Source organism: Enterobacter sp. 01-M-02-SI-ECC (assembly GCF_047530595.1).
GTDB classification, from domain to species: domain Bacteria; phylum Pseudomonadota; class Gammaproteobacteria; order Enterobacterales; family Enterobacteriaceae; genus Enterobacter; species Enterobacter cloacae_M.
Map to the genome: position 1 here is coordinate 1 of NZ_JBLKCZ010000009.1, position 112,658 is coordinate 112,658.

At 56.4% G+C, this 112,658-nt stretch carries 112 protein-coding genes, 2 tRNA genes, 1 other RNA gene and 1 pseudogene (1 of these 116 running past the window's edge); 56 read left to right on the forward strand and 60 right to left on the reverse strand.

Annotation, left to right across the window (positions count from 1 at the left end):
* Positions 1-97 precede the first annotated feature (97 nt).
* From tssD to ACMWLG_RS13350, 4 genes and pseudogenes are all read left to right on the forward strand, one after another.
* A pseudogene (gene tssD, locus ACMWLG_RS13335) lies at positions 98-391 on the forward strand (type VI secretion system tube protein TssD); the annotation flags it as partial.
* 11 nt (positions 392-402) lie between these two features.
* Positions 403-873 carry a L,D-transpeptidase family protein gene (locus tag ACMWLG_RS13340; protein ID WP_023309260.1) on the forward strand — a complete coding sequence of 157 codons (471 nt, stop codon included), beginning with the start codon at positions 403-405 and terminating at the stop codon, positions 871-873.
* The gene (locus tag ACMWLG_RS13345; protein WP_045620106.1) at positions 870-1,304 is read left to right on the forward strand and encodes a hypothetical protein; all 435 of its coding nucleotides are present in this window, start codon (positions 870-872) and stop codon (positions 1,302-1,304) included. The genes ACMWLG_RS13340 and ACMWLG_RS13345 overlap by 4 nt, the downstream gene beginning before the upstream one ends.
* A gap of 205 nt (positions 1,305-1,509) precedes the next feature.
* Entirely contained in the window at positions 1,510-2,679 is a 1,170-nt protein-coding gene (locus tag ACMWLG_RS13350) for a DNA repair protein (RefSeq protein WP_045403419.1), read from the forward strand.
* Here the strand turns inward: ACMWLG_RS13350 and ACMWLG_RS13355 are convergent, their stop codons facing one another.
* Entirely contained in the window at positions 2,680-3,444 is a 765-nt protein-coding gene (locus tag ACMWLG_RS13355) for a siderophore-interacting protein (protein WP_045403421.1), read from the reverse strand. It lies immediately after the preceding gene.
* Positions 3,445-3,592: 148 nt separating this feature from the next.
* Between ACMWLG_RS13355 and ACMWLG_RS13360 the strand changes: the two genes are divergently transcribed.
* On the forward strand, positions 3,593-4,087 hold the full coding sequence (locus tag ACMWLG_RS13360; RefSeq protein WP_029741394.1) for a PadR family transcriptional regulator: 495 nt from the start codon (positions 3,593-3,595) through the stop codon (positions 4,085-4,087).
* Here the strand turns inward: ACMWLG_RS13360 and ACMWLG_RS13365 are convergent.
* Together ACMWLG_RS13365 and ACMWLG_RS13370 are read right to left on the reverse strand one after the other, a co-directional pair.
* Complete coding sequence (locus ACMWLG_RS13365) at positions 4,084-5,643, reverse strand: methyl-accepting chemotaxis protein (RefSeq protein ID WP_045403424.1); 1,560 nt, start codon at positions 5,641-5,643, stop codon at positions 4,084-4,086. The genes ACMWLG_RS13360 and ACMWLG_RS13365 overlap by 4 nt on opposite strands.
* A gap of 337 nt (positions 5,644-5,980) precedes the next feature.
* Entirely contained in the window at positions 5,981-7,501 is a 1,521-nt protein-coding gene (locus ACMWLG_RS13370; protein ID WP_045403428.1) for a PAS domain-containing methyl-accepting chemotaxis protein, read from the reverse strand.
* 435 nt (positions 7,502-7,936) lie between these two features.
* On the opposite strand from ACMWLG_RS13370, the gene ygjG reads away from it, so the two are divergent.
* The gene (gene ygjG / locus ACMWLG_RS13375; RefSeq protein WP_414762992.1) at positions 7,937-9,316 is read left to right on the forward strand and encodes a putrescine aminotransferase; all 1,380 of its coding nucleotides are present in this window, start codon (positions 7,937-7,939) and stop codon (positions 9,314-9,316) included.
* Between the two features lie 38 nt (positions 9,317-9,354).
* Here ygjG and ACMWLG_RS13380 read toward each other — a convergent pair whose 3' ends face one another.
* Positions 9,355-9,957 carry a helix-turn-helix domain-containing protein gene (locus ACMWLG_RS13380; RefSeq protein ID WP_045403431.1) on the reverse strand — a complete coding sequence of 201 codons (603 nt, stop codon included), beginning with the start codon at positions 9,955-9,957 and terminating at the stop codon, positions 9,355-9,357.
* Positions 9,958-9,999: 42 nt separating this feature from the next.
* Between ACMWLG_RS13380 and ACMWLG_RS13385 the strand changes: the two genes are divergently transcribed.
* On the forward strand, positions 10,000-10,686 hold the full coding sequence (locus tag ACMWLG_RS13385; protein ID WP_045403433.1) for a B3/4 domain-containing protein: 687 nt from the start codon (positions 10,000-10,002) through the stop codon (positions 10,684-10,686).
* Between the two features lie 12 nt (positions 10,687-10,698).
* Positions 10,699-11,547 (forward strand): dihydrodipicolinate synthase family protein, encoded by an 849-nt coding sequence (locus ACMWLG_RS13390; RefSeq protein ID WP_045403436.1) that lies wholly within the window; start codon positions 10,699-10,701, stop codon positions 11,545-11,547.
* 55 nt (positions 11,548-11,602) lie between these two features.
* On the opposite strand, the gene lsrG is transcribed toward ACMWLG_RS13390, so the two are convergent.
* Genes lsrG through lsrA form a run of 6 tightly spaced genes read right to left on the reverse strand, consistent with a single transcriptional unit; the run spans position 11,603 to position 17,288 of the window.
* Positions 11,603-11,896 carry a (4S)-4-hydroxy-5-phosphonooxypentane-2,3-dione isomerase gene (gene lsrG / locus ACMWLG_RS13395; protein ID WP_008503162.1) on the reverse strand — a complete coding sequence of 98 codons (294 nt, stop codon included), beginning with the start codon at positions 11,894-11,896 and terminating at the stop codon, positions 11,603-11,605.
* Positions 11,893-12,780 carry a 3-hydroxy-5-phosphonooxypentane-2,4-dione thiolase gene (gene lsrF, locus ACMWLG_RS13400; protein ID WP_045353994.1) on the reverse strand — a complete coding sequence of 296 codons (888 nt, stop codon included), beginning with the start codon at positions 12,778-12,780 and terminating at the stop codon, positions 11,893-11,895. Before lsrF ends, lsrG begins: the two co-directional genes overlap by 4 nt.
* A gap of 11 nt (positions 12,781-12,791) precedes the next feature.
* Positions 12,792-13,793, reverse strand: a complete 1,002-nt coding sequence (gene lsrB, locus ACMWLG_RS13405; RefSeq protein WP_045403438.1) for an autoinducer 2 ABC transporter substrate-binding protein LsrB — start codon at positions 13,791-13,793, stop codon at positions 12,792-12,794.
* 1 nt (position 13,794) lies between these two features.
* Positions 13,795-14,772, reverse strand: coding sequence for an autoinducer 2 ABC transporter permease LsrD (gene lsrD / locus ACMWLG_RS13410; protein WP_045403440.1), 978 nt, complete (start codon positions 14,770-14,772; stop codon positions 13,795-13,797).
* Entirely contained in the window at positions 14,773-15,804 is a 1,032-nt protein-coding gene (lsrC, locus tag ACMWLG_RS13415; RefSeq protein ID WP_045403443.1) for an autoinducer 2 ABC transporter permease LsrC, read from the reverse strand.
* The gene (gene lsrA, locus ACMWLG_RS13420; protein WP_045403447.1) at positions 15,801-17,288 is read right to left on the reverse strand and encodes an autoinducer 2 ABC transporter ATP-binding protein LsrA; all 1,488 of its coding nucleotides are present in this window, start codon (positions 17,286-17,288) and stop codon (positions 15,801-15,803) included. Before lsrA ends, lsrC begins: the two co-directional genes overlap by 4 nt.
* 215 nt (positions 17,289-17,503) lie before the next feature.
* On the opposite strand from lsrA, the gene lsrR reads away from it, so the two are divergent.
* From lsrR to ACMWLG_RS13435, 3 genes are all read left to right on the forward strand, one after another.
* Positions 17,504-18,472: a transcriptional regulator LsrR gene (lsrR, locus tag ACMWLG_RS13425; RefSeq protein ID WP_045403450.1), complete on the forward strand. Its 969-nt coding sequence runs from the start codon at positions 17,504-17,506 to the stop codon at positions 18,470-18,472.
* Between the two features lie 34 nt (positions 18,473-18,506).
* Entirely contained in the window at positions 18,507-20,102 is a 1,596-nt protein-coding gene (gene lsrK, locus ACMWLG_RS13430; protein ID WP_045403453.1) for an autoinducer-2 kinase, read from the forward strand.
* Positions 20,103-20,280: 178 nt separating this feature from the next.
* Complete coding sequence (locus tag ACMWLG_RS13435) at positions 20,281-22,302, forward strand: NADPH-dependent 2,4-dienoyl-CoA reductase (protein WP_045403458.1); 2,022 nt, start codon at positions 20,281-20,283, stop codon at positions 22,300-22,302.
* Here ACMWLG_RS13435 and rlmG read toward each other — a convergent pair.
* On the reverse strand, positions 22,299-23,435 hold the full coding sequence (gene rlmG, locus ACMWLG_RS13440; protein ID WP_045354012.1) for a 23S rRNA (guanine(1835)-N(2))-methyltransferase RlmG: 1,137 nt from the start codon (positions 23,433-23,435) through the stop codon (positions 22,299-22,301). The two genes, ACMWLG_RS13435 and rlmG, sit on opposite strands and share 4 nt — an antisense overlap.
* 83 nt (positions 23,436-23,518) lie before the next feature.
* Here rlmG and ACMWLG_RS13445 point away from each other — a divergent pair, with 83 nt between their 5' ends.
* The 4 genes from ACMWLG_RS13445 (at position 23,519) to sstT (ending at position 27,813) form a co-directional block, all read left to right on the forward strand.
* Positions 23,519-24,022, forward strand: coding sequence for a YgjP-like metallopeptidase domain-containing protein (locus ACMWLG_RS13445; RefSeq protein WP_045403461.1), 504 nt, complete (start codon positions 23,519-23,521; stop codon positions 24,020-24,022).
* 70 nt (positions 24,023-24,092) lie between these two features.
* Positions 24,093-25,091, forward strand: a complete 999-nt coding sequence (locus ACMWLG_RS13450; RefSeq protein WP_045354014.1) for a Gfo/Idh/MocA family protein — start codon at positions 24,093-24,095, stop codon at positions 25,089-25,091.
* A 250-nt stretch (positions 25,092-25,341) separates the two neighbouring features.
* Positions 25,342-26,310 carry a TerC family protein gene (locus ACMWLG_RS13455; protein WP_023309283.1) on the forward strand — a complete coding sequence of 323 codons (969 nt, stop codon included), beginning with the start codon at positions 25,342-25,344 and terminating at the stop codon, positions 26,308-26,310.
* Positions 26,311-26,571: 261 nt separating this feature from the next.
* On the forward strand, positions 26,572-27,813 hold the full coding sequence (gene sstT, locus ACMWLG_RS13460) for a serine/threonine transporter SstT (RefSeq protein WP_029739668.1): 1,242 nt from the start codon (positions 26,572-26,574) through the stop codon (positions 27,811-27,813).
* Between the two features lie 138 nt (positions 27,814-27,951).
* Here sstT and ACMWLG_RS13465 read toward each other — a convergent pair whose 3' ends face one another.
* Positions 27,952-29,439, reverse strand: coding sequence for a UxaA family hydrolase (locus ACMWLG_RS13465; protein WP_045403464.1), 1,488 nt, complete (start codon positions 29,437-29,439; stop codon positions 27,952-27,954).
* Between the two features lie 17 nt (positions 29,440-29,456).
* Positions 29,457-30,869 carry a glucuronate isomerase gene (gene uxaC / locus ACMWLG_RS13470; protein WP_045403466.1) on the reverse strand — a complete coding sequence of 471 codons (1,413 nt, stop codon included), beginning with the start codon at positions 30,867-30,869 and terminating at the stop codon, positions 29,457-29,459.
* 475 nt (positions 30,870-31,344) lie between these two features.
* On the opposite strand from uxaC, the gene ACMWLG_RS13475 reads away from it, so the two are divergent.
* The 11 genes from ACMWLG_RS13475 (at position 31,345) to ACMWLG_RS13525 (ending at position 38,644) form a co-directional block, all read left to right on the forward strand.
* Entirely contained in the window at positions 31,345-32,643 is a 1,299-nt protein-coding gene (locus ACMWLG_RS13475; protein ID WP_029739665.1) for an MFS transporter, read from the forward strand.
* Positions 32,644-32,758: 115 nt separating this feature from the next.
* Entirely contained in the window at positions 32,759-33,535 is a 777-nt protein-coding gene (gene exuR, locus ACMWLG_RS13480; RefSeq protein WP_045403469.1) for a transcriptional regulator ExuR, read from the forward strand.
* Positions 33,536-33,879: 344 nt separating this feature from the next.
* On the forward strand, positions 33,880-34,542 hold the full coding sequence (gene yqjA, locus ACMWLG_RS13485) for a DedA family general envelope maintenance protein YqjA (RefSeq protein WP_023309289.1): 663 nt from the start codon (positions 33,880-33,882) through the stop codon (positions 34,540-34,542).
* A gap of 2 nt (positions 34,543-34,544) precedes the next feature.
* Positions 34,545-34,928, forward strand: a complete 384-nt coding sequence (gene mzrA, locus ACMWLG_RS13490) for an EnvZ/OmpR regulon moderator MzrA (RefSeq protein WP_023309290.1) — start codon at positions 34,545-34,547, stop codon at positions 34,926-34,928.
* A 142-nt stretch (positions 34,929-35,070) separates the two neighbouring features.
* Positions 35,071-35,439 (forward strand): DUF1090 domain-containing protein, encoded by a 369-nt coding sequence (locus tag ACMWLG_RS13495; protein ID WP_023309291.1) that lies wholly within the window; start codon positions 35,071-35,073, stop codon positions 35,437-35,439.
* A gap of 31 nt (positions 35,440-35,470) precedes the next feature.
* Positions 35,471-35,776, forward strand: coding sequence for a DUF883 family protein (locus ACMWLG_RS13500; protein ID WP_008503141.1), 306 nt, complete (start codon positions 35,471-35,473; stop codon positions 35,774-35,776).
* Between the two features lies 1 nt (position 35,777).
* Positions 35,778-36,176 carry a phage holin family protein gene (locus ACMWLG_RS13505; RefSeq protein WP_014885329.1) on the forward strand — a complete coding sequence of 133 codons (399 nt, stop codon included), beginning with the start codon at positions 35,778-35,780 and terminating at the stop codon, positions 36,174-36,176.
* Complete coding sequence (locus ACMWLG_RS13510) at positions 36,173-36,469, forward strand: YqjK-like family protein (protein WP_045620117.1); 297 nt, start codon at positions 36,173-36,175, stop codon at positions 36,467-36,469. The genes ACMWLG_RS13505 and ACMWLG_RS13510 overlap by 4 nt, the downstream gene beginning before the upstream one ends.
* Positions 36,470-36,721: 252 nt before the next feature.
* On the forward strand, positions 36,722-37,114 hold the full coding sequence (locus ACMWLG_RS13515; protein WP_023309292.1) for a DoxX family protein: 393 nt from the start codon (positions 36,722-36,724) through the stop codon (positions 37,112-37,114).
* Positions 37,115-37,185: 71 nt separating this feature from the next.
* A complete protein-coding gene (locus ACMWLG_RS13520) occupies positions 37,186-38,172 on the forward strand; it encodes a glutathione S-transferase family protein (RefSeq protein WP_045403472.1) in 987 nt (328 codons plus the stop codon).
* A 106-nt stretch (positions 38,173-38,278) separates the two neighbouring features.
* Entirely contained in the window at positions 38,279-38,644 is a 366-nt protein-coding gene (locus ACMWLG_RS13525; RefSeq protein WP_045403474.1) for a DUF805 domain-containing protein, read from the forward strand.
* Positions 38,645-38,684: 40 nt separating this feature from the next.
* On the opposite strand, the gene yhaJ is transcribed toward ACMWLG_RS13525, so the two are convergent.
* Positions 38,685-39,587 carry a DNA-binding transcriptional regulator YhaJ gene (gene yhaJ / locus ACMWLG_RS13530; RefSeq protein ID WP_008503135.1) on the reverse strand — a complete coding sequence of 301 codons (903 nt, stop codon included), beginning with the start codon at positions 39,585-39,587 and terminating at the stop codon, positions 38,685-38,687.
* A gap of 104 nt (positions 39,588-39,691) precedes the next feature.
* Here yhaJ and ACMWLG_RS13535 point away from each other — a divergent pair, with 104 nt between their 5' ends.
* Complete coding sequence (locus ACMWLG_RS13535) at positions 39,692-40,393, forward strand: pirin family protein (protein WP_023309295.1); 702 nt, start codon at positions 39,692-39,694, stop codon at positions 40,391-40,393.
* Positions 40,394-40,483: 90 nt separating this feature from the next.
* On the opposite strand, the gene ACMWLG_RS13540 is transcribed toward ACMWLG_RS13535, so the two are convergent.
* The 9 genes from ACMWLG_RS13540 to garL form a co-directional block, all read right to left on the reverse strand.
* A complete protein-coding gene (locus ACMWLG_RS13540; protein WP_023309296.1) occupies positions 40,484-40,894 on the reverse strand; it encodes a Spy/CpxP family protein refolding chaperone in 411 nt (136 codons plus the stop codon).
* Between the two features lie 152 nt (positions 40,895-41,046).
* Positions 41,047-43,341, reverse strand: a complete 2,295-nt coding sequence (pflB, locus tag ACMWLG_RS13545; RefSeq protein WP_045620119.1) for a formate C-acetyltransferase — start codon at positions 43,339-43,341, stop codon at positions 41,047-41,049.
* Positions 43,342-43,356: 15 nt separating this feature from the next.
* A complete protein-coding gene (tdcD, locus tag ACMWLG_RS13550; RefSeq protein ID WP_045403590.1) occupies positions 43,357-44,565 on the reverse strand; it encodes a propionate kinase in 1,209 nt (402 codons plus the stop codon).
* A 30-nt stretch (positions 44,566-44,595) separates the two neighbouring features.
* Positions 44,596-45,927 carry a threonine/serine transporter TdcC gene (gene tdcC / locus ACMWLG_RS13555; protein ID WP_023309299.1) on the reverse strand — a complete coding sequence of 444 codons (1,332 nt, stop codon included), beginning with the start codon at positions 45,925-45,927 and terminating at the stop codon, positions 44,596-44,598.
* A gap of 9 nt (positions 45,928-45,936) precedes the next feature.
* Positions 45,937-46,926 (reverse strand): bifunctional threonine ammonia-lyase/L-serine ammonia-lyase TdcB, encoded by a 990-nt coding sequence (gene tdcB, locus ACMWLG_RS13560; RefSeq protein ID WP_045403593.1) that lies wholly within the window; start codon positions 46,924-46,926, stop codon positions 45,937-45,939.
* A 100-nt stretch (positions 46,927-47,026) separates the two neighbouring features.
* Positions 47,027-47,947, reverse strand: coding sequence for a transcriptional regulator TdcA (gene tdcA / locus ACMWLG_RS13565; protein WP_008501504.1), 921 nt, complete (start codon positions 47,945-47,947; stop codon positions 47,027-47,029).
* A 676-nt stretch (positions 47,948-48,623) separates the two neighbouring features.
* An RNA gene (gene rnpB / locus ACMWLG_RS13570) (RNase P RNA component class A) lies at positions 48,624-49,000 on the reverse strand.
* A 59-nt stretch (positions 49,001-49,059) separates the two neighbouring features.
* Positions 49,060-49,950: a 2-hydroxy-3-oxopropionate reductase gene (garR, locus tag ACMWLG_RS13575; RefSeq protein ID WP_045620121.1), complete on the reverse strand. Its 891-nt coding sequence runs from the start codon at positions 49,948-49,950 to the stop codon at positions 49,060-49,062.
* Positions 49,951-49,971: 21 nt separating this feature from the next.
* Positions 49,972-50,742 (reverse strand): 2-dehydro-3-deoxyglucarate aldolase, encoded by a 771-nt coding sequence (garL, locus tag ACMWLG_RS13580; RefSeq protein WP_023309303.1) that lies wholly within the window; start codon positions 50,740-50,742, stop codon positions 49,972-49,974.
* Between the two features lie 373 nt (positions 50,743-51,115).
* Here garL and garD point away from each other — a divergent pair, with 373 nt between their 5' ends.
* Positions 51,116-52,687 carry a galactarate dehydratase gene (gene garD, locus ACMWLG_RS13585; RefSeq protein WP_045403477.1) on the forward strand — a complete coding sequence of 524 codons (1,572 nt, stop codon included), beginning with the start codon at positions 51,116-51,118 and terminating at the stop codon, positions 52,685-52,687.
* Positions 52,688-52,760: 73 nt separating this feature from the next.
* Here garD and ACMWLG_RS13590 read toward each other — a convergent pair whose 3' ends face one another.
* Positions 52,761-53,564: a DeoR family transcriptional regulator gene (locus ACMWLG_RS13590; protein WP_045403479.1), complete on the reverse strand. Its 804-nt coding sequence runs from the start codon at positions 53,562-53,564 to the stop codon at positions 52,761-52,763.
* 251 nt (positions 53,565-53,815) lie between these two features.
* Between ACMWLG_RS13590 and kbaZ the strand changes: the two genes are divergently transcribed.
* From kbaZ to ACMWLG_RS13635, 9 genes are all read left to right on the forward strand, one after another.
* Positions 53,816-55,111, forward strand: coding sequence for a tagatose-bisphosphate aldolase subunit KbaZ (kbaZ, locus tag ACMWLG_RS13595; protein WP_045403482.1), 1,296 nt, complete (start codon positions 53,816-53,818; stop codon positions 55,109-55,111).
* A 20-nt stretch (positions 55,112-55,131) separates the two neighbouring features.
* Complete coding sequence (agaV, locus tag ACMWLG_RS13600; RefSeq protein WP_023309307.1) at positions 55,132-55,605, forward strand: PTS N-acetylgalactosamine transporter subunit IIB; 474 nt, start codon at positions 55,132-55,134, stop codon at positions 55,603-55,605.
* A gap of 10 nt (positions 55,606-55,615) precedes the next feature.
* Positions 55,616-56,395, forward strand: coding sequence for a PTS N-acetylgalactosamine transporter subunit IIC (gene agaW / locus ACMWLG_RS13605; protein WP_045403485.1), 780 nt, complete (start codon positions 55,616-55,618; stop codon positions 56,393-56,395).
* The gene (gene agaE, locus ACMWLG_RS13610; protein ID WP_045355422.1) at positions 56,385-57,263 is read left to right on the forward strand and encodes a PTS N-acetylgalactosamine transporter subunit IID; all 879 of its coding nucleotides are present in this window, start codon (positions 56,385-56,387) and stop codon (positions 57,261-57,263) included. The genes agaW and agaE overlap by 11 nt, the downstream gene beginning before the upstream one ends.
* Before the next feature lie 16 nt (positions 57,264-57,279).
* On the forward strand, positions 57,280-57,714 hold the full coding sequence (gene agaF, locus ACMWLG_RS13615) for a PTS galactosamine/N-acetylgalactosamine transporter subunit IIA (RefSeq protein WP_045355421.1): 435 nt from the start codon (positions 57,280-57,282) through the stop codon (positions 57,712-57,714).
* The gene (gene nagA / locus ACMWLG_RS13620; protein WP_045403488.1) at positions 57,711-58,889 is read left to right on the forward strand and encodes an N-acetylglucosamine-6-phosphate deacetylase; all 1,179 of its coding nucleotides are present in this window, start codon (positions 57,711-57,713) and stop codon (positions 58,887-58,889) included. Before agaF ends, nagA begins: the two co-directional genes overlap by 4 nt.
* A gap of 201 nt (positions 58,890-59,090) precedes the next feature.
* The gene (locus ACMWLG_RS13625; protein ID WP_045403491.1) at positions 59,091-60,239 is read left to right on the forward strand and encodes an SIS domain-containing protein; all 1,149 of its coding nucleotides are present in this window, start codon (positions 59,091-59,093) and stop codon (positions 60,237-60,239) included.
* 12 nt (positions 60,240-60,251) lie between these two features.
* A complete protein-coding gene (gene kbaY / locus ACMWLG_RS13630) occupies positions 60,252-61,124 on the forward strand; it encodes a tagatose-bisphosphate aldolase subunit KbaY (RefSeq protein ID WP_023309313.1) in 873 nt (290 codons plus the stop codon).
* Positions 61,125-61,144: 20 nt separating this feature from the next.
* Positions 61,145-63,034, forward strand: coding sequence for an enterotoxin (locus ACMWLG_RS13635; protein WP_045403495.1), 1,890 nt, complete (start codon positions 61,145-61,147; stop codon positions 63,032-63,034).
* A 67-nt stretch (positions 63,035-63,101) separates the two neighbouring features.
* Here ACMWLG_RS13635 and rsmI read toward each other — a convergent pair whose 3' ends face one another.
* Entirely contained in the window at positions 63,102-63,965 is an 864-nt protein-coding gene (gene rsmI, locus ACMWLG_RS13640) for a 16S rRNA (cytidine(1402)-2'-O)-methyltransferase (RefSeq protein WP_045403498.1), read from the reverse strand.
* 62 nt (positions 63,966-64,027) lie between these two features.
* On the opposite strand from rsmI, the gene ACMWLG_RS13645 reads away from it, so the two are divergent.
* From ACMWLG_RS13645 to dolP, 4 genes are read left to right on the forward strand one after another with little or no spacing between them, the layout of a single operon-like run.
* Positions 64,028-66,172: a penicillin-binding protein activator gene (locus tag ACMWLG_RS13645; RefSeq protein WP_045403501.1), complete on the forward strand. Its 2,145-nt coding sequence runs from the start codon at positions 64,028-64,030 to the stop codon at positions 66,170-66,172.
* Entirely contained in the window at positions 66,130-66,525 is a 396-nt protein-coding gene (locus ACMWLG_RS13650; protein ID WP_028014533.1) for a YraN family protein, read from the forward strand. Before ACMWLG_RS13645 ends, ACMWLG_RS13650 begins: the two co-directional genes overlap by 43 nt.
* 21 nt (positions 66,526-66,546) lie before the next feature.
* Complete coding sequence (gene diaA / locus ACMWLG_RS13655) at positions 66,547-67,137, forward strand: DnaA initiator-associating protein DiaA (protein WP_003861754.1); 591 nt, start codon at positions 66,547-66,549, stop codon at positions 67,135-67,137.
* Between the two features lie 9 nt (positions 67,138-67,146).
* A complete protein-coding gene (gene dolP, locus ACMWLG_RS13660; protein WP_023616279.1) occupies positions 67,147-67,722 on the forward strand; it encodes a division/outer membrane stress-associated lipid-binding lipoprotein in 576 nt (191 codons plus the stop codon).
* A gap of 66 nt (positions 67,723-67,788) precedes the next feature.
* On the opposite strand, the gene ACMWLG_RS13665 is transcribed toward dolP, so the two are convergent.
* Both ACMWLG_RS13665 and ACMWLG_RS13670 read right to left on the reverse strand, forming a co-directional pair.
* Positions 67,789-68,826, reverse strand: a complete 1,038-nt coding sequence (locus ACMWLG_RS13665) for a permease (protein ID WP_045403505.1) — start codon at positions 68,824-68,826, stop codon at positions 67,789-67,791.
* Between the two features lie 40 nt (positions 68,827-68,866).
* Positions 68,867-69,511 (reverse strand): NAD(P)H-binding protein, encoded by a 645-nt coding sequence (locus tag ACMWLG_RS13670; RefSeq protein ID WP_023309320.1) that lies wholly within the window; start codon positions 69,509-69,511, stop codon positions 68,867-68,869.
* Positions 69,512-69,639: 128 nt separating this feature from the next.
* Between ACMWLG_RS13670 and ACMWLG_RS13675 the strand changes: the two genes are divergently transcribed.
* Positions 69,640-70,158 carry a type 1 glutamine amidotransferase domain-containing protein gene (locus ACMWLG_RS13675; RefSeq protein WP_023309321.1) on the forward strand — a complete coding sequence of 173 codons (519 nt, stop codon included), beginning with the start codon at positions 69,640-69,642 and terminating at the stop codon, positions 70,156-70,158.
* Here ACMWLG_RS13675 and ACMWLG_RS13680 read toward each other — a convergent pair.
* Complete coding sequence (locus ACMWLG_RS13680) at positions 70,138-70,572, reverse strand: YhbP family protein (RefSeq protein ID WP_023309322.1); 435 nt, start codon at positions 70,570-70,572, stop codon at positions 70,138-70,140. The genes ACMWLG_RS13675 and ACMWLG_RS13680 overlap by 21 nt on opposite strands.
* A 14-nt stretch (positions 70,573-70,586) precedes the next feature.
* Between ACMWLG_RS13680 and ACMWLG_RS13685 the strand changes: the two genes are divergently transcribed.
* Positions 70,587-70,916, forward strand: a complete 330-nt coding sequence (locus ACMWLG_RS13685; RefSeq protein ID WP_023309323.1) for a GIY-YIG nuclease family protein — start codon at positions 70,587-70,589, stop codon at positions 70,914-70,916.
* Here the strand turns inward: ACMWLG_RS13685 and ACMWLG_RS13690 are convergent.
* Both ACMWLG_RS13690 and ubiT read right to left on the reverse strand, forming a co-directional pair.
* Positions 70,903-71,406, reverse strand: a complete 504-nt coding sequence (locus ACMWLG_RS13690) for a GNAT family N-acetyltransferase (RefSeq protein WP_023309324.1) — start codon at positions 71,404-71,406, stop codon at positions 70,903-70,905. The two genes, ACMWLG_RS13685 and ACMWLG_RS13690, sit on opposite strands and share 14 nt — an antisense overlap.
* On the reverse strand, positions 71,400-71,924 hold the full coding sequence (gene ubiT / locus ACMWLG_RS13695) for a ubiquinone anaerobic biosynthesis accessory factor UbiT (RefSeq protein WP_045403508.1): 525 nt from the start codon (positions 71,922-71,924) through the stop codon (positions 71,400-71,402). The genes ACMWLG_RS13690 and ubiT overlap by 7 nt, the downstream gene beginning before the upstream one ends.
* Positions 71,925-72,135: 211 nt before the next feature.
* Here ubiT and ubiU point away from each other — a divergent pair, with 211 nt between their 5' ends.
* The 3 genes from ubiU to ACMWLG_RS13710 all read left to right on the forward strand — a co-directional run bounded on the left by ubiU (position 72,136) and on the right by ACMWLG_RS13710 (position 75,103).
* Positions 72,136-73,131, forward strand: a complete 996-nt coding sequence (ubiU, locus tag ACMWLG_RS13700; RefSeq protein WP_023309326.1) for a ubiquinone anaerobic biosynthesis protein UbiU — start codon at positions 72,136-72,138, stop codon at positions 73,129-73,131.
* 7 nt (positions 73,132-73,138) lie between these two features.
* Positions 73,139-74,017: a U32 family peptidase gene (locus ACMWLG_RS13705; RefSeq protein ID WP_045403510.1), complete on the forward strand. Its 879-nt coding sequence runs from the start codon at positions 73,139-73,141 to the stop codon at positions 74,015-74,017.
* A 78-nt stretch (positions 74,018-74,095) separates the two neighbouring features.
* Positions 74,096-75,103, forward strand: a complete 1,008-nt coding sequence (locus ACMWLG_RS13710) for a luciferase-like monooxygenase (RefSeq protein WP_045403516.1) — start codon at positions 74,096-74,098, stop codon at positions 75,101-75,103.
* A gap of 62 nt (positions 75,104-75,165) precedes the next feature.
* Here the strand turns inward: ACMWLG_RS13710 and mtr are convergent, their stop codons facing one another.
* The 12 genes from mtr to ACMWLG_RS13770 form a co-directional block, all read right to left on the reverse strand.
* A complete protein-coding gene (mtr, locus tag ACMWLG_RS13715; protein WP_045355428.1) occupies positions 75,166-76,410 on the reverse strand; it encodes a tryptophan permease in 1,245 nt (414 codons plus the stop codon).
* 142 nt (positions 76,411-76,552) lie between these two features.
* Complete coding sequence (locus tag ACMWLG_RS13720) at positions 76,553-78,448, reverse strand: DEAD/DEAH family ATP-dependent RNA helicase (RefSeq protein WP_023309330.1); 1,896 nt, start codon at positions 78,446-78,448, stop codon at positions 76,553-76,555.
* On the reverse strand, positions 78,441-78,521 hold the full coding sequence (gene yrbN, locus ACMWLG_RS13725; protein WP_097397692.1) for a protein YrbN: 81 nt from the start codon (positions 78,519-78,521) through the stop codon (positions 78,441-78,443). Before yrbN ends, ACMWLG_RS13720 begins: the two co-directional genes overlap by 8 nt.
* 107 nt (positions 78,522-78,628) lie before the next feature.
* A complete protein-coding gene (gene nlpI / locus ACMWLG_RS13730; RefSeq protein ID WP_023309331.1) occupies positions 78,629-79,513 on the reverse strand; it encodes a lipoprotein NlpI in 885 nt (294 codons plus the stop codon).
* A 108-nt stretch (positions 79,514-79,621) separates the two neighbouring features.
* Entirely contained in the window at positions 79,622-81,760 is a 2,139-nt protein-coding gene (pnp, locus tag ACMWLG_RS13735) for a polyribonucleotide nucleotidyltransferase (protein ID WP_023309332.1), read from the reverse strand.
* Positions 81,761-82,002: 242 nt separating this feature from the next.
* Positions 82,003-82,272 carry a 30S ribosomal protein S15 gene (gene rpsO, locus ACMWLG_RS13740; protein ID WP_003861789.1) on the reverse strand — a complete coding sequence of 90 codons (270 nt, stop codon included), beginning with the start codon at positions 82,270-82,272 and terminating at the stop codon, positions 82,003-82,005.
* A gap of 154 nt (positions 82,273-82,426) precedes the next feature.
* Positions 82,427-83,377 carry a tRNA pseudouridine(55) synthase TruB gene (truB, locus tag ACMWLG_RS13745; RefSeq protein WP_045355410.1) on the reverse strand — a complete coding sequence of 317 codons (951 nt, stop codon included), beginning with the start codon at positions 83,375-83,377 and terminating at the stop codon, positions 82,427-82,429.
* Positions 83,377-83,781: a 30S ribosome-binding factor RbfA gene (gene rbfA, locus ACMWLG_RS13750; protein ID WP_003024988.1), complete on the reverse strand. Its 405-nt coding sequence runs from the start codon at positions 83,779-83,781 to the stop codon at positions 83,377-83,379. The genes truB and rbfA overlap by 1 nt, the downstream gene beginning before the upstream one ends.
* Positions 83,782-83,992: 211 nt before the next feature.
* Positions 83,993-86,680, reverse strand: coding sequence for a translation initiation factor IF-2 (gene infB / locus ACMWLG_RS13755; RefSeq protein ID WP_023309335.1), 2,688 nt, complete (start codon positions 86,678-86,680; stop codon positions 83,993-83,995).
* A 24-nt stretch (positions 86,681-86,704) separates the two neighbouring features.
* A complete protein-coding gene (gene nusA / locus ACMWLG_RS13760; RefSeq protein ID WP_003861798.1) occupies positions 86,705-88,207 on the reverse strand; it encodes a transcription termination factor NusA in 1,503 nt (500 codons plus the stop codon).
* Between the two features lie 28 nt (positions 88,208-88,235).
* On the reverse strand, positions 88,236-88,688 hold the full coding sequence (gene rimP / locus ACMWLG_RS13765) for a ribosome maturation factor RimP (protein ID WP_014833432.1): 453 nt from the start codon (positions 88,686-88,688) through the stop codon (positions 88,236-88,238).
* 207 nt (positions 88,689-88,895) lie between these two features.
* A tRNA-Met gene (locus ACMWLG_RS13770) sits at positions 88,896-88,972 on the reverse strand.
* Positions 88,973-89,259: 287 nt separating this feature from the next.
* Between ACMWLG_RS13770 and argG the strand changes: the two genes are divergently transcribed.
* Positions 89,260-90,606 carry an argininosuccinate synthase gene (gene argG / locus ACMWLG_RS13775; RefSeq protein WP_023309336.1) on the forward strand — a complete coding sequence of 449 codons (1,347 nt, stop codon included), beginning with the start codon at positions 89,260-89,262 and terminating at the stop codon, positions 90,604-90,606.
* 185 nt (positions 90,607-90,791) lie between these two features.
* Here the strand turns inward: argG and ACMWLG_RS13780 are convergent.
* From ACMWLG_RS13780 to rlmE, 6 genes are all read right to left on the reverse strand, one after another.
* Positions 90,792-90,878: transfer RNA gene (locus ACMWLG_RS13780), tRNA-Leu, on the reverse strand.
* Between the two features lie 9 nt (positions 90,879-90,887).
* Positions 90,888-91,220, reverse strand: coding sequence for a preprotein translocase subunit SecG (gene secG / locus ACMWLG_RS13785; RefSeq protein WP_023309338.1), 333 nt, complete (start codon positions 91,218-91,220; stop codon positions 90,888-90,890).
* A 223-nt stretch (positions 91,221-91,443) separates the two neighbouring features.
* Positions 91,444-92,781: a phosphoglucosamine mutase gene (glmM, locus tag ACMWLG_RS13790; RefSeq protein WP_023309339.1), complete on the reverse strand. Its 1,338-nt coding sequence runs from the start codon at positions 92,779-92,781 to the stop codon at positions 91,444-91,446.
* Positions 92,774-93,622 carry a dihydropteroate synthase gene (gene folP, locus ACMWLG_RS13795; RefSeq protein WP_045403522.1) on the reverse strand — a complete coding sequence of 283 codons (849 nt, stop codon included), beginning with the start codon at positions 93,620-93,622 and terminating at the stop codon, positions 92,774-92,776. Before folP ends, glmM begins: the two co-directional genes overlap by 8 nt.
* 98 nt (positions 93,623-93,720) lie before the next feature.
* Positions 93,721-95,655 (reverse strand): ATP-dependent zinc metalloprotease FtsH, encoded by a 1,935-nt coding sequence (ftsH, locus tag ACMWLG_RS13800; protein WP_029739626.1) that lies wholly within the window; start codon positions 95,653-95,655, stop codon positions 93,721-93,723.
* Between the two features lie 102 nt (positions 95,656-95,757).
* Complete coding sequence (gene rlmE, locus ACMWLG_RS13805) at positions 95,758-96,384, reverse strand: 23S rRNA (uridine(2552)-2'-O)-methyltransferase RlmE (RefSeq protein ID WP_032642352.1); 627 nt, start codon at positions 96,382-96,384, stop codon at positions 95,758-95,760.
* A 127-nt stretch (positions 96,385-96,511) separates the two neighbouring features.
* Here rlmE and yhbY point away from each other — a divergent pair, with 127 nt between their 5' ends.
* On the forward strand, positions 96,512-96,805 hold the full coding sequence (gene yhbY / locus ACMWLG_RS13810) for a ribosome assembly RNA-binding protein YhbY (RefSeq protein ID WP_003861814.1): 294 nt from the start codon (positions 96,512-96,514) through the stop codon (positions 96,803-96,805).
* A gap of 151 nt (positions 96,806-96,956) precedes the next feature.
* Here yhbY and greA read toward each other — a convergent pair whose 3' ends face one another.
* Positions 96,957-97,433, reverse strand: a complete 477-nt coding sequence (greA, locus tag ACMWLG_RS13815; RefSeq protein ID WP_014171793.1) for a transcription elongation factor GreA — start codon at positions 97,431-97,433, stop codon at positions 96,957-96,959.
* A 228-nt stretch (positions 97,434-97,661) separates the two neighbouring features.
* On the opposite strand from greA, the gene dacB reads away from it, so the two are divergent.
* The 3 genes from dacB to pmrB are packed head-to-tail and all read left to right on the forward strand — an operon-like array spanning position 97,662 to position 100,800.
* Positions 97,662-99,095 carry a serine-type D-Ala-D-Ala carboxypeptidase gene (gene dacB / locus ACMWLG_RS13820; RefSeq protein ID WP_045403530.1) on the forward strand — a complete coding sequence of 478 codons (1,434 nt, stop codon included), beginning with the start codon at positions 97,662-97,664 and terminating at the stop codon, positions 99,093-99,095.
* A gap of 2 nt (positions 99,096-99,097) precedes the next feature.
* Positions 99,098-99,760: a two-component system response regulator PmrA gene (gene pmrA, locus ACMWLG_RS13825; RefSeq protein WP_023309343.1), complete on the forward strand. Its 663-nt coding sequence runs from the start codon at positions 99,098-99,100 to the stop codon at positions 99,758-99,760.
* A complete protein-coding gene (gene pmrB, locus ACMWLG_RS13830) occupies positions 99,757-100,800 on the forward strand; it encodes a two-component system sensor histidine kinase PmrB (protein WP_045403533.1) in 1,044 nt (347 codons plus the stop codon). Before pmrA ends, pmrB begins: the two co-directional genes overlap by 4 nt.
* A gap of 35 nt (positions 100,801-100,835) precedes the next feature.
* Here pmrB and cgtA read toward each other — a convergent pair whose 3' ends face one another.
* From cgtA to rplU, 4 genes are all read right to left on the reverse strand, one after another.
* Positions 100,836-102,017 carry an Obg family GTPase CgtA gene (cgtA, locus tag ACMWLG_RS13835; RefSeq protein WP_414762993.1) on the reverse strand — a complete coding sequence of 394 codons (1,182 nt, stop codon included), beginning with the start codon at positions 102,015-102,017 and terminating at the stop codon, positions 100,836-100,838.
* 15 nt (positions 102,018-102,032) lie between these two features.
* On the reverse strand, positions 102,033-102,998 hold the full coding sequence (locus ACMWLG_RS13840) for a DMT family transporter (RefSeq protein ID WP_045620136.1): 966 nt from the start codon (positions 102,996-102,998) through the stop codon (positions 102,033-102,035).
* Positions 102,999-103,094: 96 nt separating this feature from the next.
* The gene (gene rpmA / locus ACMWLG_RS13845) at positions 103,095-103,352 is read right to left on the reverse strand and encodes a 50S ribosomal protein L27 (RefSeq protein ID WP_004385076.1); all 258 of its coding nucleotides are present in this window, start codon (positions 103,350-103,352) and stop codon (positions 103,095-103,097) included.
* Positions 103,353-103,371: 19 nt separating this feature from the next.
* On the reverse strand, positions 103,372-103,683 hold the full coding sequence (rplU, locus tag ACMWLG_RS13850) for a 50S ribosomal protein L21 (RefSeq protein ID WP_003025032.1): 312 nt from the start codon (positions 103,681-103,683) through the stop codon (positions 103,372-103,374).
* A gap of 257 nt (positions 103,684-103,940) precedes the next feature.
* Between rplU and ispB the strand changes: the two genes are divergently transcribed.
* A complete protein-coding gene (gene ispB / locus ACMWLG_RS13855) occupies positions 103,941-104,912 on the forward strand; it encodes an octaprenyl diphosphate synthase (protein WP_045355402.1) in 972 nt (323 codons plus the stop codon).
* Between the two features lie 229 nt (positions 104,913-105,141).
* Positions 105,142-105,429: a DNA-binding transcriptional regulator SfsB gene (gene sfsB / locus ACMWLG_RS13860; protein ID WP_023309348.1), complete on the forward strand. Its 288-nt coding sequence runs from the start codon at positions 105,142-105,144 to the stop codon at positions 105,427-105,429.
* 60 nt (positions 105,430-105,489) lie between these two features.
* Here the strand turns inward: sfsB and murA are convergent, their stop codons facing one another.
* From murA to mlaF, 7 genes are all read right to left on the reverse strand, one after another.
* Positions 105,490-106,749, reverse strand: a complete 1,260-nt coding sequence (murA, locus tag ACMWLG_RS13865; RefSeq protein ID WP_023309349.1) for a UDP-N-acetylglucosamine 1-carboxyvinyltransferase — start codon at positions 106,747-106,749, stop codon at positions 105,490-105,492.
* 50 nt (positions 106,750-106,799) lie between these two features.
* On the reverse strand, positions 106,800-107,054 hold the full coding sequence (ibaG, locus tag ACMWLG_RS13870) for a BolA family iron metabolism protein IbaG (RefSeq protein WP_008501458.1): 255 nt from the start codon (positions 107,052-107,054) through the stop codon (positions 106,800-106,802).
* Positions 107,055-107,180: 126 nt separating this feature from the next.
* Positions 107,181-107,474, reverse strand: coding sequence for a lipid asymmetry maintenance protein MlaB (mlaB, locus tag ACMWLG_RS13875; protein ID WP_045403540.1), 294 nt, complete (start codon positions 107,472-107,474; stop codon positions 107,181-107,183).
* Entirely contained in the window at positions 107,474-108,109 is a 636-nt protein-coding gene (gene mlaC, locus ACMWLG_RS13880) for a phospholipid-binding protein MlaC (RefSeq protein WP_045403542.1), read from the reverse strand. The genes mlaB and mlaC overlap by 1 nt, the downstream gene beginning before the upstream one ends.
* A gap of 18 nt (positions 108,110-108,127) precedes the next feature.
* Entirely contained in the window at positions 108,128-108,676 is a 549-nt protein-coding gene (gene mlaD, locus ACMWLG_RS13885) for an outer membrane lipid asymmetry maintenance protein MlaD (protein ID WP_023309352.1), read from the reverse strand.
* Positions 108,677-108,680: 4 nt separating this feature from the next.
* Positions 108,681-109,463: a lipid asymmetry maintenance ABC transporter permease subunit MlaE gene (gene mlaE / locus ACMWLG_RS13890; RefSeq protein ID WP_010436044.1), complete on the reverse strand. Its 783-nt coding sequence runs from the start codon at positions 109,461-109,463 to the stop codon at positions 108,681-108,683.
* 7 nt (positions 109,464-109,470) lie between these two features.
* Positions 109,471-110,283: a phospholipid ABC transporter ATP-binding protein MlaF gene (gene mlaF, locus ACMWLG_RS13895; protein WP_045403544.1), complete on the reverse strand. Its 813-nt coding sequence runs from the start codon at positions 110,281-110,283 to the stop codon at positions 109,471-109,473.
* Between the two features lie 227 nt (positions 110,284-110,510).
* Here mlaF and ACMWLG_RS13900 point away from each other — a divergent pair, with 227 nt between their 5' ends.
* The 3 genes in view from ACMWLG_RS13900 to kdsC are tightly spaced (at most 14 nt apart) and all read left to right on the forward strand, a layout consistent with a single transcriptional unit that may run on beyond the window.
* Positions 110,511-111,488 (forward strand): calcium/sodium antiporter, encoded by a 978-nt coding sequence (locus ACMWLG_RS13900; RefSeq protein ID WP_023309354.1) that lies wholly within the window; start codon positions 110,511-110,513, stop codon positions 111,486-111,488.
* A 13-nt stretch (positions 111,489-111,501) separates the two neighbouring features.
* Entirely contained in the window at positions 111,502-112,488 is a 987-nt protein-coding gene (kdsD, locus tag ACMWLG_RS13905; protein WP_023309355.1) for an arabinose-5-phosphate isomerase KdsD, read from the forward strand.
* Positions 112,489-112,502: 14 nt separating this feature from the next.
* Positions 112,503-112,658: the beginning of a 3-deoxy-manno-octulosonate-8-phosphatase KdsC gene (gene kdsC, locus ACMWLG_RS13910; RefSeq protein ID WP_023309356.1), read on the forward strand. 411 nt of this gene lie beyond the right edge of the window; only the first 156 of its 567 coding nucleotides appear in the window; the start codon lies at positions 112,503-112,505; the stop codon falls past the right edge of the window.

Here is a 112,658-nt window from a genome sequence, read left to right on the forward strand (position 1 = left end):
CCGTCTGAATTTGCAGCGGGCTGGAGAAAGGGTCATTCTGAGAATGAAGATTCCGACGTTACTAACTGAGTGTTGTATCTAATCGTGGGGGCAGGTCAGCGCCTCGACCTATCTGTACAAAGCCGTATCTACCGGGCAGCTTCTGAAATCAGCGGAGATGAAATGGTACCGTATAAACGATGCAGGTCTGGAAGAGGAATATTTCAATATGTTTTTGGAAAACGTCAAAGTCGTTTCGGTTACACCGGTAATGGCGAACTGTAAAGATCCGCACACCCAGCATCTTAACCATATGGAAATCGTTGAACTACGCTACGAGAAAATCACCTGGAAATTTGTCGATGGCAATCTCATTCACTCTGATTCATGGAATGAAAGAACTACAGCCTAGCGGAGGAATTTATGGCCAGACTTACTTTTGATGGTTGTGCCCATACGCTTTCATTGCTAGGTAGTGATGGCTCTATTGTTGACACGTGGACCGCTTATAATAACGTCGATCGCAGAGCCACATTCAAACACATTAGTAACGGCACATATCAGATACAGGATAAATCAAAGCCACATTTACACCCAGGCGATAGTGAAGATGGTTCGTATGGGACTTATGGAATCATTCGATTTAGTTATCCCGGACACCCCGGTGTAGGTGTACATTCAGGTCAGGCGCATAGCCCTTATAAACCAGGGCCAGAACATCCGACAATGGGATGCATCCGAACTACTGATGAGGCGATGAAGAAAATAAAAGAGCACATGGCTAAATCCTCCCTCTCAACCATCACCGTATCAAATAACAGCGCCTGCTCGGCCATGAGTGCGACGCAGAAATTTGAAAATATCTATATCCCACCGGGAATGAACTTGATATGAAAACGATGCAGTTGTTTTTGATTATGTTAGTGATATCGCGCGTGGCTTATGCAAATGACTGTACTTCTGTTGAAGAAATGGACAGGGCAGATAACGCAGCCTCTGCCATTCAGGACTGGCAAGGCGTCCATTCTTTTTACAAAAATTACAGACAGTGTGATGAGGGATATATCGCAGAAGGGATATCAGCGACTATTGTCGGGCTGTTAGCCAACAACTGGAAGACCTCCCATCAACTCATGCAGCTATCTGTAAGCGATCGCGCTTTTGAGTCATGGATGATTAATCACATCGATACGACCACGAACGATCGTGATCTCGAGAAAGTCGTGAGAAATGCCACGGATAGTTGCCAGGAAGGCGCTAAAGCGTTCTGCAAACAGATTGAGAATGCCGCACAAGGCGCGTTGAAGGAACTGCAAAGCCAATAGCCAAGCGTGGTTTCGCAGGTAGAGCAGGAAACGGAGCTATCCTCACCCTCCACGTTACAGGCTCCTGCTCACTTCCCCACCTCACAAACTGCAAAACTAAAGAAATCCCCCATCGCGCCGATCATCATCCGTGTGTATTATTTCCTGTAGCTTTTACAACAACTAACCTTAACTCAAATACTTAAGCGCCAAAGCGAAAGGCATCATGAGCACATCGATCAAACGGCTAGAAATCATTAAAAATGCCATTGAACTGGAAGATGACGACATCATCCAGAGCCAGCTGACACGGCTGAAAAATGAAGCGTTTGACGATGAGCTACAGGCAATCGTCGTGGCGCTTGAAAAGAAGAACTACACCGCTGCGATGGCGGCCATTACCGCCTGGCTGCAGGGCCAGCGCGCCGTGACCCAGTGGCGCGATCCGCAGGTGGCCGCCAGCAAGCTGGAACTGAAGGCGCTGGAAGAACGTCTGCGCGATCTGATTGACCGCCGCAACGTCCGGGTGCAGCAGCTTGATGAGTTCAACGATCTCTATTTCTCTCGCCTCGGGCCGCTGATGCAGCAGATCCTCGCCCTGCGTAAAACCTTGGCCGAGCTGAACCTGCGCCGTCAGCAGGCGGAAGCGCGTCGTCGCGAGGAAGATTACCGTCGCTGCCAGCGCTATATGGCGCAGGCGGTAGAGGTGCTGGCGACGCTCACCCAGCGCTGGCGCGATCTCCCGGCCGACTCCGTGCAGGCCGCTGAGGCGCGCAAGCATCTTGAACAGCAAAGCAATCTGATTGCCAATCTGCTAGCCGAAGCGCTGGAGCTGGAGAGCGGCTTAACGCGCGAAGAGGAGCCTGCGCGTCAGGCGCGAGACGACGCTAACGAAGAGTACGAGAAATATCGCGAGCAGCATCACGATGCCGAAGTGCGGCTGCGCAAGGGTAAGGATCTTTCGGAAGAGGATCGGAACGAGCTGAAGCGTCTCTGGCGGCAGGCGAGCAAGCTCTGCCATCCGGATCTGGTGGCGGACGATCTGAAAGAGGAAGCTAACGCGATGATGGTGCAGCTCAACCAGGCGAAGCAGCGTGGCGACGTTAAAACCATTCGCTCACTGGTGGCCCGCCTGCAGCAGGGCTTTGAGCCATTGATGGCAAGCGACAGGCTGAACGATCTGGAACGTATCCGCAAAAAAATGGCGCAGGTTCGCGAGCAGATAGACATTTTAGTGAACGAGCTGGCGGAGCTGGAGAAAGAGGAGTCCTGGCTTCTGGTCTCGTCGCTGAACAATATGGAAGCGTACTTCGCTCAGCAGGAGAAAGCCCTGCACGAGGTCCGCGCCTCGCTCGAACATCAGGTGAGCGAAGCGCAGCTGGATTCCGCCGCCTGATTATTTGGCGTGCCAGTATGCGCTGGCACGCACCAGCTGCTGGTCAATCGCATCGGTTTCAAACTGACGGCTCAGCGTCTTCACCACCTTCCCTTCCCCGGTCAGCCAGATGAAATAGTCTTCACCAGGAACGGTCAGCGCCGCCAGATGGTCCGCTACCGCCTGCTCACTGTGGCCTACAACCCAGGTGATGTTGAATTCGCTCAGGTGCGCCAGATAGTCCTTATAAGAGTCGTCCCCAACCGTCACTACCGCATGAATTTCCGGGCGAACCGGCAGTTTAGCAATGCTCTCTAAGCGTCGACGCAGCGCGGGCATGCCGGACTCGTCGCACACGTACAGCTGCCAGGCGTAATCCTCCGGCACCACCAGCGAACCGCGCGGACCGCCGATGGTCAGCCTGTCGCCCACTTTTGCCTCAACCGCCCAGCGGCTGGCAATGCCGCCGTCATGAACGAAGAAATCGAGCACCAGCTCATGGTTTGCCTCGTCGTACAGCGGCGTGTAGTCGCGCGTCTGAGGACGTACGCCGTCACCCCAGTCGATACCTTCATCGGTGACCACCGGCGGCACAAACACCGCGCCCGGGGCAGGGAAAAAGACTTTGGTATGGTCGTCGAAACCGCGGGAGCTAAAGCCTTCCAGCTGCTCGCCGCCTAAAACAATGCGCTGGAAACCCGCGCTGGCGCGTTCAACGCGGAGCACCGTCAGCTCGCGAAAGCGCAGGTCATTACGAACACGCTGTGGGTAACGGGTAGATGCCATTTTTTAGCCCCTTCTCTGGTGAATACGATATATCTAAATCAATTTTTAAATGATAATGATTACTAATAAGCAAAAATGCAAGATCTTTTAGATTGCATCTGAATATATCTTAGATATAGTTTAGATATATCAAATTGAGAGAGCTACTATGCGACACGAACACGACAGCGGCGGGCGCCGACCGCGCTTTTTCGGCCATGGCGATCTGCGGCTGGTGATTCTGGATATTCTGACCCGCAGCGCGAGCCACGGCTACGAGCTCATCAAAGAGATCGAGAATCTGACCCAGGGGAATTACACCCCGAGCCCAGGCGTGATCTACCCGACCCTGGATTATCTTCAGGATCAGACCTTTATCACCATTACGGAAGAAGAGAACGGTCGTAAGACGATTACGATTACCGCTGAAGGACAACGCTGGCTGGACGAAAACCGGGAGCAGCTGGAACAGATCCAGGTGCGTATCAAAGCGCGTTCCGTCGGTTTTCAGCTGCGCAAAAACCCGCAGATGAAGCGGGCGCTGGATAACTTCAAAGCGGTGTTAGATCTGAAGGTGAATCAGGGAGAGCTCAGCGACGCGCAGCTCAAGCAGATTATCGGCGTTATTGACCGCGCGGCGCTCGAGATCTCCCAGCTGGATTAAGCCGGAGCGTGCTCGCTCACGCGGAAGACGCGCACCAACTCCTTCAGGTGCATCGCCTGTTCGTTAAGCGATGCTGCCGCCGCGACGGACTCCTCCACCAGCGCGGAGTTCTGCTGGGTGGTGGCATCAATCAGGCCAATCGCGCTATTAATCTGCGAGATACCTTCCGTCTGCTCGTGGCTGGCCTGGCGGATTTCGCGCAGGATCACGTCCATCTCTTCCACGTTGCCGACCATCCCATTAATCAACGCACTCGCTTTTTCAACCAGGTTCATCCCGTCCCGGGTCTGGCTGGTAGAGCTCTCAATCAGCTCGCGGATTTCGCTGGCAGATGACGCGCTCTTCTGGGCAAGCTGGCGAACTTCACCCGCCACCACCGCAAAGCCGCGACCGTGCTCGCCGGCGCGCGCCGCTTCCACCGCCGCGTTCAGCGCCAGAATGTTGGTCTGGAACGCAATGGCGTCGATCAGGTCGATAATGTCGGACATCCGGTTCGACGTCTCGTTAATCAGGCGCATTTTGCTGGTCACCTGCTTCATCATCTCGCCGTTGTTTTTAACCACCGTGGCGGCATCGGCCGAAAGGTTGGTCGCTTCCCCGGTATGCGAGGCGGTATTTTTCACCGTCGCGGTGATCTGCTCCATCGAGGCGGCGGTCTGTTCTACAGAACTTGCCTGCTCTTCCGTGCGCGCGGCCAGATCCTGGTTCCCGGCGACAATCTGCGCGGCAGCGCTGGAGATATTCTCCGAGCCGGTTTGCACCTGCTGCACGATGTCCAGCAGTCGCGTTTTCATCTCCATCAGCGCATGCAGCAGCAGACCCGTTTCGTCTTTGCCGTGTGGCGTGATGCTGCCCGTGAGATCGCCCTCAGAAATGGCTTTTGCAAAATGTACCGCCTCGCCGAGCGGACGAGTGATAGCGCGCACGATAAACCAGCCAATCAGGCTGCCTGCCGCAATGCTAAAGAGCGTGAGCAGGATCAGCAGCAGTCGGTTAGACCTGAAATCCCCTTCCACCTGCGCGCCGGCACTCTGCATCTCGCTGTTTTGAATGGTAATCAGCTCCTTCACCTTCGCTTTATAAGCCTGCTGCACGGCGAGGGTGGTGGTCATCATCTCCTGAATAGCGCCCGCACGATTGTTGTTCTGCACCGCCTGCAAAATGCGGTAGCGCGAGTCCAGATACTGCTGACGCACGCTGCGGATCTCCGCCAGCACCTGCTGAGACTTTTGATCCTGCAACGCGGTGTTCAGCTCTCCCAGGATCACCGTGATATGCTCGCTGATCTCTTTCAGGCGCTGCTGAGATTGCCCAGTGTAGGTGCCCTGCTCGTCCAGCAGCATCAGCTGTTGAGTGCTAATAAATTCCTGGAAGTTATCAATTAACTGGTTCGCTTTTACCGTGGTCGGATAATCACTGGTAATAATGGATTGCATCCCGTTATTAGCCCGGTTCAGACTCAGCAGAGACAGGCTCGCGCTGATCGCCATCAGGACAATAAAGAACCCAAACGCCAGAAATAATTTCGTGCCGATCTTTACGTCATGTAAGAACATATTTTCTCCATCGATATGATTATTTCTCAGACGATCGCTGTTATCGGTAACGATTTCGCTAACTTTATGAGTTTGATCGTTTTTTTATTTCATAACCCACACAATGGATAGGTAGAGGCTATTAATATTGCCCCATTGATCGTTACCAGACCACCAGAGAGGCATTTTTCAAAATAGCCTTCTGGATAATTGACTTAGGCAGGGATAAATAACTGAGGTACTTTCTTTAGTTATTTAATATTAGATTAACAATAAAATACATTAATAGTCACAAGCAGAAAATAAAAAGCCGTTTATTCCTTACGAAATAAACGGCTTTTTTTGGAACATTACTGGCTCAATGAAGCACAGTCACCGCATCCTTGAGACGTCCGGCGCGATGCTTCACCATCGCAGAAATGTGTGCGCTCTCCTCGACCAGGTCGGCGTTTTTCTGCGTAATGCTGTCGAGTTCAGCCACCGCACGGGTCAGCTCAGAGAGTCCGGTTGCCTGCTCGGAGGTCGCGTGGCTGATCTGGGCGATAAGCTGCGTCACGTTTTTCACCTGCTCGACAATATCATCCATCGTGCGACCTGCGGCGTGAACCTGCTCAGAGCCGGACTGCACCTTGCTGGCGCTGGCATCAATGAGTTTACGAATATCATTGGCGGCACTGGCGCTTCGGCTGGCGAGATGGCGCACTTCGCCCGCGACCACGGCAAAACCTTTTCCCTGCTCTCCTGCCCTTGCCGCTTCAACCGCCGCGTTCAGCGCAAGAATATTGGTCTGGAAAGCGATATCGTTAATCAGGGAGGTAATCGAGCCAATTCGCTGCGTGCTGTCGGCAATGTCATCCATGGTTTTGACAACGGTCTGCATCGCGTTGCCCCCTTTCGTCGCCGCGCTGCTCGCGGCCACGGAGAGTTTATCCACCTCGGCGGCGGTTTCAGAGTTACTCTGAACGGAAGCGGCCATCTGGTTCATTGTCGCGACGGTCTGCTGCACGTTCGCCACGGTCTGACGCGTGCGATCGTTCAGATCTTCATTTCCCTGTGCCAGCCTGTCGCTGCCGTCACGGACGCTCACCACCTGGCTCGACACGTCATTGATTAACCAGCGGCACATCAGCCCCAGTTGCCCTACCGCGCGCAGCGTCAGCCCCAGCTCGTCGCTGCGGTTCAGATGCTGCACGCTGTTGCGCTCACCGGTTGCGACCTTCAGGGCCTGTCGCGCCACATTCTCTACCGGGCGGACAATCTGCTGCTCAAACAGCAGTGTCCCCAGCAGCATGACCAGAGCGGCTGCGGCGAGCGGCATCCACCCGGCGGAGGTCGCGATCAGCGTGGCGGCGAGAACGGCAAAAAGCGCCGCCATCACGCTGCGCACGCGCCAGCGCAGCGGCATAGCCGGCAGTTTGCCCAGCCAGCCTTTTCCAACCACAAGCCCTTTATGAATACGTTTCATACAGCTTCCGTCGTTCAGCGCCCGGTAGAGCGGCTCCACGGCGGCAATCTCTTCCGCTGTGGCTTTGGTGCGAATGGACATATAGCCTGTCACCAGCCCCTGGCGTACCATCGGCACCGCATTCGCACGCACCCAGTAGTGATCACCGTTTTTGCGCCGGTTTTTGACAATTCCGCTCCACGGCTCGCCCTGCTGCAGCGTGTACCACATATCGGCAAACGCGGCTTTTGGCATATCGGGGTGGCGCACCATATTGTGCGGCTGGCCCGTCAGCTCATCGAGCTGGTAGCCGCTCACCTGCACAAAGGTGTCGTTGGCGTGTGTGATGTAGCTGTGGACGTCTGTGGTAGACATTAAGGTGGTGTCATCGTCCAGAGGATATTCATTCTGGGTGACATAGGTTGGAGAGGACATCGTGGGCATCCCTTGCAGGTTATTTGAATGTTAATTTTGTGGGTCAATGTTTTTTCGGCGGTAAACAATTTATCTTTAGTTGTTAAACTTGATGAAGATCGCAGATTTGACTTAAACCATACTTTTTGTGCGATTTTATAATTCATTGATTTCAAATACTTTCGCAAAGAAATTACCTGTAAAGCATGATCAGTTAATGCCCACTTAAGTTGCAGCGAATGCACTTCTTTAGTGCAGATGCGGTTTTCCGCCCTCATTTATCCTTTCTGTCCTGTACCGCTGAATCCCGTTTCGGTTGCTCCGGCATGATTAAATATTGTGCAACATTATTTTAACCTGGCGTTTATCCCGATTTTCGTTAAGTCATCTGAAGTGGCGTAATCCCTGCAATACTTAAACCAGTATCATGTGATACGCGATCCCCGGGAGCACATTTTGAACAGGTTACCTTCCAGCGCCTCGGCTCTTGCCTGTACCGCGCACGCACTGAATCTCATTGAGAAGCGAACGCTCGATCATGAGGAGATGAAACAACTTAACCGAGAGGTCATCGATTACTTTAAAGAGCACGTCAATCCAGGTTTTCTGGAGTATCGCAAATCTGTTACCGCCGGCGGGGATTACGGAGCCGTAGAGTGGCAAGCGGGGAGTCTTAACACGCTTGTCGACACCCAGGGACAGGAGTTTATCGATTGCCTGGGTGGTTTTGGTATCTTCAACGTGGGGCACCGTAATCCAGTTGTGGTTTCCGCCGTACAGAATCAACTTGCGAAACAACCTCTCCATAGCCAGGAACTGCTCGACCCGCTTCGCGCTATGCTCGCGAAAACGCTGGCGGCCTTAACGCCCGGCAAACTGAAGTACAGCTTCTTTAGCAACAGCGGCACGGAATCGGTCGAAGCGGCGATTAAACTCGCCAAAGCGTACCAGTCGCCGCGCGGGAAATTCACCTTTATCGCCACCAGCGGCGCGTTCCACGGTAAATCTCTGGGCGCACTGTCTGCTACCGCCAAATCCACCTTCCGCAAACCGTTTATGCCGCTGCTGCCGGGCTTCCGCCACGTGCCGTTTGGCGACATCAACGCCATGCGCACCGTGCTGAGCGAATGCCGTAAAACCGGCGATGACGTGGCGGCGGTAATCCTGGAGCCGATTCAGGGTGAAGGCGGCGTAATCCTCTCTCCGCAGGGCTATCTGCCCGCCGTGCGTCAGCTGTGCGATGAGTTTGGCGCGCTGCTGATCCTCGACGAAGTCCAGACCGGGATGGGGCGCACTGGCAAAATGTTTGCCTGCGAGCACGAAAACGTTCAGCCGGACATCCTGTGCCTGGCGAAGGCGCTCGGCGGCGGCGTGATGCCGATTGGAGCGACGGTTGCGACTGAAGAGGTCTTCTCGGTGCTGTTCGACAACCCGTTCCTGCATACCACCACTTTTGGCGGTAACCCGCTGGCCTGTGCGGCCGCGCTGGCAACTATCAACGTGCTGCTGGAGCAAAACCTGCCCGCGCAGGCGGAGCAGAAAGGCGACATGCTGCTGGACGGCTTCCGTCAGCTAGGCCGGGAGTATCCGGACCTGGTGCAGGACGCGCGTGGCAAAGGGATGCTGATGGCGATTGAGTTTGTCGATAACGAAACCGGCTATAGCTTCGCAAGCGAGATGTTCCGCCAGCGGGTGCTGGTGGCCGGCACGCTCAACAACTCGAAAACCATCCGCATTGAACCGCCGCTGACGCTGACGATTGAGCAGTGCGAGCAGGTGCTGAAAGCGGCGCGTAAAGCGCTGGCAGCGCTGCGAATAAGTGTGGAAGAGGCGTAAAAAATCACCGGGCCTGCAGGCAGTTGCAGGCCCGGTTTTTAGCGGTGGAACTCCGCCACCGTCATGGTAAAGCGCAGAACGTTTTTTCCCTCATTGGCATAACCGTGCGCAGCTTCCGTTTTCGCCACCGCCGATGCGCCTGCAGCAACCTGCGTAACCGTCTCGTCCACCGTCAGCGTTAAAACGCCTTCGTTCACGTGCAGCAGCTCAAAGGTTCCCGCCGGATGCCCCGGAGAGGTAAAGCGCTCTCCCGGCTGCATCTCCCACTGCCATAGCTCAATCATATCCGGGCCTGCCGTTCCCGCCAGCAGTCTGGCGCGTCCACCCTGTGCGCCCTGCCACAGCACCGGAATCGCGGACTCTTCGATAACATGCACCAGCGGCTCGCTGGAGACGTTGACGATATCCGCTACGGAGATGCCGAGCGCGGCGGCCAGCTTGCACAAGATGGCGATACTGGGGTTGGCTGCGCCCTTTTCGATCTCCACCAGCATGCCTTTACTGACGCTGGCCCGGCGGGACAGCTCGTCCAACGACAGCTTTTTCTCTTTACGCCAGTTGCGGATGCGGTTCGCCACGGCCAGGCTTACCTGGGCAACATCGGCACCCGAATCAGTCATTATATTGACCTTAACAGTCATTGGTCACTACCATGGTATAAAACAGTCAATACAGGATTATTTATGTCTCTCGTTACGCCGTCAATAGATTCGCGTCTTGCCGGGATTGCCCCGGGCTTTCGGGCGCTGAGCATTCTGGTTGAAGCTGCGCCGATTACCCACCCGGAGGTTGCGCCCGCCGCGCTGGCGCAGGCCTGCCAGCAGATGTTGAATGATGATGTGCCGTGGGCTGATGCACATCTTTCAGACTGGGATGAGGTGTTTAAAGCCTTCGGCGCGAAACCGAAACGCACGCCCTGCTCGGCCTCCGCCCTGCGCAAGCGGGTACTGAAAGACGGTTCGCTGCCGTCGCTGGATCCGGTGGTGGATATCTATAATGCGGTGAGCATTCGCTATGCCATTCCGGTAGGTGGGGAAAATCTCGCGGCGTACTCGGGTGCGCCGCGCCTGACGCTGGCAGACGGCAGCGAGCCGTTTGATACCTTTAAGGAGGGAGAGCCGATGGTGGAATACCCGGATGCTGGCGAGGTTATCTGGCGAGACGACCTCGGCGTCACCTGCCGCCGCTGGAACTGGCGACAGGGGGTCCGTACCCTTCTGGACAGCCAGGCACAATCTATGTGGTTTATTCTTGAAAGCCTGCCGTCAATGCCGCTTGCGGCACTGGAAGAGGCAGGAGAAGAGCTGGTCAACAACCTGCAGCGGCTGATGCCGGGAGCCACGGCTCGGGTTCAGCTGCTGACGCTGTAGGAGGACATCACGATGTTTCACGGGTTAAGCGCGTTTCCGTTAACGCCCCTGAAAGAGGGGACGTTTGACGAGCACGCCTTCATCAATCTTCTGCGCCCCGTGGTCGACGCTGGCGTGGATTCACTCGGCATTTTGGGCTCAACGGGAAGTTACGCCTATCTGACCGTTGAAAAGCGCGGTCGGATCGCACGCTGCGCGGTGGCGCATGCTGATGACATTCCGGTCATCGTCAGCATCGGCGCATTGCGGCTGGACGATATTCTGCGTCTGGCTGACGACGCGCAATCGGCAGGAGTCTCCGGCGTACTGCTGGCACCCGTGTCGTACCAGCGATTAACGGAAGACGAAGTGTTTCATCTCTATGAGACGGTGACCCGCCAGATCTCCGTACCGCTGTGCATTTACGATAATCCCGCCACGACTGGTTTTTCGTTTAGCGATGAACTGTTATTTGCCGCCGCGGCCCTGCCGAATATAGGGTCCATAAAGCTTGGCCGCGTGCCGGAGGACCTGTCGCAGGTACGCGCTCGTCTTCCGGATACCGTCACGCTGGGCATCGCCGGTGACTGGCGAGCGGCCTCTGCCCTGCAGGCCGGGTTTGACGTCTGGTACTCGGTGGTCGGCGGGTTGTTTCCGCAAACAGCGCTGGCGATTGCCCGTTCGAAACAGTCGGCACAATCCGAGCGGCTGGAGCCGCTTTGGGCGCTGTTCCGCCATTATGGTAGTTTGCGGGTGGTAGCGGCAGCGGCAGAAATGCTGGGGAAAGTGGAAACGCCCGCGCTACCCTTCCCCCTTCAGGCTATTCAGGGTGAGCCGCGCGAAGCGCTTGCTGCGATAATTGCGGATCTGGTGCTGGCCTGAACAACGCCGGGTGGCGCTAGCGCTAACCCGGCCTACAAAACCTTTATAACGCCTGTTACTCCGGCAACAGCCCTACAAAACTGCGTTTCTTGCGCGGCTCCGACATCAGCTCCTCAAGCTTATCCACGCACGCCAGATAGTGCGGGGTTTGCTTGTGCGCCAGCACCGCCTCTTCGTCTTTATAGGCTTCGTAGATAAAGAACCGGGTCTTCACCCTCGGGTCCTGCAATACGTCAAAGCGCAGGTTTCCCGGCTCCTGGATTGCCCCCTCGTGGTTGGCGCGAAACACCTCCAGAAATTCGTCCACCCGCTCGGGCTTGATGTTGATCTCAACCAGCGTCACGTTCATTTTGCTTCTCCCTGTTTCTCTTCCTGCCAGAACTGGAACGCATCGCGGGCGTTCCAGTTCTCGTGAACCACTTTTTTCACCGCCTTCAGCATGGCGAGCGGCGCGCTGGACTGGAATATATTGCGCCCCATGTCCACGCCGGACGCGCCCTGGTCGATCGCCCGCCAGCACATCTCCAGCGCCTCGTGCTCCGGCAGCTTTTTGCCCCCGGCGATCACAATCGGCACCGGGCAGCTGGCGGTCACTTTTTCAAAGCCCTCGTCCACGTAGTAGGTTTTGACGAACTGCGCGCCCATTTCGGCGGCGATGCGGCTGGCCAGCGAGAAATAGCGCGCGTCCCGCGCCATCTCTTTACCGACGCCCGTCACCGCCAGCGTCGGCATGCCGTAGCGCGCGCCCGCATCGACAAGCTTGATGATGTTGTTGATCGACTGATGCTCAAACTCGCTGCCGATATACACCTGCGCCGCCACCGCGCAGACGTTCAGGCGCAGCGCGTCTTCCATCGCCACCGCCACGCACTCGTTCGACAGCTCGCCCAGAATCGAGTTACCGCCGGAGGCGCGCAGCACCACCGGTTTGTTCGTCGCGGCTGGCACCTGGCTCCTGAGGATGCCGCGGGTGCACATCAGCACGTCGGTTTCGCCAAACAGCGGCGCGATGGAGAGATCGATGCGCTCAAGGCCGGTGGTCGGCCCCTGAAAGTAGCCGTGGTCAAAGGCCAGCATCACCGTGCGATTGCTCTGCGGATTGAAGATGCGCGCCAGGCGGGACTGCATGCCCCAGTCCAGCGAGCCGCAGCCCTTCAGGGTGTAAGGCACATTCTTCTGCGGCGTGCCGATGCCAAAATCCTTGCCGTCTTTGATGTCGTCTAAATCAGCCATTTGCTCCCCCGTCAGAAATCGTATTTGCTGATGTTCTCTTTGGTGAACACCACCCGCTCCGGCAGCAGCACGATGCCGTTGCCCTTCGCCTCATACTGGTAGCCCTGCACGCTGTTCGGTTCGACCTTCAGCACGCCGATATTTTTTACGTCCACGCTGTCGCCGACGTTAAGATCGCCTTTTTTCAGCAGGCGATCGGCGACATTGACCGCAATTTTGCCCTGTTGCACCACGTCCCACAGGCCGAAGGCCTTCACCGTGCCGCGCTCAACGTACGGGCGCATCACGTTCGGCGTGCTGAACCCGACAATCGCCACCTCTTCCCGCTTCAGGTTTTCCGCCGCCTGCGCCGCGGCTGGCAGCGCGTTGGCGTCCGGGGCGATGATCGCATCCAGATCCGGATACGCTTTTAAGATCCCTTCGGCGGTTTGCAGAGATTTGGTGGCGTCGTTATAGCCAAACTGGGTGGTGACGACCTGCCACTGGGGGTGATCTTTCTCGATTTTGGCCTTCGCCTCTTTCACCCACTGGTTCTGGTCGGTGACGGTGGGGCTGGAGTAGAAGAACGCCACTTTAGCGTTCGGTTTGGTGACCTGCTTGCCCGCCATCTCAACCAGCAGGCCGCCCAGCTGTTCCGGCGTCCCCTGGTTGATGTAGATGCTGCGGCACTCCGGTTTGGTGTCCGAATCCCAGGTCAGAACCTTGACGCCGCGCTGCATCGCGCGCTTGAGCGCCGGACACAACCCATCCGGCGACACGGCGGAGACGATGATGGCGTTATAGCCCTGGTTGACGAAGTTATTGATGAGCTGCACCTGGCCGGAGACGCTCGGCTCGGTCGGACCGTCGTAGGTTACGTCCACGCCGAGATCTTTCCCCGCCTCTTTCGCGCCGTTGCCGCCGCTGGTGAAGAACCCCACGCCCACCAGCTTCGGGATAAAGGCAATGCGGTCCGCCGCCTGCGCCGAGGCGAAGCTGAGGGCCATTGCCAGGACTATCAGTTTTGTTTTCATCTTACGCTCCGGATAGTTTTCTAAAGAGAGAACGCACCCATTCGCGGTGCAGACTCAGCGAACGTCCCATCACCACCACAACCAGCAGCGCCCCTGACAGCGCGCTCGACACCTGGTTAGGGATGCCGACCATCTGTAAACCCTGCTGCAGGTAGCCCACCAGCAGCGCCGCCAGCGCCGTACCGACAACCGAACCTGACCCGCCGTAGATATTGGCCCCGCCCAGCACGGCGGCGGTGAGCGCAGGCATCAGCAAATCGCGCCCCAGATCCGAACGCGCGGAGCCGAAATAGGAGACCATCACCAGCGCGGCAATCGCCGAGGCCACGCCCACCAGACCGTACAGCGCGTAGGGCATGCCGTTCACCGACAGCGCCGCATAGCGCGCCGCGCGCGGGTTTTGCCCGATCAAAAACAGGTGACGGCCAAAGCGCCCGCGGTGGGTAATCAGCCAGAAGAAAACGGTAATCACCGCGAACAGCACCAGCGGGATCGGCAGACCCAGCACCGTGAGGTTAGCGAACGCCGTGAAGCTGTCTGGGAAGCCGCCGATGCCCTCATAGCCCGTCGCACCCGCCATGCCGGAGAGCAGCAGCGCGCCGCCGCCGTAGAGGTAGAGCGTGCCGAGGGTGATCACCAGCGGGCTGATTCCCGTGTAGTGAATAAGCGCCGCGTTTACCAGCCCGCACAGCAGTCCCAGCACCAGCGTCAGCGGAACGGCGACCGCCATCGGCCACCCCGCCTGCATCATCACGCCCAGCGCGATGGCGCACAGGCCGATGGTCGAGCCGAGGGAGATGTCGATCCCGCCGCTGACGATCACCAGCGTGAGCGGCAGCGCCACAATGCCGATGCAGATGAAGTCGCTGGTGCTGAACAGCAGCATGTTGATATCGAGCATGCGCGGGTTGATGGCGCCAAAGAGCAGGATCTCCAGCACCAGCAAAATCAGCAGCGCGCTTTCCCAGTTAAGCCTCATTTAAGCCACCTCTTTTTTGCGTTTGGGAAACGGGGTGACGTGCTTTCCCCCTTTGTTACCCGGCTGGAAGCGGCCGTACTTCAGCGCCCGCTGATGGCGTGCCAGCGCCTGGCGCAGGCGCCCGTCGAGCACCAAAACGCCCAGCAGCACCAGCCCGGCGATAAAGTCGTTCCACCACGCCGGGAGCCTGAACAGCACCAGCACGGTGTCGATTTGGGTCAGGAAGAAGGCGCCGAGCAGCGCGCCAACCAGCGTGCCCGTGCCGCCCAGCAGCGAAATCCCCCCGAGCACGCAGGCGGCGATGGCCTTCATCTCCAGCCCGCTGCCGGTCTGGTTGGGCACAAAGCCAATCTGCGCGGCAAAGACGATCCCGGCGCAGGCCGCCAGCATGCCGTTCAGGGTAAAGGCGATCATGCGGGTGCGGTTCACCGCCACGCCCAGCTGGCGCGCGGCGGCGAGGTTATCCCCCACCGCGTAGAAATCACGCCCGAACGCGGTGCGCGAGAGCGTCCACGCGCCTGTGACCGCGACGATCAACACCAGCATGCCGAGCGGCGAAATGCCGATGGCGGCAGGCTCAGAGAGGGATTTCAGCCCGGGCGGCAGCCCCTCAATCCACTTTCCGCCGGTCCAGAGCAGCATCGCCCCGCGGTACAGCCCCAGCGTGCCGAGGGTGGCGACAATCGCCGGGATGCGCAGCCCCACCACCAGGAACCCGTTGAACGCCCCGGCCAACGCGCCAATAGACATCGCGAAGAGAATGGAAACGGGCAGGCTGTAGCCGCTATTAAGCGCCACGCCGACGGCGATGGCGGACAGCCCGACGATGGAGCCGACGGACACGTCGATATTGCGGGTCAGCATCACCAGCGCCGCGCCGATGGCCAGCAGGATCAGGATCTGCGAGCTGGCAAAAATCATCCCCAGCGTCTGAAGGCTGAAGTAGGACGGGTTCAGCGCCACCAGCACGGCGAACAGCGCCAGAATGGCGAGAAACGCGCTCAGCTCGCGGTTTTTGAGTAAGGTCTTCATGATTGCCCTCCAAACGCCAGCGCCATCATCCTGTCGAGGCTGACGGCGTGGCGCGGCAGCTCGCCGCTGAGCACGCCCTGATGCATCACCAGCACCCGGTCCGCGAGCCCAGGAAACTCGTCGAGATCGCTTGAGATCATCAGCACCGCCACGTTCTGCGCCGCCACGCTTTTTATCAGCTGGTAGATATCGGCGCGCGCCGAGACGTCCACCCCGCGCGTCGGTTCATCGACGATCAGCAGCAGCGGATTGGCCTCCAGGCAACGCGCCAGCAGCACCTTCTGCTGGTTGCCGCCGGAGAGCGTGCGCACGGTTTGATCCGCATGGTTGAGCTTGATCCCCAGCGCCCGGTGATAGCGCTCCACCACCGCAGACTCCCGCTTGCGCTGCTGCCAAATCGACGGCTCGTTCAGCGCCACGGTGTTCCAGCGGATCGGCGCGTCGAGGAACAGGCCGGACACCTGCCTGTCTTCCGGCAGGTAAACCAGCCCTTTTTCCAGGCGTGAACTTACCGGATCGCCGGTGATCTCCTGGTTTTCCAGCCAGACGCGCCCACCGCGCACGGGCCGCAGGCCGTAGAGCGTTTCCGCAAACTCGGTGCGCCCGGATCCCACCAGCCCGGCCAGGCCGACGATCTCACCGGCGTAGATCTCAAGGCTGAGATCGATAAACCCTTCCCCGGTGAGATCGTCAACGCGCAGCACCGGGAAATCCTGCGGCTGGGTGCGGCGGTTGCCCGGCAGCGCCAGCCACAGCTTTTGCGTATCGCTGAGGGATTTCTCCCGGCTTACCGGCGTCATGGCGGCGATCAGGGCGCTGTCGTCAAACTGCGCGGTTTCGCCGCTCAGCACCACCGCGCCGTCGCGCATCACCGAGACGTGGCTCGAAAACATGCGAATTTCCGGCAGCTTGTGCGAGATAAAGACAATCCCGACGCCGAGCGCCTGCAGGGCGCGGATCTGGCGGAACAGCCGCTCGGTTTCGCCGGGCGTGAGGGAGGCCGTGGGTTCGTCGAGGATCAGGATCCTCGCGTTGCGCATCAGACCGCGCAGGATCTCCACCATCTGCTGATCCGCCACCTCCAGGGTGCTGGCGGCGGCGTCGAGGTTAAGCTGGCACTGCAGCTGCTGGAGCTTCTCCGCCAGCCGTTTTTCCAAATCGCGTTCGCGCGGCAGGCGGAACAGGATATTTTCCCGCACCGTCAGGTTGGGGAACAGCAGCGGCTCCTGCGGCACCAGATAAATGCCTAACCTGTGCGCCTGAGCGGGCGTGAGCCGCGCATATGACTGCCCCTCGACAGAAAGTTCACCGCTGTCCGGCGTTTCCACCCCGGCGATGATCTTCATCAGCGTCGATTTTCCCGCGCCGTTTCCGCCCATCAGGGCGTGCACCTGGCCCGCAAGCAGCGTGAAATCTATGCCTTTTAAGACCGGCACGCCTGAGAACTGCTTGCTGATATTCCGCGCGTCGAGAAGTGGTGTCATCATCGCTCCGCTATTGAACAAATGATTTTTAGATTTAATAATGTTCAAAAGCGTAGACGGTGAACTATATTTACAACCGTGCAGGGATCACAGTTTTATCGATTGAGATACAGATAAACCAGAAACGATCGAAAAGATCCGTTTTGTCGCGTGGCTCACACTTTCCCTTCGCGCCATCACGAACATATGATCTAAATTTTTATAAGAGTTCAACTATGAGCGATAAACGCACTGCGGAAGAAGGACGGTTTGCCGGGCTGGCACTGGCGGAAGAGGAACTCGTGGCGCGCGTGGCCTGGTGCTACTACCACGACGGATTAACCCAGAACGACATCGGCGAGCGGCTCGGGCTGCCGCGCCTGAAGATCTCCCGCCTGCTGGAAAAAGGCCGTCAGTCCGGGGTGATCCGCGTGCAGATCAACTCCCGCTACGAGGGCTGCCTGGCGCTGGAGACCGAGCTACAGCAGCGCTTCGGCCTGAAGCTGGTGCGCGTGATGCCCGCGTTAAATACGCCGCCGATGAACGTGCGGCTGGGCATTGGCGCGGCACAGTCGCTGATGGGCGTACTGGAGCCCGGCCAGCTTCTGGCGGTGGGGTTTGGTGAAACCACCATGAGCTGCCTGCAGCACCTGAGCGGCTTTATCAGCTCGCAGCAGATCCGCCTGGTGACGCTCTCCGGCGGCGTTGGGCCGTATATGACCGGTATCGGTCAGCTGGACGCGGCCTGCAGCGTCAGCATGATCCCCGCCCCGCTTCGCGTGTCATCCGCAGAAGTTGCCGGGATCTTAAAACGCGAGACCAGCGTGCGGGACGTGATCCTCGCCGCGACCGCCGCCGACGTGGCAGTGGTCGGCATTGGTTCAGTGAACCAGCGCCGTGACGCCACGATACTGCGATCCGGCTATATCAGCGAAGGTGAACAGCTGATGTACGCCCGCAAAGGCGCGGTCGGCGACATTCTCGGCTATTTCCTCAATGCCGAAGGCGAGTGCGTTGAGGAGCTGGAGATCCACAAAGAACTGCTGGGCGTCACGCTCGATGAACTGGCGCAGCTGCCCACCATCGTTGGCGTGGCCGGAGGGGAAGAGAAAGCCGATGCGATTTATGCCGCACTGAAGGGTCGCCGTATCAATGGCCTGGTGACGGAGGAGACGACAGCCCGCGCGGTGCTGGCCCTGACGTAACGGGCAGGCCCTGCGCTAACAACGAGGCAAGCTCATGAGTTACCTTTTAGCGTTAGATGCAGGGACAGGCAGCGTTCGCGCCGTTATTTTCGATTTACAGGGCAACCAGATTGCCGTCGGCCAGGCCGAGTGGAAGCACCTGAGCGTGGAGAACGTGCCGGGATCGATGGAGTTCGACCTCGAGACCAACTGGCTGCTGGCCTGCCGGTGCATTCATCAGGCGCTGGAACGTGCGCGCCTGAGCGCGGCGGATATTAAGTCTGTCGCCTGCTGCTCGATGCGCGAAGGGATCGTGCTGTATGACCGCAACGGCGAGGCCATCTGGGCCTGCGCCAACGTCGACGCCCGCGCCAGCCGCGAGGTGGCCGAACTCAAAGAGATCCACGACGATCGTTTTGAATCCGAGGTGTATGAGGTTTCCGGCCAGACGCTGGCGCTGAGCGCCATGCCGCGCCTCCTGTGGCTGGCGCACCATCGCCCGGATATTTACCGCAAGGCCGCGACCATCACCATGATCAGCGACTGGCTGGCGGCGAAGCTCTCCGGCGAGCTGGCGGTCGACCCGTCTAACGCGGGCACCACCGGCATGCTGGATCTCTTCTCTCGCGACTGGCGTCCGGCGCTGCTCGACATGGCCGGGCTGCGCGCCGATATCCTCTCCCCGGTGAAAGAGACCGGTACCGTGCTGGGCGCGATGACCAAAGAGGCCGCGCAGCAGAGCGGCCTGCGAGAAGGCACCCCGGTGGTGATGGGCGGCGGCGACGTGCAGCTGGGCTGTCTGGGGCTGGGCGTGGTCCGCGCCGGCCAGACGGCGGTACTGGGCGGTACCTTCTGGCAGCAGGTGGTCAATCTGCCGCAGGTGCGCACCGACCCCGACATGAACATCCGCGTGAACCCACACGTTATTCCCGGTATGGCGCAGGCGGAGTCGATCAGCTTCTTCACCGGGCTGACCATGCGCTGGTTCCGCGACGCATTCTGCGCCGAGGAAAAGCTGATTGCCGAGCGGATGGGGATGGACACCTATTCCCTGCTGGAAGAGATGGCCAGCCGCGTGCCGGCGGGCTCCCACGGGGTGATGCCGATCTTCTCCGACGCGATGCATTTCAAGCAGTGGTACCACGCCGCGCCGTCGTTTATTAACCTCTCCATCGACCCGGAAAAGTGCAACAAAGCGACGCTGTTCCGCGCCCTGGAGGAGAACGCGGCGATTGTCTCGGCCTGCAACCTGGCGCAGATCTCGCGCTTCTCCGGCGTGACGCTTGAAAGCCTGGTGTTTGCGGGCGGCGGGGCTAAGGGCGCCCTGTGGAGTCAGATTTTAAGCGACGTCACCGGGCTGCCGGTGCGCGTGCCGGAAGTGAAAGAGGCAACGGCGCTCGGCTGCGCGATTGCCGCCGGCGCGGGCGCGGGGCTGTTTGCCGATATGGCCTCGACGGGCGAGCGGCTGGTGAAATGGAGCCGCGAGTTCACGCCGAACCCGCAGCACCGCGAGCTGTACGACGGCATGATGCAGAAATGGCAGGCAGTGTACGCGGACCAGCTCGGGCTGGTGGACAGCGGGCTGACGACGTCGATGTGGCAGGCGCCGGGGCTGGTGCGGACATCCCCCTCACCCCGGCCCTCTCCCTAAGGGAGAGGGAGATTACGTCCCCTCTCCCCGTGGGAGAGGGTTAGGGTGAGGGCATCAGGCCACACCAATATTTGAATCCCATCACAATCACTGCATTCGCCTTTTCCCTTTTACTCCCCGCTGGCTAAATTAGTAACTCATCCGACCACATAACAATAATTTTACACTGGAAGAGACTATGAGCCGCTACCCGTCGTTATTCGCCCCTCTCGATCTGGGGTTCACCACACTCAAAAACCGCGTGTTGATGGGCTCGATGCACACCGGGCTGGAGGAGCATCCGGACGGGGCCGAGCGTCTGGCAGCCTTCTATGCCGAGCGCGCCCGCCACGGTGTGGCGCTGATTGTCACCGGCGGCGTGGCCCCTGCCCCTTCCGGCGTGGGCATGGAGGGCGGCGCGGTCCTGAACGATGCGTCACAGCTGCCGCACCACCGCATTGTGACCGACGCGGTACACCGCGAGGGCGGTAAAATCGCCCTGCAAATCCTGCACACCGGACGCTACAGCTATCAGCCGAACCTGGTCGCGCCGTCGGCCATTCAGGCGCCAATCAACCGCTTTAAACCTCACGCCCTCAGCCACGATGAGATCCTGGCGCTGATCGACGACTTTGCCCGCTGCGCGGCGCTGGCCCGCGAGGCGGGCTACGACGGCGTTGAGGTGATGGGCTCAGAAGGCTACCTGATTAACGAGTTCCTCGCGGCCCGCACCAACCAGCGCGACGACGAATGGGGCGGCGACTATGCCCGCCGGATGCGCTTTGCCGTGGAGGTGGTGCGCGCGGTGCGCGAACGTGCGGGCGCAGACTTTATTATCGTCTTCCGCCTGTCGATGCTCGACCTGGTGGAAGGCGGCGGCACGTTCGACGAAACCGTGCAGCTGGCGCAGGCGATTGAAGCCGCAGGTGCCACGATTATCAACACCGGCATCGGCTGGCACGAGGCGCGCATACCGACTATCGCCACGCCGGTGCCGCGCGCGGCGTTCAGCTGGGTAACACGGAAACTGAAAGGCAAAGTCTCTGTTCCGCTGGTCACCACCAACCGCATTAACGATCCGCAGGTGGCGGACGATGTGATTTCGCGAGGCGACGCCGATATGGTGTCGATGGCGCGTCCGTTCCTGGCGGATGCCGAACTGCTCTCCAAAGCGCAAAGCGGCCGTGCGGATGAGATCAACACCTGCATCGGCTGTAACCAGGCCTGTCTGGATCAGATCTTCGTCGGCAAGGTCACCTCTTGCCTGGTTAACCCGCGCGCCTGCCATGAAACCAAAATGCCGATCGTTGCGGCGGTCAGTAAAAAACGCCTGGCCGTGGTGGGCGCAGGCCCGGCGGGGCTGGCGTTTGCGGTGAATGCCGCCTCGCGCGGGCACAGCGTGACGCTGTTTGATGCGCTGGCGGAGATTGGCGGGCAGTTTAATATCGCCAAACAGATCCCCGGCAAAGAGGAGTTCTATGAAACGCTGCGCTACTACCGCCGGATGATCGAGCTGACGGGCGTCGATCTGCGGCTTAACCAGTTTGTCAGCGCAGCGGATCTGACCGGTTTCGACGAGGTGATCCTGGCGAGCGGGATCGTGCCGCGCACGCCGGCGATCGAGGGTATCGATCATCCGAAGGTGTTGAGCTATCTGGATGTATTGCGTGACAAAACGCCGGTCGGCGAGAAGGTGGCGATTATCGGCTGCGGCGGGATCGGCTTTGATACCGCCATGTACTTAAGCCAGCCGGGCGAGGCCACCAGCCAGAACATTGCCGAGTTTTGCGTGGAATGGGGTATCGACACCAGCCTGAACCAGTCCGGCGGGCTGCGCCCGGAAGGGCCGCAGCTGCCGAAAAGCCCGCGCCAGATCGTGATGCTGCAGCGCAAGGCCAGCAAACCGGGCGAAGGGCTGGGCAAAACCACGGGATGGATCCACCGCGCCACCCTGCTCTCCCGCGGGGTGAAGATGATCCCGGCGGTCAGCTACCAGAAGATCGACGACGAGGGTCTGCACGTCACGATCGGCGGCGAGCCGCAGTTGTTACGTGTGGATCATGTGATTTTATGCGCCGGGCAGGAGCCGAAGCGCGATCTGGCCGATCCGCTGCGCGAAGCCGGTAAAACGGTGCATTTGATCGGCGGGTGCGACGTGGCGATGGAGCTGGACGCGCGGCGGGCGATTGCGCAGGGCACCCAGCTTGCACTGGTTATTTAACGACGACGTCCCAGCTTCACCGCCTTCAGCACCACGAACTTGTTGTTCGTCGCAATGGTGACGCAGTTACCGAAAATCTTCTTCAGCTTGTGGAAGTAGTCCAGGTGGCGGTTGGCCACGATGTACAGCTCGCCGTTGATTTTCAGGCAGCGGCGCGCGTGGTGGAACATCTCCCACGCGACGTTATCCGTCAGGGCGTGCTTCTGGTGGAACGGCGGGTTGCAGAACACGGCGTTGAAGCGGAACGGCTCTACGCCGGACAGCGCGTTGTTGATCATAAACTCGCAGCGGTCCAGCGCTTCCGGCATGTTGGTTTCCACGTTCAGACGGCTGGAGGCCACCGCCATCGGCGATTCGTCGCTGAACACCACGCTGGCGTCCGGGTTCTTCGCCAACAGCGTCAGCCCAATCACGCCGTTACCGCAGCCCAGATCGACAATCTCACCTTCCAGATTTTCCGGCAGATGTTCCATAAAGAAACGCGCGCCGATATCCAGCCCGGTGCGGGAGAAGACGTTCGCGTGGTTGTGGATGGTCCAGTCGGTCCCTTCCAGCTTCCAGCTCAGGGTCTCCGGCGCGTCGGCCAGCTCCGGTGCGCTGAAGGTACAGTTGATCAGGCGCGCTTTTTTCCAGGCCAGCGTGGTGGTGGTCGGGCCGAGGACCTTCTCGAACAGCTCGAGCGTCGAAGTGTGAATATCGCGCGCTTTGGCTCCCGCGATAATGCGCGTTTCCGGCGTCACGACCTTACGCAGCGCGCGCAGCTGTTGCTCCAGCAGCGCCATGGTTTTTGGCACTTTGATCAGCACCACGCCCGGCGCCTGCGGGTAGTCCGCGGTGCTGTCGAGGAACTTCACGCTGGATTCTTCGATGTCGTTATGGCGCAGGTTTTCACGCGTCGCCAGCTCGCTCAGGTAGGAATCGCCGATGCTGTAAGGCGTGTGCTCCGCCAGGGCGCAGCCCAGCGCGCCAAAGGCGTCATTCAGGATCAAAACCGGGCCGCGGATTTCAGTCTCATCCAACTGCTGCAGCAGATATTCATCCGCCGCTTCCCACGCCTGAAGCGGGTTAACGTCATCCGTTTCCGGGAAACGTTTAAGGTTGAGTGAACGGAAACCGTTGTCTAAGTGGCTCATCGGCCCTCCTGAATGGTAAAATTTGGCGTATCCCTGAAAAGGGTGCGTGAGTATACCCGTTTTATTGTCGATTTGGGGCGTTGATGAACCAACTTACTTATCTCCAGGGCTATCCGGAGCATTTACTGACTCAGGTTCGCAGCCTGATTGCCGAGCAGAAGCTCGGCGCGGTGCTGGAAAAACGCTATCCCGGCACGCACGATTTCGCGACCGATAAGGCCCTCTGGCAGTATACGCAGGATCTGAAAAGCAGGTATCTGAAGAGCTCGCCGCCGATCAACAAGGTGATGTATGACAACAAGATCCACGTGCTGAAAAACGCGCTCGGCCTGCACACCGCCGTCTCCCGCGTGCAGGGCGGCAAGCTGAAGGCGAAGGCCGAAATCCGCGTCGCGACGGTTTTCCGTAACGCGCCGGAAGCCTTTCTGCGGATGATCGTCGTCCACGAGCTGGCGCACCTGAAGGAGAAAGAGCACGACAAAGCGTTCTATTCCCTGTGCTGCCACATGGAGCCGCAGTACCATCAGCTGGAGTTTGATACCCGGCTGTGGCTTACGCATTTATCGTTAAATGGTAATGCGGAATAGCGCACGCGAATTGTCATGATGACGTGCTACAGTGGCTAAAGGTTCCCCGCTACGGAGTACGTAAACGTTTATGATACGTTTCGCAGTCATTGGAACGAACTGGATCACGCGCCAGTTCGTCGACGCCGCCCACGAAACCGGCAAACTGAAACTTACCGCAGTCTATTCCCGCAGCCTTGAGCAGGCGCAGAGTTTTGCCAACGATTACCTCGTTGAGCATCTCTTCACCTCGCTTGATGACATGGCGCAAAGCGACGCCATTGACGCGGTGTATATCGCCAGCCCGAACTCCCTGCACTTCCCGCAAACGAAGCTGTTCCTCAGCCATAAAAAGCATGTGATTTGCGAGAAGCCGCTGGCGTCGAATATCCAGGAAGTGGAAGCGGCCATTGCGCTTGCCCGCGAAAACCAGGTGGTGCTGTTCGAAGCCTTCAAAACCGCCAGCCTGCCGAATTTCCTGCTGCTGCAGCAGTCCCTGCCGAAAATTGGCAAGGTGCGTAAAGCCTTTATCAACTACTGCCAGTACTCGTCGCGCTACCAGCGCTATCTTGACGGCGAGAACCCGAACACCTTTAATCCGGCCTTCTCTAACGGCTCGATTATGGACATAGGTTTCTACTGCCTGGCCTCTGCCGTGGCCCTGTGGGGCGAGCCGCATGGCGTGACGGCCACCGCCAGCCTGCTGGAGAGCGGCGTGGATGCGCACGGTGTAGCGGTGCTGGATTACGGTGATTTCAGCGTCACGCTGCAGCACTCCAAGGTGAGCGATTCCGCGCTGCCGAGCGAAATTCAGGGCGAAGCGGGCTCGCTGGTTATCGAGAAGATCTCCGAGTGCCAGAAGGTGAGTTTTGTGCCGCGCGGCGGCAAAGCGCAGGAGCTGACGCAGCCTCAGCATATTAACACTATGCTCTATGAGGCAGAGGTCTTCGCCCGTCTGGTGGAAGACAACGAAGTGAATCACCCAGGCCTTGCGGTGAGCCGCACCACGGCGAAGTTGCAAACGGAGATCCGCCGTCAGACAGGCGTGGTGTTCCCGGCTGACGGCGTGAGCGCGGAAGCTATCGCGTAAAGCTGTGTAATGAAACGGCGCAGACCATTGACGAAACCAATGGTCTGACATATTTTGTTACCTGCAAAGGGGAGTAACTTCTTCGTCGGTTGATCGTCATTACGATGCGTTAAACACGCATCCGGTCGCCGGGCAACCTTCGTGGTTGTAAGTGAGACCTTGCCGGAAGGCGAGGTCTATGCATAAAAAGCTAACGGCTATCGTCTTCTGACCATGGCCGTTTTTGTTTTTTATGTGTAAGGAAAATAGTATGCATTCTGTCGGCACTCCAATGTTGTGGGGCGGATTCGCGGTTGTCGTGCTCATCATGCTGGCGATCGACCTCTTTTTGCAGGGACGTCGCGGCGCGCACGGCATGACCATGAAACAGGCCGCCGCTTGGTCGCTGGTGTGGGTCACCCTCTCTCTGCTCTTCTGCGCTGCCTTCTGGTGGTATCTGGCCTCGACCGAAGGCCGCGCGGTGGCCGATCCTCAGGCGCTCGCCTTCCTCACCGGTTATCTGATTGAAAAAGCCCTGGCGGTCGATAACGTCTTCGTCTGGCTGATGCTGTTCAGCTATTTCGCCGTGCCTGCGGCCCTTCAGCGCCGCGTGCTGGTATACGGCGTGCTGGGGGCGATCATTCTGCGTACCATCATGATCTTCGCCGGCAGCTGGCTGATTACCCAGTTCGAATGGCTGCTGTACGTCTTCGGCGCGTTTCTGCTGTTCACCGGGGTCAAAATGGCGCTGGCGAAAGAGGACGGCTCCGCGATTGGCGATCGCCCGCTGGTGAAGTGGATCCGCGGTCATCTGCGCATGACCGACAAGATCGAGAGCGAGCACTTCTTCGTGCGCAAGAACGGCCTGCTGTTTGCCACCCCGCTGCTGCTGGTGCTGATTCTGGTTGAGCTGAGCGACGTGATTTTCGCGGTGGACAGCATTCCGGCGATCTTCGCGGTGACCACCGACCCGTTCATCGTCCTGACGTCTAACCTCTTCGCCATTCTCGGCCTGCGTGCGATGTACTTCCTGCTGGCGGGCGCGGCGGAGCGCTTCTCAATGCTGAAGTACGGTCTGTCGGTGATCTTGGTGTTTATCGGTATCAAGATGCTGATCGTCGATTTCTACCATATCCCGATCGCCATTTCGCTCGGCGTGGTGTTTGGCATTCTGATCGTGACGCTGATTATCAATACCTGGGTTAACCGCCAGCACGATAAGAAGCAGCAGGTGGAATAAAAGGGCTGATGCCCCCACCCCAACCCTCTCCCACTGGGAGAGGGGGAAATGCAATGTAGGCCGGGTAAGCGCAGCGCCACCCGGCACTTTCGTTAATCAATAGTTAAAAAACATGACGCAACACGTAAAATCCAGCATTTTACGCTTCCTTCCTTTCGCGCATTCCCTATACTCGACCAGGCAAACATTTACTTACATCCGGACATAAATGTGACTAAGAGCACATCCGGGATGGAACGCAATTTCACTCAGGAAATACGTATGAGCACACAATCAAGCGGACTGTTCGCGCGCCTGGCGCAGGGCAGCCTCGTTAAACAAATTCTGGTCGGGCTGGTGCTGGGTATTCTGCTGGCGATGGTGTCAAAACCTGCGGCGGAGGCCACGGGGCTACTCGGGACCCTTTTCGTTGGCGCGCTGAAGGCCGTAGCACCGGTACTGGTTCTGATGCTGGTCATGGCGTCGATTGCCAACCACCAGCACGGACAAAAAACCAACATTCGCCCTATTTTGTTCCTGTATCTGCTGGGAACCTTCTCGGCGGCCTTAACGGCCGTGGTGTTCAGCTTCCTGTTCCCGTCCACGCTGCACCTGACCAGCGCGGCCGGTGACATCACGCCGCCATCCGGCATTGTCGAAGTGCTGCGCGGACTGCTGATGAGCATGGTTTCTAACCCCATCACCGCGCTGATGAGCGGAAACTACATTGGCATCCTGGTCTGGGCGATTGGTCTGGGCTTCGCGCTGCGTCATGGTAACGACACCACGAAAAACCTGGTCAACGATCTGTCCAATGCCGTGACCTTTATGGTGAAGCTGGTGATTCGCTTTGCGCCAATCGGTATTTTCGGGCTGGTCTCCTCTACGCTTGCAACCACCGGTTTCGACGCGCTGTGGGGCTACGCGCAGCTGCTGGTTGTGCTGGTCGGCTGTATGCTGCTGGTGGCGCTGGTGATCAACCCGCTGCTGGTGTTCTGGCAGATCCGCCGCAACCCGTATCCGCTGGTGCTGACCTGCCTGCGCGAGAGCGGCGTGTATGCCTTTTTCACCCGCAGCTCTGCGGCGAACATTCCGGTTAACATGGCGCTGGCGGAGAAGCTGAACCTGGACCGCGATACCTATTCCGTGTCGATCCCGCTGGGCGCAACCGTGAACATGGCGGGCGCGGCAATCACCATTACCGTTCTGACCCTGGCGGCGGTGCATACGCTGGGCATTCCGGTGGATCTGCCAACCGCGCTGCTGCTGAGCGTGGTGGCATCACTGTGTGCCTGTGGCGCATCCGGCGTGGCGGGCGGTTCGCTGCTGCTGATCCCGCTGGCGTGTAATATGTTCGGCATCCCGAACGAGATTGCGATGCAGGTTGTGGCCGTCGGCTTTATCATCGGCGTGCTGCAGGACTCCTGCGAAACCGCGCTGAACTCCTCTACCGACGTGCTTTTTACCGCAGCGGCCTGTCAGGCGGAAGACGCGCGTTTAGCGAAGAACGCCCTGCGCAGTTAAAAACAAAAGCCCGGTGGCGGCTACGTCTTACCGGGCCTACAGGGTAAATGCAAAACGGCAACCAACGGTTGCCGTTTTTAGTGTTTGTACCCTCTCCCCGTGGGAGAGGGTCAGGGTGAGGGCATCAGGCCGCACCGATTACAGCGTCACACCACTCTTGAAGATCGCCAGCTCGCGGAAGTCGTTCTTTTCGTTACAGGTCTGCTTGCCGTTAGCAAATTCCACGATAGTATCCACGAATTCCGTCAGCAGCTGCGGCATGGCTTTGCCGTGAATCAGCTGGCCCGCATCAAAGTCGATCCAGTGCTTTTTCTTTGCCGCCAGCTCGCTGTTGGTGGCGATTTTCACCGTCGGCACAAAACCGCCGTACGGCGTACCGCGACCGGTACTGAACAGCACCATATGGCAGCCGGCACCCGCCAGCGCGCTGGTGGCGACCGCATCGTTGCCCGGTGCGCTCAGCAGATTCAGACCGTGGGTTTTCAGGCGCTCGCCGTAGCGCAGCACGTCAACCACCTGGCTCGCGCCCGCTTTCTGGGTGCAGCCGAGGGATTTCTCTTCCAGCGTGGTGATCCCACCCGCTTTGTTGCCCGGCGACGGATTCTCGTAAATCGGCTGATTGTGGGCGATGAAATACTGTTTGAAGTCGTTCACCATGGTGACGGTCTTCTCAAAGGTCTCTTCGTCGCGGCAGTGGCTCATCAGAATACGCTCCGCGCCGAACATTTCCGGCACTTCGGTCAACACCGTCGTGCCGCCGTTGGCAATCACGTAATCCGAGAAGCGGCCCAGCATCGGATTGGCAGTAATACCGGAAAGGCCATCAGACCCGCCGCACTCAAGCCCAAACTTCAGCTCGCTCAGCTTGCCCGGCTCGCGCCTGTCGTGGCGCATCACCTCATAAAGCTGGTGAAGCTGCTCAACGCCCGCTTCAACTTCGTCGTCCTGATGCTGGCACACCATAAAATGCACGCGCTCAGGATCGAACTCGCCCAGCGTGTCGCGGAAGGCGTCCACCTGATTGTTCTCGCAGCCCAGGCCAATCACCAGCACCGCGCCCGCATTCGGGTGGCGCACCATGTTTTGCAGCATAGTGCGGGTATTGATGTGGTCGTCGCCGAGCTGCGAGCAGCCGTAAGTGTGGCTGAACAGATGCACGCCGTCAGTGCCTTCGGCATCGTTGGTCTCTTTCAGGAAGCGAGTCTGGATCTGACGCGCAATTCCGTTGACGCAGCCGACGGTCGGGAGGATCCACAGCTCGTTGCGGATCCCCACGTCGCCGCTGGCGCGACGGTAGATCTGCACCTCACGATCCGCCGCCTGACGTTCTTCTGCGGGTAAATCAGGTTGATAGCTGTACTCGTCCAGATCGCTCAGATTGGTGCGGGTATTGTGTGAGTGAATGTATTCACCCGGCGCAATATCCGCCAGCGCATGGCCGATGGGCAAACCGTACTTCACCACGTTCTCCCCTTTCGCAATGGGGATCAGGGCAAACTTATGTCCACGAACGATCGCCTGACGCAGGGTGACGCTCTGGTTATCCATGGTCACCACGTCGCCTTCACCGAGATCCGTCAGCGCGACGGCCACGTTATCCAGCGAATGGATTTTGATGTATTGCATATCAACCTCAAACGGCCTTAGTTCAGTTCAATGGCGAAGTAGTCACGCGCATTGTTAAAGCAGATATTTCTCACCATTTCTCCCAACAGCTGGATATCCGCTGGCGCTTCGCCCGCGTGTACCCAGCGGCCAATCATCTGGCACAGAATGCGGCGGAAGTATTCATGACGGGTATAGGACAGGAAGCTGCGGCTGTCGGTCAGCATGCCGACAAAGCGGCTCAGCAGGCCCAGCTGCGCGAGCTGCGTCATCTGACGTTCCATGCCGTCTTTCTGATCGTTGAACCACCAGCCGGAACCGAACTGCATCTTGCCCGGCATCCCTTCGCCCTGGAAGTTGCCGACCATGGTACCCAGCACTTCGTTATCGCGCGGGTTCAGGCAGTACAGGATGGTTTTTGGCAGCAGGTTTTGTTCGTTCTGTTTGCTCAGCAGTTTTGACAGCTCTTCCGCCAGCGGACGATCGTTGATGGAGTCGAAGCCCACGTCAGCGCCGATCAGTTTGAACTGGCGCTGGTTGTTATTGCGCAGCGCGCCGATGTGGTACTGCTGTACCCATCCGCGACGCGCGTATTCCGCACCGAGGAATACCAGCACCGCCGTTTTAAACTGCGCCACTTCGTGCTCGCTTAAGCCTTCGCCGGAGAGACGACGCGCCAGAATGCTGTCCAGCTCGGCTTCGTTTGATTCCGCAAACAGCACCACGTCCAGCGCGTGGTCAGACACTTTGCAGCCGTGCGCGGCGAAGTGATCCAGACGTTTGGTCAGCGCGGTTTGCAGGTCAGCGAAACGACGGATGTCGGTATCCGACACTTCCGCCAGCTTCGCCATGTAGTCGGTGAAGGTGGCCTGCTCAATGTTGAAGGCTTTGTCCGGGCGCCAGCTTGGCAGCACTTTGATATCGAAAGAGGTGTCTTTCGCGACAACGGCATGATGCTCCAGAGAGTCGATCGGATCGTCGGTGGTGCCCACCATCTTCACGTTCATCTGCTTCATGATGCCGCGCGCGGAGAAGTTATCCTGCGCCAGCAGCGCGTTGCAGCGATCCCAAATTTCATCCGCGGTCGTTGGGGAAAGCAACTTGCCGGTGATGCCAAACGGACGGCGGAGCTCAAGATGGGTCCAGTGATAAAGCGGGTTGCCGATGGTGTGCGGAACGGTTGCCGCCCAGGTGTCAAACTTCTCGCGGTCGGTCGCATCGCCGGTACACAGGCGCTCAGCCACGCCGTTGGTGCGCATGGCACGCCATTTGTAGTGGTCACCCTTCAGCCAGATGTCATACAGGTTTTTGAAGCGATAATTTTCGGCAACCTGCTGCGGCGGTAAATGGCAGTGGTAGTCGAAAATCGGCTGGTCTTTTGCGTAGTCGTGGTACAGGCGGCGAGCAAATTCGGTATCTAACAGAAAATCTTCGGTCATAAACGGCGTCATTATCGTCTTCCTCATTACGGGAGCGCAGAAAGCGTATGTTCATATGCTGCAAAGTTATCACACCAATTTCCACCAACCGAAGCTTTTTTCGTGAGTGAGATCAATAAACGCCAACAAATAAATTACCCTCAATGAAGTAAACCCTTCTGCAACCCCCGCCAGTACTGGCTTTGCGCGCGACGATTAATGTCCCCACAAAGAATCATACATTTGTGATGTCACTCACCTTTTAAAGCTGTATGACAAGTTATCTTTTCGCCGTCGCAAACTATAAGCCGACGGAATGCATTACCGGTGTGAGAGACATCGGGTTTAACGGTACGGATACCGACTTATGCACGCTTACTTATGGCAAGGTTCGGGCCGTTCCGGGACATGCTCCTGGTTACGCCCCTCCCGTTACACAACTGCTCCCGGAAACGGTTGAGAGGTTGCCGTGCTCTGGCGCGGAAATAACATAACGATGAGGTTTTAGATGCGTAAAATTAAAGGGTTACGTTGGTATATGATCGCACTGGTGACGTTAGGCACCGTGCTGGGCTACCTGACGCGTAACACGGTGGCAGCAGCAGCGCCAACGTTGATGGAAGAGCTGCATATCTCCACGCAGCAATACTCCTACATCATTGCTGCCTATTCCGCGGCTTATACCATCATGCAGCCTGTTGCGGGCTATGTGCTGGACATTCTCGGTACCAAAATCGGTTATGCCTTCTTCGCCATCGCCTGGGCGGTGTTCTGCGGCGCAACCGCGCTGGCAGGCAGCTGGGGTGGACTGGCGCTGGCGCGCGGTGCGGTCGGTGCGGCGGAAGCCGCGATGATCCCGGCGGGTCTGAAGGCCAGCTCCGAGTGGTTCCCGGCGAAAGAGCGTTCCATTGCGGTCGGCTACTTCAACGTGGGCTCGTCCATCGGGGCGATGATAGCGCCGCCGCTGGTGGTGTGGGCGATCGTGATGCACAGCTGGCAGATGGCGTTCATTATCTCTGGCGTGCTGAGCTTTGCCTGGGCGATGGCGTGGCTGGTTTTCTATAAACACCCGCGCGATCAGAAAAAGCTCTCTGAAGAAGAACGTGAATACATCATTGGCGGTCAGGAAGCGCAGCATCAGACCAACAACGGCAAAAAAATGACCGTCTGGCAGATCCTGGGCACCCGTCAGTTCTGGGGTATCGCCCTGCCGCGCTTCCTGGCTGAACCGGCCTGGGGTACCTTTAACGCGTGGATCCCCCTGTTCATGTTTAAAGTCTACGGCTTTAACCTGAAAGAGATCGCGATGTTCGCCTGGATGCCAATGCTGTTCGCTGACCTGGGCTGTATCGTGGGCGGCTACCTGCCACCGCTGTTCCAGCGCTGGTTTGGCGTGAACCTGATCGTTTCCCGTAAGATGGTGGTGACCATGGGCGCGCTGCTGATGATTGGCCCGGGTATGATCGGCCTGTTCACCAGCCCGTACGTCGCCATTGCCCTGCTGTGCATCGGTGGCTTTGCTCACCAGTCCCTGTCCGGCGCGCTGATTACGCTCTCGTCTGACGTCTTTGGTCGTAACGAAGTGGCAACCGCCAACGGCCTGACCGGGATGGCCGCCTGGACCGCGAGCACCATGTTTGCACTGGTGGTCGGCGCGCTGGCGGATACCATCGGCTTCAGCCCGCTGTTCGCGGTGCTGGCGATCTTTGACCTGATGGGTGCAGTGGTTATCTGGACGGTGCTGAAAAGCAAATCGGCAGAGGAGCTGGCGAAAGAGTCCATTGGCAAACCGGCTACGCAGAGTTAGCGAAAATACGTTTCAACTAAGCCGCCTCCGGGCGGCTTTTTTAATGGCAAAATCTGGAGAGTGGCACGCAAAAGTGGTATAACAAATCATCTGCCGTACCCTGCCTGGAGCGCATATGGAAATCACCGAACCACGTCGTTTATATCAACAACTTGCTGCGGAGCTGAAAGATCGCATCGAGCAAGGGGTCTATCTTGTCGGTGATAAACTTCCCGCCGAGCGCTTTATCGCGGATGAAAAAAGCGTCAGCCGCACCGTGGTGCGTGAAGCGATTATCATGCTGGAAGTGGAAGGCTACGTTGAGGTACGTAAAGGCTCCGGCATTCACGTGATTTCTAATCTGCCGAAACACTCTCCCGTCGCGGACGAAAGTCTGGAATTCGCCAGCTATGGCCCCTTCGAGCTGCTCCAGGCTCGCCAGCTGATCGAAAGCAATATTGCTGAGTTTGCGGCGACGCAGGTGACCAAGCAGGACATCATGAAGCTGATGGAGATCCAGGAGAATGCCCGTAAGGAAAAATGTTTCCGCGATTCAGAGTGGGATCTGCAGTTCCACGTTCAGGTCGCCCTGGCAACCCAAAATACGGCGCTGGCAGCTATCGTAGAAAAAATGTGGACTCAGCGCGTTCACAACCCGTACTGGAAAAAACTGCACGACCATATCGATTCCCGTACCGTTGACAACTGGTGCGACGATCACGACAAAATCCTTAAGGCGCTGATTCGTAAAGATCCGCATGCCGCTAAGCTGGCGATGTGGCAGCACCTGGAAAACACCAAGCAGATGCTGTTCAACGAAACCAGCGATGACTTCGAATTTAACGCTGACCGCTATCTTTTTGCCGATAATCCGGTTGTTCATCTCGATACGGCTTCCAGTGCCGCAAAATAGATGACCTTTCTGCTGGCAGGCGCTACGTTGCGCCTTCCGGCTTACAGGAGTAAGCAAAACATATATAGTGTCAGCCTTTGTAAATCCCCTCGCTCACTTCCTGGGCTTACGCCAAAATCAACTCACCCCTGCAAATTCTGTGACGCAGAACGTTGGGCTTTGTTACAATTGGATTCAATTCCTTATTTTGTAAGTTAGTGCTTGCTAACCAGCCAATTAACAGGGAACAGTGTTGGCCACACCGCAATGTGTCCGCGAGCGACCATAATGAAATCACAACAACGTCGCCGTGCTGTTTGTCCCGGATAACAGGCGTGACGTTAACCGATTTCCAGGAACACTGAATGGAACTTTTGACCCAACTGCTGCATGCCCTCTGGGCGCAGGATTTTGAAACGCTGGCCAACCCTTCCATGATTGGCATGCTCTATTTCGTCTTGTTTATGATCCTGTTCCTTGAGAACGGTTTGCTGCCTGCTGCCTTCCTGCCCGGTGACAGTTTGCTGGTGCTTGTCGGCGTGCTGTGTGCCAAAGGGGCGATGGCGTTTCCACACACCATTTTATTACTGACCGTGGCGGCCAGCCTCGGCTGCTGGGTGAGCTATATCCAGGGAAGATGGCTGGGCAATACCCGGATCGTCCAGAACTGGCTCTCTCATCTTCCCGCGCATTATCACCAGCGGGCGCATCACCTGTTCCACAAGCACGGGCTTTCCGCGCTGCTGATTGGCCGCTTTATCGCCTTTGTTCGCACCCTGCTGCCGACCATTGCCGGTCTGTCGGGGCTGAGCAGCGCGCGCTTCCAGTTCTTTAACTGGATGAGCGGCCTGCTATGGGTACTTATTCTGACGACGCTGGGCTATGCGCTGGGTAAAACGCCTGTCTTTATGAAATATGAAGACCAGCTGATGTCCTGCCTGATGCTGCTTCCTGTGGTTCTGCTGGTCTTCGGCCTGATTGGCTCACTGGTTGTCCTGTGGAAGAAGAAATACGGAGCCAGAGGCTAACGATGGTTATCTCACCGCTCGCCCTGCGCCGTTTTGCCGTTGCCGTGATTACGCTGATCGTCCTCAGCGCCATGCTGCTGGCATGGAGCGCGCTTTCGCATCAGGAATCGACGCTGGCCATCCGCCCGGTAAACCAGGGCGCCAGCGTGCCTGACGGTTTTTCTGTCTGGCATCATCTGGACGCGAACGGGATCCGCTTTAAGAGCATTACCCCGCAGGACGATGTTTTACTGATCAAGTTTGATTCCCGTGCGCAAAGTGCCGCCGCGAAAGTGGTTCTCGATCGTACGCTGCCGCACGGGTATATCATTGCCCAGCAGGAAGATGACAGCCAACCTGCAGCCTGGCTGTCATTGATTCGCGATACGTCGCATCGGTTTGGATAACTTCCAGGATTCCGAATCTTTTCACTCACTTTGGTGAATCCCCCGTTTACTTACTATGCTTAAGTACGCGGAGCACCCCTCAATGTACTCCGCATAACTTTGGATAGCGGCAAACGCCGCAACACAATGGAAGGTTTCGATAATGAAATTCCGCATGACTCTGGCTCTGGCCCTTTTTTCTTTAAGCACAGCATCCTTCGCAAACTCTCTCTGTCAGGAGAAAGAACAGGATATTCAGCGTGAGATCGGTTATGCCGAAAAGCATAACAATCAGCACCGTGTTGATGGTCTTAAAAAAGCGCTGAGCGAAGTGAAAGCGAACTGTTCAGACAGCAAGCTTCGTGCCGACCACAAGAAGAAAATCGCTGAACAGAAGGACGAGATAGCCGAGCGCCGTCGCGACCTGCAGGAAGCGAAAGAGAAAGGAGATGCGGAAAAAATTGCTAAGCGCGAGAAGAAGTTGAAAGAAGCGCAGGATGACCTGAAAGCGCTGGAAGCTCGCGATTATTGAGTTAACGGAAATCTCAACAGGAGAGAGAATCATGTCAAAAGATACGACGTCTGAACATCTGCGCGCTGAACTGAAATCCCTGGCCGATACCCTTGAAGAGGTGCTGAACTCCTCTGCTGACAAGTCAAAAGAAGAGGTCAGCAAGCTGCGCAGCAAGGCGGAGCAGGCGCTGAAAGAGAGCCGCTATCGCCTGGGTGAAACCGGTGATGCGCTGGCGAAACAGACCCGCGAAGCGGCTGCCCGCGCGGACGAATATGTGCGTGATAATCCATGGACGGGTGTAGGGATTGGTGCCGCAGTGGGTGTGGTACTGGGTGTCCTTCTGACGCGTCGTTGATATGGAAGATCCTCGTCACGCACAAGGGCCTGCTAACAACGTCCTCGGCATCGGCCAGCGTATTTTAACGACGCTGGTCGGGATTGCCGAAACGCGCGTCCGGCTGGCAGTGGTCGAACTGGAAGAGGAGAAAGCGAACCTCTTCCAGATGCTGCTGATGCTCGGGCTGACCATGCTCTTCGCCGCGTTTGGTCTGATGAGCCTGATGGTGTTAATCATCTGGGCCATCGATCCGCAGTATCGTCTTAACGCGATGATTGCCACCACCGTCGTTCTGCTGGTCGCCGCGTTGATAGGCGGTATCTGGACGCTGCGTAAAGCGCGCAAGTCCACTTTCCTGCGCCATACGCGTCAGGAACTGGCGAACGATCGCGCTCTGCTGGAGGATGACAAGCCGTGAGCGATAAAGCGGAACGTCAGAAGCGAAAAGCGTACCTGTTAAGCCAGATCCAGCAGCAACGGCTGGATCTGTCTGCCAGCCGCCGCGACTGGATTGACGCGACGCGACGGTTTGACCGCGGCTGGAACACCTTCCTGATCCTGCGCTCATGGGCGCTGGTCGGCAGCAGCGTGATGGCTATCTGGACGGTTCGTCATCCAAATATGCTCATCCGCTGGGCACGTCGTGGATTCGGCGCCTGGAGCGCCTGGCGTCTGGTGAAAGCCACTTTGCGGCAGCAGCAGCTGCGGTGATAAAAGCAAAACGGTAACTCAGGTTACCGTTTTTTGTTTTTGCGCCCTCTCCCCGTGAGAGAGGGTTGGGGTGAGGGCACCAGCGCGCATGCCCCTTACTCAATATCTTTGAAGAAGATTGACAGTTTTCCTTGCTAACAATTACCACCCGCCCCGTTTATTATCCTCTCCATCGACAGCAACGCCGCGGTATCTACCCGGAATTGCAGACAAATAATGTTCAGCCGCTCATGTGGTTTCCTGGAGAGTAAAATGAAAAAATTAGAAGATGTTGGTGTACTGGTCGCGCGTATTCTGATGCCAATTCTGTTCATCGTGGCAGGTTGGGGAAAAATCACCGGTTATGCGGGCACCCAGCAGTATATGGAAGCCATGGGCGTTCCGGGGTTCCTGCTGCCGCTGACCATTCTTCTTGAGTTCGGCGGCGGCCTGGCGGTACTGTTCGGCTTCCTGACCCGTACCACCGCGCTGTTTACCGCAGGCTTCACCGTGCTGACAGCGTTCATCTTCCACAGCAACTTTGCGGAAGGCGTGAACTCTCTGATGTTCATGAAAAACCTGACCATCGCGGGTGGCTTCCTGCTGCTGGCCGTCACCGGCCCGGGTGCATACAGCATCGACCGCGTTCTGAATAAGAAATGGTAAGCACGCTATACTGAATAAACACAAAGCGAGGAGACATCTCCTCGCTTTTGCTATCTGACGGAGGAGAAAAAATGGGACAACTCGTAGACGGCGTATGGCAGGATGTCTGGTATGACACCAAATCCACCGGAGGTCGCTTCAAGCGCTCAGTTTCGGCCTTCCGTAACTGGCTGACCGCCGACGGCGCGCCAGGCCCGAGCGGCGAAGGCGGCTTCGCGGCTGAGAAAGACCGTTATCATCTTTATGTTTCCCTTGCCTGCCCGTGGGCACACCGCACGCTGATTGTGCGCAAGCTTAAGGGTCTCGAATCCTTAATCCCGGTTTCGGTCGTGAACCCGCTGATGCTGGAAAACGGCTGGACGTTTGACAGTGATTTCCCCGCGGCGACCGGCGACGATCTTTACCAACACGATTTCCTTTACCAGCTCTATCTGCGCGCCGATCCTCACTACACCGGGCGCGTTACCGTGCCGGTGCTGTGGGACAAGAAAAACCAGACGATTGTCAGCAATGAGTCTGCGGAAATCATCCGCATGTTCAATACCGCGTTTGACGCGCACGGCGCCCGTGCCGGAGATTACTATCCGGCTGAGCTGCGTGAGAAAATTGACGAGCTGAACAGCTGGATTTACGACAACGTTAACAACGGTGTCTACAAGGCCGGTTTCGCCACCAGCCAGGAAGCGTATGACGAAGCGGTCGGAAAGGTGTTTGAATCACTTGAGCGTCTGGAGCAGATCCTGGGCCAGCATCGCTACCTGACGGGCGATCGCCTGACGGAAGCGGACATTCGCCTGTGGACCACGCTGATTCGCTTCGATCCGGTCTATGTCACCCACTTTAAGTGCGACAAGCACCGCATCAGCGATTACCTGAACCTGCACGGTTTCCTGCGCGACATCTATCAGATGCAAGGGATCGCCGAAACGGTCGACTTTGACCATATTCGCACCCATTATTTCCGCAGCCACAAAACCATCAACCCAACGGGCATTATCTCCATTGGGCCGTGGCAGGATCTGGATGAACCTCACGGGCGCGACGTCCGATTTGGATAAATACGAAGGGCATCACCAGATGCCCTTTTTTAATTCACAATCTCCATCTATCCTTACCTCGATCGCTTAGAAAACAAGTGATTGACTGACTAATGAGGCAAGGAAAATGGACTGGTATTTAAAAGTACTGCGTAACTACATTGGATTTGGTGGCCGTGCCCGCCGCAAAGAGTACTGGATGTTCGTTCTGGTGAACTTCATTCTCATTATGGTGCTGGGTATTGTGGATAAAATTCTTGGCTGGGAGCGGGCTGGCGGTGAAGGCGTGCTGACCACCATTTACGGCCTGTTAGTCCTGCTACCATCGTGGGCGGTACTGTTCCGTCGGCTGCACGACACCGATCGTTCAGCGTGGTGGTTACTGCTGCTGCTGATCCCGCTTGTTGGCTGGATCGTGATTTTGATTTTCAACTGCCAGAGCGGCACGCCGGGCGAGAACCGCTTTGGTCCGGATCCGAAGCTCGACGCATAAATAATGGCCCGGTGGCGCACAGCGATCCGGGCCTATATCCTTATTTATTGTGGTGGGCAAAAAGCTTCGGAATTTCGCGTAGACACCAGGATTTGGCTTCGCCCATGCTGTCGCGGCGCCACGCCATAATGATATCCACTTCGCTGGTGTATTCCGGGCTGACAACGCGCAGTCGCCCTTCCGCAATATCTTTCTCCACAAACGGGTACGGCATCGTCGCCACGCCCAGACCGGCCAGCAGCGCCTGCCGTTTGTCTTCCAGCGAGGTCACCGTCAGGCGTGGCTGCTTATCCAGCAGCTGCACCGTCAGCACCGGACGCTCGCGCGCGGTATCCGCTACCGCCACGCCGCGATACTTCACGCGCGTCACTTCAGAGAGCGGCTCCGGCTCCTGGTGAATCGGGTGATTGGGTGCGGCAACATAGACGTTCATCACGCTGTAGAGCTTGCGCGAGTTGATTTCCGATGAGGAACGGAAGTGCATGTCAGGCGCAATCACAATATCCGCCCTGCCCGTCTCCAGACGTTCCCACGCGCCTGCCAGCACCTCGGTGATGATTGACAGCTGCGTATTGGCCTTCGCCGCCAGGCGGTCCACCAGCGGGAACAGCGCTTCAGTCGGCACCAGCGCTTCGGTAACTAACGTCAGATGGGTTTCCCAGCCGCGCGCCAGCGCTTCGGCGTCCGTCGTGAGCTTGTCCGCCGCTTCCAGCAGCACGCGGCCGCGCTCCAGCAGCATTCGCCCCACGTTGGTGAATTTTGTTCGATGACCGGAGCGGTCAAACAGCACCACGTCCAGCTCTTCCTCCAGCTTCTGCATGGTGTAGCTCAGCGCAGACGGAACGCGCCCCAGCTCATCTGCCGCCGCCGCAAAACTGCCGCGCCGGTCAATCGCGTCCATGACGCGAAGCGCCTCAAGCGTCAATGCTCTCTCTTTAGCCATCTCGTTCTCATTCAGGAAATTTGAACATACCGGGCAGAATATCTGGCTAACAATGCAGCGTCCATACCTTTACCATTGTTTTAGTGTAAAGAGAGGTCAAGTTTATGATTACGACAAGAACAGCTAAACAGTGCGGACAAGCCGATTTCGGTTGGCTGCAGGCCCGCTACACCTTTTCCTTTGGACACTACTTTGACCCTAAACTCCTCGGTTACGCTTCACTGCGCGTGTTGAATCAGGAAGTGCTCGCCCCTGGCGCCTCCTTCCAGCCGCGTACGTACCCGAAAGTCGATATCCTGAACCTGATCCTGGAAGGCGAGGCAGAATACCGCGATAGCGAGGGCAATCATGTCCAGGCAAAGGCTGGCGAAGCGTTGTTAATTTCCACGCAGCCGGGCATCAGCTACAGCGAGCATAACCTCAGCAAAGATAAAACGCTGACCCGTATGCAGCTGTGGCTGGACGCCTGCCCCGAGCGGGAAAATCCGCTGGTGCAGAAGTTAGATTTAACGGGCGATAAGCAGCAGCTGATTGCATCGCCGGACGGCAGTAAAGGTAGCCTGCAGCTGCGCCAGCAGGTGTGGCTGCACCATATCGAACTGAAGAAAGGTGAACAGGCGAGCTTCCAGCTTCATGGTCCGCGCGCCTATTTACAGTCTATTCACGGTACGGTACATGCGGTGACGCACACGGAAGAGAAAGAAGCGCTCACCTGCGGCGACGGGGCGTTTATTCGTGATGAAGCGAATATCACCCTGGTGGCGGATACGCCGCTTCGCGCGCTGCTGATTGATTTGCCGGTTTAAAGAATGCCCCCACCCTAACCCTCTCCCAATGGGAGAGGGAACCGATCGAGCCACGGCAGAATCATCCGGCGCCGTATGCAACGTACGAAATCACTCTGCCAGCGCGTTAGCCATATCGGTTCTAATCTGCTTACGCTGTTCCGGCGTCAACACCTGGCTGACGTCGAAGTAATATTTCACGCGGTAATAGCGGGTCTGCTCTTCAATTTTGCTAAAGGCAGCAAGCTGGCTTTTCACCGTGCTTTCGTCCCATTTACCCGCCTGGAACATGTCGATCAGCGCGCCGTCCTTCACTCCCGTCATCGGGATCTTGCTGACATTTTGTTCCAGCTGCTTATGCAGATCTTCAATCTTCTTAACCTGCTCATTGCTGAGCTTCAGGTGCTGTACCAGCGGATCCTGCGAGGGAGACGGGGCAGCCTCAACGTTCGCGGCCTGTACCGTAAAACTGCACACTGCCAGCGAGGCGGCGACCAGCGCAATACGGGTCATTTTCATCATCTTACTGTCCTTACATGCTGTGATAGGGAAAAGCAGGCGTATTGTTTTTCAAGAGCGGATGAATATGTGTGAGTAATTATATAAACAATTTTGTATGTTTAGCGGGCAAAAAAATGCCCCCAGGGTTGAGGGGACATGAGACCTAAATGTCGTCAGATTGATTGCGTAAACGTCCTCGAAATCACATCCTGCTGCTGCTCGCGCGTCAGCGCATTAAAACGCACCGCATAGCCTGAAACGCGGATCGTCAGGTTCGGGTAATTCTCGGGATGCGCAATGGCATCGAGGAGCATTTCCCGGTTCATGACGTTGACGTTCAGATGCTGCCCGCCCTCAATGGACGCTTCGTGATGGAAGTACCCGTCCAGCAGCCCCACCAGGTTGGTTTTGCGCACCAGCTCGTCCTTGCCCAGCGCCTGCGGCACGATGGAGAAGGTGTAGGAGATCCCGTCTTTCGCATAGGTGAACGGCAGCTTGGCCACCGACGTTAGCGAGGCTACCGCCCCTTTTCTGTCGCGGCCGTGCATCGGATTCGCGCCTGGCGCAAACGGCGTGCCGCCGCGGCGTCCGTCCGGCGTGTTCCCGGTCTTCTGGCCGTATACCACGTTGGAGGTGATAGTCAGGATCGACTGGGTTGGCACCGCGTTGCGGTAGGTTGGCAACGCCTGAATTTTCTTCATAAAGCGCTCCACCAGGTCGCAGGCGATGCTGTCCACGCGGTCGTCGTTGTTGCCGTACTGCGGATAGTCCCCTTCAATCACAAAATCGACCGCCAGACCGGTGTGGTCGCGCACCGGCTTCACCGTGGCGTATTTAATGGCCGACAGGGAATCCGCCGCCACCGACAGCCCGGCAATTCCGCAGGCCATGGTGCGATAGACGTCGCGGTCATGCAGCGCCATCAGCGAGGCTTCGTAGCTGTACTTATCATGCATGTAGTGAATGAGGTTCAGGGCGCTGATGTACTGCACCGCCAGCCAGTCCATAAAGTGATCGAGGCTCGCCATCACGGTGTCGTAATCCAGCACGTCGTCCAGCAGAGGCTCGGTTTTCGGGCCGACCTGGATCTTCAGCTTCTCGTCCACCCCGCCGTTGATCGCGTACAGCAGCGTTTTGGCGAGGTTGGCGCGCGCGCCAAAGAACTGCATCTGCTTGCCGATCACCATCGGGCTGACGCAGCAGGCAATGGCGTAGTCGTCGCTGTTGAAGTCCGCACGCATCAAATCGTCGTTCTCATACTGCAGCGAAGAGGTGACGATCGACACCTGAGCGGCGTATTTCTTGAACGCGATCGGCAGTTGTTCAGACCAGAGGATCGTCAGGTTCGGCTCCGGCGCAGGCCCCATGGTGTGCAGGGTATGCAGATAGCGGAAGCTGTTTTTGGTCACCAGCGTGCGCCCGTCCAGCCCCATGCCGCCGATCACTTCCGTCGCCCAGATTGGATCGCCGGAGAAGAGCGTGTCGAACTCCGGCGTGCGCAGGAAGCGCACCATGCGGATCTTCATGGTGAAGTGGTCGATCAGCTCCTGCGCCTGGACTTCATTCAGGCGCCCCGCCTGCATGTCGCGTTCAATGTAGATATCGAGGAACGAGGCCGTGCGCCCCAGCGACATCGCCCCGCCGTTCTGGGATTTCACCGCTGCAAGGTAGGCAAAATAGACCCACTGCACCGCTTCCTGGGCGTTCATCGCCGGACGTGAGATATCAAAGCCGTAGTTCGCCGCCATCTGCTGGATCTGCAGCAGCGCGCGCCTGTGCTCCGCCAGCTCTTCACGCAGGCGGATCGTCGCCTCCAGATCTTCACCGCGCTCCAGCCTGCCCTGCAGATCGGCAAACTGAAGTTCGCGCTCGCGCACCAGATAAGCGATCCCGTACAGCGCCACGCGGCGATAGTCACCGATGATGCGTCCGCGCCCGTAGCCGTCCGGCAGCCCGGTCAGCACGCCGGATTTACGGCAGCGCATCATCTCCGGGGAGTAGACGTCAAACACGCCCTGGTTGTGGGTTTTGCGCAGGTCGGTAAACAGGTATTCGAACTGCGGATCCATCTCCCGGCCATAGGCTTCGAACGAGCTGCGGATCATGTTGATCCCGCCATACGGATGCAGCGCGCGCTTGAGCGGCTTATCGGTTTGCAGGCCGACGATCGTCTCCAGATCCTGGTCGATATAGCCCGGCCCGTGGGCCGTAATGGTGGTGGCAATGTTGGTGTCAAAATCCACCGGGGCGTGGGTGGCATTCTCCTGGCGAATGCCGACCATTACCTTCTGCCACAGCGCCGTCGTTGCTGGCGTCGCCTGCGCGAGGAAAGCTTCATCGCCTTCATAAGGGGTGTAGTTATGCTGAATAAAATCGCGGACGTTGACGGCGTTTTTCCATTCTTCACCGCGAAACCCGGCCCATGCGTCGCTGTAGGGCGCGACGCCCGTATCGATTGTTACTTTCATGTGTTTCTCGCTTTATCAGGCGTAAGCCGCGGCCGGGGTAACCTTCCCAAGACGGAGGGCGTCCAGCGCGATCATTTTTTCTTCGTTGGTAGGGATAACCGCGCAGGCCACGCGGGACGATTCGGTGGAGATCACGCGCTCACCCGCGCTGCCCGGCAGGGCATTTTTGTCGTCGTCGAGGATGATGCCGAAGACTTTCAGATGTTCCGCCACCAGCGCGCGGACAAGCTTCGAGTTTTCGCCAATACCGCCGGTAAAGACCACCCCATCCAGGCGGTGCAGCGACGCCGCGTGCCCGGCGATATGCCGCGCAATGCGGTGAACGAAGGTATGGATAGCCAGCTGCGCCCGCTCGTTGCCTTCGTGCCAGGCTTTCTCCAGCGTACGTAAATCGGAGGAGATGCCGGAGATCCCCAGCAGCCCGGACTCTTTATTGACCACGCGCTCCAGATCCTCGAACGACTGGCCGGTCTGCTGGGCAATCCACGCCATCGCGCCGAAGTCCACGTCGCCGCAGCGCGTCCCCATTACCAGCCCTTCCAGCGGCGTCATCCCCATCGAGGTGTCGACGCTTTCGCCGTTGCGCACCGCGCAGATGGAGGCTCCGTTGCCGAGATGGGCAATCACCAGGCCGCTGTCATCGGGGGACAGCCCGAGAAGCGTATGCGCCTGCGCGGCCACGTAGCGGTGAGAGGTGCCGTGGAAGCCGTAGCGGCGCACGCCCAGCTCTTCAAAATAGCGGTACGGCAATCCGTACAGATACGCCTGCGGCGGCAGCGTCTGGTGGAAGCTGGTATCAAATACCGCCACCTGCTGCACGCCCGGGAACAGACGCTCTGCGGCTTCCACGCCGCTCAGGTTGGCGTAGTTATGCAGTGGCGCCAGCGGGGAAACCTGTCGGATCTGCGCGATCGCCTCTTCCGTGATCAGGGTCGACTCGCTGAAGAGATTTCCCCCGTGCGCAATGCGGTGGCCAATTAAGGCCACGCTGCTCATCAGGTTACGCTTCTCCAGCTCCAGGGCGATGGCAGCCAGCGCCCCTTCGTAGTCCTGGTGAGCCAGTCTGGCTGGCTCACCCCCGTTCACGGAAATAAAGGCCTTCTCGGTGTTGATCCCATCTGCAATGCCCGTCATCAGGGCATCGCAGCTGCTGGCGTCGAGCACCGAAAACTTAACAGAGGACGATCCGCAGTTAATTACCAGTACAACCGGAAACTCAATCATCATGTGACTCCGCTCTTCCTGAGCAATGGGTTAGAACAGTTTGTAAACGATATTCAGAATGGTCAGCAGCCCGACCGCGGTAACGAAAATGTTCTCGGTACGCCCTTTGTACTTCGCCAGCGCCGGTGCTTTGCGGATGGCATACATCGGCAGCAGGCACAGCAGAGAGGCGATGATTGGTGCGCCCATGGCTTCAATAAGGTCCAGAATGTTCGGGTTGGCGTAGGCCACAACCCAGGTGGAGCCCATGATGAACACCATGCTGATGGTGTTCAGCTTGCCAACGGAGACTTTCTTCTTATCGCCCTTGTAGCCGAACTTGAGGATCAGGCCGTTCAGCCCTTCCAGCGTGCCCAGGTAATGACCGAAGAAGGATTTGAAGATAGCGACCAGCGCGATGATGGAGGCTCCGTATTCCAGTACTGTCGCGAACGTCGATTTGGTTCCTGACATTGACGCAAAGTGGTTCGCCAGGTAAGAGAGCACCGGAATGTTCTGCGCCTTAGCGTCCGCCATGTTCTGCGGAGAGAGCGTAAACAGGCAGCTAAAGGCGAAGAACATCACCACGGCGACCATCAGCATGCTGGCGCGACCGATGATTTTGGAACATTTCTGCTCGGTGAATTCTTTACCGAACTCCGGCTCGTACTCTTCGCGCTTGGAGACCACAAACGAGGAGACGATAGGCGAGAAGTTGAAGGAGAAGACCATGATGGAGATACCCAGCCACACCGTGACCAGAATGCCGTCATGACCGGTGAAGGCGATATCGCTCAGGTTGACCTGGTCAATCACCGCCGAGTTCCAGTAAGGGATCAGCGACAGGGAAATCAGCACCAGGCTGGCGATAAACGGGAACACCAGGAAGCTCATGACCTTCACCATCAGGTCTTTACCAAACCAGATAACAAAGGCCATCAGCAGCAGCAGGAACAGCGCCACCACGCCGCGGTTCAGCGCAGGTAGCTGGAGCTGATTTTCCCAGAAGGTCATAAAGGTGTTGGTAATGGTGACGCCGTAAATCCACAGCAGCGGGCAAATAGCGAAGAAGTAGAGGAAGGTGATCACCACCCCGCCGGTTTTTCCAAAGTGCTCTTCCACCGTTTCGGTGATGTTGCCCGAGACGTTGCTGCCGGAGAGGCACAAACGCGCCAGCGCGCGGTGGCAGTAAAACGCAATCGGGAACGCGAGAACCAGCATCAGCAGGATAGGGATCAATCCACCAAAACCTGCGCGAATGGGGAAGAACAGCACGCCTGCGCCAATGGCGGTACCAAACAGGCCAAGCGTCCAGGTGGTATCAGACTTACGCCAGGAGGACGTTTTTGTCTGGCCAACGATAATGCTTTCTGTGTTGCTCATAGGTCACCTTTATGCGTCAACGAAGCCGGTAATTTGGGAAACACGGGAGAGATCGATATTGCCGCCGGAAATAATGCAGACGGTTTTACGACCCTGAATATAGCGATCGAGCTTGCCGCTTAATAACGCGGCACAGGCCAGCGCGCCGGCACCTTCCGTCACCACTTTATTACGCTGAATAAGCGCGATCATGCTGTCGCGAATGTTGTCTTCGCTGACCAGCACAATGTCATCAACCAGCTCGCGAACAATTTCGAACGGTAAATTACCGGGGCGAGAAACATCACAGCCGTCGGCCAGCGTGCCGGTAACGCGATGGCTCATTATTTCTCCGGCCTGATACGATGCCGCCATGCCGTGAACATTTTCTGACTGCACGCCGATGATATTAATGGTGGGGTTGATGGATTTAATTGCCGTCGCAATCCCGGCAATTAAACCGCCGCCGCCGATAGGCACAATAACGTTATCCACGTCGTATAAATCTTCGAGAATTTCCAGACCGATGGTGCCCTGCCCGGCGATCACTTTGGCATCATCGTATGGCGGAATAAAAATACGCCCTTCCATCTCGACGATTTCGCTGACTTTGGCAATGGTGTCGTTGAAGTTCTCGCCGTGCAGCACAACTTCCGCCGAGTAGTCGCGCGTCGCGGCCACTTTAGACTTCGGCGCGCCCATCGGCATCACCACTTTGCCGTCGATGCCGAGCATCGCGCAGGAGAGGGACACACCCTGCGCGTGGTTCCCCGCGGAGCAGGCGACAACGCCTTTGCGTTTTTCAGCGTCGGTCAGCGAGCTTAATTTGTTAAACGCGCCGCGGATCTTAAACGAGCCGGTACGCTGCATGTTCTCAAACTTCAGGAATATTTCGCCCTTGCAGCGTTCGCTAAGATAATTCGAGCGCGGCATACCGGTTTTATATACTTTTCCTGCCAGTCGTTTTCTGGCGTCCTGAATATCTTCAATCGTTACCGGGAGATCGTAGGTAATATGCATAATATCCTCGTTATAATAATTCATTCTTTTCAGGCAAAGTCAGGGTATCAGAGCGTTACAGAGATAAGCTCTGGGTGTTTTTAAAATAATTACTTATTATTCATCGTCGTCTTTCGATATTCATCGACGAATACTGTTTTGCCAGCTCAACTAATACTGACGCCGATTTTTTAATCCTGTAATTTTTTGACCACACGGCGGCATAACGCGCCACGGGTAATTCATCTTCCACGGGCAGCACAATAAACTGGTCGGAACCGAACGGGGCAATCATGTCGCGGGGAATGACCGTCAGATAATCGGCATTCAGCACGAGGTTATAAATGGTGACGACGGAATCGGTCTGGACGATGTTTTCGATGCTGATGTGGTTGTCTTGCAGAGTAGTCAGAAGTTCTTTGTAGTAGCCCATATCGGTTTGCGGCATCACCCACTGCTCGTGCGTGAGCGATGCCAGTGTCGTCGGGCCGGTGCACGTTCGCGTTTTGCTGGCGACCAGCACAAACTCGGACTCAAACAGCGGTTCGACGTGCAGATCCTGCAGCAGCATTTCATCGCTTAGCGTGCCGATAGCGAAATCCAGACGACCGTCGCGAATGGCCGGAAGGAAAGATGAGAGCTGGGCTTCATACATCGAGACGCGTGCTTTCGGGAACACTTCCTTGAATTTTTTGATCATCTCGGACAGGAAGGTAAAGCCGATCAGCGACGGGTAGCCAAAGGAGACGTCCATGACGGTGCTGAAACTCAGGCTGTTAATCTCACTCACCATGTTTTTCATTTCGCGGGTGATCGACTCTGAGTACGAGAGCAGGACCTGGCCCGCGGCAGTGAGTTTTACGCCGGTGTTTTTACGCACCATCACTTCCACGCCGAAGTAGGACTCAATATCGCTGATGATTTTGCTGACGGCGGGTTGCGTCAGGCCAAGCTGTCTTGCTGCAGAACCTATGGAGCCACTCTTAATGACTTCCTGAAATACCACGAGGTGCTGTGTTTTCGGTAGAATAATAGTGTTCATAATATTCTGCGCTTATTTCCCTATGACGGAGCGGATTCTACCTAATAATGTTTAAGGGGGTATGTGCTGTCACTCACAATTTGCTTTTCCGCACGCTTCACATGATCAACGAAAACCAAAAAACACATTTATTATCAATAACATGAATAAATACAACCACACCATTACGCTGATATCGATCAATAAAAGCAGTAGTAATAAATTTATTTTATGGCGATAACCTTGATAAATTTCTCAGCGTTAAAAAAATCAATAAAGACGATCTTTCAGGCAATTAAAGACCAATAAATAACCGCTATTTGTTTGAAACATTCTTTCAATTTATTAAATTTTTCCGATGCAAATTTTCAGGTCTGCGGAAAAGAGTGGAATTCGTCACATATTCACGGGAGAAATGTATTTGATTTCAATATATGCATATCAAACGAGAAAAGATTCGCGATCATAAAAGTAACAAACATAACAAATTATCAATACTAAAAATCGTGTGTTTTTTAGCGCGAAATTTTGTGATGGCGATCGTATACAGGTACAGGATCGATACGAAAGGTATAAAAGCAGTGAAATGTGCTTAACGTCGCAAATATGAGAATTGATGTCGTTTGTCCGGCGCTGCGCTTACCCATCCAGCATCATCTGGAAAGCAAAAACCCCGCCGAAGCGGGGTTTTTTAAGAAGTTGAAGCTGACCGATAAGCCGGGTTCTGTCGTGGACAGTCATTCATCTAGGCCAGCAATCGCTCACTGGCTCAAGCAGCCTACCCGGGTTCAGTACGGGCCGTACCATGTGAACCCCTATTTGGCCTTGCTCCGGGTGGAGTTTACCGTGCCACGGACTGTTACCAGCCGCGCGGTGCGCTCTTACCGCACCCTTTCACCCTTACCTGATCCCGCTTGCGCGGGCCATCGGCGGTTTGCTCTCTGTTGCACTGGTCGTGGGTTTCCCCCCCAGGCGTTACCTGGCACCCTGCCCTATGGAGCCCGGACTTTCCTCCCCTCCGCCCGTCTCCCCCGAAAGGGACGACGACGAAGCGGCGACTGTCTGGTCAGCTTCGGCGCGCAGTATAGAGGGTTTGCGCGCCGCTGTCACCCTAAGGTGTAGGCAAGGCATAATTAACGCGCCACTTCCACCTTCGCCAGTTTTTCGTAGTAGCACGCAATCGCGCTGTGATCGGCCGTGCCCAGGACATCGGCACGCAGCGCCTGCATCATCTCCATGACCGCCGCGGTCAGCGGCAGCTGTGCGCCCACGCCGTGTGACGTATCCAGCGCGTTCGCCAGATCTTTGATATGCAGGTCGATGCGGAAACCGGGTTTGAAATTACGATCCATGACCATCGGCGCTTTGGCATCCAGCACGGTACTGCCCGCCAGACCACCGCGAATGGCCTGATAGACCAGATCCGGGTTGACGCCCGCTTTGGTTGCCAGCGTCAGCGCTTCGGACATGGCGGCAATGTTCAGCGCCACAATCACCTGGTTTGCCAGCTTGGTCACATTACCCGCCCCGATGTCCCCGGTATGCACCACGGAGCCCGCCATGGCTTTCATCAGGTCGTAGTATCTATCGAAAATGGCTTTATCGCCGCCGACCATCACCGACAGCGTGCCGTCGATCGCTTTCGGCTCACCGCCGCTGACCGGTGCATCCAGCATATCGACGCCCTTCGCTTTTAATGCCTCGCTGATTTCACGGCTCGCGAGCGGTGCGATAGAGCTCATATCGATCAGCACCAGGCCCGGCTTCGCACCGTCGATAATGCCGTTCTCACCCAGCGCAACTTCTTTAACATGCGGTGAGTTTGGCAGCATGGTGATGATGACATCGCACTGCTCGGCAATGGCCTTCGCGGTGGTGGCCGTTTCAGCGCCAGCCGCTATCACCTCTGCCACGGCCTGCGGATTGTGATCGGATACCACCAGCGAGTAACCCGCTTTGATGAGGTTCTTACTCATTGGTTTACCCATAATGCCCAGGCCAATAAAACCCACTTTCAGCGTCATAATCTGTTTCCTCAATGATGGTTATTTTTTAAAAGCGTCGGCTAATTTCTGCGTGGCCGAGCGGAATACGCCGAGGTCGCTGCCGACGGCTACAAACGTGGCTCCCCACTCCAGATAGCGGCGTGCGTCAGCCTCAACCGGCGCCAGAATGCCGCACGGTTTGCCGTGAGCTTTAGCGCGGGCAAAGATGTGCTGGATCGCGCGCTGCACGTCAGGGTGGCCGGCGTTACCCAGATGACCAAAGGCAGCAGCCAGATCGCTTGGACCGACGAAGATCCCGTCCACGCCGTTTGTGGCGGCAATCGCGTCGACGTTATCAACGCCCTGCTGGCTCTCGATCTGAACCAGAATGGTGATGTTGCTATTAGACTGCGCGAAATAGTCCGGCACGGTGCCAAACATATTGGCGCGATGCGAAACGGAAACGCCGCGGATCCCTTCTGGCGGATAGCGCGTTGAGGCTACGGCCAGGGCCGCTTGTTCTTCCGTCTCCACAAACGGGATCAGGAAGTTGTAGAAACCGATATCCAGCAGGCGCTTGATAATCACCGGCTCGTTGGTGGGCACGCGCACTACCGGGGCGCTGGGGCTGCCTTTCAACGCCATCAGCTGTGGAATAAAGGTGCTGATATCGTTCGGCGCATGTTCGCCGTCCAGCACCAGCCAGTCAAAACCGGCCAGGCCCAGCACTTCGGTGCTGATAGGGTTTGCCAGCGCGGACCAGCAGCCAATCTGAATCTGGTGTGCCGCGAGGGCCGCTTTAAATTTATTCGGGAAGATATCGTTATTCATCGTATTTACCTTTTTAATTCGCAGCCTATATCAGCATCATTTTATTTATTCAGACACCGCACCAGCATTATATTTATTATTCTGACGTATTTTGGCGTTATAAAATCGTCATTCAGTATAAGACGCAATCCACAACCGCACATTGTTTTAATGCTCAATTATTGCGTTATACTTCGATAAATTTTTTTGCATATGCACAAGGCGCTGGGCGCTAATGCACAGAATCAGGCATTACTGGTTCTGGAGCGATCGAGATCACATTTTCATATCCCCTATGCTGACATGCTTTATTTCTGAAAGCCGCGTATTTATTTCTACCATTTGAAAATTGGCTGAATTTATTATCAGACACTTTGCTGGAGAATACTGAACAATGGCCGACATTGAAATTCGACAGGCATCGCCGACGGCGTTTTATATAAAAGTCCACGACACCGATAATGTGGCGATTATTGTCAACGACAATGGCTTAAAAGCGGGCACCCGCTTCCCGGACGGGCTGGAACTGATTGAGCATATTCCGCAGGGACATAAAGTCGCCCTGGCGGATATCCCTGCTAACAGCGAAATCGTACGTTACGGTGAAGTCATCGGCTATGCCGTTCGCTCTATACCACAGGGGAGCTGGGTTGAGGAGTCGCTGGTGGCGCTGCCGGAAGCGCCGCCGCTAAACACGCTTCCGCTGGCGACTCGCGTACCGGAACCGCTTCCTCCGCTGGAGGGCTATACCTTCGAAGGCTACCGCAACGCGGACGGCAGCGTCGGCACCAAGAATCTGCTCGGCATTACCACCAGCGTGCACTGCGTGGCGGGCGTAGTGGATTACGTGGTGAAAATCATCGAACGCGATCTGCTGCCGAAATACCCGAACGTCGACGGCGTGGTTGGCCTGAACCACCTCTACGGCTGCGGCGTGGCGATTAACGCCCCCGCTGCCGTAGTGCCTATCCGTACCATCCACAATATCGCCCTGAACCCAAACTTTGGCGGCGAGGTGATGGTCATCGGTCTGGGGTGTGAAAAATTGCAGCCAGAGCGCCTGCTGCAGGGCACCGAAGATGTGAAAGCCATTCCGGCAGACGAGGCCAGCATCGTGCGCCTGCAGGATGAACGCCACGTGGGTTTCCGCTCAATGGTCGACGATATCCTGCAGGTGGCTGAACGCCATCTGGACAAGCTCAACAAGCGCCAGCGCGAAACCTGCCCGGCGTCTGATTTGGTAGTGGGAACACAGTGCGGCGGCAGCGATGCCTTCTCCGGCGTGACGGCCAACCCGGCGGTGGGCTATGCGTCCGATCTGCTTGTTCGCTGCGGCGCCACGGTGATGTTCTCCGAGGTGACCGAAGTGCGTGACGCCATCCATCTGCTCACGCCACGCGCCGTTAATGAAGAGGTCGGCAAGCGCCTGCTCGAGGAAATGGCCTGGTACGATAGCTATCTCGATATGGGCAAAACCGACCGCAGCGCCAATCCCTCACCGGGGAACAAAAAAGGCGGCCTGGCCAACGTAGTGGAAAAAGCCCTCGGGTCGATTGCCAAATCCGGCCAGAGCGCGATTGTGGAAGTGCTCTCTCCGGGCCAGCGCCCGACGAAACGCGGCCTGATCTACGCGGCAACGCCGGCCAGCGATTTCGTCTGCGGCACGCAGCAGGTGGCATCCGGCATTACGGTGCAGGTCTTTACCACCGGGCGCGGCACGCCGTACGGCCTGATGGCGGTACCGGTGATCAAGATGGCGACCCGCACCGAGCTGGCAAACCGCTGGTATGACTTAATGGATATCAACGCGGGCACTATCGCCACCGGGGAAGAGAGCATTGAGGACGTGGGCTGGAAACTGTTCCACTTCATTCTGGATGTCGCCAGCGGGCGGAAGAAAACCTTCTCGGATCAATGGGGATTACATAATCAGCTGGCGGTGTTCAACCCGGCACCGGTGACGTGATTCATATTCCCAACCGCACCGAACGGTCCCCTCTCCCCTATGGGGAGAGGGTTAGGGTGAGGGGAAAGCCCCCTTAAACCAGCACCACCTCAATCCCGCTTTTCCGCAGCCCGTCCAGGCTCTCCGCCGGAATGCCTTCATCGACAATAATCATATCAATCCTTTGCGTATCAATGATTTTATGCAGGCTTGAGCGGTTAAATTTGCTGGAGTCCGTGACAACGATAATACGCTCCGCCACCTCGCACATTTTGCGGTTAAGGCGGGCTTCGTCTTCGTTATGCGTACTTACGCCGCGGTCGAGATCGATGGCGTCAACGCCGAGGAACAGCAGGTCAAAATGGTAATTCTGTAGCGACTGTTCTGCCTGGTCACCGTAGAAGGATTGCGACTGACGGCGCAGGTGCCCGCCGGTCATCAGCAATTCCACCCCGTCCGCTTCCAGCAGCGCATTCGCCACGTTCATCCCGTTGGTCATCGCAATCACGTCCGTGTGCTGGCGCAGCATGCGGGCGATTTCATACGTCGTGGTGCCGGAGTCCAGAATAATACGGTGCCCGGGTTTAACCAGCGCGGCAGCGGCCTGCGCGATACTGCGCTTCACCGCCGTATTCAGCGAGCTTTTATCCTCCACGGAAGGCTCAGCGCCCGGCATGTTGCCTTCGCAAATCAATGCCCCGCCGTAGGCGCGAACGGCGATGCCCTGCTTCTCCAGGAACGCCAGATCGTTGCGGATCGTCACCGTCGATACGCCGTACAGATGAGACAGATCGTTAACCTGCACGCTTCCCTGCGCCCGCAACCGCTGAATGATCTGCTCTCGCCTTTCACTGGTGCCGGTGATGCGCTTTTCCGCGGATGAATCGGTGCTGCTCATACGAGCTCCTTAATAAATAGTCTTTCGTTTCATTTCGTTTTGCCTATTAAGGCCTTTCTTTTTCGGGAATGCAAGTCCCGCCTTACGTACAGACGCAAGCCAACACTGCGCTGAAACCTTTCATTATGTTTCTTTTGTGAAACAGATCGGAAAACTATTATCTTTCGTTTTATTTTTATATCACCATGATGCAGGATTAAATGAAACAAAACGAAAGACAAGTGTCATTGCCATCCGAAATGGAGAGGAAAGTGAAACATCTGACAGAAATGGTGGAACAACATAAACGAGGGAATTCGAACGGGATCTATGCCGTCTGCTCCGCACATCCGCTGGTACTTGAAGCTGCAATTCGTTACGCGCATTCGCATCAGACGCCGCTGCTGATCGAGGCGACCTCCAACCAGGTGGATCAATTTGGCGGCTATACCGGCATGGCGCCTGCGGATTTTCACGCGTTTGTCTGCCGGCTGGCCGAGTCGCTCGGTTTTCCGACATCACAGCTGATCCTCGGCGGCGATCATCTGGGCCCTAACCGCTGGCAAAATCTCCCTGCGGAACAGGCGATGGCAAATGCCGACGATCTGATCAAAAGCTATGTTTCCGCCGGATTCAAAAAGATCCACCTCGACTGCAGCATGTCCTGCGAGGACGACCCGGTTCCCCTGACCGACGCGATCGTCGCCGGACGCGCCGCACGCCTGGCGAAGATTGCCGAAGTGACGTGTCGCGAGCAGTTTGGTGAATCCGATCTGGTCTACGTTATCGGCACGGAAGTGCCGGTTCCCGGTGGCGCGCACGAGACGCTCACCGAACTTGCCGTCACCACGCCGGACGCGGCCCGCGCCACGCTTGAAGCGCACCGCCACGCGTTCGAAAAGGAAGGCTTAAGCGACATCTGGCCGCGCATTATTGGCCTGGTGGTCCAGCCTGGCGTGGAGTTCGACCACGCGCACGTCTGCGACTATCAGCCGCAGAAAGCCGTGGCCCTGAGCAAAATGGTTGAAGCCTACGATACGCTGGTGTTTGAAGCGCACTCCACCGACTACCAGACGCCGCAGGCGCTGCGCCAGCTGGTTAACGATCACTTTGCCGTTCTGAAAGTTGGCCCCGCCCTGACCTTCTCCCTGCGCGAGGCGCTGTTCTCGCTGGCCGCCATTGAAGAGGAGCTGCTGCCGGCAAAAGCCAGCTCCGGCCTGCGTCACGTGCTGGAAAACGTCATGCTCGACCGCCCGGAATACTGGCAAAGCCATTACCACGGTGACGGCAACGCGCGTCGCCTGGCGCGCGGCTACAGCTACTCTGACCGCGTGCGCTACTACTGGCCGGACAGCCAGATCGACGACGCCTTTGCACGGCTGGTGCGTAACCTGGCAGACGAGCCTGTTCCCCTGCCGCTGATCAGCCAGTACCTGCCGCTGCAGTACAGCAAAGTTCGCGAGGGCGCTCTCAAGTCAACGCCACGGGAACTCATCATCGACCACATTCAGGACATACTCCAGCAGTATCACGCCGCCTGCGAAGGCGTAACGACTCAAGACGCATAATTAAAAAAGAGGAAAACGCTATGCCAAACATTGTCTTATGCCGCATCGACGAACGCCTGATCCACGGTCAGGTGGGCGTGCAGTGGGTGGGGTTTGCGGGGGCAAACCTGGTGCTGGTCGCTAATGACGAGGTCGCTGAGGATCCGGTTCAACAGAACCTGATGGAAATGGTGCTCGCGGAAGGGATCGCCGTGCGCTTCTGGTCGCTGCAAAAGGTCATCGACAACATTCACCGCGCCGCTGACCGCCAGAAAATCCTGCTGGTCTGCAAATCACCTGCCGATTTTCTGAAGCTGGTCGAGGGCGGCGTGCCCATCACCCGTATTAACGTCGGAAATATGCACTACGCCAGTGGCAAACAACAAATTGCCAAAACGGTCTCTGTCGACGCGAACGATATTGACGCGTTCAACGGCCTGAAAGCGGCCGGTGTGGAATGCTTCGTTCAGGGCGTTCCAACAGAAACTGCTTTGGATCTCTTTAAACTGCTCTGAGGGATTCACAATGGAAATCAGTCTGTTGCAGGCGCTGGGGTTGGGCATACTCGCCTTTATCGCCGGTCTGGATATGTTTAACGGGTTAACGCACATGCACCGCCCGGTGGTGCTCGGGCCGCTGGTCGGCCTGATTCTGGGCGATCTGCACACCGGCATCTTGACCGGCGGTACGTTAGAGCTGGTCTGGATGGGGCTGGCCCCGCTCGCCGGTGCCCAGCCGCCTAACGTCATTATCGGCACCATCGTGGGGACCGCGTTTGCCATCAGCACCGGCGTGAAGCCAGAAGTCGCGGTTGGCGTCGCCGTGCCGTTTGCCGTTGCGGTGCAGATGGGGATTACGTTCCTCTTCTCGGTGATGTCCGGCGTCATGTCGCGCTGCGATCGCATGGCGGCCAATGCAGACACCAACGGAATTGAACGGGTTAACTATCTTGCGCTGCTGGCGCTCGGCATCTTCTATTTTCTGTGCGCGTTCCTGCCAATCTACTTCGGTGCGGAACATGCGAAAACCGCCATTGACGTTCTGCCAGCGCGTCTGATTGACGGCCTCGGCGTCGCGGGCGGCATCATGCCAGCCATCGGCTTCGCCGTGCTGCTGAAGATCATGATGAAAAACGTCTACATCCCTTACTTCATTATCGGTTTTGTCGCCGCTGCCTGGCTCAAGCTTCCGGTGCTGGCAATTGCGGCCGCCGCGCTGGCGATGGCGCTGATCGACCTGATGCGTAAATCACCTGAACCGACGGTTCCCGCCGCTCAGAAAGAGGAATTCGAAGATGGCATCTAACCACACCACCCTGCCGGGCGTGTCTGAAAGCGAAGAGACGCTGCTGACCGGCGTGAATGAAAACGTCTACGAAGACCAGAACATCGGTGCCGAGCTGACGAAAAAGGATATCAACCGCGTGGCCTGGCGTTCCATGCTGCTGCAGGCCTCGTTTAACTACGAACGTATGCAGGCCTCCGGCTGGCTGTACGGGCTGCTGCCCGCGTTGAAAAAGATCCACACCAACAAGCGGGACCTGGCGCGGGCGATGAAAGGCCATATGGGCTTCTTTAACACCCACCCGTTCCTGGTGACCTTTGTTATCGGCATCATTCTGGCGATGGAGCGCTCCAAGCAGGATGTGAACAGCATCCAGAGCACCAAAATTGCCGTCGGCGCGCCGCTTGGCGGTATTGGCGACGCCATGTTCTGGCTGACCCTGCTGCCCATCTGCGGCGGTATTGGTGCCAGCCTGGCGCTGCAGGGTTCGATTCTGGGCGCGGTGGTCTTTATCGTGCTGTTTAACGTGGTACACCTCGGCCTGCGCTTTGGCCTGGCGCACTACGCTTACCGGATGGGCGTCGCGGCCATTCCGCTGATTAAAGCCAACACCAAAAAGGTCGGCCACGCGGCGTCTATCGTCGGGATGACGGTGATTGGCGCGCTGGTGGCAACCTACGTCCGCCTCAATACCACGCTCGAAATCAAGGCGGGTGATGCGGTCGTCAAACTGCAGGCCGACGTCATCGACAAGCTGATGCCCGCGTTCCTGCCGCTGGTCTACACCCTGACCATGTTCTGGCTGGTACGCCGCGGCTGGAGCCCGCTGCGGCTGATCGGTATCACCGTGCTGCTGGGCGTTGTCGGTAAATTCTGTCACTTCCTGTAAAAGCAAAGAGGTTGCGATGTTAGGCATTATTTTGACGGGTCACGGCGGTTTTGCCAGCGGGCTTGAGCAGGCGATGAAGCAGATCCTGGGCGAACAGCCGCAGTTTATCGCCATCGATTTTCCGGAAACCTCCACCACCGCGCGGCTGACCGCTCAGCTTGAGCAGGCAGTGAGTGAACTCGATGCAGAGCACGATATTGTGTTTCTCACCGACCTGCTCGGCGGCACGCCGTTTCGCGTAGCATCGACGCTCGCCATGCAACGGCCGGGCAGTGAAGTCATCACCGGCACCAACCTGCAGCTGCTGCTGGAGATGGTGCTGGAGCGCGACGGATTAAGCAGCGAGGCGTTTCGTCTGCAGGCGCTGGAGTGCGGGCACCGCGGCCTGACGAGCCTGGTCGACGAGCTGGGGCGCTGTCGCGAGGAAGCTCCGGCTGAGGAAGGGATATGAGCCAGCTGCTGCGCGCGCGACGGATCCTTACCGAACAGGGCTGGCTGGACGACCACCAGCTACGCATTGAAAGCGGCGCGGTTGCGGCGATTGAACCCATCCCGGCGGGCGTTACGGCGCGCGATGCGGAGCTGCTTTGCCCGGCGTATATCGATACGCACGTCCACGGCGGCGCGGGCGTGGACGTCATGGATGATGCGCCTGACGTGCTGGACACTCTGGCGATGCATAAAGCGCGTGAAGGCGTGGGCGCATTTCTGCCCACCACCGTGACCGCGCCGATGGAAGCCATCCACAGCGCACTGATGCGTATCGCCCGGCGCAGTCAGTCCGGCGGCCCCGGCGCGCAGATCCTGGGCAGTTATCTGGAAGGACCGTACTTTACGCCCCAGAACAAAGGGGCGCATCCGCCCGAGCTGTTCCGGGAGCTGGATATCGCCGAGCTGGACAGGCTGATTGACGTTTCACAGGGCACGCTACGGGTGGTGGCGCTCGCGCCGGAAAAACCCGGCGCGCTGCAGGCGATTCATCATCTTAAACAGCGCGGTATCCGCGTCATGCTGGGCCACAGCGCTGCTACGTACCGGCAAACTCTCGCCGCGTTTGATGCGGGTGCCGACGGGCTGGTGCACTGCTACAACGGTATGACGGGTTTGCACCACAGAGAGCCCGGCATGGTCGGCGCAGGGCTGACGGACAAACGGGCGTGGCTGGAGCTGATTGCCGACGGCCACCACGTCCATCCGGGAGCGATGCGTTTATGCTGCTGCTGCGCTCAGGATCGCGTGGTGCTGATTACCGATGCCATGCAGGCGGCAGGTATGCCGGACGGTCTGTATACCCTGTGCGGTGAAGAGGTCACGATGCAAAACGGCGTGGTTCGAACCGGCTCCGGCGGGCTGGCGGGCAGTACGCTGTCGCTGGATGCCGCGGTCAGGAATATGGTGGTGTATGCGGGCGTAACAGCCGAAGAGGCGATCCATATGGCCTCGCTGCACCCTGCCCGGCTGCTGGGCGTTGACGATCAGCTTGGATCCTTAGCCCCGGGCAAACGCGCCAATATTATTGCGCTGGACGGGGGTTTACACCTCCAGCGGATCTGGATTCAGGGCCAGGCTCTCCCCCTTAAGCCCTTTCATTGTGTCTTCTTTTGGCTTTACGGCCTGAAACCGTAAGGCCTTTCTTTTCCTTTCCTTAAATTTTCCCTTTCCTTTCACGATCACACTTTTCGTTTTATTTCTTTTCTTTCATTGAAGTTTCGATATCTTTTCTATAGATTTTATTTAACTGCTTAAGTGAACAAGTGAAACGAAACGAAAGATAGCGACACGATTGCCAGCGTCTGATGTGGAATTCACACGACTAAGGACTGAGTTATGCAACAAACCACTACCGCCACCGCAACCGGCACCTGGACCGAGGAAGAGATCCGCCAGCAGCCTGCCAGCTGGATCCGCTCGCTCAACAACATCGATAACCTGCGTGCTTCGATCGACAGTTTCCTGACGCCGCTGCTGCGCAAGCGCGATCTGCGGATCGTCCTGACCGGCGCGGGTACGTCCGCCTTTATCGGCGATATCATTGCGCCATGGCTTTCAAGCCACACCGGGAAAAACTTCACCGCCGTCCCGACAACCGATCTGGTCACGAACCCGATGGACTACTTCAGCCCTGGGCACCCGCTGCTGCTGGTTTCGTTTGCCCGCTCCGGCAACAGTCCGGAAAGCGTCGCGGCCGTTGAGCTGGCAAACCAGTTCGTGCCGGAGTGCTACCACCTGTCCATTACCTGCAACGAGGCGGGGAGCCTGTACCAGAACGCCGTCGACAGCGATAACGCCTTTGCCCTGCTGATGCCTGCCGAAACGCACGATCGCGGGTTCGCGATGACCAGCAGCATCACCACCATGATGGCGAGCTGTCTGGCCGTGTTCGCCCCGGAAACGATCAATAGCCACACCTTCCGCGACGTCGCCGATCGCTGTCAGGCGATCCTCGCCTCGCTCGGGGATTTCAGCCACGGCGTCTTTGGCAGCGAACCGTGGAAACGGATCGTGTATCTGGGAAGCGGCGGCCTGCAGGGCGCGGCGCGCGAATCGGCGCTGAAGGTGCTGGAGCTGACGGCGGGCAAGCTGGCTGCATTTTACGACTCTCCTACGGGCTTCCGTCACGGGCCGAAGTCGCTGGTCGACAATGAAACGCTGGTGGTGGTGTTCATCTCCAGCCATCCATATACGCGTCAGTACGATCTGGATCTGCTGGCCGAACTGCGCCGCGATCGCCAGGCCCTGCGCGTCGTCGCCATCGCCGCTGAAAACGATCCGGTCATTGAAGCGGGTCCGCACATTCTGCTGCCGCCTTCACGTCCGTTTATCGATATGGAACAGGCGTTCTGCTTCCTGATGTATGCCCAGGTCTTTGCGCTCACCCAGTCGCTTAGCACAGGCATTACGCCCGATACGCCATCGGCCAGCGGGACGGTCAACCGCGTGGTGCAGGGCGTCGTTATTCATCCGTGGCAGGCTTAAGAGGATCTGATTATGAGTATTATCTCGACGAAATATCTTCTGCAGGACGCGCAGGCAAAAGGCTACGCCGTTCCGGCGTTCAACATCCACAACGCGGAGACGATCCAGGCGATCCTCGAAGCGTGCAGCGAAATGCGATCGCCGGTGATCCTCGCGGGCACGCCGGGCACCTTTAAGCATATTGCGCTGGAAGAGATCTACGCCCTGTGCAGCGCCTACTCCCACACCTACGACATGCCGCTGGCGCTGCACCTCGATCACCACGAATCGCTGGACGATATTCGCCGCAAGGTCAACGCGGGCGTGCGCAGCGCGATGATCGACGGCAGCCACTACCCGTTTGAACAAAACGTGAAGCTGGTGAAGTCGGTGGTCGATTTCTGCCACCTCAACGACTGCAGCGTCGAGGCCGAGCTGGGCCGTCTGGGCGGCATGGAAGATGACATGAGCGTGGACGCGGAAAGCGCATTCCTCACCGATCCGCAGGAGGCGAAACGCTTCGTCGAACTGACCGGCGTTGACAGCCTCGCCGTCGCCATCGGCACCGCCCACGGCCTGTATACCAAACGCCCGAAAATCGACTTCCAGCGGCTGGCGGAAATTCGCGAAGTGGTCACCGTGCCGCTGGTGCTGCACGGCGCGAGCGATGTGCCGGATGAGTTTGTTCGCCGCACCATCGAGCTGGGCGTGTGCAAAGTCAACGTGGCGACCGAGCTGAAAATTGCTTTCTCTGACGCGGTTAAGGCCTGGTTTGCCGAAAACCCGCAGGGCAACGATCCGCGCTTCTATATGCGGGTCGGCATGGACGCCATGAAAGAGGTGGTCAGAAGCAAGATCGCCGTTTGCGGCTCGGCAAACCGATTGCTGCTTCCGGCAGAAGCCTGATTAAAAAGGAGCTTACGCTGATGAAAAAAATCCTCGCACTCTCAGTGCTGGCCATGTGCGTTTCCCATAGCGCGGTGGCCGCGAACTACGCGCTCGGTAACGACAATATTGCTCTGTCATTTGATGATGCAAACTCAACGGTAGTGGTTAAGGACACCAGGGCTAACCATCCGCTCACGCCGCAGGAGCTGTTCTTTCTGACGCTGCCGGACGAGACGAAAATCCACACCGCTGATTTTAAAATCAAGCATGTCGAAAAGCAGGACAGCGGCTTGGTCATCGATTTCACCCATCCGGACTTTAACGTAACGGTGAAGCTGAACCTGGTGAAGGGGAAATACGCCAGCATCGACTACACCGTTGCCGCCGTTGGTCAGCCGCGAGACGTGGCAAAAATTACCTTCTTCCCGACCAAAAAGCAGGCTCAGGCACCTTACGTAGACGGGGCGATTAACAGCTCGCCGATCGTCGCAGACTCGTTCTTTATTCTGCCGGACAAGCCCATCGTTAACACTTACGCCTATGAAGCGACCACCAATCTCAACGTAGAGCTGAAAACGCCGATTCAGCCAGAGTCGCCGGTCAGCTTTACCACCTGGTTCGGCACCTTCCCGGAGATCAGCCAGCTGCGCCGCAGCGTAAACCAGTTTATTGATGCCGTCCGCCCGCGTCCGTATAAGCCTTATTTACACTACAACAGCTGGATGGATATCGGCTTCTTTACCCCGTACTCCGAGCAGGACGTGCTGGGGCGGATGGATGAATGGAATAAGGAATTTATCACCGGGCGCGGCGTGGCGCTGGATGCGTTCCTGCTTGACGATGGCTGGGATGACCTGACCGGACGCTGGCTGTTTGGCCCGGCATTCAGCAACGGTTTTAGCAAAGTTCGGGAAAAAGCCGACAGCATGCACAGCTCCGTTGGACTGTGGCTCTCGCCGTGGGGTGGATATAACAAACCGCGCGACACTCGCGTCTCGCATGCAAAAGAGTACGGTTTCGAAACGGTAGACGGGAAGCTGGCGCTGTCAGGCCCAAACTATTTTAAAAACTTCAATGAGCAGATCGTTAAGCTAATTAAAAACGAGCACATTACCTCGTTCAAGCTGGACGGGATGGGTAATGCCAATTCGCATATTAAGGGCAGCCCGTTCGCCTCGGATTTTGACGCCTCTATCGCTCTGCTGCACAACATGCGCAGCGCCAACCCGAATCTGTTTATTAACCTGACGACAGGTACCAACGCCAGCCCGTCCTGGCTGTTCTACGCTGATTCCATCTGGCGCCAGGGCGATGACATCAACCTGTACGGTCCCGGCACGCCGGTGCAGCAGTGGATGACCTACCGCGATGCGGAAACGTACCGCTCCATTGTTCGCAAAGGGCCGCTGTTCCCGTTGAACTCGCTGATGTACCACGGGATCGTTAGCGCGGAAAACGCCTATTACGGGCTGGAGAAGGTGCAAACGGACAGCGACTTTGCCGATCAGGTCTGGAGCTACTTCGCCACCGGAACCCAGCTGCAGGAGCTGTATATCACCCCTTCAATGCTGAATAAGGCGAAGTGGGACACCCTGGCGCGGGCCGCGAAGTGGTCGCGGGAAAACGCCGGCGTGCTGGCGGATACACACTGGATTGGTGGCGATCCAACCGCGCTGCAGGTTTACGGCTGGGCATCCTGGAGCAAGGACAAAGCGATTCTCGGCTTGCGTAACCCGTCGGATAAGCCGCAAAGCTACTACCTGGATTTAACAAAAGATTTTGAAATCCCGACAGGAAACGCGGCGCAGTTTCGTCTGAAAGCGGTGTACGGCAGTAATTCAACCGTACCGGAGGAGTATAAAAACGCGGTGGTGATTACGCTGCAGCCGCTGGAAACGCTGGTGTTTGAGGCGGTACCAGTTAGCTAAAACACGCATAACGATCTGCAGGCCGGGTTAGGCGCAGCCGCCACCCGGCAAAACAGGCGGCAGGGGCTTACTCCCCCTGCTGCTCCAGCGCATGCTTATACAGCGCATTTTTCTTCACGCCGTGAATTTCCGCCGCCAGCGCTGCGGCCTTCTTCAGCGGCAGTTCCGCCTGCAGCAGCGCCAGCGTGCGCAGCGCGTCGGCTGGTAGCGCGTCTTCCTGCGCCTTATGCCCTTCGACAATCAGCACCATTTCGCCCTTGCGGCGGTTTTCGTCTTCCTTCACCCACGCCAGCAGTTCACCCACTGGGGCGCCGTGAATGGTTTCCCAGGTTTTGGTCAGCTCGCGCGCCAGCACCACGTAGCGGGCTTCTCCCCACACGGTCACCATATCTTCCAGGCTCTCCAGCAGGCGGTGCGTGGATTCGTAGAAAACCAGGGTGCGCGGTTCCGCTTCCAGATCTTTTAACACGTCACGGCGGCCTTTGGATTTAGCAGGCAGGAAGCCTTCATAGCAGAAACGGTCAGACGGCAGACCCGCCGCGCTCAGCGCAGCAATGGCAGCGCACGGCCCCGGCAGCGGCACAACGCGAATACCGGCTTCACGACAGGTACGCACCAGGTGATAGCCGGGATCGTTGATCAGCGGCGTACCGGCATCGGAGACCAGGGCAATGTTCTGTCCCTCTTTCAGCTTCGCCACCAGCGTTTCGGCTTTTTGTTGCTCATTGTGATCGTGCAGAGCAAACAAACGGGCATTAATCGCGAAATGTTGCAGCAGTAAGCCGGTGTGGCGGGTATCTTCAGCAGCAATTAAATCAACAGCTTGCAGTACGGTGAGCGCACGTTGGGTAATATCAGACAAATTCCCGATAGGAGTAGGTACAATATAAAGCTGGCCTTGAGAATTATCTGCCGTTTCGTGTTGTTTCATTGTTTCGTCCGTATTGCCGATTTAATATTGAGCATTGCGTAAAAAAAATCACTGGATACAGTATGGTACCGTTAACGTTTCTTCGAAAAAAAGCCACGCGCAGCGTGCCGCTTCTGCTGGCAGCCCTGATCTTTGCAGGCTGTGGCACCCAGGCACCTGACCAGAGCACCGCCCATCTTCAGGGTTCTGCTCAGGCTGATTCTGGCTTTTATCTGCAACAAATGTCGCAGAGTTCAAATGATACCAAGACCAACTGGCAATTACTCGCCATTCGTGCACTGCTGAAAGAGGGTAAAACCCAGCAGGCAGCCGAACTGTTTAACCAGTTGCCAAAAGATCTTAACGACGCCCAGCGTCGTGAGCAGAGCCTGCTCTCTGCCGAGCTGAAGGTCGCACTGAAAGATTACGCCGCCGCGAAGAAGATCCTCGGGGATATTGACGTGAGCGCGCTGGATAAAAATCAGCAGGCTCGCTTCTGGCAGGCGGGCATTACCGCGGAGCAGGGGCGCCCTTCCCTGACGCTGCTCCGCGCCCTCGTCGCGCAAGAGCCACTGCTCGGCGGTGCCGACAAGCAGAAAAATATCGATGCCACCTGGCAAGCGCTTGCCTCGATGACCCAGGAACAGGCGCAGGCGCTGGTCATCAACGCCGATGAAAACGTCCTTCAGGGCTGGCTGGATCTGCAGCAGATGTGGTTTAACAACCGCAGCGATCCAAAGATGCTGAAAGCCGGTATTACCGACTGGCAGACGCGCTACCCGCAAAACCCGGGTGCGAAAATGCTGCCAACCCAACTGGTGAACGTGCAGAACTTTAAGCCAGCGTCCACCAGCAAAATCGCTCTGCTTCTGCCGCTCAACGGCCAGGCGGCGGTGTTTGGCCGTACCATTCAGCAGGGCTTTGAAGCCGCGAAAAACGGTACCACCTCGGTAACCGGCAGCGCGGTTCCCGCGCAGGCGGCCCAGGCGGCTAACGTGAATGATGTGGTCAGCCCGTCCGCAGCGGAGACCAGCGACCTGACCACGGCGCAAGCGCCGGCGCAGGGTACGATGCAAAACCCGGTGACGGCTCCGGCAGCCCCGGCTACTACAGCACCCGCTACTCAGGCTCCGGCCGAGACGCAATCGGCGCCAGCGTCTGACGCAACGGCAGAACAGACTCAACCGCAGCCTGCACAACCCGCGGCCCAACCTGCTGCGCAGCCGCAGGCCGTGGCAACCACCAGCGCTAATCCGGGCGCTGAGTTGAAAATTTACGACACCAGCTCGCAGCCGCTTGACCAGGTTCTGGCGCAGGTTCAACAGGACGGGGCGAGCATCGTTGTCGGTCCGCTGCTGAAAAACAACGTGGAAGAGCTGATGAAGAGCAATACCACGCTGAACGTGCTGGCGCTCAACCAGCCTGAGCAGGTTCAGAACCGAGCCAATATTTGCTACTTTGCGCTTTCCCCTGAAGATGAAGCCCGCGATGCGGCGCGCCATATTCACGAGCAGGGTAAGCAGGCTCCGCTGCTGCTCATCCCACGCAGCGCGTTGGGCGATCGCGTGGCCAATGCCTTTGCCGATGAGTGGCAGAAGCTCGGCGGCGGCGTGGTGCTGCAGCAGAAATTCGGTTCCGTCTCTGAACTGCGCGCGGGCGTCAACGGCGGGGCGGGTATCGCGCTTAACGGTAGCCCGGTCACCGCAAGCCTGCCGCAGCAGCAGAGCGTGACGATTGGCGGCCTGACGATCCCTGCCCCACCTACCGATGCGCAGATTAGCGGTGGCGGCAAAGTGGATGCGGCCTATATCGTTGCCACGCCGCAGGAGATCGCCTTTATCAAACCGATGATCGCGATGCGTAACGGCAGCCAGAGCGGCGCAACGCTCTACGCCAGCTCGCGCAGCGCGCAGGGCACCGCAGGCCCGGATTTCCGTCTGGAAATGGACGGTCTGCAGTACAGCGAAATCCCGATGCTGGCAGGCAGCAACCCGGCGCTGATGCAGCAGGCGCTAAGTACCGTACGTAACGATTATTCACTGGCGCGTCTGTATGCGATGGGTGTCGATGCCTGGGCGCTGGCGAACCACTTTACCCAGATGCGTCAGGTGCCGGGCTTTGAGCTTAACGGCAACACCGGCGATCTGACCGCGACTCAGGACTGCGTGATCAACAGGAAGTTATCATGGCTCAAATACCAGCAGGGGCAAATCGTCCCGGCCAGTTAAGCCGTAAAGAGACCGGCGATGCGTGGGAGTTAAAGGCGCGTCGCTGGCTTGAAGGCAAAGGACTGCGCTTTATCGCCGCTAACGTCCGCGGGCGCGGCGGCGAAATCGACCTGATCATGAAAGACGGTCAGGTCATCGTGTTTGTAGAAGTCCGCTTTCGACAGTCCTCCCGTTTTGGCGGTGCTGCCGCCAGCGTGACGCTCGCCAAACAACATAAATTATTACAGACTGCCCACTTGTGGCTTGCCCGCCATAATGGGAGCTTTGATACTGTGGATTGCCGGTTCGATGTGATAGCCTTCACCGGAAATGAGATCGAATGGCTTAAAAACGCTTTTGGCGAAGACGCATAATTAAGATTTAAAAGGGATAACGTGCTCGAAAGAATTAAAGTGTGCTTCACAGAAAGCATCCAGACTCAGATTGCCGCGGCGGAAGCCCTTCCGGATGCTATCTCGCGTGCCGCAATGACGCTGGTACAATCCCTGCTTAATGGCAACAAAATCCTCTGTTGTGGCAACGGCACGTCAGCCGCCAACGCACAGCATTTTGCTGCCAGCATGATCAATCGCTTTGAAACAGAACGCCCGAGTTTACCCGCCATTGCACTTAACACCGATAATGTGGTCTTAACGGCGATTGCTAACGATCGTCTGCATGACGAAATTTATGCAAAGCAGGTGCGAGCCCTGGGTCACGCCGGAGATGTGCTGCTGGCCATCTCCACGCGCGGCAATAGCCGGGATATTGTCAAAGCCGTTGAAGCCGCCGTCACCCGCGACATGACTATCGTGGCCTTAACCGGCTATGACGGGGGTGAGCTGGCGGGTCTGCTCGGGCCGCAGGATGTGGAAATCCGCATTCCTTCTCACCGGAGCGCGCGTATTCAGGAGATGCATATGCTCACGGTGAACTGCTTATGTGATTTGATCGATAACACGCTTTTCCCTCACCAGGATGATTAAGGAGTTCTTATGAAGGCTTTATCGACCCTCGCAGTCCTTATGTCTGCATTACTGCTTCAGGGATGTATCGCTGCGGCCGTTGTGGGCACCGCTGCAGTGGGTACCAAAGCAGCGACCGATCCGCGCTCTGTGGGGACGCAGGTAGATGACGGTACGCTGGAGCTGCGCGTCAACAGCGCGCTGTCGAAAGACGAACAAATCAAGAAAGAGGCGCGTATCAACGTGACGGCTTATCAGGGCAAAGTGCTGCTGGCAGGCCAGGCGCCGAATATGGAGCTCGCCTCGCGTGCGAAACAGATTGCGATGGGCGTCGAAGGGACCACAGAGGTGTTTAACGAAGTGCGCCAGGGCAAGCCAATTGGCCTGGGTGACGCCTCTTCTGATACCTGGATCACCACCAAAGTGCGTTCCCAGCTGCTGGGCTCGGACCAGGTGAAATCATCCAACGTGAAAGTGACGACTGAAAACGGCGAAGTGTTCCTGCTGGGTCTGGTGACCGAACGTGAAGGGAAAGCGGCGGCCGATATCGCCAGCCGGGTGAGCGGCGTGAAGCACGTCACCACCGCGTTTACTTACATCAAATAAAAAAATCCCCTCGCTTGAGGGGATTTTTTTGTAGGCCCGGTAAGCGCTAGCGCCACCGGGCTTTTTTTACATCAACGCAATACTGCCCACCATCACCCCGCTCAACGCCACCAGCCCTGCGGTCAGCCACAGCGCTTTGGCCGGGAACGACTTACGCAGCATGATAAGCGACGGCAGGCTGATCGCCGGCAGCGTAATCAGCAGCGCCAGCGCCGGCGCAGTGCCCATACCGGCCAGCATCATGGTCTGAACAATCGGGATCTCCGCCGCCGTTGGGATCACAAACAGACAGCCTGCAACGGCCATCGCAATGACCCACATCAGCGTGTTGTCGATAGCGCCATCCGCATGCGGGAAGAGCCAGACGCGCGCCGCCCCCAGAACCAGTACCGCCAGGATATAGACCGGGATGGTGCTCCAGAAAAGCTGCCATAGCGCCCTGCCCCAGCGCACAAAGAATTCCCCCTGCGGCTCGCTGACGTCCAGCTCAACGGCTGCGGGTTCTGCGGCAGTATCCTTCACCAGTTTTTGCACCAGCGTCGCCACCACCAGTACGGTCAGTAGCCCGGCGACCAGACGGATGAACGCAAAATGCCAGCCCAGCACAAAGCCCATAAACACCAGCGTTGCCGGGTTAAGCAGCGGGTTCCCCATCCAGAACGCCAGCGCGCCGCCCATCGACACGCGCTGACGGCGCATCCCTGCGGCCACGGGCGCGGCGCAGCAGGAACACATCATGCCCGGCAGAGAGAAAATCGTCCCCAGCAGCGTGCCCTGAAAGCGCGGCTGCCCGAGGGTTTTCACCAGCCAGTAGCGCGGGATAAGCACCTGAATCAGTGACCCCAGGATCACGCCTAAGACGGCGGCCTTCCAGACGGCAAGGAAGTAGACCATGGCGTAGTCCCACGCCGCCTGAAGCGGGCTGGAATCAGCCTGTGCGAGAATAGATTTACCGATGCTGTGCGTTTCGGCGGCGGTGAAGGCTTTGCCGTAGTACGGCTGCCATTTCACGTACCAGAGGCCAACAATGACCACGAGAAAGAAGAGTGCGGGCTTCCACCACTGAACAGGTGTTGCCGCCTGAGATGAAGACTGACCAGTCATAGCATTCCCCGGAGAGTATTAGGTTATTAGCCGGGGGAGTTTACGCCTCGCCCTGAGCGATTTCACGCAGTTTTGCCGAAGGGATAATGTTTACGCCCGCTTTCGACGGGGCCAGCCCCTCTTTTAACATCGCGCGCGCGACGTCCCGTGCCTCGATGGATTTCCAGTTGCCGGGAAGAATGCGAAACAGCGGGGCAAATATCGACTCGTTAAACCGGCGTTCGTCCCGGTGGCCGATCAGCATCGAGGGGCGCACAATCGTCAGCTGCTCCCATTTCTGCGCAATCAGCGCATCCTCCATCTTGCCCTTCACCTTGTTGTAGAAGAAAGGCGACCCGGCACTGGCGCCCAGCGCGCTGACCACCAGAAAATGTTTGGCCCCCAGCTTTTTCGCCGTGAGCGCGGTATCCACCACCAGCGTATAGTCGGCGTGGATAAATGCCTCTTTGCTGCCCGCCTCCCGCCGCGTGGTGCCCAGACAGCAAAAGGCGATATCAATGGGATCCTGCACCTGCGCCAGCGCGTCGGTCAGCTGAGGATCGTGCGGATTAAAGACGCCGGATATGTCCGCCAGCGGTCGACGCGTCGGTGCGGCGATATAGTTCACGCGGCGATCCTGAATCAGCAGCCGCAGCAGATGATCGCCCACTAACCCGGTAGCACCTGTAATCAATACCTGACTCATCTTTTCCCCTTTACAGAATTGTCCGTTTGCGAACTCAGCGTCGTCGACCACACTTAGAAGTCTGTTACGGGTAAGTATTTACCACAAGCGGAGAAAAATCAGTCTGAAGCCAAAACAACGGAGGAAGCATGGGCAAGAAAATCGCAGTCTTGATTACCGACGAGTTTGAAGATTCAGAATTCACCTCTCCAGCAGAGGCGTTCCGCAAGGCGGGACATGAGGTCATCACCATTGAGAAAGAGGCGGGTAAAACGGTGACAGGCCATAAGGGCGAGGCGACCGTAACCATCGATGAAACCATCGATAACGTGAGTCCCTCAGATTTTGACGCCCTGCTGTTACCCGGCGGCCATTCCCCGGATTCCTTGCGCGGGGACGAGCGCTTCGTGACCTTCACCCGGGACTTTGTCTCCACCGGCAAACCGGTCTTTGCCATCTGCCACGGCCCGCAGCTGCTCATCAGCGCAGACGTGGTCCGCGGGCGTAAGCTTACCGCCGTGAAACCGATCGTTATCGATCTGAAAAATGCGGGGGCCGAGTTTTACGATCAGGAGGTGGTCAACGACAAAGACCAGCTGATCACCAGCCGAACCCCGGACGATCTCCCGGCGTTTAACCGCGAAGCGCTACGCCTGCTCGGCGCGTAACCAGTGCAGCTTCTTGCCAAAGCCCAGGGTGTTGTCGGTAAATTTCAGCTCATCGAGGCGGATTTCCCACACCGGGGCTTTTAGCGCAGCGGCAACGGGAAAGCGGCGCGTGTAGAGCTTACGGCGCGCGTCGCTCTCTTCACCATCCAGACGACGGATCTCCCCTTTAAACTGCACGCCGCGGATCAGCGCTACCGTTTTCGGCTGGCCGTTTACCGTCCCCGCCACCTTTGCCTGCTGGCCGGTCATCTGCGCATGCCGCGTTTTGTCTTCGCTCATGACATAAAAAGCCACGCGCTCAGGATCGTAGTAGTAAAACGCATTTGCGCACCACATTTCCCCCTCGTCATAGACGCACCAGGTGACAACGTGCTGCTTTGCCAGCCAGCGGTTAATGGCGGCCAGTGTTTCCATTTTCGTTCTCTCTCATGCTATGGTGCGTTCACCTTAACATACTGAATCCGTTTACCGTGTGCTGGTTTCTCTATCTTGTCCGAACCGCTGATAACGCCCTCTACACCGGGATCACCACCGATGTGGCGCGGCGTTTTTTACAACATCAAACGGGGAAAGGGGCAAAAGCGCTGCGGGGGAAAGGGGAATTACAGCTCGCCTTCTCAGCGGCAGTCGGCGACCGATCGCTGGCGCTCAGGCTGGAATACCGCATCAAGCAGCTGACGAAGCGCCAGAAAGAGCGCCTCGTGACCGGAGACGGCTCCTTTGAGGCGCTACGCGAGAGCCTGATTAAAAGCGATTGAAATGGTCGTGATACTCGACCAGGCCGTTGACGCCGTTGAGCGCGTCGTCCGCCAGGCGGTGGACCTGGAAAGCGGATTCCGTACCCGGCCAGCGACAGCGCAGATCGTAATGCGCGGCCTGCTCAAAGCCTAAACGGCCATAGAACGCCGGATCGCCCAGCGTGACAACGGCTGCATAGCCAAACTCATTGAGCGAATCCAGCCCTTCATAGACCAGCTGGCGCGCCAGACCTTGCCCGCGATAGCTTTCATCTACCGCCAGCGGCGCCATGCCGACCCACTGCAGCTCTTCGCCCTGAACGATGACCGGACTGAAGGCAACATAGCCCACCACCTGACCTTCGTCATCGGTGGCAACCAGCCCCAGCGTAATCAGGCCGTCTTCGCGAAGGTCGTGGACCAGTTGGGCTTCGGCATCGCTCGCAAAGGCGCGGCGTAACAACGCATCGATCCCCGGCGCATCAATCCCAATTTCGACTCGAATCAGCATGGCTCACCTACTGAAGTGTGTTTACCGTCCGGCGGGGTTTTCAGCCCGGCCTCAACGAAATCTGCCACTTGCATTAACATCACGCGCAGCCCTTTCGGCATCTGCTCCAGCTCAATGGCATCCATTAAATTCTTCACGTACAGGCCCAGCTCCGTGTCGCCTTCAATCATCAGACGGCGCTGGAAGAAGAGCGTATCCGGATCCTGCTTGCGCGCGGCGATCATCAGCAGATCGCTGGCGTTGGCGCTAAAGCTCACATCCGCGTCGGCGGATTCGCGTACGATCAGCTGGTCATTCTCAACGGAGGTAAACCAGCTCAGCCCGATGTCACGCACCTCAATGCTTAACCAGCGGCCTTCCAGGAACTCCAGCTCGCCGTCCTGCAGCGCCTGGCGGAACTGCCAGCTCAGGACCTGCTCCAGCACCTGGCGTTTAAGCGCGAACGGCGCCAGCCTGACCGGCACGCTCAGCATTGATGGACCAAATTGTACGAGACGTGAACGCAGTTTATCCAGCACGAGCTTTACTCCCTGATATCTATAGTCCTGCTATTTTGCCATATCCGAAGCACAACATAGCGGCGTAAATCAACAAACCGTCGTCAGCCGTACCTCATTATTGGTGTCATCAATACGCCATTAGCTGCCTTAAATCAAAAATTGTCGCGTATGGGTTAATTAAAATCCCAGCTCGTTAACAATTTTGCGATCGACTACATCAGGATAAATTATGGAGCTGCTCTGCCCTGCCGGAAACCTTCCGGCGCTTAAGGCGGCCATCGAAAATGGGGCCGATGCGGTCTATATCGGGCTGAAGGATGATACCAACGCCCGCCATTTTGCTGGCCTCAACTTTACGGAGAAAAAGCTTCAGGAAGCCGTTAACTTCGTTCACCAGCACCGCCGCAAGCTGCATATCGCCATCAATACCTTTGCTCATCCTGACGGCTATGCCCGCTGGCAGCGCGCGGTGGATATGGCGGCACAGCTGGGTGCCGATGCGCTGATCCTGGCCGACCTCGCCATGCTTGAGTATGCGGCAGAACGCTATCCCCATATTGAGCGCCACGTCTCTGTTCAGGCATCTGCCACCAACGAAGAGGCGGTGCGTTTTTATCATCAACACTTTGACGTGGCCCGCGTGGTGCTGCCGCGCGTGCTCTCTATTCATCAGGTTAAGCAACTCGCGCGCGTCACGCCAGTGCCACTGGAAGTTTTTGCCTTTGGCAGCCTGTGCATCATGGCTGAAGGCCGTTGCTATCTTTCCTCTTATTTAACCGGTGAATCGCCGAATACCGTCGGGGCCTGCTCTCCTGCCCGCTTTGTCCGCTGGCAGCAAACCCCACAGGGGCTGGAATCCCGCCTGAATGAGGTGCTGATCGACCGCTACCAGGACGGTGAAAACGCCGGTTATCCAACCCTGTGTAAAGGCCGCTATCTGGTCGACGGCGAGCGCTATCACGCGCTGGAGGAGCCGACCAGCCTCAATACGCTGGAGCTACTGCCGGAACTTCTGGCGGCCAATATTGCCTCGGTGAAAATCGAAGGACGTCAGCGTAGCCCGGCCTACGTGAGCCAGGTAGCGAAAGTGTGGCGTCAGGCCATCGACCGCTGCATGGCGGATCCGCAGAACTACGCTCCACAGCAGGCCTGGATGGAAACGCTTGGTTCGATGTCCGAAGGCACACAAACCACGCTTGGCGCGTATCACCGTAAATGGCAGTGAGATCATCATGAAATATTCATTAGGACCGGTGCTCTACTACTGGCCAAAAGGGACGCTGGAAGATTTTTACCAACAGGCCGCGACCAGCAGCGCCGACGTGATTTACCTCGGCGAAGCGGTGTGCAGCAAGCGCCGCGCCACAAAAGTGGGCGACTGGCTGGATATGGCGAAAGGCCTGGCCGGAAGCGGCAAGCAGGTAGTGCTCTCCACGCTCGCGCTTGTGCAGGCGTCGTCCGAACTGGGCGAGCTGAAGCGCTACGTTGAAAACGGCGAGTTCCTGCTGGAAGCGAGCGATCTGGGCGTGGTGAACATGTGCGCTGAACGCAAGCTGCCGTTTGTCGCGGGCCATGCCCTGAACTGCTACAACGCCGTAACCCTGCGCCTGCTGCTCAAACAGGGAATGACGCGCTGGTGCATGCCGGTAGAGCTCTCCCGCGACTGGCTGGCAAACCTGCTTAAACAGTGCGACGAGCTGGGCATTCGCAATCAGTTTGAAGTGGAAGTGCTGAGCTACGGCCATCTGCCGCTGGCCTACTCCGCCCGCTGCTTCACCGCGCGCTCGGAAGACCGCCCGAAAGACGAATGCGAAACCTGCTGCATCAAGTACCCGAACGGACGCAGCATGCTGTCGCAGGAGAATCAGCAGGTATTTGTCCTCAACGGTATTCAGACCATGAGCGGCTATGTCTATAACCTCGGCAACGAGCTGGCGTCGATGGACGGGCTGGTGGACATGGTGCGTCTGTCACCGCTGGATACCGGCGTGTTCGCGATGCTGGACGCCTTCCGCGCCAATGAAAACGGCGCCGCTCCGCTGCCGCTGACGGCAAACAGCGACTGCAACGGCTACTGGAGACGTCTCGCCGGGCTGGAACTTCAGGCGTAAAAAAGGCTCACTTTGTTAACAACGGTTATCATTTTTTAATGCAGTATTAAAGATTGACCGTCGACAAAGTGAGCTGTTATGACTGACAAAACCATTCCGTTTTCGGTGCTGGATCTGGCGCCGATCCCTCAGGGCTCCTCGGCAAGAGAAGCCTTTTCGCACTCTCTGGATCTGGCTCAGCTGGCCGAAAAGCGTGGCTATCACCGCTACTGGCTGGCCGAGCACCACAATATGGTTGGCATAGCCAGCGCCGCCACCTCGGTTTTGATCGGCTATCTGGCGGCAAACACCACCACGCTACACCTGGGCTCCGGCGGCGTGATGCTGCCGAACCACGCCCCGCTGGTGATTGCCGAGCAGTTTGGCACCCTGAATACCCTCTATCCGGGGCGTATTGATTTGGGTCTTGGTCGTGCGCCGGGCAGCGATCAGCCAACCATGCGCGCCCTGCGTCGCCATATGAGCGGCGATATCGACAACTTCCCGCGCGATGTGGCCGAGCTGGTGGGCTGGTTCGACGCGCGCGATCCGAACCCGCACGTGCGCCCGGTGCCGGGCTACGGTGAGAAGATCCCGGTGTGGCTGTTGGGATCAAGCCTCTACAGCGCACAGCTCGCCGCGCAGCTTGGGCTGCCGTTTGCGTTTGCCTCCCACTTTGCACCGGATATGCTGCATCAGGCGCTGCATCTTTACCGAACGAACTTCAAACCGTCCGAGCGTCTTGAGAAGCCGTACGCAATGGTGTGTATCAACATCGTTGCGGCCGACAGCAATCGCGACGCGGAATTCCTGTTTACCTCAATGCAGCAGGCTTTTGTGAAGCTGCGTCGCGGTGAGACGGGGCAGCTTCCGCCGCCGGTGGAGAATATGCATCAGCGGTGGTCCGCCTCCGAGCAGTATGGCGTGCAGCAGGCCCTGAGCATGTCGCTGGTTGGCGATAAGGCGAAAGTGCGTCACGGGCTGGACGCGGTGCTGCGCGAAACGCAGGCGGATGAGATTATGGTTAACGGCCAGATTTTCGATCACCAGGCGCGTTTGCATTCGTTTGAACTGGCGATGCAGGTGAAAGAGGAGTTGGTGGGGTAGTTTTTTGCTTTTCTCCCTCTCCCTATGGGAGAGGGCCGGGGTGAGGGGGTCAACCCCTCGTTTTACTGATAAACGGGCAACAGGTTAAAACTCGACAACACGTGTACCAGTGCGTTACCAACGCCGAATACCAGAATCAGCGCAATCATCGGCTTACCGCCCCAGACGCGGAATTTTGGGCTGCCGAAGCGTTTACGTGATTTGCGCGCCAACAGCGCCGGCACAATCGCCGCCCAGATAGTTGCCGCCAGCCCTGCATAACCGATGGCGTACAGGAAGCCGTTCGGCCACAGCAGGCCGCCCACAATCGGCGGCAGGAAGGTCAGCAGCGCAGTTTTTAAACGCCCCATCGCAGAATCATCAAAGCCGAACAGATCCGCCAGATAGTCAAACAGGCCCAGCGTCACGCCCAGGAAAGAACTCGCCACCGCAAAGTTAGAGAAGATAACCAGCAGCAGATCCAGGCTGCGGCTGTTCAGCACGCCGCTCAGCGCCTGCACCAGCACGTCGATGTTACCGCCCTTCTGGGCAATGCCGATAAATTCCGGACGCGGGATGTTGCCCATCGTCCCCAGCAGCCAAATAACATACAGACCCAGCGCCAGCAGCGTGCCGTAGACCAGACACTTCACAATGGTGCGGGGATCTTTGCCGTAGTACTTCATCAGGCTCGGCACGTTACCGTGGTAACCGAACGACGCCAGACAGAACGGCAGCGTCATCAGCAGGTACGGCGTGTAGGAGGTGTTCACTTCGGCAACGTTAAACAGCGTGGCGGGCGTCACGTGCCCCAGAAGGCTGCCGAAGGTCAGGAAGAAGGTGATGACCTTAGCGCCTAATACAATCGCCGTCATGCGGCTCACCGCTTTGGTACTCATCCAGACGATAAACGCCACAGCCAGCGCAAAGCACAACCCAGCCAGACGCGCCGGAACGTTCAGCGACATCTCCGAGAAGGTGTGATGCAGAATCGAGCCGCTCGCCGAAATATACGCGTAGGTCAGGATATAGAGCACAAACGCGATGGACAGCCCGTTCACCAGGTTCCAGCCTTTACCCAGCAGATCTTTGGTGATGGTGTCGAAGCTGGAGCCAATGCGGTAGTTCAGGTTTGCCTCAAGGATCATCAGCCCGGAATGGAGCATGCAGAACCAGGTAAAGACCAGCGCCGCCAGCGACCAGAAGAACCACGCACCGGACATGACCACGGGCAGGGAAAACATCCCGGCACCTATAATGGTTCCGCCGATGATCACCACGCCGCCAAGCAGCGAGGGTGACGTTTGGGTGGTGGTTAGTGTCGCCATACAGCCTTTTCTCCAGTCAATCATGCGGTTCTGCATTTTAATGTGACGCACTGTACCAGTACAAGAGTACAAAAGGAATAAAAAAAGCCCCGATAACGTATATCGGGGCTGTATATTTTACTTTACGTCAGAAGCGAAAGGCTTACGCGTCACCGAAACGACGGCGGCTGGTGCCTTCTTCACGACGTGGGCCACGGTTTTCGCGACGCTCGCCGGAGAAACGACGACCTTCACCACCGCGACCTTCGCTGCGGCCGCCTTCACGACGCTCACCACCGAAGCTGCGACCACCGCCACGACGTTCACCACCGCGGTCAGGGCGTGGCTGTGCATCACCCATCAGCTGCATGTTCATCGGCTTGTTCAGGATGCGGGTACGCGTAAAGTGCTGCAGCACTTCGCCCGGCATGCCTTTTGGCAGCTCGATGGTGGAGTGAGATGCGAACAGCTTGATGTTACCGATGTAACGGCTGCTGATGTCGCCTTCGTTAGCGATCGCGCCAACGATGTGACGAACTTCAACGCCATCATCACGGCCCACTTCAATGCGGTACAGTTCCATGTCACCCGCGTCACGACGTTCACGACGTGGACGGTCTTCACCACCACGCTCTGGACGGTCACCGCGTGGGCCACGGTCATTACGGTCGCCACGACGTTCAAAGCGATCGTCACGGTCACGGAATTCACGCTTAGGACGCATCGGCGCATCTGGTGGCACGATCAGGCTACGTTCACCCTGAGCCATTTTCAGCAGTGCTGCGGCCAGGGTTTCCATGTCCAGCTCTTCGCCTTCAGCAACAGGCTGAATCTGCGACAGCAGCGCGCGATACTGATCCAGATCGCTGCTTTCCAGCTGCTGCTGTACTTTCGCGGCGAATTTTTCCAGACGGCGTTTGCCCAGCAGCTCTGCGTTTGGCAGGTCAGCTTCTGGAATGGTCAGCTTCATGGTGCGTTCAATGTTACGCAGCAGACGACGCTCGCGGTTCTCAACGAACAGCAGCGCGCGGCCAGCACGACCCGCACGACCGGTACGGCCGATACGGTGAACGTAAGACTCGGAATCCATCGGGATGTCGTAGTTTACAACCAGGCTGATACGCTCAACGTCCAGACCACGTGCTGCCACGTCGGTTGCAATCAGGATATCCAGACGACCGTCTTTCAGACGCTCCAGAGTCTGCTCACGCAGGGCCTGGTTCATGTCGCCGTTCAGCGCTGCGCTGTTGTAGCCGCTACGCTCCAGGGCTTCAGCCACTTCCAGGGTCGCGTTTTTGGTACGAACGAAGATAATCGCCGCATCAAAATCTTCTGCTTCCAGGAAACGTACCAGCGCTTCGTTTTTGCGCATGCCGTACACAGACCAGTAGCTCTGGCTGATGTCCGGGCGAGTGGTTACGCTGGACTGAATACGCACTTCCTGAGGATCTTTCATGAAGCGCTTGGTGATACGACGAATCGCTTCAGGCATGGTGGCAGAGAACAGCGCGGTCTGATGACCGTCCGGGATCTGCGCCATGATGGTTTCGACGTCTTCGATGAAGCCCATACGCAGCATTTCATCTGCTTCATCCAGTACCAGGCCGCTCAGTTTAGAGAGGTCCAGAGTACCGCGCTTCAGGTGATCCAGCAGACGGCCCGGCGTGCCGACAACAATCTGTGGGCCCTGGCGCAGGGCGCGTAACTGCACGTCATAACGCTGGCCGCCGTACAGGGCTACCACGTTTACGCCGCGCATATGTTTAGAGAATTCCGTCATGGCTTCTGCAACCTGAACAGCCAGTTCACGGGTTGGAGCCAGGACGAGGATCTGCGGTGCACGCAGGTCCGGATCAATGTTGTTCAGCAGCGGCAGCGAGAATGCTGCAGTTTTACCGCTACCAGTCTGGGCCATGCCCAGCACGTCACGACCAGAAAGCAGGTGTGGGATACACTCAGCCTGGATCGGAGATGGTTTTTCGTAACCCAGATCGTTAAGGGCTTCAAGGATAGGAGCCTTCAGGCCCAGATCTGCAAAAGTGGTTTCGAATTCAGCCATGTAGTACAAGTGCCTCGATATTAATGGCGGCCAGTCTACTTAGCTCATCGTGAAAATGATTAGCAATTTTCATTGAAAAGTGTGAACCGGCTCAAAGTAGGTGTATTGACGAACAACAACGCCCTCACCAGTTAAGGTGATGGCAATCAAAAGATTACGGGCTGATGTTTATGTCGTCAGCTATTGCTGGTCCGATTCTGCCAGGTCGTCATGCTCCTGGCCCAAGAGCGATAATTCCAACAATGCATAACGGTGCTCAACGAAGTTGTGTACGTTGTTAGCAACCGCTAATTTGAACAGTGCCGTAGCGCTGTCCATATCCCCCAGACTTAGGTAGTACTTACCTAAATAGAAGTTGGTTTCACTGAGATGCTCAGCGAGCGAGGTGTTATCCGTTGCGTCCGCCTTGAGGCGTTCCATCAGCGTTGCTTCGCTAATGTTGCCCAGGTAGAACTCGACAATGTTCCATCCCCACTGTTCCTTGTCCGATTTATCGAAGCGCTGTTTCAGTGCCTCTTTTGCCTGCTTCTCATCGAGCTTCCGCTCAACGATGTAAAGCCACAGGCTACGGAAAGGATCATTAGGATCGTCTTGATAAAACGCCAGCAGATCATCTTGCGCTAACTTATCACGACCGCCGTAATACAATGCGATACCGCGATTCAAGTGCGCGTAGTTGTAAGTTGGATCAAGCTCAAGTACAGAATCAAACGCTTCATAGGCAGCATCAAAATTGCCTGCCTGCGTTAAATAAATGCCTAAGTAATTGAATACTTCAGGCATATCAGGTCGGATAGCCAGCGCTTGTGAAAAATCATTTCGCGCCAATGCCCTCAGACCGAGACTATCATACAACACTCCGCGCTCATATAAAAGCTGTGCGCGTTCTTCATCGGTTAAAGCCCGACTGGCAAGTATTTGTTCCATGCGTGCCAGAATCACTTCCTGCTGCAAAGTCGGTTGCAATGGCACTGCGAGGACTTCGCTCTTACGCCAGGCAGAGTTGCTGCATCCTGCCAGCGTTAAAGCTGTCGCAACGAAACACCAGCGCAAAAAAGGCTTCATTTCCCACTCCCGAAGACAACTATTGGATGAACGTCCTGTCCCCCGGCGGCTTAACAAGGCGTCCTGCCTGATAATAGGCCCTCCGCAAAGCGGAGGGCAAATGGCAACTTACTCGCCTTGCTGTTCTGCTGCCTGTGCTTCTGGCGCAGCAGCTGGCTGAGACTGCTCGGTTGCTTCTTTAATGCTCAGACGGATACGGCCCTGGCGATCAACTTCCAGAACTTTCACCGGTACTTCCTGACCCATCTGCAGGTAATCGGTCACTTTCTCAACGCGCTTGTCAGCGATCTGAGAGATGTGAACCAGACCTTCTTTACCGCCACCGATGGCAACGAACGCGCCAAAGTCAACGATACGGGTCACTTTACCTGCGTAGACGCGGCCCACTTCGATCTCTGCCGTGATTTCTTCGATGCGACGGATCGCGAATTTCGCTTTCTCGCCGTCGGTTGCTGCGATCTTCACAGTACCGTCATCTTCGATTTCGATCGTGGTGCCAGTCTCTTCGGTCAGCGCACGGATTACGGAACCGCCCTTACCGATAACATCTTTGATCTTATCTGGGTTGATCTTGATGGTGTGGATACGTGGAGCGAACTGAGAAATGTCGCCACGCGGCGCGTTAATCGCCTGTTCCATCACGCCCAGGATGTGCAGACGAGCACCTTTAGCCTGGTTCAGAGCAACCTGCATGATCTCTTTGGTGATACCTTCAATTTTGATATCCATCTGCAGCGCAGAGATACCTTCGCGGGAACCCGCTACTTTGAAGTCCATATCACCCAGGTGGTCTTCGTCACCCAGAATGTCAGACAGAACAACGAAGTTGTCGCCTTCTTTCACCAGGCCCATTGCGATACCCGCAACGGCGGCTTTGATTGGCACGCCTGCATCCATCAGCGCCAGAGAAGCACCACACACGGAAGCCATGGAAGAAGAACCGTTGGATTCGGTGATTTCAGAAACCACACGAACGGTGTACGGGAACTTGTCAGCTTCTGGCATTACTGCCAGCACGCCGCGCTTCGCCAGACGACCGTGACCAATTTCACGACGCTTCGGCGAGCCAACCATACCGGTTTCGCCTACGGAGTACGGAGGGAAGTTGTAGTGGAACAGGAAGCTGTCAGTGCGCTCGCCCATCAGTTCGTCGATGATCTGTGCGTCACGTGCAGTACCCAGGGTCGCGGTAACCAGCGCCTGCGTTTCGCCACGGGTGAACAGCGCGGAACCGTGAGTACGTGGCAGAACGCCAGTACGCACATCCAGACCACGGATCATGTCTTTTTCGCGGCCATCGATACGCGGCTCGCCTGCCAGTACACGGCTACGAACAACGTTTTTCTCGATAGCGTGCAGGATGTCGCTCAGTTCGTTAGCATCCAGCGCTTCGTCTTCAGCAACCAGCGTCGCGATAGTCTCAGACTTGATCACGTCAACCTGAGCGTAACGCTCCTGCTTGTCAGTGATGCGGTATGCATCGCTCAGACGAGATTCTGCCAGGGCTGCAACGCGTGCGTTCAGCGCGTCGTTTGCTGCTTCTGGCTGCCAGTCCCAACGTGGTTTACCGGCTTCTTTCACCAGGTCGTTGATGTTCTGGATAACGATCTGCTGCTGGTCGTGGCCAAATACCACAGCGCCCAGCATCTGGTCTTCGCTCAGCAGTTCAGCTTCGGATTCAACCATCAGTACAGCCGCTTCAGTACCCGCAACAACCAGGTCCAGCTTACTTTCTTTCAGCTCTTCCTGGGTTGGGTTCAGCACGTACTGGTCATTGATGTAGCCAACGCGCGCGGCACCGATTGGGCCATTGAATGGAATACCAGACAGTGACAGGGCAGCGGATGCGCCGATCATGGCAACGATGTCCGGGTTAACCTGTGGGTTAACGGAAACAACGGTCGCGATAACCTGTACTTCGTTAACGAAGCCTTCCGGGAACAGCGGACGAACCGGGCGGTCAATCAGACGCGCAATCAGCGTTTCGCCTTCGCTTGGACGGCCTTCACGACGGAAGAAACCACCTGGGATTTTACCGGCAGCGTAGGTACGCTCCTGGTAGTTAACGGTCAGCGGGAAGAAGTCCTGACCTGGTTTAGCTTTTTTCTGGCCAACAACGGTAACGAATACCGCAGTGTCATCCATGCTTACCATAACGGCAGCAGTAGCCTGACGTGCCATCATGCCGGTTTCCAGCGTGACGGTATGTTGACCATACTGGAATTTACGAACGATCGGATTCAGCAAAGTTCTGTCCTTTCTTAAATGTTTGACAGCACACCACCGGTGTGCTGTCGATTTGACCCGACCTTCTTCGCATCCTCGCGACTAATGACAACCAACACCCCCATGGGTGAAGCCTCTCATTAGCCGCGCGAACCTCTGCAATGAAGATCATTTATAGCAACAATACAATAGTTTCCAGTGAATTGCTGCCGTCTGGTTGAAAAAAGGGGCCATCAGGCCCCCTTTTCTGAAACTCGCAAGAATTAGCGACGCAGACCCAGACGCTCGATCAGCGCGGTGTAGCGTGCAACATCTTTACGTTTCAGGTAGTCGAGCAGTTTACGACGCTGAGAAACCATACGCAGCAGACCACGACGGCTGTGGTGATCTTTTTTGTGCTCTGCAAAGTGACCCTGCAGGTGGTTAATCTGTGCAGTCAGCAGTGCAACCTGAACTTCGGTAGAACCGCTGTCGTTAGTACCACGACCAAACTCAGAAACGATTTTAGCTTTAGCTTCAACGCTTAGAGACATTTTCAAACTCCAAAGTATAAAGAATGTAAGGATGCCGATCTCTAATTCAGCAATCCCATGTACGCCCCGCAGATTGTTAAACAATTTACCAGGCGTTAAGCGGCGATATTCTACTCGTCTCCCCTGCTTATCGCAAGGTGAGCCGTTACCACCGTCACGCGTCGACCGGATATTCGACGACCAGACGACGCGGCGCAACGCGCCCTTCGCCATCCATTTCGCCCATACCGATGAATTTCCCTTCGTCACCTTCGGTCACGCGTACCAGTCCTTCCAGCGGCGCTTCCGCCGTACGAACCGGGTTGCCGTTCTTAAAGTAAACGGACGATGTTAAAGGAAGATTAACAACCGGGAAGTCCGCTGCCGGACTGTCCATCGGCATCAGCAAGGGATCCAGCAAATCTGCCGGCGCGATCCCCTGCGCTTCCGCCTGTTCTACCAGCTCGCGCAGATGTTCCAGGGTCACCATCCGCTCCACCGGGTACTTGCTTACCGCCAGACGGCGCAGGTAAATCACATGCGCACCGCAGCCCAGCTTTTCACCGAGGTCGTCGATGATGGTGCGAATATAGGTCCCTTTCGAACAGTGTACTTCCAGCTCCAGCTCATCGCCTTCGTGGCGAATAAACAGCAGCTCATACACGGTTATCGGACGGGCTTCACGCGGGACATCAATGCCCTGGCGCGCATATTCGTAGAGCTTCTTGCCCTGATATTTCAGCGCCGAATACATCGACGGCACCTGCATCGTGTCTCCACGGAAGCTCTCCAGCGCAGCATCAAGCTGTTCCGCGCTGAACGTCACCGGACGCTCTTCCACCACCTGGCCATCCGCGTCGGAGGTATCCGTGCGCTGGCCCAGCTTAGCGATAACGCGGTAGCGCTTATCGGAGTCGAGCAGGTACTGGGAAAACTTTGTCGCCTCTCCCAGGCAGACCGGCAGCATGCCGGTTGCCAGCGGATCGAGCGCGCCGGTGTGGCCCGCACGGTTGGCGTTATAAATACGCTTAACTTTTTGCAGCACGTCGTTGCTGGAAGCGCCCTGGGGTTTATCCAGCAGCAGCACACCATGCACGTCGCGACCGCGACGACGAGGACGACTCATTAGTCCTCCTTGCTGTCGTCCGCCGGGTTAACACGACGCTCGTCGTCATGTTTAACCACGCTGGTCACCAGGTTGGACATACGCATACCTTCGACCAGCGAGTTGTCGTAGAAGAAGGTCAGCTCAGGCACGATACGCAGGCGCATCGCTTTGCCGAGCAGGGAGCGGATGAAACCAGAGGCTTCCTGCAGCGCTTTAATGCCGTTTTTCACTGCCGCTTCGTCCTGATCGTTCAGGAAGGTGACGAACACTTTTGCATAGGCCAAATCGCGGGACATTTCGACACCGGAAACGGTGGTCATCATGCCGACGCGCGGGTCTTTAATTTCACGTTGCAGAATGAGTGCGATCTCTTTCTGCATTTCCTGCGCTACGCGCTGAGGGCGACCAAATTCTTTCGCCATAATAAATTCTCCAGACAAAAAAGGGGCTAAAAGCCCCTTTTAAAATTATTGCCGGGTGGCGCTTCGCTTACCCGGCCTACGCTAGTTAATCTTCTAAGGATTTTGGGTTGCAACAAGGCGGCAAGCTCGTGAATCCCCGGGAGCATAGATAACTATGTGACCGGGGTGAACGAGCGCAGCCAACGCAGTGGCGGCCAAAAGCCGACGAAGATTAAGCGATGGTACGCTGAATTTCGATAATCTCGAACACTTCGATCATATCGCCAACGCGAACGTCGTTGTAGTTCTTCACGCCGATACCACATTCCATGCCGTTACGGACTTCGTTAACGTCATCTTTGAAGCGGCGCAGGGATTCCAGCTCGCCTTCGTAGATAACCACGTTGTCACGCAGTACGCGGATTGGGTTGTGACGCTTGATGTTACCTTCGGTAACCATACAGCCCGCGATCGCACCGAATTTCGGTGATTTGAACACGTCACGTACTTCAGCCAGACCGATGATCTGCTGTTTCAGCTCAGGAGACAGCATGCCGCTCATCGCTGCTTTCACTTCGTCGATCAGGTTATAGATGACGGAGTAGTAGCGCAGATCCAGGCTTTCGGCTTCAATTACTTTACGCGCAGATGCATCCGCACGAACGTTGAAGCCAACCAGGATAGCGTTGGAGGCAGCAGCCAGGGTCGCGTCGGTTTCGGTGATACCACCTACGCCAGAACCGATGATCTTCACTTTCACTTCGTCGGTAGACAGTTTCAGCAAGGAGTCGGAGATCGCTTCCACAGAACCCTGAACGTCGGCTTTCAGAACGATGTTCACTTCGTGAACTTCGCCATCGGTCATGTTGGCAAACATGTTCTCGAGTTTAGATTTCTGCTGACGAGCCAGTTTAACTTCACGGAATTTACCCTGACGATACAGTGCCACTTCACGCGCTTTCTTCTCGTCACGCACCACGGTCACTTCGTCACCGGCAGCCGGAACACCGGACAGACCCAGGATTTCCACTGGAATGGACGGACCTGCTTCCAGCACTTCCTGACCCAGTTCGTTACGCATCGCACGAACGCGACCGTATTCGAAACCGCACAGAACGATATCGCCTTTATGCAGCGTACCTTCGCGAACCAGAACGGTAGCAACCGGGCCACGTCCTTTATCCAGGAAGGATTCGATAACCGCACCGCTCGCCATACCGTTACGGATGGCTTTCAGCTCCAGAACTTCGGCCTGCAGCAGGATCGCGTCCAGCAGTTCGTCGATACCGGTACCCGCTTTCGCAGACACGTGTACGAACTGGCTTTCGCCGCCCCACTCTTCCGGCAGAATACCGTACTGGGAAAGTTCGTTTTTAACACGATCGGGATCCGCTTCTGGCTTATCGATCTTGTTCACTGCAACCACAACCGGCACACCTGCTGCTTTCGCGTGCTGGATAGCTTCGATGGTCTGCGGCATGACGCCGTCGTCTGCAGCAACAACCAGAACAACGATATCCGTCGCCTGAGCACCACGAGCACGCATTGAGGTAAACGCGGCGTGGCCTGGAGTATCCAGGAAGGTGATCATACCGTTGTCAGTTTCTACGTGGTAAGCACCGATGTGCTGGGTAATACCACCCGCTTCACCAGAGGCAACCTTAGTAGAACGAATGTAGTCAAGCAGAGAGGTTTTACCGTGGTCAACGTGACCCATGATGGTCACAACCGGTGCACGCGGTTCAGCCGCAGCACCAGTATCACGGTCGCTCATTACTGCTTCTTCCAGCTCGTTTTCACGACGCAGGATAACTTTGTGGCCCATCTCTTCAGCAACCAGCTGTGCGGTTTCCTGATCGATGACCTGGTTGATGGTCGCCATGGCACCCAGCTTCATCATTGCTTTGATGACCTGAGAGCCTTTAACCGCCATCTTGTTCGCCAGTTCGCCAACGGTAATGGTTTCGCCAATCACGACGTCACGGTTAACTGCCTGAGCCGGCTTCTGGAAGCCCTGCTGCAGCGCGGAACCTTTACGCTTGCCGCCTTTACCGCCGCGAACAGCAGCGCGTGCTTCTTCACGGTCAGCTTTGGATTCAGCGTGCTTGTTGCCTTTTTTCGCCGGACGCGCTGCTTTTGCATTACGACCACGGCCACGGCCGCCTTCTACTTCACGGTCGTTATCATCTTCAGCCTGACGCGCATGCTGAGAAGTGGTCACGTGATAGTCGCTGGTGTCTTCAGTCGGCTCAACGGTATTCACACCATTCTTCTCGTTTTCTTCTGCCATGCGGCGCGCTTCTTCGGCGACGCGGCGAGCTTCTTCTTCCAGCTTACGGCGGGCTTCTTCTTCCGCTTTACGCTTCAGCTCGGCAGCTTCATTTTCACGGCGGGCTTTTTCAGCCTGGGCGGTTTTGGTCATTTCGTCTGTCTGTTGATTGCTCACTTTGTCTTTTTCCGCAGCGTCACGCTTCACTTTATCACTTGCGTCGCGTTTCGCTTTTTCTGCGGCCTCACGTTCAGCTTTTAATTCTGCTTCACGTTTGGCGGCTGCTTCCGCCTCACGCTGAGCTTGTTCTTCCGCTTCACGCTGTGCCTGCTCTTCCGCGGCAAGGCGTTCTGCCTCTTGCGGATCACGTTTTACAAAGGTGCGCGTCTTGCGGACTTCAATTTGTACCGATTTGCTTTTGCCACCGGTACCAGGGATGTTTAACGTGCTGCGCGTTTTGCGCTGCAGCGTTAACTTGTCAGGCGTAGAACCGTGTTCACGGTTCAGGTGCGTTAACAAGGTTTGTTTTTCTTGCGCGGTCACCGAGTCATCAGCGGACTTCGGGATCCCTGCATCAGCAAATTGCTGTACCAGGCGGTCCACGGAGGTCTGAATCTCAGCAGCCAGCGATTTTACAGTTACATCAGTCATGCTGTTCCTTCCTGCTACAGTTTATTACGCTTCGTCGCCGAACCAGCAAATATTACGTGCGGCCATGATGAGCTCGCCGGCTTTCTCGTCGGTTAAACCTTCGATATCAGCCAGGTCATCAACGCCTTGCTCAGCGAGATCTTCCAGCGTACAAACACCACGGGCAGCCAGCTTGAACGCAATCGCACGATCAAGACCTTCCAGATTCAGCAGGTCATCAGCCGGCTTCTTATCGCCAAGGCTTTCTTCCTGAGCCAGTGCCAGGGTGGTCAGTGCGTTTTTAGCGCGTTCACGCAGGGCTTCAACGGTTGGTTCATCCAGACCGTCAATTTCCAGCAGCTCTTTCATTGGCACATAGGCCAGTTCTTCCAGCGTAGAGAATCCTTCTTCAACCAGAACAGTGGCGAAGTCTTCGTCAATATCCAGGTATTTAGTGAAGGTATCGATCGCCGCATGGGCTTCAGCCTGATGCTTAGCCTGCAGGTCATCAACGGTCATTACGTTGAGTTCCCAGCCGCTCAGCTGTGACGCCAGGCGTACGTTCTGACCGTTACGGCCGATTGCCTGCGCCAGGTTGCCCGCTTCAACAGCGATATCCATGGTGTGTTTGTCTTCGTCAACAACGATAGACGCCACATCAGCTGGAGCCATTGCGTTGATCACGAACTGCGCCGGGTTGTCATCCCACAGAACGATATCAATACGTTCGCCGCCCAGCTCAGTAGAAACTGCCTGGACACGCGCACCGCGCATACCGACGCAAGCACCGACCGGGTCGATACGCTTGTCGTTGGTTTTCACCGCAATTTTCGCACGGGAGCCCGGATCGCGAGCCGCCGCTTTAATTTCGATAACTTCTTCACCGATTTCCGGCACTTCGATACGGAACAGTTCTACCAGCATTTCTGGTTTAGAACGGGTCACGAAGAGCTGTGCACCACGCGCTTCAGGGCGTACCGCGTACAGAACGCCGCGAATACGGTCGCCCGGGCGGAAGTTTTCACGCGGCAGCATATCTTCACGCAGGATCACGGCTTCAGCGTTACCCGGCAACCCTTCGGATTTGATCTCGAGGGAGATGTTGTCGCGGTTCACTTTCTTCACCACGCCGGTAATGATTTCGCCTTCCTGATCGCGGAACTGATCGACAACCAGCGCGCGCTCGGCTTCGCGCACTTTCTGCACGATAACCTGTTTAGCGGTCTGCGTGGTGATACGGTCGAAGGTCACAGATTCGATCTGATCTTCAACGTAGTCACCCACGTTCAGACTTTCGTCTTCAAAACGGGCGGCTTCCAGCGTGATCTCTTTGGTCGGCTGGGTCACTTCTTCAACGATTACCCAACGACGGAATGTATCGAAGTCACCGCTTTTACGATCGATTTCTACGCGAACATCGATCTCTTGTTCGTATTTTTTCTTGGTTGCTGTAGCCAGTGCACTTTCCAGCGCTTCGAAAATCTTCTCACGCGGCAGTGATTTCTCGTTGGAGACGGCTTCAACAACAGCCAAAATTTCTTTGTTCATCGCGGGCTTTTCACCTCAATCCAGACTGTTAAAAGTGGGGAACCAGGTTCGCCTTCTGGATATTACTCAGCGCGAACACTTCATCTTTGCCTTCGACTGTCACCGTGATCATTTCACCATCAACGGCTTTGATAATTCCCTGCCATTTACGGCGGTTCTGTACGGCCATACGCAGAACGAGAGCCACTTCTTCACCGGTAAAGCGCACATAGTGCTCGGCCGTGAACATCGGGCGATCGAGGCCAGGTGAGGAAACTTCCAGGTTGTACGCAACGGTAATCGGGTCTTCAACATCAAGAACCGCACTCACCTGGTGGCTGACATCAGCACAATCATCAACATTGATGCCATCTTCACTATCAATATAGATGCGCAGCGTCGATGTACGGCCGCGAACGAATTCGATGCCGACCAGTTCGTAGCCCAGTGCTTCGACCGGTGCAGTAATCATCTCTGTTAATTTTTGCTCTAATGTGGACAAGCCCACCCCCAAGACATAAAAAAAGGGCGTAAAGCCCAGTTATTCTGTAGTCAGATAACAAAAAACCCCGATAAATCGGGGCTTTAGATAACTGAACCCTATAGCCACAACTGTGGCCTGGAGCACTTTCCGAAAGAATTTTTTCAAATCCAGCTACGAAGGCTCTAAGTCTTCACAGTATATTTGAAAAAGAACTTTATGGGAAAGTGGTTGCGGGGGCCGGATTTGAACCGACGACCTTCGGGTTATGAGCCCGACGAGCTACCAGGCTGCTCCACCCCGCGCCTGAAACGTGGCAAATTCTACGCGTTTTGGACAGAATTTGCAAATAATGCTGGGATTTGGTACCGAAGACGGGACGTAAAATCGGCGTTTAGTATATTGATAGTTGACCCCACCTGTCAACCCAACTTCCGCCAGATCAATTAGACCAAAATTTTTACAAAAAACGCACGACTCTCTTCCGGTCTTCGCCAAAAGATGATTAAATGAATACTCACTTATTTTGCATAAAAATGCACAAGAGAGCGAAAGCGGTCTCTAATCAGTCAATCAAGCAGGGTTTTATTCTATGACGACTATTCTCAAGCATCTTCCGGTTGGACAACGTATTGGCATCGCTTTCTCAGGTGGCCTGGATACCAGCGCTGCACTACTGTGGATGCGCCAGAAGGGAGCGGTTCCGTACGCCTATACCGCTAACCTGGGTCAGCCGGATGAGGACGACTATGATGCCATTCCTCGTCGCGCTAAAGAGTATGGTGCAGAGAACGCGCGCCTGATTGACTGCCGTAAGCAACTGGTCGCTGAAGGTATCGCGGCTATTCAGTGCGGTGCGTTCCATAACACCACCGGCGGCCTGACCTATTTCAACACCACCCCGCTGGGCCGTGCGGTCACCGGCACCATGCTGGTTGCGGCGATGAAAGAAGACGGCGTCAACATCTGGGGTGACGGCAGTACCTATAAAGGCAACGATATTGAGCGTTTCTATCGTTATGGCCTGCTGACCAACGCCGAACTGCAGATCTACAAGCCGTGGCTGGATACCGACTTCATCGACGAGCTGGGTGGCCGTCATGAGATGTCCGAGTTTATGATCGCCTGCGGTTTCGACTATAAGATGTCTGTCGAGAAAGCTTACTCCACTGACTCCAACATGCTGGGTGCGACGCACGAAGCGAAAGACCTGGAATTCCTGAACTCAAGCGTGAAGATCGTTAACCCGATCATGGGCGTGAAGTTCTGGGACGAGAACGTCAAAATCCAGGCTGAAGAAGTGACAGTACGTTTCGAACGTGGTCATCCGGTTGCGCTGAACGGCAAAACCTTCTCTGATGATGTTGAGCTGATGCTGGAAGCGAACCGTATTGGCGGTCGTCACGGCCTGGGCATGAGCGATCAGATTGAAAACCGCATCATCGAAGCGAAAAGCCGCGGCATCTATGAAGCCCCGGGAATGGCGCTGCTGCACATCGCTTACGAGCGTCTGCTGACCGGCATTCACAACGAAGACACCATTGAGCAGTATCACTCTCATGGCCGTCAGCTGGGTAAACTGCTGTATCAGGGCCGCTGGTTCGATCCACAGGCGCTGATGCTGCGCGATGCGCTGCAGCGTTGGGTGGCAAGCGCGATCACCGGTGAAGTAACGCTGGAACTGCGTCGCGGTAACGACTACTCCATCCTGAATACCGTGTCTGACAACCTGACCTATAAAGCAGAGCGTCTGACCATGGAGAAAGGTGAGTCAGTGTTCTCACCGGACGATCGTATTGGCCAGCTGACCATGCGTAACCTGGACATCACCGATACCCGTGAGAAGCTGTTCAACTATGTTGAGAATGGCCTGCTCTCCGCGAATTCCGGTAACGGTCTGCCGCAGGTTGAAAACCTGGAGCACAGCGATAAGAAGTAATCGCTGATATAACGTGCAAAAGGCGTCCTATGGACGCCTTTTTTGTGGACTTTCGCAGGGCGGGTAAACGCAGCGTCACCCGTCATTTTGCCCGGTGGCGCTGCGCTTACCGGGCCTACAAAACCACACCTCAGAATATGCAGACGAAAAAAAAGACGCCTTTCGACGTCTTTCTTCTGGAATATTGGTACCGAGGATGGGACTCGAACCCACAAGCCCGTTAGGGCACTACCACCTCAAGGTAGCGTGTCTACCAATTCCACCACCTCGGTACAGAATACTTAGTGCGGGATATCGCTGGTCGGCTTAGCCGGTGCAGCTGGCTGAGTCTGCTCAGTTTTCGCTGGCGCGCTCAGATTTTCCCACTCGCTTCCTTTGCTGGTCTTGTTGCTGTTGATATTGCCAAGCACAAGGCTGATGATGAAGAACAGCGTAGCCAGAATCGCCGTTGTGCGGGTCATGAAGTTCGCAGAACCACTTGAACCGAACAGCGTACCGGAAGCGCCTGCTCCGAAGGAGGCTCCCATATCAGCGCCTTTACCTTGCTGCAGCATAATCAGCGCTACGAGAGCGATGGCTACAATAAGGAAAACAACTAAAAGAGCTTCGTACATAATCAACCTGTTCCTTGCGGATTTGCCGCATACCAATGCTTCGACCATTTAGCAGGATTTTTGTTTCCCACTGAAGCGGGTGTGAATACTAACCAAAGCGAATGACCTTCGCAAGGGCATTTTTGACGCATTGTATCAACTGCGGAAAAAAACAGCAAAAAGCCATTAATTGCTTAAAACAAAGGCGACAAAAGCCGCCTTTTTATACATTTAGCGTGCACAATTATGCAGCTTTCACAGCATCCGCAATACGGTGTGCAAATTCGGTTACCTGCGCTTCGTCTTCACCTTCCACCATCACGCGGATCAGCGGTTCAGTACCGGACTTACGCAGCAGCACGCGACCACGATTGCCCAGGGCCGCTTCAACGTCAGCCATCACCGCTTTGACGTTCTCGTTTTCCAGCGGATCGCCTTTACCGGCAGTGAAGCGTACGTTAACCAGGATCTGTGGGAACATTTTCATCCCGCTGCACAGATCGTGCAGGCTCATATGGTTGCGCGCCATCGCGGCAACCACCTGCAGCGCGGCCACGATACCGTCACCGGTGGTGGTTTTATCGAGCAGGATCACGTGACCCGAGTTTTCTGCGCCGATGCGCCAGCCCTTCTCCTGCAATTTTTCCAGTACATAGCGGTCACCCACTTTCGCGCGGACAAACGGAATACCGAGCTGTTTCAGCGCCAGTTCCAGGCCCATGTTACTCATCAGCGTGCCCACCGCACCGCCGCGCAGCTGGCCCTGACGCAGGCCCTCACGGGCAATGATGTAGAGGATCTGATCGCCGTCGACCTTGTTACCTTCGTGGTCGACCATGATCACGCGGTCACCGTCGCCGTCCAGCGCAATGCCCAGGTCGGCTTTCTCTGCCAGAACACGCGCCTGCAGGGCACGAACGTCAGTTGCCCCCACCTGCTCGTTAATGTTCAGACCATCCGGCTCGCAGCCAATGGTGATGACTTTCGCACCCAGTTCGCGGAAGACATTCGGGGCGATGTGATAGGTTGCGCCGTTTGCACAGTCCACCACAATTTTGAGGTGAGCCAGGCTCAGCTCATTCGGGAAGGTGCCTTTACAGAATTCGATATAACGGCCCGCCGCATCAACGATACGGTTCGCTTTACCCAGCTCTGCGGAATCAACGCAGGTGATCTCTTTTTCCATTTCGGCTTCAATGGCTTCTTCCACGTCATCCGGGAGCTTGGTGCCGTCAATGGAGAAGAATTTAATGCCGTTGTCGTAGAACGGGTTGTGAGAAGCTGAGATAACAATCCCCGCTTCCGCACGGAAGGTACGCGTCAGATACGCGACTGCAGGCGTCGGCATTGGGCCTGTAAAGGACGCGGACAGTCCAGCCGCCGCCAGACCCGCTTCCAGCGCTGACTCCAGCATATAGCCGGAAATACGGGTGTCTTTACCGATAATGATCTTACGGGAACCATGACGCGCCAGCACTTTGCCAGCAGCCCAGCCGAGCTTCAGGACAAAATCAGGGGTGATGGGAGCATCGCCTACACGCCCACGGATACCATCGGTACCAAAATACTTACGATTACTCATAGCGTTTGTTTTCCTTCGCTGCCAGTGTGGCTTCCACCACACGCATGGCTTCTACTGTTTCTTTGACGTCATGGACACGAATAATGTGCGCGCCCTGCATCGCCGCAATCACCGCGCAGGCCAGGCTGCCGCTCAGGCGTTCGCTCGGCCCCACGTTCAGCAACTGCCCAATCATCGACTTTCTCGACATCCCCACCAGCAGCGGCAGGTCAAAGTGATGGAATTCCGATAAGCGCGCGAGCAACGCATAATTGTGGGAGAGATTTTTACCGAAACCGAACCCCGGGTCGAGCAACAATTTCTCTTTTGGGATACCTGCACGTTCGCAGCGCGCAATATGTTCAATAAAGAAGCGATTCACGTCGGCAAAGACATCATCATACTTCGGTGCTTCCTGCATGGTTTTCGGCTGACCCTGCATATGCATCAGGCATACCGGTAACCCGGTCTCTGCCGCGGCTTCCAGTGCGCCAGGCTCGGTGAGTGAACGAATATCATTGATAATGTGAGCGCCCACTCTCGCCACTTCACGAATCACTTCGGGTTTAGAGGTATCAACGGAGAGCCATACTTCAAACCGCTGCGCGATAGCTTCAACCACCGGCACCACGCGCGCCAGCTCTTCTTCCACAGACACGTCCGCCGCACCAGGACGCGTCGATTCGCCGCCCACGTCAATAATGGTGGCGCCCGCATTAATCATTAAATTCGCGTGCTTAACCGCCTCGATAAGCGTGTTATGCGTGCCGCCGTCTGAGAAAGAGTCAGGGGTAACATTCAGGATCCCCATCACATGGGGATGTGAAAGATCGAGATGCGAGTCCTGAGCGAATAATTTCATGGCGAAATCCCTGGTATCTATATCGTTAAACAGAAATGAAAAACCCCGGAGCAAGCTCCAGGGTTTGAGTTACAGACAAACGCTTCAACAGCAGTGGCTTACTTATCGCCCAACTGTTCTGACATGGTGTTGCCCGGGTTTGGCGTACGCGGTTCATCAACCGGACGCGGCGCACGCGGGGTGCCATTGTTGTCAGAATTATTGGAAGCGCCTGGGTCTTCCCAGCCCGCTGGCGGACGCACTTCACGGCGCGCCATCAGGTCGTCAATCTGCGGTGCATCGATGGTCTCATATTTCATGAGCGCATCTTTCATCGAATGCAGGATGTCCATATTGTCGGTCAGGATCTGGCGTGCACGTGCGTAGTTACGCTCTACCAGAGATTTTACTTCCTGATCGATGATACGAGCCGTCTCATCGGACATATGTTTCGCTTTAGCCACAGAACGGCCCAGGAATACTTCGCCCTCTTCCTCTGCATACAGCAGCGGACCGAGTTTGTCGGAGAAGCCCCACTGCGTCACCATGTTACGCGCCAGGTTTGTCGCAACTTTAATGTCGTTGGACGCACCGGTAGAAACATGTTCCACACCGTAGATAATCTCTTCTGCCAGACGACCGCCGTACAGGGTCGAAATCTGGCTTTCCAGCTTCTGACGGCTGGCGCTGATCGCGTCGCCTTCAGGCAGGAAGAAAGTCACACCCAGCGCACGACCGCGCGGAATAATCGTCACTTTATGCACCGGATCGTGTTCCGGCACGAGGCGACCGATAATCGCGTGACCCGCTTCGTGGTATGCCGTGGACTCTTTCTGCGCTTCCGTCATCACCATGGAGCGACGTTCCGCGCCCATCATGATTTTGTCTTTCGCTTTCTCAAACTCCACCATAGATACGACGCGCTTGTTACCGCGAGCGGCAAACAGAGCAGCTTCGTTGACCAGGTTCGCCAGGTCCGCACCGGAGAAGCCAGGAGTACCGCGCGCAATGATTGCCGCGTCGATATCTGGCGCCAGCGGTACGCGACGCATGTGAACTTTCAGAATCTGTTCACGACCGCGAACGTCCGGCAGACCCACAACAACCTGACGGTCGAAACGGCCTGGACGCAGCAGCGCAGGGTCAAGTACGTCCGGACGGTTAGTCGCCGCGATAACGATGATACCTTCGTTACCTTCGAAGCCGTCCATCTCAACCAGCATCTGGTTCAGCGTCTGTTCACGTTCATCATGACCACCGCCCAGGCCTGCGCCACGCTGGCGGCCCACGGCGTCGATTTCATCGATGAAGATAATGCACGGTGCTGCCTTCTTGGCCTGCTCGAACATGTCACGCACACGAGATGCACCGACACCCACAAACATTTCGACGAAGTCAGAACCTGAAATAGTAAAGAACGGCACCTTCGCTTCACCTGCGATGGCTTTCGCCAGCAGGGTTTTACCGGTACCCGGAGGGCCAACCATCAGCACGCCTTTCGGGATCTTACCGCCCAGCTTCTGGAAACGGCTCGGTTCACGCAGGTATTCAACCAGTTCACCCACCTCTTCTTTCGCTTCGTCACAACCGGCGACGTCAGCGAAAGTAGTCTTGATCTGGTCTTCCGTCAGCATACGCGCCTTGCTCTTACCGAACGACATGGCACCTTTGCCACCGCCGCCCTGCATCTGGCGCATAAAGAAGATCCAGACGCCAATAAGAAGCAGCATCGGGAACCAGGAAATGAAGATAGAAGCCAGCAGGCTTGGTTCTTCTGGCGGTTCACCTACCACCTTGACGTTTTTGGTCAGAAGGTTATCAAGCAGCTTAGGATCGTTGACCGGGATGTAAGTCGTGTAACGGTTACTATCTTTCTTGGTAACGTTGATCTCACGTCCGTTGATACGCGCTTCGCGAACCTGGTCCTGATTGACCTCCTGCAGGAAGGTAGAATAATCCACCTTGCGGCCATTCGACTCGCTGGGCCCAAAGCTCTGGAATACTGACATCAGCACAACGGCAATGACCAGCCAGAGTATTAGGTTTTTCGCCATGTCACTCAAGGGATTAACCTCATATTACAACTGTGTTAAAAACAGCGTCAGGATACTCTATATCCAGTTTCATTCAAACTTTCGCCTGAAATCTACCGGTTATCATTTTCGCCCGGTCGCTACAATATACACTTCTCGGGAACGGGCCCGGGAAGAGTCCGGCTTACGAACTTTAACCTTCGCAAACAGGGAGCGAATTTCCTTAAGATACTCCTCGAAACCTTCGCCCTGAAACACCTTCACAACAAAACTACCACCAGGCGCTAGTACATCACGACACATTTCTAACGCTAGCTCCACCAGATACATGGCGCGGGGGATATCCACCGCCGGTGTTCCGCACATATTTGGTGCCATATCTGACATGACAACCTGGACCTTACTCTCACCTACACGATCAAGTAACGCTTTCAGCACTAATTCATCACGAAAGTCGCCCTGAAGGAAGTCGACACCGACGATGGGATCCATTGGTAAAAGATCGCACGCGATGATTCGGCCCGTTCCGCCGATCTGCGTTACCGCATACTGGGACCATCCGCCAGGTGCCGCACCGAGGTCAACAACCGTCATCCCCGGCTTAAAAAGTTTGTCACTTTGCTGTATTTCATCAAGTTTAAACCAGGCACGGGAACGCAACCCCTTTTTCTGTGCCTGTTGAACATATTTATCGCTAAAGTGTTCCTGAAGCCAGCGGCTGGAGCTGGCAGAACGCTTTTTACCTGTCATTTAACATTTCCGTCCTGGTTCATCGTTACCTGCCTGTGACGTAAATTTCTACGCAGCTATTTGGCGATATAAGGGAGATGGCGGTAGAATGAACCGTTTTCAATCCCAACGTAAGCAAAAATATACGATGAATCTGAGTACTAAACAAAAACAGCACCTTAAAGGTCTGGCACATCCGCTCAAGCCTGTAGTGATGCTTGGCAACAATGGTTTGACCGAAGGGGTGCTTGCCGAGATTGAACAAGCGCTGGAACACCACGAGCTGATCAAGGTGAAAATCGCCTCTGAAGACAGAGACACTAAAAACCTGATCGTGGAAGCCATCGTGCGCGAAACCGGCGCCTGTAATGTACAGGTCATCGGTAAAACGCTGGTGCTCTACCGCCCATCTAAAGAGCGTAAAATCTCGCTGCCACGCTAAGGATATCCTGAATCAAACACATTTTCTGTGTGAAACGAGGGATTTCTGTCAGCAGGCGAGCAAAATGCCATGCTCCTTGAGTTGATAAAAGGCCGCTATGCGGCCTTTTTCTTTTCTTTACAATGTATCAACATCTTAGTAGAGAAGCGAATTACAGGTATTCAACCTTGATAATTTCGTATTCCACTTCACCGCCAGGGGTGCGGATGGTGACAACATCGTCCTGCTCTTTGCCAATCAGGCCGCGAGCAATCGGAGAGTTCACTGAAATCAGGTTCTGTTTGAAGTCAGCTTCATCATCACCCACGATGCGATAGGTCTGCTCTTCGTCGTTGTCCAGGTTCAGCACGGTAACGGTAGAACCAAAGATCACACGCCCGTTGTTAGGCATTTTGGTGATATCAATAACCTGTGCATTGGACAGTTTTGCTTCGATATCTTTAATACGCCCTTCACAGAAGCCCTGCTGCTCACGCGCGGCGTGGTATTCAGCGTTCTCTTTCAGGTCGCCATGCTCGCGCGCATCCGCGATAGCGGCGATGATTTCAGGGCGACGCACGGATTTCAGAAAATCCAGCTCTTCGCGCAGTTTTTCGGCACCACGTAAGGTCATCGGAATAGCTTGCATTTGTTATACCTCTTAAACATTCCTGTTGGGAGCAGTGTTCCCTGCTCCTGCCCCCCTAAGCGGGCAAGAAGCAAAAAGAAAACCGACCCGGGAGCAATGCCCCAGGTCAGCAGCAATTTTTCAGTTTGATACGCATTTTACCGCGAAGTTCACTATGGGTCATCGTTTACTTTGCAGTGCCATGCACCGTAGTATGACGGTTTGTTTTCGGGTTGTTAGCGCGAGATTATGCGATTTTCCAGATTTATCATCGGATTGACTACCAGTATAACGTTCACCGCCCAGGCCGCGAATGTTGATGAGTACATTAATCAGCTCCCCGCAGGCGCGAACCTCGCCCTGATGGTGCAGAAGGTTGGCGCACAGGCTCCCGAGATTGACTATCACAGTCAACAGATGGCGCTGCCTGCCAGTACCCAAAAGGTGATCACCGCCCTCGCCGCCCTGCTCCAGCTCGGCCCTGATTTCCGTTTTACGACCACACTCGAGACCAAAGGTAACGTCGAGGGTGGCGCACTGAAAGGCGATCTTATCGCCCGTTTTGGCGGCGATCCGACCTTTAAGCGCCAGGATATCCGCAATATGGTTGCGGTACTGAAAAAATCTGGCGTGCAGAAAATTGATGGCAATGTGCTGATCGACACATCCATCTTTGCCAGCCACGATAAAGCCCCAGGCTGGCCGTGGAACGACATGACACAATGTTTTAGCGCCCCGCCCGCCGCAGCAATCGTTGACCGTAACTGCTTCTCGGTTTCGCTTTACAGCGCGCCAAAGCCGGATGATTTAGCGTTTATCCGTATAGCGTCCTACTACCCGGTCACCATGTTCAGCCAGGTCCGCACGCTGGCGAAAGGCTCCCCGGATGCGCAATATTGTGAGCTGGACGTCGTGCCAGGGGATCTTAACCGCTTCACGCTTACCGGCTGCCTGACGCAGCGCGCCGATCCGCTGCCGCTGGCCTTTGCGATACAGGATGGTGCAAGCTATGCGGGTGCCATTTTGAAAGATGAACTGAAACAAGCGGGCATAACCTACACCGGCACGCTGCTTCGCCAGACGCAGGTCAACCAGCCCGGCACGGTCATCGCCAGCAAACAGTCTCCGCCGCTGCACGATTTACTGCGAATCATGCTGAAAAAGTCTGACAACATGATTGCCGACACCGTGTTCCGCATGATTGGCCACGCGCGTTTCGGCGTGCCGGGCACCTGGCGCGCGGGTTCAGACGCCGTTCGTCAGATCCTGCGCCAGCAGGCCGGGATCGAGCTGGGCAATACCATCGCCGTCGATGGCTCCGGATTATCGCGTCATAATTTGATCTCGCCGGCCACGATGATGCAGGTGCTTCAGTACATTGCACAGCATGACACTGAGCTAAACTTTATTTCAATGCTGCCGCTGGCCGGGCATGACGGTTCGCTGCAGTATCGCGCCGGGCTTCACGCTGCCGGCGTGGATGGCAAAGTATCCGCTAAGACAGGCTCGCTGCAGGGGGTTTACAACCTTGCAGGCTTTATCACTACGGCCAGCGGACAACGCATGGCATTCGTGCAGTATCTTTCCGGCTATGCCGTCGAACCGGCCGACCAGCGCAATCGTCGTATTCCGCTTGTTCGCTTCGAAAGCAGGCTCTATAAGGACATCTACCAGAATAACTAGCGATGAAACTACTTATAGTTGAAGACGATCTGTTATTGCAGGAAGGGCTGGCGCTGGGGCTGGCCAATGAAGGCTATGCTCTCGACTGCGCTGGCACCGCAGCGGAGGCGGACTCTCTGATCCAGAGCGGGGAATACAGCCTGGTGATCCTCGATTTGGGCTTGCCAGATAAAGACGGCGCCACGCTGCTCAGTCAGTGGCGACGTCGCGGTATCGCCAACCCGGTATTGATCCTGACGGCACGCGATGCCATTGAGGATCGTATCACCGGCCTCGACGCAGGCGCAGATGATTACCTGGTGAAGCCTTTTGCGCTTGCGGAGCTGCAGGCTCGGGTACGAGCGTTGATTCGCCGTTATCTGGGCCATAGTGATAACTTACTGACCGACGGCGATATTACGCTGAATTTGCAAACCCAGCAGGTACTGCGCCGTGACCAGGCTGTAGAGGTGACGCCAAAAGAGTTCGCTTTGCTTACGCGTCTGATCATGCGCAGCGGGCAAACGGTGCACAGAGAAACGCTTCAGCAGGATATCTACTCCTGGCAGGACGACCCGGGGTCAAATACCCTTGAAGTTCACATTCACAACCTGCGTCGCAAGCTCGGCAAGGACAGAATCAAAACCGTCCGTGGCGTTGGCTATCGCCTTGAGAGCCAGAAATGAACAGCATGCGTCGGCGTTTGATGGTGCTGCTGGCGGTTATTCTCTTATTTTTCCAGCTGATAAGCGTCATCTGGCTGTGGCATGAAAGCCGTGAGCAGATTGGTTTTCTGGTGAATGAAACGCTGTCGGCAAAAGCCCGCAATAACCATGTCGAAAAAGAGATCCGCGAGGCGATTGCTTCCCTTCTCGTACCTTCTTTGGTGATGGTCGGTTTCACACTCCTGTTTTCATTCTGGGCGGTCACCTGGATAACCCGACCGCTGAATAAACTGCGTGACAGCCTGGCTAACCGTTCGGCGGATAACTTAACTCCGCTTCCTATGTATTCCGACATGGAAGAAATAGGTGCGGTTACAACCTCCCTGAACCAGCTGCTCGCCCGGCTGGACAATACTATTCAGCAGGAGCGTCTCTTCACCGCTGACGCCGCACACGAGCTTCGAACGCCCCTTGCCGGTATCCGGCTTCATCTGGAGCTTATGGCGCAGTCAGGCGCACCACAGGCCGCGACGTTAATTAGCCGTATCGATCAGCTCATGCATACCGTTGAGCAGCTGCTGATGCTGGCCCGTGCCGGACAGGCAATGGCCAGCGGACACTACGAAACCGTGAGCTGGACTGAAAATATCATTGAACCTCTCGGCCTGGGCCATGAAGCCAAAGAGCATACGGTGATTTGGCCCGCTAAAAGCGCGCTCACGGTTCAGGGAGACGCCGTGCTCCTGCGTCTGATGCTGCGCAACCTGTTGGAGAATGCCGGGCGCTACAGCCCGGCAGGGACAACGATTACAGTGACATTAACCGGGGTCGACGGGGGAACGCAGATTAGCGTGATCGATCAGGGGCCCGGTATTGATGAAGCGCACCGACAGTCAATTACCGAGCCATTCCGCCGTCTTGACCAGCGCTACGGAGGCAGCGGTCTGGGCCTGAGTATCGTGCAGCGCATCGTGCAACTCCACCACGGCAGGTTGACGCTTGAGAATGGCTCTGAAGGTGGTTTGATCGCCAGCTGCTGGCTGCCCGCAACGCTGGAATAAAAAAAAGCCCCCATAATGGGGGCTTTGGACAGATATTAGTGCTTGTAGATGAACTCGACGCCTTCTTCGTCGTCTTCATCCCAGTCATCGTCCCAGTCTTCATCATCGTCTTCCGCTTCCAGCTCTTCGAGCTGCTGACGGTGGTAGTCATCCCACATGAATTCGACTTTTTCAGGCTGTTTCGCTTCTTCCGCCTGAACAATTGGGTTCTCAATGATGAAGGTCATCACATCCCAGCACAGATCTTTCACGCCAACCTGGCTTGCCGCAGAGATCAGGTAGTATTTATCTTCCCAACCCATTGCTTCAGCAATCGCTTTCGCTTTCGCTTCCGCTTCCGCTTCCGCTTTGTCCATCAGGTCGATCTTGTTGAAGACCAGCCAGCGTGGTTTATTCGCCAGTTTTTCGCTGTATTTTTCCAGCTCACCGATGATGATGCGGGCGTTTTCAACCGGATCGGAACCGTCGATAGGATCGATATCGATAAGGTGCAGCAGCACGCGGCAACGCTCAAGGTGTTTCAGGAAGCGAATACCCAGACCCGCGCCTTCCGCAGCGCCTTCAATCAGACCCGGAATATCGGCAACCACAAAGCTCTTTTCATTATCCATACGGACAACGCCCAGGCTTGGTACCAGCGTGGTAAACGGATAGTCCGCCACTTTTGGTTTCGCCGCAGAAACGGCGCGAATGAACGTCGATTTACCGGCGTTTGGCATACCCAGCATGCCCACGTCTGCCAGAAGCATCAGCTCCAGCTGCAGATCGCGCTTATCACCCGGCGTACCCATCGTTTTCTGACGCGGTGTACGGTTAACGGAGGATTTGAAACGGCTGTTACCCAGACCGTGCCAGCCGCCTTTCGCCACCATCAGGCGCTGACCGTGTTTGGTCATGTCACCCATGGTTTCACCGGTTCCCTGGTCAATCACACGCGTACCGACCGGAACTTTAATGGTGACGTCTTTACCGCGTTTCCCGGTACAGTCACGGCTCTGGCCGTTCTGGCCACGTTCAGCACGGAAGGATTTTTCGAAACGGTAGTCGATCAGCGTGTTGAGGTTCTCATCCGCCTCCAGCCACACGTCACCACCATCCCCGCCGTCGCCGCCGTCAGGACCGCCACGTGGGATATACTTTTCACGGCGGAAGCTCACGCAACCATTGCCGCCATCACCAGCCACGACCAGGATCGTCGCTTCATCAACAAACTTCATTTTACTCTCCGTAACTCATTCGCCTGAGCGGGGGACTACTACAACCGCTTCATTTTTGCGCCAACGTCCCCAAAGACGATGACCAATGGCGGAATACATCGCGCCCGCAACCACGACAAACGCACCGAGATAGCCCAACAGGTTGAGCATCGGTCTGACGAAGACATCGGGCCAGGCCATTGATAACAAATCTGAAAATAACAGCGTAAACAGCGGAGTAAGCGTAATTAACGCGCTCACCTGTGCTGCCTGCCAGCGCGCCATCGCTTCGGCCAGCGCGCCATAACCGACCAGCGTGTTCAGCCCACAAAAAATGAGGCACGCCAGTTGCCAGTCGCTAAGCTGGGAAATCACACCCGGCTTTGCTAATGGCAGCAATGCTACTGTACACAAAGTGTACAGTAAAAAGAGGATCTGCTGTGAGGCAAGACGACGCAATAACACCTTTTGTGCGACGCCATAGCTCACCCAGACCGTTGCTGCCCCCACACCAAAAATTACACCCCATGTGTAATCCGTCAGGCGGGTGAAAATCTCTATCAGACTGGTGTTGAAGAACATCACCAGACCGCACAGCAGCATGCTCGCCCCGATAATCTGCGTACCACGCATCTTTTCCTTGAGGATAAAGACGCTGGTGACCATCATGCCCACCGGTGAAAGCTGACCTATCACCTGCGACGCCGTGGGGCTGAGATATTGCAGGGAAGAGCTGAACAGGATGAAGTTACCGAACAGACCGCCCGTCGCGATAGCCAGCAATACCAGCCAACGCGGTTTGCGGAAAAGCCGCAAGGGTGGAAGCTTACCTTTGATAGCCAGAATGGCCCCGAGGCCGATGCTTGCCATCAGAAAGCGATAAAAGACCACCGTAGGCGGCTCCATCACTTCCAGAACCTGCTTCATTGCAATTGGCAGCGCACCCCAGCACATTGCGGTAGTGAGCGCCAAAAGAATACCAATGCCGGCCTGCTGCTTCATGCCCGTTTTCCCTACAGAAAAAATTACCGGGTTTCCAATGTAAAAAGCCCCGCAACAGGTTGCGGGGCTTTAATCCGTTACCGGACCGAGAAAACCTTACTCAGCAACGATGCTGATGTATTTACGGTTGTTCGGGCCTTTAACTTCAAATTTCACTTTACCGTCTGCTTTAGCAAACAGAGTGTGGTCACGACCGCAACCTACGTTGTTGCCAGCGTGGAATTTGGTACCACGTTGACGAACGATGATGCTACCCGCCAGAACGGATTCGCCACCGAAACGCTTAACGCCAAGACGTTTAGCTTCTGAATCGCGACCGTTACGTGTGGAGCCGCCAGCCTTTTTATGTGCCATTTAAATCTCTCCTCAGGTCTTAGGCGCTGATGCCAGTAATTTTCACATCAGTGAACCACTGACGGTGGCCCTGCTGCTTACGGTAGTGCTTACGACGACGAAACTTAACGATTTTAACTTTCTCGCCACGACCGTGTGCAACAACTTCAGCTTTGATAACGCCGCCATCAACGAAAGGAACGCCGATTTTGACTTCTTCACCGTTTGCGATCATCAGAACTTCTGCGAACTCAACAGATTCGCCAGTTGCGATGTCCAGCTTTTCCAGGCGAACGGTCTGACCTTCGCTTACTCGGTGTTGTTTACCACCACTTTGGAAAACCGCGTACATATAAACTCCGCTTCCGCGCACATCCTCGTATGAATCAGAGTGCGCTATAAATATTCACAATAGGGCGCGAATATTACGCAAAACGCGAGCCTTTGACAAGTGCTACCGTCAATACATGAAGAAAAAAAACACAACACGTACGGTAACGTTTATCTGTGCCGTTTTTTCAGTACAATCAGCACTACTATTGATAAACCGAAACCCTTCGTTACCCCATTGAAGATGGGATCAACAGGATAAAAAGCCCGGCTTTTGCGATGAATTTAGAAAAAATCAACGAGTTAACCGCGCAAGATATGGCGGGTGTGAATGCAGCAATCCTGGAGCAACTCAACTCTGACGTTCAGCTGATCAATCAGTTGGGCTATTACATCGTCAGCGGCGGCGGTAAACGCATTCGTCCGATGATTGCTATTCTGGCTGCCAGAGCCGTTGGCTATCAGGGAAATGCTCACATCACTATCGCAGCGCTCATCGAATTTATTCACACGGCGACGCTTCTGCATGACGATGTTGTGGATGAATCGGATATGCGTCGTGGCAAAGCCACGGCAAACGCCGCTTTCGGGAACGCAGCCAGCGTCCTGGTGGGGGATTTTATCTATACCCGCGCCTTCCAGATGATGACCAGCCTGGGCTCTCTTAAGGTGCTGGAAGTCATGTCCGAAGCCGTGAACGTTATTGCTGAAGGCGAAGTGCTGCAGCTGATGAACGTCAACGACCCTGACATCACCGAAGAAAACTACATGCGCGTCATCTACAGCAAAACCGCGCGCCTGTTTGAAGCGGCGGCCCAGTGCTCCGGCATTCTGGCTGACTGTACCGAAGCACAGGAAAAAGGCCTGCAGGACTATGGCCGCTACCTGGGCACAGCCTTCCAGTTGATTGACGATCTGCTGGACTATAGTGCGGACGGCGAGACGCTCGGCAAAAACGTGGGCGATGATCTGAACGAAGGCAAACCAACCCTGCCGCTGCTGCATGCTATGCGCAACGGAACAGCCGACCAGGCGAAAATGATCCGTGAAGCGATTGAGCAGGGAAATGGCCGCCATCTTCTGGAACCTGTCCTGGAAACCATGGCTATCTGCGGATCGCTGGAATGGACGCGTCAGCGTGCGGAAGAAGAAGCCGACAAAGCCATCGAAGCGCTTCAGGTCATTCCAGACAGCCCATGGCGCGATGCACTGATTGGTCTTGCTCACATCGCCGTTCAGCGCGACCGTTAATCCCCTTGTTTCTCCCCGCAGCGATAGCGGGGAGATTCCAGTACACACCTGTAAATTCCGTGTTCATGTAAATTCATCGGTTTAGAGACCGCATGAATAAAGCCGTGTCTTATTCTGAATATCCCTTCAAGTAACGCGAACTTTTTAGAACAAGAAGTTGAAATGGGTATAGTAACCGCGTCGTTTCAGAAGAAACGGCGTAGGTGAATCCGAACTTAAGGACGGCGTTATGGATACGAAATTTATCGACTGGCACACGGCTGATATTATTGCCGCACTGCGCAAAAGAGGCACTTCACTGGCAGCAGAGTCCCGCCGCCATGGACTGAGTTCTTCAACTCTGGCAAACGCCCTCACCCGCCCCTGGCCCAAGGGAGAGTTAATTATCGCGACGGCGCTGGATACGCATCCGTGGGTAATTTGGCCTTCGCGCTACCACGATCCCATTACCCATGAATTTATCGACAGATCGCGCATGATTCGCCAGAGAAAGGTAAAAAGAGAACCGCAGGAATAACGCGTTTTTGACAGGAACAGCAACCCCCCGGTCATTGCTGGCAGGGGGCTGCCGGAACGATTACTCGCCCTTCACACGCTCGATGTTGGCACCCAGCGCGCGCAGTTTATCTTCGATACGCTCATAACCACGATCGATGTGATAGATACGGTCCACGATGGTTGTACCTTCCGCGATACAACCCGCCAGCACCAGGCTTGCAGACGCACGCAGATCGGTTGCCATCACCTGAGCACCTGACAGTTTCTCAACACCGTGGCAGATCACGGTATTACTTTCGATCTCAGCATGCGCGCCCATACGGATCAGCTCCGGTACGTGCATAAAGCGGTTCTCGAAAATGGTTTCTGTGATGAAGCCAGTACCTTCGGCAACCAGGTTCAACAGGGTGAACTGTGCCTGCATGTCCGTAGGGAACGCCGGATGCGGCGCCGTACGCACATTGACCGCTTTTGGACGCTGGCCGTGCATATCGAGGCTGATCCAGTCTTCGCCGATTTCGATATCCGCACCCGCATCGCGCAGTTTCGCCAGCACCGCATCCAGGGTATCTGGCTGCGCGTTGCGGCAAACAATCTTCCCGCCAGAAATCGCCGCAGCGACCAGGAAGGTCCCGGTTTCGATACGGTCCGGCAGTACGCGATAGACACCGCCGCCCAGACGCTCAACGCCTTCGATGGTGATACGGTCGGTGCCCTGACCGGAAATCTTCGCCCCCAGCGCCACGAGGAAGTTGGCGGTATCCACAATCTCCGGTTCGCGCGCGGCGTTTTCGATGATGGTAGTACCTTCTGCCAGCGTCGCCGCAGACATAATGGTGACAGTTGCGCCCACGCTCACTTTGTCCATGACGATGTGCGCGCCTTTCAGACGACCATTAACGGACGCTTTAACGTAACCTTCTTCCAGCTTGATCTCGGCGCCCAGTTTTTCCAGACCAAAGATGTGCAGGTCAACCGGACGCGCACCGATAGCGCAGCCGCCCGGCAGAGAGACCTGACCCTGACCAAAACGCGCTACCAGCGGGCCAAGCGCCCAGATGGATGCACGCATGGTTTTCACCAGATCGTAAGGGGCTGAGAAGTTGTTCACCTTGCTGGCGTCGATCCAGACGGAACCGTTACGCTCAACTTTCGTGCCCAGCTGGGTGAGCAGCTTCATGGTGGTGTCGATATCTTTCAGCTTCGGTACGTTCTGAATTTCTACCGGCTCTTCAGCCAGCAGCGCAGCAAAGAGGATTGGCAGCGCGGCGTTTTTAGCGCCAGAAATTGTGACTTCGCCCTGGAGACGCGTTGGCCCCTGTACACGAAATTTATCCATTGTGTGCTCTCTTATAAATTCAACCGTGCTGCGGGCCTGTCGCCCTCAGCTCAAAAACCGTTTAGTTTGCGATCGCGTGCCCACTCTTGCGGGGTGAACGCTTTAATCGACAGGGCGTGGATGCGGTTATCCGCAATATATTCCATCAGCGGCGCGTACACAGCCTGCTGTTTCTTCACGCGGCTCATACCGTCGAACATCTCACCCACAGCAATAACCTGGAAGTGACTGCCATCGCCAGTGACGTGGGCTTCCTGAAGGGAGAGTGCATTCATCAGCACTGTCTGGATTTCATGATTTTCCATGGGCTCTTAATCATCTGATAGTGAAAACAAGCCCAACATCTTAGAGCAAAGTGGCGTTGTCTTAAACAAGCAAAAAGCCCCGACGATGAAACAGTCAGGGCTTTCGGAAGTAACGCACTGAAAATATTAACGAGGCAGTACGTCCTGAGGGAGATTGTAGAGCTGCGCAAGGGTCACGACATTATCGCTCGCGCCGTGAAGCGTGACGCTTGTCCCCTGCTTTTTCCCCACGGCAATCAGATGGGCAAGCAGCGCAACACCTGCCGTATCTACCCGCGTGACGTCTGCCAAATCGATAAGCGTCACGCCCTGCATCGCTTCGTGGCGTTTGTCCCACAGTGGGTTCAGCAGATCCTGATCCAGTTCACCGGACAGCTTTAATGTCTCGCCTTCACGCGACCAGCTGAGTTGCTGTGACATTACTTCTTCTCGTCCAGCGTGATTTTCTGACGAGCAATGGACTGCAGCTGAGCGGTCAGGCCATCAATGCCTTTGGTGCGCAGCAGATCGCTCCATTCGTTCTGTTTGGTGGTGATCATGCTTACGCCTTCGGCGATCATGTCATACGCCTGCCAGTGACCGGTCTGGCTGTTTTTACGCCACTGGAAATCCAGACGAACCGGCGGACGACCGTTAGGATCGTTGATCGTCACACGGATAGGGACGATGGTCGCATCGCCCAGCGGCTGCTCGGGCGCAATCTGATAGGTCTGACCGTGGTACATCGCCAGCGCCTGGCCATAGGCCTGTTTAAGGTATTCACGGAACGCGGCAAAGTAGGCCTCACGCTGCGCAGGAGTCGCGTCTTTGTAATAGCGGCCCAGCACCAGCGCACCCGCATATTTGATCTGCACGTACGGCAGCAGCTCCTGGTCAACCACGTCACGCAGGTAATCAGGATTAGAACGAATCTTAGGCTGTTCGTTTTTAAGACGGTCGAAGGTCTTTTTCGCCGCTTCGTCCATCAGTTTGTACGGGTTACTCTGATCCGCAGCGTGGGCGGCGGTTAGAGGGGCGATGACCAGCATGGCAACCATTAACAGTCGTTTAAACATGAATGACTTCTCCTGATATTAATTCGCAGCACCTGGCGTCGGTGCGACGTCGGTATGATCTTCGCTCTGCGCTGGGGCAGCGTCGGATTTTTTCTCATCCCCTTTACTGCTGTAAAGGAACTGACCAATCATATCCTCCAGCACCATCGCGGATTTCGTATCCTGAATGACGCTACCGTCTTTAAGGATAGTCGTTCCCAGCTCGGGGTCTTCAAAGCCGACGTTAAGCGCCAGATATTGTTCGCCCAGCAGGCCGGAAGTGCGGATAGAAAGGGAGCTGGTGTCCGGGATATGGTTGTAACGCTCTTCGATATCCATCGCGACGCGTGGCAGATAGGTTTTCTCATCAAGCGTAATGTCAGATACGCGTCCGATCACCACGCCGCCGATGCGAACCGGTGAACGCGCCTTCAGCCCGCCGATGTTATCGAAGGTGGCGTAGATGCGATACGTCGGCTCGGTGCGCACAGACGTGATATCCGCCGCTCTCAGGCAGATAAACAGCGCGGCCAGCAGCGCCAGCAGCAGGAATACACCGACCCAAATTTCATTTTTTCTCGTTTGCATGAACTCAATTCCCAAACATCAGTGCGGTGAGCACAAAATCCAGACCCAGTACGGCCAGCGACGAATGTACGACTGTACGTGTTGTTGCGCGGCTAATGCCCGCCGACGTCGGGATGGCATCGTATCCATTGAACAATGCAATCCAGGTGACCGTAATGGCAAATACCACGCTTTTAATCAGGCAGTTAACCAGATCCATCCGCAGGTCGATGGCGTCCTGCATCGCGGACCAGAAGAAACCGGCATCAATGCCTTTCCAGTGCACGCCAACCAGCGAACCGCCCCAGATACCCACGGCGACAAACAGAATAGTCAGTAACGGTAAAGAGATCACCCCAGCCCAGAAACGCGGCGAGATCACGCGACGCAGCGGATCGACCGCCATCATCTCCATGCTGGAGAGCTGCTCGGTCGCACGCATCAGGCCAATTTCAGCCGTTAATGCCGACCCCGCGCGCCCGGCGAACAGCAGCGCCGCCACAACCGGCCCCAGCTCGCGCAGCAGCGAGAGCGCCACCAGCATCCCAAGGCTGGTTTCCGCACTGTAGGTTGTCAGAACAAGATAGCCCTGTAGCCCAAGCACCATACCGATAAACAGACCGGAGACAATGATGATGAGCATCGACAGCACGCCGACATTATAAAGCTGCCGCACCAGCAGCGGTGCGTGCTTGCGGAATTCCGGCTTGCCGACCAGCGCGTTGAATAACATCAATCCGGCACGCCCGAACGTCCTGATGGTTTTTATGCCACGGTGTCCGAGAGCGGCCAACGCATTTAACAGCATGAGTGGCTTAACTCCCTATTCCCAGTAAATCGTCACGATAGTCGCCTGCCGGGTGGCGGAACGGCACGGGGCCATCGGCAATACCGTCGAGGAACTGCCGCACGCGCGGATCGCAATTTTCCTGCAGCGCCTGAGCGCTGCCGTGTGCGACGATCTTTTTGTCCGCCACGATATAGGCGTAATCGGCAATGCTCAATACTTCCGGTACGTCGTGAGATACCACAATGCAGGTGACGCCAAGCGCGCTGTTCAGTTCAGAGATGAGCTTAACAAGCACGCCCATCGTGATGGGATCCTGTCCAACAAACGGTTCGTCGAACATGATTAAATCAGGTTCTAATGCAATGGCTCGCGCCAGCGCGGCACGGCGCGCCATCCCGCCGGACAGCTCCGAAGGCATCAGCTTCGCGGCGCCCCGCAAACCGACGGCTTCGAGCTTCATCATCACCGTGCTTTTCAGCAGTTCAGGCGGCAGGCTGGTATGCTCGCGCAGCGGATAGGCCACGTTATCAAAGACATTCATGTCGGTGAACAAGGCTCCCGACTGAAAGAGCATGCTCATGCGTTTGCGGACAGTATACAGACGCGAGCGTGACATCTCCGGGATGTTTTCGCCATCGAAGAGGATTTCACCGCGATCGGGTGGGATTTGCCCACCAATGAGGCGCAGCAGGGTCGTTTTACCGATCCCGGACGGCCCCATGATGGCAGTGATCTTGCCACGTGGTACGGTCAATGAAATATCATCAAATATCAATCTGTTGGCGCGAGAAAAACTCACGCCGCGAACATCGACTAAATTCGCCATCGTTTGGCTCATTTATGGTTCCTTTATTACCCTGCTCACGTTAAGGCATGCCGCCTGAATCAGCCCTCAACTCTGCATTTTTACAGAATAATAGCCGTTGAGGTTAGCGAAAGCTGGCATTTGTTTTACTTTTCCGGCGCATAAAGTCAAAATTAGGAATTCGTTACGCCTCAGACTGTATGCAGTCCAGCCATTCCCGTGCGATGGACCGACGAGTATACCTGAAGAAAGGACTTTTGATGCTTTTAGCAACAGCACTGTTAATAATTGGTTTACTTTTGGTGGTCTACAGTGCTGACCGTTTAGTGTTTGCTGCATCTATCCTGTGTCGCCTGACGGGCGTACCGCCTGTCGTCATCGGGATGACCGTTGTCAGTGTGGGAACGTCACTTCCTGAAATCATCGTCTCTGTCTCGGCATCGCTGCATGGTCAGTTAGACCTGGCAGTAGGTACCGCGATTGGCTCCAACATCGTTAATATACTCTTGATTTTAGGCCTGGCCGCACTGCTCCATCCATTTCGCGTGCATTCTGATGTTCTGCGCCGCGAATTGCCGCTAATGTTAATCGTAAGCCTGCTGGCAGGCTGCGTATTTTACGATGGTGTGCTGAGCTACAGTGACGGCATTTTCCTGCTGGCGCTTGCCGTTATTTGGCTGCTGTATAGTGTTAAAATCGCCCGTCTGGCTGAGAAGCAGGGTCAGGATAGCCTCACGCGGGAGCAGGTCGCCGAACTGCCGCGAGAAGGCACGCTGCCTGTTGCCCTGCTCTGGCTTGGCGTTGCGCTGATCATCATGCCGATGGCAACGCGCATGGTCGTGGATAACGCGACGGTGCTGGCGAACTATTTCGCCATCAGTGAACTTACCATTGGTCTGACGGTGATTGCCATCGGTACCAGCCTGCCGGAGCTGGCCACGGCCATTGCGGGGGCTCGTAAAGGTGAGGATGACATTGCCATAGGTAATATCATCGGTTCCAACATATTTAATATCGCTATTGTGATGGGCCTTCCGGCCCTGATTACGCCAGGGCCCTTTAATCCCCTGGCGTTCTCACGTGACTACGGCGTGATGTTATTGGTCAGCGTGATATTTGCCCTGCTCTGCTGGCGGCGGCAACGACAGATCGGCAAAGGCGCAGGCGCGCTGCTGACGGGTGGATTTATCGTATGGATGGCGATGCTGTACTGGCTCTCGCCTCTTCTCTCTGGGTAAACGGAAACGCATTATGTCGCAAATAGAATTGCAGCCGGGTTTTGACTTTCAGAAAGCAGGCAAAGAGGTTCTGGAGATTGAACGTGAAGGTCTGGCGCAGTTAGATCAGTACATTAATCAGGATTTTAGTCTGGCATGTGAGAAGATGTTCTACTGTGCCGGCAAAGTCGTGGTGATGGGGATGGGTAAGTCCGGCCACATTGGACGCAAAATGGCGGCAACGTTTGCCAGCACCGGAACCTCTTCCTTCTTTGTACATCCGGGGGAAGCCGCGCACGGTGACCTGGGTATGGTCACGCCGCAGGATATCGTCATCGCGCTGTCCAACTCCGGGGAGTCCAATGAAATTCTGGCGCTGATCCCGGTACTGAAGCGACTGCAGGTGCCGCTTATTTGCATGACCAGCCGTCCGGAAAGCAGCATGGCGCGGGCGGCGGATATTCACCTGTGCGTGAAAGTGCCCAAGGAGGCCTGTCCGCTCGGCCTGGCGCCGACGTCCAGCACCACGGCCGCGCTGGTCATGGGTGATGCGCTTGCCGTCGCGCTGCTCGAAGCCCGCGGTTTTACGCCGGAGGATTTCGCACTTTCCCACCCCGGCGGCGCGCTGGGGCGCAAGCTTCTGCTTCGGGTTAACGATATTATGCACACCGGAGATGAGATCCCTCACGTCAGTAAAGAAGCCTCCCTGCGTGATGCGCTGCTGGAAATCACCCGTAAGAATCTGGGTATGACGGTCGTGTGCGACGGTCTGATGAAAATTCAGGGGATCTTCACCGATGGCGACCTGCGTCGCGTGTTCGACATGGGTGTAGATGTCCGCACGCTCGGCATTGCCGACGTGATGACGCCGGGCGGTATCCGCGTCCGTCCGGGTACGCTGGCGGTGGATGTGCTGAACCTGATGCAGTCCCGTCACATTACCTCAGTGATGGTTGCCGATGGCGACCAGTTGCTGGGTGTGGTACATATGCATGATCTGCTGCGCGCAGGCGTAGTGTAATGAAGGATAAGACAATGAGTAATGCGGGTGCATCCCTTGCAACCTGTTATGGACCGGTCAGCACCCAGATGATGGCGAAGGCGGAAAACATTCGTCTGCTCATCCTGGACGTGGATGGCGTACTTTCCGATGGCCTGATTTACATGGGCAACAATGGTGAAGAGCTGAAA

Excerpts from the sequence above, each read along its gene's own strand:
- yhbY (WP_003861814.1), top strand. The coding sequence starts at position 96,512 with ATGAATCTGAGTACTAAACAAAAACAGCACCTTAAAGGTCTGGCACAT.
- rlmE (WP_032642352.1), bottom strand. The coding sequence starts at position 96,384 with ATGACAGGTAAAAAGCGTTCTGCCAGCTCCAGCCGCTGGCTTCAGGAA.
- ACMWLG_RS13465 (WP_045403464.1), bottom strand. The coding sequence starts at position 29,439 with ATGCAATACATCAAAATCCATTCGCTGGATAACGTGGCCGTCGCGCTG.
- ACMWLG_RS13445 (WP_045403461.1), top strand. The coding sequence starts at position 23,519 with ATGAACCAACTTACTTATCTCCAGGGCTATCCGGAGCATTTACTGACT.
- garR (WP_045620121.1), bottom strand. The coding sequence starts at position 49,950 with ATGACGCTGAAAGTGGGTTTTATTGGCCTGGGCATTATGGGTAAACCA.
- ACMWLG_RS13590 (WP_045403479.1), bottom strand. The coding sequence starts at position 53,564 with ATGAGCAGCACCGATTCATCCGCGGAAAAGCGCATCACCGGCACCAGT.
- tdcB (WP_045403593.1), bottom strand. The coding sequence starts at position 46,926 with ATGCATATTACCTACGATCTCCCGGTAACGATTGAAGATATTCAGGAC.
- lsrG (WP_008503162.1), bottom strand. The coding sequence starts at position 11,896 with ATGAACGTGACGCTGGTTGAGATCAACATCAAGCCCGAGCGGGTGGAC.
- ACMWLG_RS13665 (WP_045403505.1), bottom strand. The coding sequence starts at position 68,826 with ATGACTGGTCAGTCTTCATCTCAGGCGGCAACACCTGTTCAGTGGTGG.
- rpsO (WP_003861789.1), bottom strand. The coding sequence starts at position 82,272 with ATGTCTCTAAGCGTTGAAGCTAAAGCTAAAATCGTTTCTGAGTTTGGT.
- lsrD (WP_045403440.1), bottom strand. The coding sequence starts at position 14,772 with ATGAGGCTTAACTGGGAAAGCGCGCTGCTGATTTTGCTGGTGCTGGAG.
- ibaG (WP_008501458.1), bottom strand. The coding sequence starts at position 107,054 with ATGGAAAATCATGAAATCCAGACAGTGCTGATGAATGCACTCTCCCTT.
- sfsB (WP_023309348.1), top strand. The coding sequence starts at position 105,142 with ATGGATACGAAATTTATCGACTGGCACACGGCTGATATTATTGCCGCA.
- cgtA (WP_414762993.1), bottom strand. The coding sequence starts at position 102,017 with ATGAAGTTTGTTGATGAAGCGACGATCCTGGTCGTGGCTGGTGATGGC.
- exuR (WP_045403469.1), top strand. The coding sequence starts at position 32,759 with ATGGAAATCACCGAACCACGTCGTTTATATCAACAACTTGCTGCGGAG.
- mzrA (WP_023309290.1), top strand. The coding sequence starts at position 34,545 with ATGGTTATCTCACCGCTCGCCCTGCGCCGTTTTGCCGTTGCCGTGATT.
- tdcA (WP_008501504.1), bottom strand. The coding sequence starts at position 47,947 with ATGAACACTATTATTCTACCGAAAACACAGCACCTCGTGGTATTTCAG.
- pflB (WP_045620119.1), bottom strand. The coding sequence starts at position 43,341 with ATGAAAGTAACAATCGATACGGGCGTCGCGCCCTACAGCGACGCATGG.
- mtr (WP_045355428.1), bottom strand. The coding sequence starts at position 76,410 with ATGGCGACACTAACCACCACCCAAACGTCACCCTCGCTGCTTGGCGGC.
- garD (WP_045403477.1), top strand. The coding sequence starts at position 51,116 with ATGGCCGACATTGAAATTCGACAGGCATCGCCGACGGCGTTTTATATA.
- lsrK (WP_045403453.1), top strand. The coding sequence starts at position 18,507 with ATGAGTTACCTTTTAGCGTTAGATGCAGGGACAGGCAGCGTTCGCGCC.
- kdsD (WP_023309355.1), top strand. The coding sequence starts at position 111,502 with ATGTCGCAAATAGAATTGCAGCCGGGTTTTGACTTTCAGAAAGCAGGC.
- ACMWLG_RS13705 (WP_045403510.1), top strand. The coding sequence starts at position 73,139 with ATGAAATATTCATTAGGACCGGTGCTCTACTACTGGCCAAAAGGGACG.
- ACMWLG_RS13345 (WP_045620106.1), top strand. The coding sequence starts at position 870 with ATGAAAACGATGCAGTTGTTTTTGATTATGTTAGTGATATCGCGCGTG.
- lsrB (WP_045403438.1), bottom strand. The coding sequence starts at position 13,793 with ATGAAAACAAAACTGATAGTCCTGGCAATGGCCCTCAGCTTCGCCTCG.
- dolP (WP_023616279.1), top strand. The coding sequence starts at position 67,147 with ATGAAGGCTTTATCGACCCTCGCAGTCCTTATGTCTGCATTACTGCTT.
- rlmG (WP_045354012.1), bottom strand. The coding sequence starts at position 23,435 with ATGAGCCACTTAGACAACGGTTTCCGTTCACTCAACCTTAAACGTTTC.
- murA (WP_023309349.1), bottom strand. The coding sequence starts at position 106,749 with ATGGATAAATTTCGTGTACAGGGGCCAACGCGTCTCCAGGGCGAAGTC.
- ACMWLG_RS13685 (WP_023309323.1), top strand. The coding sequence starts at position 70,587 with ATGCTATGGTGCGTTCACCTTAACATACTGAATCCGTTTACCGTGTGC.
- agaE (WP_045355422.1), top strand. The coding sequence starts at position 56,385 with ATGGCATCTAACCACACCACCCTGCCGGGCGTGTCTGAAAGCGAAGAG.
- yqjA (WP_023309289.1), top strand. The coding sequence starts at position 33,880 with ATGGAACTTTTGACCCAACTGCTGCATGCCCTCTGGGCGCAGGATTTT.
- agaF (WP_045355421.1), top strand. The coding sequence starts at position 57,280 with ATGTTAGGCATTATTTTGACGGGTCACGGCGGTTTTGCCAGCGGGCTT.
- ACMWLG_RS13515 (WP_023309292.1), top strand. The coding sequence starts at position 36,722 with ATGAAAAAATTAGAAGATGTTGGTGTACTGGTCGCGCGTATTCTGATG.
- ACMWLG_RS13340 (WP_023309260.1), top strand. The coding sequence starts at position 403 with ATGGCCAGACTTACTTTTGATGGTTGTGCCCATACGCTTTCATTGCTA.
- ACMWLG_RS13495 (WP_023309291.1), top strand. The coding sequence starts at position 35,071 with ATGAAATTCCGCATGACTCTGGCTCTGGCCCTTTTTTCTTTAAGCACA.
- ACMWLG_RS13390 (WP_045403436.1), top strand. The coding sequence starts at position 10,699 with ATGTTTCACGGGTTAAGCGCGTTTCCGTTAACGCCCCTGAAAGAGGGG.
- ispB (WP_045355402.1), top strand. The coding sequence starts at position 103,941 with ATGAATTTAGAAAAAATCAACGAGTTAACCGCGCAAGATATGGCGGGT.
- ACMWLG_RS13450 (WP_045354014.1), top strand. The coding sequence starts at position 24,093 with ATGATACGTTTCGCAGTCATTGGAACGAACTGGATCACGCGCCAGTTC.
- greA (WP_014171793.1), bottom strand. The coding sequence starts at position 97,433 with ATGCAAGCTATTCCGATGACCTTACGTGGTGCCGAAAAACTGCGCGAA.
- yrbN (WP_097397692.1), bottom strand. The coding sequence starts at position 78,521 with ATGAAAATTGCTAATCATTTTCACGATGAGCTAAGTAGACTGGCCGCC.
- ACMWLG_RS13365 (WP_045403424.1), bottom strand. The coding sequence starts at position 5,643 with ATGTTCTTACATGACGTAAAGATCGGCACGAAATTATTTCTGGCGTTT.
- ACMWLG_RS13900 (WP_023309354.1), top strand. The coding sequence starts at position 110,511 with ATGCTTTTAGCAACAGCACTGTTAATAATTGGTTTACTTTTGGTGGTC.
- mlaD (WP_023309352.1), bottom strand. The coding sequence starts at position 108,676 with ATGCAAACGAGAAAAAATGAAATTTGGGTCGGTGTATTCCTGCTGCTG.
- rpmA (WP_004385076.1), bottom strand. The coding sequence starts at position 103,352 with ATGGCACATAAAAAGGCTGGCGGCTCCACACGTAACGGTCGCGATTCA.
- kbaY (WP_023309313.1), top strand. The coding sequence starts at position 60,252 with ATGAGTATTATCTCGACGAAATATCTTCTGCAGGACGCGCAGGCAAAA.
- ftsH (WP_029739626.1), bottom strand. The coding sequence starts at position 95,655 with ATGGCGAAAAACCTAATACTCTGGCTGGTCATTGCCGTTGTGCTGATG.
- argG (WP_023309336.1), top strand. The coding sequence starts at position 89,260 with ATGACGACTATTCTCAAGCATCTTCCGGTTGGACAACGTATTGGCATC.
- rbfA (WP_003024988.1), bottom strand. The coding sequence starts at position 83,781 with ATGGCGAAAGAATTTGGTCGCCCTCAGCGCGTAGCGCAGGAAATGCAG.
- ACMWLG_RS13535 (WP_023309295.1), top strand. The coding sequence starts at position 39,692 with ATGATTACGACAAGAACAGCTAAACAGTGCGGACAAGCCGATTTCGGT.
- ACMWLG_RS13680 (WP_023309322.1), bottom strand. The coding sequence starts at position 70,572 with ATGGAAACACTGGCCGCCATTAACCGCTGGCTGGCAAAGCAGCACGTT.
- ACMWLG_RS13720 (WP_023309330.1), bottom strand. The coding sequence starts at position 78,448 with ATGGCTGAATTCGAAACCACTTTTGCAGATCTGGGCCTGAAGGCTCCT.
- mlaC (WP_045403542.1), bottom strand. The coding sequence starts at position 108,109 with ATGTTTAAACGACTGTTAATGGTTGCCATGCTGGTCATCGCCCCTCTA.
- ACMWLG_RS13840 (WP_045620136.1), bottom strand. The coding sequence starts at position 102,998 with ATGAAGCAGCAGGCCGGCATTGGTATTCTTTTGGCGCTCACTACCGCA.
- mlaB (WP_045403540.1), bottom strand. The coding sequence starts at position 107,474 with ATGTCACAGCAACTCAGCTGGTCGCGTGAAGGCGAGACATTAAAGCTG.
- nagA (WP_045403488.1), top strand. The coding sequence starts at position 57,711 with ATGAGCCAGCTGCTGCGCGCGCGACGGATCCTTACCGAACAGGGCTGG.
- infB (WP_023309335.1), bottom strand. The coding sequence starts at position 86,680 with ATGACTGATGTAACTGTAAAATCGCTGGCTGCTGAGATTCAGACCTCC.
- nusA (WP_003861798.1), bottom strand. The coding sequence starts at position 88,207 with ATGAACAAAGAAATTTTGGCTGTTGTTGAAGCCGTCTCCAACGAGAAA.
- ACMWLG_RS13370 (WP_045403428.1), bottom strand. The coding sequence starts at position 7,501 with ATGTCCTCTCCAACCTATGTCACCCAGAATGAATATCCTCTGGACGAT.
- glmM (WP_023309339.1), bottom strand. The coding sequence starts at position 92,781 with ATGAGTAATCGTAAGTATTTTGGTACCGATGGTATCCGTGGGCGTGTA.
- folP (WP_045403522.1), bottom strand. The coding sequence starts at position 93,622 with ATGAAATTATTCGCTCAGGACTCGCATCTCGATCTTTCACATCCCCAT.
- ACMWLG_RS13710 (WP_045403516.1), top strand. The coding sequence starts at position 74,096 with ATGACTGACAAAACCATTCCGTTTTCGGTGCTGGATCTGGCGCCGATC.
- ACMWLG_RS13625 (WP_045403491.1), top strand. The coding sequence starts at position 59,091 with ATGCAACAAACCACTACCGCCACCGCAACCGGCACCTGGACCGAGGAA.
- uxaC (WP_045403466.1), bottom strand. The coding sequence starts at position 30,869 with ATGACGCCGTTTATGACCGAAGATTTTCTGTTAGATACCGAATTTGCT.
- truB (WP_045355410.1), bottom strand. The coding sequence starts at position 83,377 with ATGAGTCGTCCTCGTCGTCGCGGTCGCGACGTGCATGGTGTGCTGCTG.
- agaV (WP_023309307.1), top strand. The coding sequence starts at position 55,132 with ATGCCAAACATTGTCTTATGCCGCATCGACGAACGCCTGATCCACGGT.
- ACMWLG_RS13675 (WP_023309321.1), top strand. The coding sequence starts at position 69,640 with ATGGGCAAGAAAATCGCAGTCTTGATTACCGACGAGTTTGAAGATTCA.
- ACMWLG_RS13475 (WP_029739665.1), top strand. The coding sequence starts at position 31,345 with ATGCGTAAAATTAAAGGGTTACGTTGGTATATGATCGCACTGGTGACG.
- ACMWLG_RS13635 (WP_045403495.1), top strand. The coding sequence starts at position 61,145 with ATGAAAAAAATCCTCGCACTCTCAGTGCTGGCCATGTGCGTTTCCCAT.
- mlaF (WP_045403544.1), bottom strand. The coding sequence starts at position 110,283 with ATGAGCCAAACGATGGCGAATTTAGTCGATGTTCGCGGCGTGAGTTTT.
- rplU (WP_003025032.1), bottom strand. The coding sequence starts at position 103,683 with ATGTACGCGGTTTTCCAAAGTGGTGGTAAACAACACCGAGTAAGCGAA.
- ACMWLG_RS13525 (WP_045403474.1), top strand. The coding sequence starts at position 38,279 with ATGGACTGGTATTTAAAAGTACTGCGTAACTACATTGGATTTGGTGGC.
- pmrA (WP_023309343.1), top strand. The coding sequence starts at position 99,098 with ATGAAACTACTTATAGTTGAAGACGATCTGTTATTGCAGGAAGGGCTG.
- ACMWLG_RS13540 (WP_023309296.1), bottom strand. The coding sequence starts at position 40,894 with ATGATGAAAATGACCCGTATTGCGCTGGTCGCCGCCTCGCTGGCAGTG.
- ACMWLG_RS13520 (WP_045403472.1), top strand. The coding sequence starts at position 37,186 with ATGGGACAACTCGTAGACGGCGTATGGCAGGATGTCTGGTATGACACC.
- ACMWLG_RS13645 (WP_045403501.1), top strand. The coding sequence starts at position 64,028 with ATGGTACCGTTAACGTTTCTTCGAAAAAAAGCCACGCGCAGCGTGCCG.
- ACMWLG_RS13360 (WP_029741394.1), top strand. The coding sequence starts at position 3,593 with ATGCGACACGAACACGACAGCGGCGGGCGCCGACCGCGCTTTTTCGGC.
- pmrB (WP_045403533.1), top strand. The coding sequence starts at position 99,757 with ATGAACAGCATGCGTCGGCGTTTGATGGTGCTGCTGGCGGTTATTCTC.
- agaW (WP_045403485.1), top strand. The coding sequence starts at position 55,616 with ATGGAAATCAGTCTGTTGCAGGCGCTGGGGTTGGGCATACTCGCCTTT.
- sstT (WP_029739668.1), top strand. The coding sequence starts at position 26,572 with ATGAGCACACAATCAAGCGGACTGTTCGCGCGCCTGGCGCAGGGCAGC.
- ACMWLG_RS13355 (WP_045403421.1), bottom strand. The coding sequence starts at position 3,444 with ATGGCATCTACCCGTTACCCACAGCGTGTTCGTAATGACCTGCGCTTT.
- ACMWLG_RS13670 (WP_023309320.1), bottom strand. The coding sequence starts at position 69,511 with ATGAGTCAGGTATTGATTACAGGTGCTACCGGGTTAGTGGGCGATCAT.
- lsrR (WP_045403450.1), top strand. The coding sequence starts at position 17,504 with ATGAGCGATAAACGCACTGCGGAAGAAGGACGGTTTGCCGGGCTGGCA.
- ACMWLG_RS13690 (WP_023309324.1), bottom strand. The coding sequence starts at position 71,406 with ATGCTGATTCGAGTCGAAATTGGGATTGATGCGCCGGGGATCGATGCG.
- garL (WP_023309303.1), bottom strand. The coding sequence starts at position 50,742 with ATGAATAACGATATCTTCCCGAATAAATTTAAAGCGGCCCTCGCGGCA.
- tdcC (WP_023309299.1), bottom strand. The coding sequence starts at position 45,927 with ATGAGCAACACAGAAAGCATTATCGTTGGCCAGACAAAAACGTCCTCC.
- ACMWLG_RS13500 (WP_008503141.1), top strand. The coding sequence starts at position 35,471 with ATGTCAAAAGATACGACGTCTGAACATCTGCGCGCTGAACTGAAATCC.
- lsrC (WP_045403443.1), bottom strand. The coding sequence starts at position 15,804 with ATGAAGACCTTACTCAAAAACCGCGAGCTGAGCGCGTTTCTCGCCATT.
- rsmI (WP_045403498.1), bottom strand. The coding sequence starts at position 63,965 with ATGAAACAACACGAAACGGCAGATAATTCTCAAGGCCAGCTTTATATT.
- dacB (WP_045403530.1), top strand. The coding sequence starts at position 97,662 with ATGCGATTTTCCAGATTTATCATCGGATTGACTACCAGTATAACGTTC.
- ACMWLG_RS13505 (WP_014885329.1), top strand. The coding sequence starts at position 35,778 with ATGGAAGATCCTCGTCACGCACAAGGGCCTGCTAACAACGTCCTCGGC.
- lsrF (WP_045353994.1), bottom strand. The coding sequence starts at position 12,780 with ATGGCTGATTTAGACGACATCAAAGACGGCAAGGATTTTGGCATCGGC.
- yhaJ (WP_008503135.1), bottom strand. The coding sequence starts at position 39,587 with ATGGCTAAAGAGAGAGCATTGACGCTTGAGGCGCTTCGCGTCATGGAC.
- ACMWLG_RS13385 (WP_045403433.1), top strand. The coding sequence starts at position 10,000 with ATGTCTCTCGTTACGCCGTCAATAGATTCGCGTCTTGCCGGGATTGCC.
- mlaE (WP_010436044.1), bottom strand. The coding sequence starts at position 109,463 with ATGCTGTTAAATGCGTTGGCCGCTCTCGGACACCGTGGCATAAAAACC.
- lsrA (WP_045403447.1), bottom strand. The coding sequence starts at position 17,288 with ATGACACCACTTCTCGACGCGCGGAATATCAGCAAGCAGTTCTCAGGC.
- ACMWLG_RS13650 (WP_028014533.1), top strand. The coding sequence starts at position 66,130 with ATGGCTCAAATACCAGCAGGGGCAAATCGTCCCGGCCAGTTAAGCCGT.
- ubiU (WP_023309326.1), top strand. The coding sequence starts at position 72,136 with ATGGAGCTGCTCTGCCCTGCCGGAAACCTTCCGGCGCTTAAGGCGGCC.
- nlpI (WP_023309331.1), bottom strand. The coding sequence starts at position 79,513 with ATGAAGCCTTTTTTGCGCTGGTGTTTCGTTGCGACAGCTTTAACGCTG.
- tdcD (WP_045403590.1), bottom strand. The coding sequence starts at position 44,565 with ATGATTGAGTTTCCGGTTGTACTGGTAATTAACTGCGGATCGTCCTCT.
- ACMWLG_RS13435 (WP_045403458.1), top strand. The coding sequence starts at position 20,281 with ATGAGCCGCTACCCGTCGTTATTCGCCCCTCTCGATCTGGGGTTCACC.
- ACMWLG_RS13455 (WP_023309283.1), top strand. The coding sequence starts at position 25,342 with ATGCATTCTGTCGGCACTCCAATGTTGTGGGGCGGATTCGCGGTTGTC.
- ACMWLG_RS13350 (WP_045403419.1), top strand. The coding sequence starts at position 1,510 with ATGAGCACATCGATCAAACGGCTAGAAATCATTAAAAATGCCATTGAA.
- secG (WP_023309338.1), bottom strand. The coding sequence starts at position 91,220 with ATGTACGAAGCTCTTTTAGTTGTTTTCCTTATTGTAGCCATCGCTCTC.
- ACMWLG_RS13380 (WP_045403431.1), bottom strand. The coding sequence starts at position 9,957 with ATGACTGTTAAGGTCAATATAATGACTGATTCGGGTGCCGATGTTGCC.